The organism is Alteromonas sp. W12, from assembly GCF_001924945.1.
In the GTDB taxonomy this organism is placed as follows: domain Bacteria; phylum Pseudomonadota; class Gammaproteobacteria; order Enterobacterales; family Alteromonadaceae; genus Alteromonas; species Alteromonas macleodii.
The window spans coordinates 1-115,343 of the sequence record NZ_LQXH01000011.1 but is presented as its reverse complement, the minus strand read 5'-3'; the positions used below and the strand labels follow the sequence as shown (position 1 = coordinate 115,343).

Below are 115,343 nucleotides of genomic sequence, written 5' to 3'. Positions count from 1 at the left end.
AGAAATTGAAAAACAGGAAAATTAACGATGCTAAATACGTGTGGGTATCCGGCAATGTAATATCAATGCCGAACAAAGGAGATACTTGCGTATTGTTCAGCAGTAAATAATACGGAATGAGATTGAACAGCATGGTCGCAATGGATGCTTTCACCCCATACAAAACTCGAATAATAATAGGCAGCGTAAACAGCAAAAGTAAGCCATAACGCGCTGATTCTAAGTCTATTGTGAAGAAGAGTATGCACAGAGAGGCTCCAACTACCGCTAAGACTAAGCAAGCAGAAGCGATCTTTATATGCTTCAAGCCTATCGAAAGTGTGGCGAAGAGAAAGGCAGTGAAGCCCAGCGTTAAGTACATAACATAATAAAGTTCCTGTACATACGCAGTATATGAAGAGTGCGCCACGATGGCCGAGGTAAGGACAACGCCAATGAGCAGAATAGTGCGCAGCACACTGAGGCGCCACACGTCAGCATCGGTGGTTCTTAGGTTATCTTCATCAAGTAAAAGATAGTGTTTTAAAATTCTTATTGTTCGAGAAATCACTAGTAAACCGCTGACGTTTAAATAAGTTCAATACTAGAGTGTTGCAAATAATTCACCGGAGTGAATGGTTTAATATAACCCTTTGCTAATGTGAGTGGTAGCAATAAACATAGTCATAACGCTAATATATTCAATATGATATAAAAAGGAGAGGGAAGTTTCCTTACTAATTAACAATAAGGAAACGTCTAAATTGATTGGGCTTAGTGCGTAGGGCCTTATACCGATAAAGTGAATACTTTAGAATTACGCTGGAAGTTATACAGCTCTTTCTTCACGGCAGGTAGCGCACTTATGTCAGCAGGTTCAAACCCTTGCTCTAAAAACCAGTGTGCGGTAACTGTGGTCAGTACAAAAATGCTGTTAATACCGGCTTCTTTAGCACGGGCGCGCACTTCATCTAAAATCCGTTCGCCACGGTTTTTGCCTCGATAGTCTTGATGGGTTGCCACGCAGGCTAACTCGGCACAGCCGTCTTCAGGGTATAAATACAAAGCTGCGCAGGCGATGATCATGCCGTCGCGCACTATGACGATAAACTGATTTATTTCGTTCTCTAAACGCTCACGAGAGCGCTTCACTAACACGCCGCTTTCTTCTAGCGGTTTTATCAGCTTTAAGATACCGCCCACATCTTCGATGGTCGCTGCACGCAGCTGTTCGTAATGATGTTCCATTACTAGCGAGCCTGTACCGTCACGAGTAAACAGTTCTTGTAGCAATGCGCCATCCTTTTCAAAGCTGATGCAGTGAGCGCGAGGCACGCCGGCAGCAACGCTGGTGGTAAGGGCACTTAACACCGTATCTTCGGTGGTAATGTCGCCTGCCATGATCAACTGCTCTAGTTGAGGGCGTTCAATGGTGCGAAGTAAACGACCTTCGCGGTTGTATACACCATCAAAATTCGAAAATACGATCAGCTTGTCAGCTTTAAGGGCTATAGCCGCCTGCGTAGCTACATCTTCGTGAGACAAGTTAAACACTTCTCCCGTTGATGAATAGCCCATAGGCGATAGCAGCACAATTGAGCCATCGTTTAAATGATCGTTAATGCCGGTCGTATCAATACGGCGCACTAAACCAGTGTTTTCAAAATCAACGCCGCCTCGCACGCCCATTGGCTTGGCAACGACTAAGTTACCCGAGCACACGCGTATTTGCGAGCCATGCATTGGTGAGTTTGGAAGCCCCATAGTAAGTAGAGCTTCTACCTGAGAGCGTACCGAGCCGGCGGCATCTTTCACGCACTCAAGGGTTTGTTTGTCGGTAATGCGTACACCGCTTTCAAAGCGACCTTCGATGTTGCGAAGGGCTACGCGCTGATCAATCTGCGGGCGGGCACCGTGCACTACGACCACGCGCACGCCCAAGCTGTTAAGCAGGGCAATGTCGTGAATAATATTTGGGAAATTAGGATGTTCGATGGCTTCGCCACCGAACATCAAAACGAAGGTCTTTCCCTGGTGAGCATTAATATAGGGCAGTGAACTGCGAAACAGTTTTATGCCGTCATGATGCGCTAATACCATCTAAGCAGTTCCTTGTCGCTACCCTTGCTTATCCAAGTCTTCCAGCTCTTGATACAGTGCTTTCGTCACGGTTTCTTTGCTGGTGCCGCCCAAGATATTGCGTTGATTCACGCCGTACTCTAGCTGTAGTACCGGGTAAACGTCGTCTTCAATTTTGTCGCAAATAGCCTGCATGTCGCTAAGCGGTAAATCTTCAATAGCGCAGCCTTTATCGATGGCTTGAAGCACAACGCGTCCCGCAATATCGTGGCCTGTTCTAAACGGCACACCTTTACCTACCAGATAATCGGCAAGCTCAGTGGCGTTAGAGAACCCTTGGGTTGCTGCAACGCGACAGCGCTCTTCGTTTAGCTGTAGTGAGTCAAGCACTTCGCTGGCAATGCATAAACAAATATGCCACTGATTAACCGTATCGATAGCGCCTTCTTTGTCTTCTTGCATGTCTTTGTTGTAGGCAAGAGGAAGGCCTTTCATGGTAACCAATAGTGCCTGCAAAGAACCAAACACACGGCCACATTTGCCGCGCATTAATTCAAGCGCATCAGGGTTTTTCTTCTGCGGCATAAGCGATGAACCAGAGGTTACGCTATCGCCAAGCTGTAAGAACCCTGCTTCGCCAGAGTTATAAAAAATCATGTCTTCGGCAAGACGTGACAAGTGCATCATGCTAGTGCTGGCTACAAATAAAAGCTCTAGCACAAAGTCTCTGTCAGACACAGCGTCTAAGCTGTTAAGGCATGGAGAGTCAAAGCCCAGTTCTTCAGCAATGGCATGACGGTCTACAGGGAAAGTAGTGCCTGCCAATGCGCCAGAGCCTAAGGGGCACTGGTTCATACGGACTTTCAAGTCGTCTAAACGACTTAAGTCACGCTTTAGCATTTCAACGTAAGCCAAGCACCAATGTGCAAAGTGAATAGGCTGTGCACGCTGTAAGTGGGTGTAACCTGGGATGATCGCTTCTTGATGACGGCTAGCGGCATTCAGAAGCGATTTGATCACACCTAAAACATCAGCGCGAAGTGAGGCAATATGTTCACGTACCCACAAGCGAAAGTCGGTGGCAACCTGATCGTTTCGGCTACGCCCGGTATGAAGCTTACGACCAATGTCGCCAAGCTTCTCTATAAGCGCAGCTTCAACAAAGCTGTGAATGTCTTCTTCGCTAGATGCGTTAAAGTCTAATTCACCTGCATCAGCTTTCGCTTTTAACTCGCTCAATGCAGACTCAAGCTGGGCTTGTTCGTCGACGGTCAATACGCCTGCTTTTTGCAGCGCACGCGACCAACTGATAGAGCCTTGAATGTCTTGGCTTGCCATAACTTGGTCAAACGGCAGCGAGTCGTTAACCTGTTTAAACATACTACTTGCACCGGATTCAAACCGGCCACCCCACAACGCCATGTGATGCTCCTTAAATGCTGTTCTGACTTAAGCTTTACTATTGTAGGTAAAGCTTATTGTTCACCTTGTTTTTTCAGTGCTTCAATACGACTTGAAAGACTGAACAGGCGGATGAAGCCTTCAGCGTGCTTCTGGTCATAAACATCATCAGCACCAAAGGTGGCAAAGTCTTCAGAGTAAAGACTATTAGGTGAACGACGCTGAGTTACCGTAGCTTGGCCTTTGTATAGCTTAACCACGATATCGCCTGTTACTTTCTTCGCAAAAGACGCAGCACCAGCAAGTAGCGCATCGTTAAGGGCGGTGAACCAACGGCCGTCGTACATCACGTGAGAGAACTCAAGGCCAATTTGCTCACGGTATTTAAGCGCAGCCTTATCTAGCACCATAGTTTCTAGGGCTTTATACGCTTTAAGCAGTACGGTGCCTCCTGGCGTTTCATAACAGCCACGTGACTTCATACCAACAAGGCGGTTTTCAACAATGTCGATACGTCCAACGCCATGCGCCGCAGCTACAGTATTAAGTTTTACTAGCGCCTGATAAGGCGATAGTGCCTCACCATCAACGTGAGTCAGTTTTCCTTCGTCAAAAGACAGGGTTACGCGCTCTGGAGTATCAGGTGCATCTTCAGGATCAACGGTCATGGTCCACACTTGCTTGGTAGGCTCTTGCCATGGATCTTCAAGCTCGCCGCCTTCGTGTGAAATGTGCCATGCGTTTGCATCGCGGCTGTAAATTTTGGTTGCTGACGCCGTGGTTGGAATATTGCGCTCAGCTAGATAAGCCAATAAGTCTTCACGGCTTACCATGTCCCACTCACGCCATGGCGCGATTACCGTAAGGTCTGGTGCTAGAGCAGCAAAGGTGCTTTCAAAGCGAACCTGGTCGTTGCCTTTACCGGTACAGCCGTGGCATAGCGCGTCGGCACCTACTTTACGTGCAATCTCAACTTGCGCTTTGGCGATAACCGGGCGTGCCATTGACGTACCCAACAGGTATTCACCTTCGTAAACCGCACCGGTAGTAATAGTTGGGAAGATATATTCGCTTACGAACTCTTCTTTCAAATCAACAATGTGGCACTCGCTTGCGCCAGATGCGATAGCTTTTTCATGAAGCCCTTCTAGTTCTTCATCACCTTGACCCACATCTGCTGCAAACGCGACAACTTCACAGCCATAGTTTTCTTTAAGCCATGGAATGATGGCTGATGTATCAAGCCCGCCTGAATAGGCCAGCACGATTTTTTTAACGTTTTGCATCTAAATAATCCTTCTAAGCGTCTTTTTAGGCGTCTTTTTAAGCGTTAAGTAATTGAGTAAGAATGGCGTTTTGGCCATGCATTCTATTTTCGGCTTGCTGCATTAATAGCGATTTATCGCTATCAATCAACGAGCCCGTAATTTCTAAATCGCGATGGGCAGGTTGGCAGTGCATAACGTAGCTAGCACCGGTTGCATCCATCAACGCTTCGTTCACCTGATAAGGCATGAACTTTTCTTTGATCACTTCAAGTGGCGTCTCGTCACCCATTGAAAGCCATGTATCTGCATAGATAACGTCTGCGCCGTTAGCAGCACTAAGCTCAGTGCTTTCAACAATCGATACACCCGTTTTCTCGGCAATCGCTTTGGCTTGCGCCACAATTTCAGGTGCCGCTTCGTGCCCCTCTGGCGTGACTACAACTTGGTTGCAACCTAGAAGCGCCCCAACAATTAACAGAGAATGGGTTACATTGTTGCCGTCGCCTACATAGGCCATGGTAAGACCTTCGGTTTTGCCGAAGCGTTCAAACATTGTGAGGTAGTCGGCAAGGCCTTGGCATGGGTGGTACTTATCGCACAGCGCATTGATTACCGGCACGTTTGCCGCCTTAGAAAAGGTTTCTAGCGTCTCGTGAGAAAATACGCGAGCGACTATGGCGTCAGCCCAGCACGCAAGGTTAGCGGCGGTGTCTACTGCGTCTTCACGGCCTGCTAATTTGCCCGACTGCACATCTAAATACACCATGTGGCCGCCAAGCTTGTTAATACCAATATCGAAGCTTACGCGGGTTCGCAAAGATGGCTTTTCAAACAGGGCAACAATTGACTTCCCCGCTAGCACGTTGCTGTAACTTGCTGGGGCTTGTTTAATTTCTACAGCCAATTGCAGCAAGTTTTTCATTGCGTCAGGTGTCCAGTCTGCAAAGGTTAGTAGGTCCTGTTTCATTGTACTTCTCCGGCATTGCCTTTCGTAAAGTCGGTGTGGGGTAAATCAGCGTTTTTTGACGGTGTATTTGTCAGTGCTGAGGGCAGTATTTGCGTGCCCGTTTTCTTATTTAAAATGTCGTTGATGTCGGCGGCCCAACTCGCGATGTAAACTGCGCGGCCTAAATTCTCTGCAGACGCGAGTGCCGCATCCACTTTTACTTTCATCCCGTCGGTGATAACGCCTTCATCTGCGTACTTCAATATGCTTGCTGCGTTAATTTCGCTAATTAGCAATTTGTCACCGTCTAGCACACCGTCAACATTGGAAAGGAGTAAAAGTTCAGCGTTAAGAAGCTCGGCAATAACCGTTGCGGCTTGGTCGGCGTTTACATTTAGTAATCTGCCTTGTGGGCTTGAACCAATAGAACTGATAACCGGTAGTGTTGACTGGGCTAATACGCTTTTTAGAAATGATGCATCTGCTGTTGACGGTACGCCCACTGCGCCGTATTGGTCAGCTAGTGGCTCACACACCACCATATTGCCGTCTAACAACGACAAACCAACAGGGGTTAAGCCTGAAGCCAAAGCCGCTGCGCATAGCTGCTTATTGGCAGAGCCTGCGAGAGCTCCGCAGATATAAGGCATATGTTCATCGGGCGTAACCCGAAGGCCATCAATTTTTGTGCTTTGAAGACCAAGACTCGCCATAAGCGTTTCTACTAATGGTCCGCCTCCGTGAACCACTACAACGGGGCGTGTGGCCTGCACGTCTTTTACGCTTAGAAATAAACGCGTCATTGCGGCGGTATCGTCGAGTAATGCACCGCCAACTTTAATTACAATTGGTGAAACACTCATAGTACTAACCCTGTCTCTACTGGTTGTTTCGTCATTATGTTAAGGCACTGTATTGCCTGAGAGGCAGCACCTTTCATTACGTTGTCGATTGCAGCGGTAATCACTGCGTATCCAGATGCTTCATCTAACTTCCAATGAAGATCAACAAATGGGGTATGAGCAACGTCGTCAATTTTTGGAAAACTCTTGCGCAAACGCACAATGGGTTTATCAGCATAGGCGTCAGTGTACGCTTGTTCAAGTTGTGCGCTGGTGGTACCAGCTTTAACCTTAACGGTCACGGTCGCCAAGATCCCCCGTTTAAAATTACCCAAGTGCGGCGTAAAGATAACAGGGGTGCCCAAGTAAGCTTCAATTTCTGGGGTGTGACGATGGCCTAGCACGCCGTATGCCTGCAGGCTAACTTCAAAAAAGCTGGTGGTTAGGCTGGCTTTCCTTCCTGCACCCGATACGCCTGAAACAGCGTTAATTACAGGGCGTACGCTTTCATCCAGTAAATTATTATGTGCAAGAGGTTTAAGCGCACTAAGGCTCGCAGTGGGGTAGCACCCCGGCACAGCGATCACGTCAGCGTTGGCAATTTGCACTTCATGCCACTCGGCAAGGCCGTAAACAGCTTGAGCCAAGCTTTGCTCTTGCGTATGTGGAAAGCCGTAGAACTGTTCAAAGACATTCGTGTCTTTTAGCCTGAATGCACCCGACAAATCGAGCACTTTGGCTTTGCCTGAAGATAAGACAGGCATCCAGTCGTGGCTCGCCTCGTGCGGTGTGGCAAGAAAGATAAAATCGACACCGTCAGCCATTTCTTCTAATGCCGCATCCGAAATTGGCGTAAGTGTAGAGTTTACGTGAGCCAAGTTACCGTGAAGCTCTGCAATGTTCTTACCTGCGTCGCTACTATTCTCAGACACGTAAGTGCCCGCCAATACTAGTTTTGGGTGTTGAATAACCAACTGAACGAGTTGTGCCCCTGTGTAACCACTGGCACCAATAATTGAAACGTTGTACATAATCAAAAATTCAATAAAAGGAGAAAAAAATCACTTTTTACCTTTGTAAACTGGTTGGGCGTTATTCGTTGCCTAACCGCGACCACATCACAAAGGTAAAAAGTGTGCTACCGCAAAAGCATAGAAAGGCGCACGCATCGTCGTACGCTATGCATCGTGTAGCCAGCCAGGGGAGAGGTAAACTCTTTATCGTTGCCAGTGGTTGAACCAACAACGCGAGTTGGTTGTGTCATCATCAATTCCTATCAAGTCGCAACTCAAAATTGTGAGTTGGATGCTTTAACCGTCGACTAGTGTATCTAATTTGAATGTTTATGCAATAAAAATGTATAAATATTTTATTGGGTGGTTGCGGCGACTACGCCACAAAAAATATAACTAATAATATATTTATTGTTGTTACAGTAAGTTGACAAGTTGCCCGTTAGAACTGAATATTTATACTCACTTCGACATACGGTGCATTAACAGTCTTCGTTATCGATGAACATTGCTTTTAATAATGCGCGGGGAAAACGCTAGCAGTAGCTTTTAACAGAACTCAGATGGGACGTTAATGGCTGTCGTCAGTGGGCTTAAGCATTGGTTGTTGGGATTAACTCGGAATATAAAATGGGCAAACTTACCTTGGCGCTTGTTGCGCACGATCATAAAAAACCTGAGCTACTTGCTTGGGTTAAGCAGCACATTGATGTGCTCAAACAGTGTAATTTAGTGGGAACAGGCACAACAGGCGGTTTAATTGCCAATGAAACCGGGCTAGAAGTTACGCGCTATAAAAGTGGCCCGCTTGGGGGCGACCAGCAGATAGGAGCACTCATCGCTGAGAACAAGCTAGATGCACTTTTCTTTTTCTGGGATCCGCTAAACCCAGCGCCTCACGACCCTGACGTTAAAGCGCTGCTACGACTGTGTTCGGTATGGAATGTACCAGTTGCCTGCACACCCGCCACAGCTGACCTAGTAATAACGTCGCCGCTTTTTCTGTCACCCGACTACAAGCCAGTTAAACCGAATTTTTAAGATTGGTTAAATCAACGGCCTTGTAGTTTGGTGGGCAGAAGCTGGTCTTTAGGTTAATTGAAACCTCGTTGAACGAACTGGTAGGCAGCATCTGCTGCCTTGTTGGTTATTCCGGCGGTTATATCATCAGTCTGAATAGATGCGGTGGTATCACTCGCCTGCGTTTGTGGCGCACCTGAAATGTTAGCACTTACCTTACTGTCGATGCTTGGATTGCTAAAAACTGACGCGAGTAAAGACTGCCCCATCGACCACATATTGTTTGAGATGCTTTGTCCTGTCACATTCTCTACGGTCAAATCGATAGCGTTATACATTAATCCGCCTATTCCGCCATATAAAAAACTTCCCGCCAAGCTTGCTGCCGCGGCCGTGTGATTTGACGTGGTTGCTTCATAAATATCCGAAACTATGGGTAGGTGATTTGCAATGTTTAACGCATCAAATCCGTCTTTAAGATCAAGCCCATCGTCTCCGAAAGCGCCGGAATACAAATTATCGAAGAGTGTTGGAATAGTATCACTTTGATTATTGGCAGCCGTGTTGCTATCACCATTTCCCAGAACGCTAGTAGTAGCATTTACGGACGTATCATTGTTGGTAACTAGCGATTGAAATACATTGTTTTGCAATGCATTTAACAGCGTGCCTTGCATGGTGGCAATTGCATCATCTGATAAAACCCCATTGACGCTACTCGTACCAGAAAGCAAAGATAATGCGCCTTGAACATCGCTGGCTGTGCCGGTAAGTATATTAGATTGTGTTGAGAGATTAGCTTCGCCTGATATTTTGCTGTCGATTGCATCAGCTTCATTCGGTTGATTCTCTATTGCGAGTAACGATGCGAACAAAGACGGCAAAGACTGGCCGCTGGTTGCCGCTTCATTGGCTACTTCTGTTGAATTTGCCGATTTATTTTCAATGTCAGCAGTATGTAAACCAAATTTTGAAAGTAGTGCGCTGACGCCATTTTCAGCAGTGTTAGTTGTTGTGTTTTCTAAGGCCATAACATCCCCTTACCCGCAGGCATATATTTGATTTGTAAAGGTTTTGCAAATAAGTCAAGTGAACGAGATTTCTTTTAATTTGTTCGTTTACACTTGCTCCTGTTAGGTCATGGATGGCACTTAATTTACACACTGCATAAAAACTAATACTGAGCAATGTCATGAAAGTTCGATGCCATATACACACACTAATCGCAATCTTTACACTTGGTGGTTGTGCCCAAACACTCACTGACGAAGAACAGGTTGTTCAAAGTAGCCCTACCAACCCAAATGTGTCGCAACGAGCTGTAAAGCCTGTTGAGGAAGAGCCGTCGCCTGGCGATCCCCGTTACTCACCCCCTAGGATGGAGCCAACGTCGACCTTGCATGTACCCACGGGGTCGCTATTTAATCCTGAGCACTCTGTAGGGCTTTATGAACGCCACGCAAGCTTCAACGTGGGTGATATGATTCTAGTTAAGCTTGAAGAACAGACGCAGTCGGAGAAGTCGCTCGATTTTAATACAGATAAAAACACATCCTTTGATTTGTCTCCCGTCACACTAAAAGTGGGGGGAATTCGAATTGACGAAGATGACGTTGAGGTGGAGCACGAACAGGACAGTGAGTTCGCCAGCTCTGCTAAAACTAAGCAGTCAAATTCGATGAGTGGCAGCATTACCGTGTATGTTACGGGAATAACGCCGGCAGGGAATTTACTGGTAACGGGTGAAAAGTGGATAACGATGAACAGAGGAAAAGAATACATTCGCTTTTCAGGAGAGGTCAGAAAAAAAGATGTGGATGAAAGTAATACCGTATTGTCTTCAAAAGTCGGCAACGCGTTAATTGAGTATAGCGGTACGGGTGAGCTGCAAGATAATCAGCAGCGAACGGTGATTGGCAAGCTGTTTTCAATATTTGGATAAGCGCGATGAAAGGCCCTATTTTGCCAAGCTTACGCATCAGTCTTACTGCTTTGCTGGTACTACTTCCTTCTTTGGTTACTCAGCACGCATGGGCTCAATGGGTACAGGGTGAAGCAACAATGGCACTCGCTGGCGCAGAACTTAGCGACGTGAGAACCAGCGCCATACAAAATGCTATTGCTGATGCGGCTTTTCGCAGTGGCAGTACCATTTCCGCGCAGGATATCACGGTAGACGGGCTACTCCTTTCCAGCAAAGCCGAAATTCGTTCTCAGGGCAGAGTTCAAAGAGTAGAGATCATAAGCGAAACACTCAAAGACGACGCGCTTACAGTGGTGGTGAATGTAAACATTACGCCTCTGTTCAATTGCACTAACAACGGACTAGCCCATCGTATTTTAGTGACAGAATTTCCTTTAACATCACCCCAACAGGCCGCTACTGGCATGCTCTATTCATTTGGCAGCCACGTGTCTCAACGATTTGCTCAGCAACTCAACGGTCTTTATCAAAGTGGAGATGTAAGCCAGATTCCTGTTTCTCTTATTAACGCTAACACCTGGTTAACCTCCAGTCTGTCAGACATTGATTTAACGGCTATGTCGACCTTTCTGCGAAGTGAATATGGGCAGCAGTTCGTGGTATTCGGGTTTGTAAAGGACATTTCTCTTTTCGAACAGGTGTCGCAGGCTACCTCGGTATTTGAAACTGATAGTGTCGCGCTTCGCCGGAATTTTACCGTTCAGGTTTACGTGCTCGACACTTTCAAAGCCAAGGTGATTTTTAATGATAGCTATCACAGCGAGGCCGATTGGCCCTTTTCTCAACATTATTCGGTGGATATGAGCAACAGCTTGTTGTGGCGCAGTGATTTTGGGCGCATGGTCCTCAATACGGTACACGCTGCTATTACTGACATTCACGCGGCACTTCAGTGCGAAACGACTTATGCGCAGGTCATTGATATCTCGCCTGACTACATTGCTATAGATCTGGGTAAAAATAGTGGGTTAGCCGTGGGCGATGAGTTTTCATTGGTTAAGCAACGGGCGCTGCCTGCGTTGGGCTTATCAAGAAAGCCGGGACTGTTTTCAACGAAGACTTTGACTTTGCAGGTGTACGAAGTTTCTGATGACGTCAGCTTGCTTAAAGCGGAGTCAGGTAGTGATAGCGTACATATTGGTGACTTTGTCACGCCGTTAACTCTCTCGGCGAAACGTAGTTTAAAAGAAAGTCAGCCATAAAAAAGGCTGGCCAAGGCCAGCACTTTTTACGGTGGGTTAGGGTGTTACTGAATACTAAGAACGCAGTAAGTCACGTAGCTTTCGACCTTCTTCGCGCTGCGCTTTTAACTCAGCTTGCTGTTCAGGCGTTAGTACTGCAAACATGGCCTGGCGCTGTTTGGCCTTTTCAACACCAGCACTGACAAGGTCGTCTTTGTACTGGGCAACAAGAGCGTTCCAAGAGTCTTGTGAGAAAGACGAGCTTCTAATCAGATCGCGCTGGGCTTCCTTGAAGCTTCGCAACGTTTCTCTATTGGCTTTGGATGTATCCTTGAATGATTCACGAAGTTCAGCAAGATTTGCCAGCTGCTCATCGGTCAGGTCAATGCCTTTAAACGGCGTGCCATCCCGCTGGTGATCTCTGTCGCCTCTTTCACCTTTATCGTGACCACGGAATTTTTTGCCTTTGCTTTCATCATCCATACGTTTTGCAAATTGTGACTTTTGCTCGTCAGACGCGTTGCGTCGCTTATCGTCTCTCGCCGCTCTTTTTTGATCTCTACTTTCTTCGCGTGCCAAGACTTTCGCTTGCTGCTCTTCACTTAGCACGTTAAAAATATTGTGGCGTAGTTGCGCAAGCGCAAAGTGTTTCGACTCACGCTCTTCAAGTTGAGTTTGTATAAAGGTGCTGATTTGTGCCTCAGAAGCAGTTTCAAAATCGAAACTTGGCTTTTCACTATCGTGATTTTCAGGTCGAGGGTTAGCGTCTTTAAATGCGCTTATGAGTGTTTTTATCTCTTCGCGTTGTGCGTCACTTAAGCTTAAACCGCGAAGGTGTTTAACAATTTCTTTAACCGGTTCGTGGTGACGCATACCAGGGCCTGCTGGCTGAGCCAACGCAAGTCCACCTAAGCTAATCGCCGCTACAGTTGCACTAGCAATTAATAACTTTTTCATTGTCGTCTCCTTTTTGTTCGGACACGTTAATCCTAGCGTGATAAATACAAAAAGCAGTCAACACACTGTAAAGCTTCTGTAAAGGTGATGCCGTTTTGTAATTGTAAAGGTCTGAAAAGATATAGTATGCGTTTGTCAGTGTTTTTCGTTTAATTTAGACAAGACTCACCACAAGCGCAGGTTGAAGTTTATAAAAATTACAGGCACTTTCATGAATCAAAGGTCAGCAGTTCCAACCGTTAAAGAGTTTAATACCATGAGTTCAGATTTTCATTTGCAGTCTATCCTTGTTATTGATGATGACCTTGAGCTAACTGAAATGCTCTCCACGTACCTGTCGAGTATGGGATATCAAGTGCAAGTGCGTAACGACGGCGAAGAAGGGTTATCTGAAGCTGTATCTGGACGACATTACGATCTTATTTTATTGGATGTGATGATGCCAAAGATGGACGGCTTCGATGTGTTGAAAAAACTTCGTGTCAGCCATAGCACGCCTGTACTTATGTTGACAGCAAGAGGCGATGATTACGACCGCATTTTAGGTCTGGAAATGGGCGCCGATGATTATTTACCGAAACCGTTTAACCATCGTGAGCTGGTGGCGCGAATAAAAGCGATTGTGCGTCGTCATAATCTTTCCTCAACGGGAGGAGCGGTGGAACAAGATTTATTTGTGAATGGCATCTTTTTAAGCCCAAGTAGCCAGCTCGCTAAAGTAGACGATGTGGAATTAACGCTAACCACAACTGAGTTTTTAATTTTGCGCTTACTAATGCTAAATGCCGCTCAGCGGGTAACGAAAGAAGAAATAAGCTTAAAGATACTCGGCAAGCCACTGCAAGCTTTTGACAGAAGCATTGATATGCATGTTAGCAACCTGCGAAAGAAAATCAGTGCAGTAGCCGTAGATGAAAAAATCAAAACCATCCGCGGAGTAGGGTACATGTTAATTGTTGGAAGCCATTAATGGTAAAACTGTTACGCAGCATCAGCCCAACGCGGGCCATCATGGGCCGCTTGTTTCTGTGGTTTTGGGCAACGTTCATTGTTACATCGCTTTTGGCCATTTGGGGAAGTCGCCTCTTTTTTGAAGACCTTCAGGTTGTGCAAATAAAGCCTCGCGAAGTAGAAGATTTAAATCAAGCCATTGAGCGGATGCAGCGTGGGCGCTTTCAGGACCTACCGTTACATGAGATGCTAGATCGCAATTCACGTGGCGTGAGAGGTCGACTGGTTGCGGTAGATATTCGCGACAATCGCCTTATTTCAGGTGGAGGCCCTCCGCTTCGTGACAACGATAAAGAAGATTTACTGCGATTGGTAAATCAAACCTCCCCGATTGCAGTAAAGCGCGGCGCATTCAAAATCCTCGGCCCGGTTTTCTTCGAGCGAGACAATTCACGCTTTGCGCTTTTTGCGGTAAAGCTAGATATGCCTGAAAAGCAAACTCCTCCGGTTCTGCTGTTTTTGGCGATTGCACTTATTACTACCACGCTTTTGAGCTGGCTATTCGCCAAAACGCTGACCAACCCTATTTTGCACATTCAGGGTTCAGCAAAACGTTTAGCAAGCGGCGACTGGCAAACGCGGGTGGGCAAGGCTGCCAAGCGTCAGGATGAGTTAGGCCAGTTGGCGCGCGATTTCAATAAAATGGCTGAACAACTCGAATCAATGTGGGGCGCACAGAAGCGATTATTGGCTGATGTCTCTCACGAACTTCGTTCACCCCTAGCGCGACTGCAAATGGCGCTAGGTCTTGCTCATCAGCAAAATGTAGACCCTGCCACGTTATCTCGTGTTGAGCGGGAGGCTGATCGTATGGAAGCGCTGGTAAGCCAATTACTTACTCTTAGTCGTGCTGAAGCTGGCGAAGCCAACATGCAAAAACACGCTTTGTCTTTAGTGCTCAACGATGTGCTGACCGACGCTAACTTTGAAGTGGCAAACAAAAACAAGCAGTTAAAAATTGACGATATACCTAAAAAAACGGTAGTCATTGACAGCATGATGTTTTGCCGCGCTGTCGAGAATGTTCTTCGCAATGCCATACGTCATAGCAAACTCGTCACGCATATTGCGTTTAGCGAAGATGCGCAGTATTGGTGTATTCATATTACAGATGACGGCGACGGGTTAACCATTGAGGAATGTGAGCGTATATTTTCACCGTTTTACAGGGCAACTCTTGCCAGAGAGCGCGAGTCAGGAGGCGTAGGCTTGGGCTTATCCATTGCAAAAGCGGCAGTTGAGTTGCATCATGGACGCATAATCGCTGAACCTGCTGAGCGCGGTGGGCTACGAGTTACTATGTCATTTCCCAAGTTATGATTGGGAACGTTGATAGCACTCCGTAGCCTAACAAAGAGCGCAATTTGACTGTAATAGGGTATTTATGAACTGGACGTTCACGTCTGAAAATAACTTAGCCAGCACTTTTGCCACGTATATCAATCCCTTTTGGCAAAACAGTGTTACTCAGGGCCACTTCTCTGGGAAAGACAATATCAAGGTACGCTTTGCGCACTGTATCCCAGAATCGCCGCGAGCTACCATTGTAATATGCTCTGGTCGAATCGAATCTTATTTAAAGTACAAAGAGTTCATTTACGATCTCTATCAAAATGGTTTCGCCGTATTCATCTTAGATCACAGAGGCCAAGGTTTGTCAGACAGGATGACCCGTGACCCTCAGCATGGTTATGTTGCCGATTTTGACGACTACGTTGATGACTTCGTTATGTTCGTAGAAACTATTGTAAAGCCACTGCAGCAAGGCCCGTTACAGCTGGTATGCCATTCGATGGGGGGCGCCATTGGTGCACTCACGTTGCTGCGTCTTCCGAATTTGTTTTCAAAAGCCGTTTTAGCTTCACCCATGTTTGGCATTAAACCGGCTCTGCCCAATTGGTTGGCGAATGGCTTAATTCGCACAGGCCTTGCGGTAAATAGGATGAAAAAGAAAGATGCGGGGTACTTTTTTGGTCAAACCCCGTATATCGCGTTTCCTTTTTCACTTAATAAGCTCACCCACAGCAAAACCCGCTATGCCCTATTTCGTGAACTGTATGACGAAGAGCAGGATATTCAGCTTGGTGGCGTGACTACAGAGTGGTTGGCAGCGGCACATCAGGCTATGAACAAAATTGAAAGTAGCGCACGCGCTATTACAACGCCCTCGCTTGTATTAAGTGCAGACGATGACGCGATTATTGATAATAACCGTCAACGCCGCGTGGCGCAGCTTATGCCAAATGCAAAACTTGAAATAGTGCCCCGCGCTTACCATGAGCTATTCACCGAGTCTGACGACATTCGCGAGCGCTCTGTGGCGCGTATTCTCGACTTTTTGACAGAAGACTCGTCTACATAAGTGCAGCCGCAGCTAACATTTAGTTTGGTGATCGTACTTAAGAGCAGCGCTTTCTATTTCACTGGTAATAAAAGTGTGTGCAAGGGTGATGAAGAATGGCGTTTCGGTATAAAATAAACGAGTTGTTAACTGTGAAGGTAATTTAAAAAAGCATGCTCGATATCGTACTCTATCAGCCAGAGATCCCGCCAAATACGGGAAACATCATCCGCTTATGCGCAAACAGTGGCTTTATGTTGCACTTAATCGAGCCCTTGGGCTTTGAATGGGACGATAAACGCGTTCGACGCGCAGGTTTAGATTATCACGAGTTTGCTCACGTAAAGCGCCACGCCAATTTAGACGCTTACCTATATGATGCTAAGCCAAAACGGGTATTCGCTTGCACAACGAAAGGCAAAGCATTTCACAGCGATGTGTCTTATCAAAAAGGCGATGCGTTAATTTTCGGACCGGAAACCCGAGGTTTACCAGACGACTATATTCAATCGCTTCCCCCAGAGCAGCGTGTTCGCATCCCTATGTTGCCAGACAGTCGTAGTATGAACTTGTCTAATGCAGTATCGGTATTTGTGTATGAAAGCTGGCGTCAGTTTGGTTACGAGGGTGCTCGTTAGTACTTTCTTCAACGCTTACTGTTTTGCTAAAAACTCTTTTAATCATTCAAATCAAAAGCTTATTCAGCCTTTAAAAATGTCTGTAAAGATAGCGTAAATGTAAAGATTGTCTCTCGTGGCGAATCTTTACATTCGCTATATTGCATTCAGTTTTTTTTATGGATCGAATGCTTTGAAACTCCCTCTACCCATTAAAGTACTGCTCATTGCAACTATTGTGTTTGTGCCTGCTTATGCTGTTTATGCATGGCTATACTCACCTCAGACAAATACCGAATATCTCTTTCAAGATGCAAAGATACGAGACATCGAATTAAATTTGGTGTCTACAGGTCAGCTTGAGCCCAAGCGCTACGTAGAGGTAGGTGCGCAGGTTTCAGGTCAGGTAGACAATATTCACGTAGAAGAGGGGGATATTGTTAAAGAAGGCGATTTGCTGGTAGAGATCGATGCCCGTGTATTTGAAACACAAGTACAGAACTCTCAAGCGGCGCTGGACAGCAAAAAAGCACAGCTGGCTCAGCTGCGGGCAGAGCGAGAACTCGCCGAAGTGAGAGCGCAACGCAATCAAAATTTGTTTAAGCAAAATGCAGTCAGCCAAGATGTAGTCGTAAGCAGCGATACAAACCTTAAAGTTATCGATACCAAGATCACGGCGAGCATCGCACAGATTAAAGCCGACGAAGCCTCGCTGGAAGGGGATATTACTAAGCTCGGGTTTGCAAAGATATTTGCGCCAATATCCGGAACTGTAGCCACCTTACCGGTGCGTGAGGGGCAAACCTTGAATGCTAATCAAAACGCCCCCGTGTTGCTTCAAATTTCCGATTTATCAGTAATGACCCTACGCGCAGAAGTGTCTGAAGCCGATGTGCAGAAAATAAAACGCGGCATGCCAGTCTATTTCTCTACCTTGGGTGATAACAAAACCTTCTACCACTCTACCGTTCGTCAAGTGCTACCTACACCCACCGTACTCAACGACGTAGTGCTATACCAAGTGCTAATCGATGTTGAGAATCCTGATCGCACGTTAATGGACGCCATGACTACCCAAGTGTTCTTTGTGCAAGAGCAGGTGAAAGGCGCGCTTTCTGTGCCGTTAGCGGCAGTAAAAGGACGAGCTCGCAATCAATTCGTGATGCTTAAACAGGGCGATGAGGTGGTTCGCACGCCAGTAAAAGTAGGCATAAAAAATAGAACCCATATTCAAATTATAGAAGGCCTATCAGAAGGTGATGAAGTGGTTGTGGGTCTAGCAGACGGCACCGCAATGCCGGCCGCGGGCATGCGCAGAGTTCCGGGTGGGCAGCCGCCATCAGGCCCACCGCGCCGCCGTGACGGATTCTAATATGTCGTTAATACAGCTTAATGGCGTATCACGTCGCTACAAAACAGAAGGGTTTGAAGTCACCGCATTGGATAACGTTTCGTTATCAATCGATAAGGGTGAATTTGTCGCCATTATGGGGCAGTCGGGGTCGGGTAAGTCGACCTTGATGAATATCCTAGGGTGTTTAGACACCCCTTCAGAAGGGGTGTACCGTATCCACGGACAGTCAGTATCCTCGCTAAATCCCGATCAACTTTCTGCCCTTCGCTTGAAAACGTTCGGGTTTGTTTTCCAACGCTATCAGCTACTGTCGTCGCTAAATGCGACTGAAAATGTGGCACTGCCAGCAATATACAGCGGTACGTCTAGCGAAGATCGCACTCAAAAAGCGCAACAGCTGCTCGATAAACTTGGCCTTTCAAGCAGAAAAGAGCACAAACCCGGAGAGCTTTCAGGTGGCCAACAACAGCGTGTCTCGGTAGCGCGAGCCTTAATTAATGGTGCAGAAGTAATATTAGCCGACGAGCCCACGGGGGCGCTTGACTCGGCCAGCGGAGAGCAGTTACTGGCATTGCTTCGCGAGCTACACGCAGAAGGGGTGACTATTATTCTTATCACCCACGATAGTGCAGTTGCTGAACATGCCGACAGGCAAATACACTTACTTGATGGGAAAATTGTAACAGATACCAAAACCGCTGCGCCTAGCACAAGTGAATCAGTTGAAAAGAATGCGGCTTCAGTGCAGCACGCACATTCTCAAGAGCCCAAATCAGTACCGGCAATTAAACCTTTTCCAAGTATCTCACTTTTTTCAGCCCTATCTATGGCGTTCACTGCCCTTAGAATGAATTGGTTTAGAACCTTGCTCACACTCTTGGGGATTATTATTGGAGTAGCGGCAGTGGTGACCATGATGGCCATCGGTGAGGGAGGTAAACAGCAGGTACTAGAGCGTATTGAAACCATTGGGACGAACCTGATTTCGATTAGGCCAGGTGGACGAAACATGCGCTCATCCGGTGATATTGCATCGCTGACGTTAGCCGATGCCACTGCATTGAAAAGTGTTCCGGGTGTGGCTTATGTCGCGCCGGAAAGAAGTGCAAGGGCAACCATCCGATACAGCGAAAATGATTTTTCAGGACGTATTACAGGCACCACACCTGACTACTTTCATGCTAAAGACTGGGAAATGGCGCAGGGCGTGTTTTTCAGCGATGAAGACGTAACAAATTATGCACCTGTGGTGGTAATTGGAGATACGGTAGCAGAGACCCTGTTTGAAGATAAATATCGGGCAGTAGGCGAGTACATCTTGATGCAAAATGCCTTTTATCAGGTCGTAGGTGTACTTCATTCTAAGGGTGCCAGTGCAGGTGGTAACGATATGGATGACGAAGTGCTCATTCCGGTTACAACTGGCCGTTTGAAGGTATTTGGTCGGGACTACTTAAGCAGCATTACCATAAAGGCAGAAAGTACCGAAGTAGCCACTCAGGTAAAAGACGATGTGCTGGCACTGTTGGTAGAACGTCACGGACAAGAAGATGTGATGGTGCGTACCACAGAGTCACTGGTAGAGGCGGTCACGGAAACGCAAGACACGTTAACTTGGCTCTTGGCGTCTGTTGCTGCCATATCTTTGTTTGTTGGCGGTATCGGTGTAATGAATATCATGCTGGTCAACGTATCTGAGCGTAAGAGGGAGATTGGACTACGCATCGCCACAGGCGCAAAACCTCGCGATATATTGCGCCAGTTCAATATCGAGGCATGGGTAGTGTGTATCTTGGGTGGTATATTCGGCATTCTTTTGGGCTATTTTGTTGTCCTTATCGTAGCTTCATTCAGTGTGCCTGTCGCCTACACGCTAATGCCGCCCGTTTTGGCTTTTGTCACATCTCTCGCTGTAGGGCTCATTTTTGGTTATGCCCCTGCTCAAAAAGCATCAAAGCTTAATCCCATTGACGCGTTGGCAGAGGAGTAACGCCATGCATTCTTTTCGTTTTTCTGTGCCTCTTGCCGCTCGTTCATTACTGTGCGCGCTCTCTTGTATAGCGCTGACCGCAAGCTGCGCTTATTCACCTTCTACAACGTTGCCCGAAACTGACACGCAGGCGCTACAAAAAGCGAAGTCTGTGGACGCGACTAGTCAAATAACAACATCATGGTGGAAGGTGTTCGAGGTGGCTGAACTTGCGCCCGTTATGAAGACGCTTGAAAGCCAAAATTTAACCCTTAATCAAGCCGAGCAGAGGGTAAAACGAGCGCAATTTCTATTAGCACAAGTTAATGCAGGTGACGTTCCGACTATAACGGCGAGGACATCTGGACGCAGTGAAAGAGACCTAGATAGTGGCCGTTCAAGCCACTCTACCTCAGGTGGACTGGGGTTGAGTTATGACGCGGACATATGGGGTACACGAGAAGCTCAGCAGCGCAGTCGTCAGTTAGGTATCGATACTGCACAGTATCAGTTTACCGATGCGCTGTTAGACACCCAGGCGTTGTTTATAAATACCCTTCTTGAGCAGATTTCACTGCAGTCGCGGCTGTCTATTGCGATGCAAAACGTTGAGATTAGCGAAGCGCTGCTAAACCTAGTTCAAATTCGCTTTGAAGAGGGGGATACCTCAGGTATTGAGGTTTCCCAGCAGCGCAATACCTTGATCAGTGCTCAGTCGGAGGTGCTGCGACTGAGCAATAGTTTAACGCTTAATGAGCGGGCATTAGCGGTATTGTTAGGTAATGAATCTATGCAATTTAATACGCCTGAACAAAAAGCGCTGCTTTCCCTTTCGCTAACCGATTTTTCACTGCCCGAAGTGGCACCTGTATTAAGCGCTGAGGTATTGAAGCAGCGTCCAGATGTTCAGTTAGCTATAGCGCAATTTAAGCAGGCTGATTTAGCGTTTTACGAAGCGTCAGTGGCAGGTCTTCCAGGCATGAGCTTAAGTGCAGATATTGGTGTGAGTGATCTTTTAGATTTAGCGCAAGGGTGGACCTTAGGCGCAGCAGTAAGCTCAGCAGCAACCCTGTTCGACGGGGGACGGTTAGAAGCTGCAGAGAAGGCGGCAAAAACGGATGTTGATTTGGCGATTTTACAGTATCAGCAGACGGTGCTTAGCGCGATAGAAGCGTTGTTAAATAGCCAAACTAACTTGGTATTCAATCAACAAAACTACCGCTACGCGTTAGCCTCGCTCGAGAACAATCAGCAGCTTTATCGTCTTGCGGATATTCGCTACAAAGCCGGTGACACTGACTTTCTGAATTTGCTTAATGCTCAACGTAGCTTTTTCTCGGCTAGGCAATCTGTAATCAGTAGCTATCAAGCCGTACTCTCTTCTGTCATTGCCACCTACAGAGAAAGCGCAGGCGCCGACATCACTTCGTCATAGCTTTTTAGATTTTCTCAAGCAGCAATACGAAAGCCCTGTGAACAGGGCTTTTTTGTGCGTTTTGTAAGGATTGGTATAAAGCCTGTCTGAGTCAGGTTTCGTTCAGCTTCACTCATTAATATAGCCTGTGAACATGCAAGAATGAGTTAGGAGAAGCATTATGAAACGTATCACACTGAGTATTATCACCGGCGTTTGCTTAATGATTGCGGGGCAAGCAAGCGCCCATTCAGGTCATCATTCTCACTCGAATAGAGGGGCGAATGAAAGGGGCACTATTATTACGCAACCTGCTCGTCCGATTATTGACGTAGCCATAAGCGTTCCTGAAATTGGCCTGTACGTTAACGTCTTGCCAGGTGCGCATAGGGTAGAGGTTATCGACAATCATCGTTATTACGTTGCTAATAATCATTACTATCGCAAGCATGGGAATCGTTATGTGGTTGTCGATTCACCCTACAAAAAGGTGAAAAAAGTGAAGCACCACAAGCGCAGTCACGCTGGATATCACGACAACACTAAAGTGATCGTGGTAAGAGAAGGCCGCTAAATTCAGGTTGATAAGCTGGAAAAGATAGGAATAGTGGGGCGTTAAGAGGCTGATGGTTTTTGCTACCAAGCAAAAACCATCAAGTATTAACTAGGCTTCTTTTTTGAGGTCTCGACCAAGCAGAGCTAAGGCCGCCTCTTTAGGGGATTTCCCATGATAAAGCACAGCATAAATTTGTTCACAAATAGGCATTTCTACGCCTACTTTCTTAGATAAAATGTGCACTTCTTCAGTGTTGCGATATCCCTCAACCACTTGTCCGATTTCGTCAATAGCAACATCGACACTCTTGCCTTGACCCAAAGCCAGCCCAAAGCGACGATTGCGCGATTGATTGTCGGTGCAAGTCAAAACTAAATCACCAAGGCCTGCCATGCCCATGAAGGTCTCTGGGTTGGCTCCTAACTTCACGCCCAAACGGGTAAGCTCTGCCAAACCTCGGGTGATCAGCGCCGTTCGCGCGTTTGCACCAAAGCCAAGGCCATCGGCTAAGCCCGCGCCTATAGCGATAACGTTTTTAACCGCACCACCAAGCTGAACGCCAGTAAAGTCTGAGTTTTTGTATACTCTGAACGACTTTGCGCAATGCAGCTTTGCTGCAAATTCGTCACTCAGCGTATCGTCAGTGGAAGACAGCGAAATTGCAGTAGGTAAGCCTGCTACCATTTCTTTAGCAAAAGTAGGGCCTGATAACACGGCTAGGGGATAGTCGGTACCCAGTATTTCCTCTGCCACATCGCGAAGCAGACGGCCCGTTTTTGGCTCAAGTCCTTTAGTCGCCCAAATAATGCGTTGGTGCGGTTTAAGCAATGGCTTTAAGCTTTGAAGCATAGCCGCAAATGCATGGCTAGGTACAACCACTAAAATGTCTTGGCTGGCAGCAACTACTTCTTCTAAGTTGGCATTTACCACTAGGGCATCTGGAAATGTTGCGCCTGGAAGATAACGAGCATTCTCTCGGTTCGCTTCCATTTCGGCAATGTGCTTTTCATCACGGCCCCAAAGCAGTGTGGGGTTGCCATTTCTGGCAAGACAAAAAGCAAGGGCGGTGCCGTAAGACCCCGCCCCTAATACTGAAACAGACTCTGAAACCGAATGCGACTTCATGTCCACGCCTTTCATATTCACCTAATTAGGCGTCCATTTTTGGCGCTTCGCCCTGCGCTTGCTGTGCACGTTTTTGCACGTAAGCTGCAAAGATAGCGTCGAAGTTTACAGGCGCTAGGTTAAGTGGAGGGAATGTTCCACGGTTAACCAAGTTAGAAATGGTTTCACGCGCATATGGGAAAAGCATGTTCGGGCAGAACGAGCCCAGCGTGTGCGCTTTGTTTTGGTCTGGCATTTCGCCAATAGCGAAGATACCTGCTTGTTGCACTTCACAAAGGAATGCTGTTTCTTCACCAAGCGTTGCCGTAACGGTAACTGAAAGTACAACTTCAAATACATTTTCTTCTAGCTTGTTAGTGCTAGTGTCGATGTCTAGTTTAATTTCAGGCTTCCACTCTTTAGTGAAAATAGCTGGTGCGTTTGGAGACTCAAAAGAAATGTCTTTTGTGTAGATACGCTGAATATTGAACTGAGCACTCTGTTGCGCTTGTGCGCCCGCTGCTTCGCCGTTATTTGTCTGATTTTCGTCAGCCATGGTATTTCCTATTTAATTGTCGTTTTAATTTAATGTAGTGCGTTGCTGTATGCGCTGACGCTTTACGCCAAACCCAACATTGGATTTAGTTTGCTTTGTGCTTCCAAAGCCATCATATCGTCACAGCCACCAACGTGCTGATCGTCAATGAAAATTTGCGGAACAGTCCAGCCGCCGTTTGCGCGTTCAATCATCTCGTCGCGCAGTTCAGGCTTAACATCTATTGGGTATTCAATAAATTCTACACCTTTTTGCGTTAGCAATGCTTTTGCACGGTGGCAGTAAGGGCAGTGGCCCTTGGTGTAAAGTTCTACTTTGCTCATAAAGGTTACCTGTTATTTAGAAACGGGAAGGCTGGCACTTTGCCACGCGTTCATTCCGCCTTTTAATACACTCACATTCGCGAAGCCATCTTTAAGCATCGCATTTGCTGTACCACGAGCCTGATTACCCATAGCGCATACTACGATAATGGGTTTGTCTTTACTGTTTTCAAGTTTCTTGAAGTTTTTCTCACGCAACTCTTCAGGTTTAATTTGTCTGGCACCCAAAATATGGCCAGCTTTAAACTCTTTCGCAGGGCGTGTATCTAGCACTATCGCATCGTCTTTATTCATCAAAACCGTTGCTTCGTGCGTGCTTAATTCTTTTACTGAAGATGTCCATGCACTGATATAGCTAAATATCAACATGGCAATCAGCGCGACCCAAATACCAGCAAGAATAAAGTTGTTGCTAGCAAATTCAATTAGTTGATCCATTACCTCTAACCCTGTCTACAGACCATGAAAAGAGTGCAAAGTATATAGAAAAATGGGCGAGAAACCAGCTTACCTTTCAGTATGATTGATGTCAGTCATAGCGGGTTTGCGCCAAATACTTTAGATGATTGATATTACGAACAAATTGCACTGGGCATATGGAGGAGCGTCAGATACACTGGAAAACGTTGTTAACAGCAACGATGAAACACATTAAGTCATCAATGAAAAAGTTAAGGTTCTAGGCGCACGTATGTCAGTACGATTATTTCTTTCAATCATTGGGTGCATAGTTGCCCTTGCAATTATGCCGATTGGAAGTAGTGCTATTGCACAAGAAGGCGGTGCGAATAGTCAAAAAGAAAAATTAGCTGAGTTACAGGCCGAACTGCGCGCTCGACAGCAAGTATTAGAGAACAATAGAGCCAGTGCACAGGAATTAGAAAATGTGCTGAAGGCCTCTGAACTCGAAATCGCTAAAGTGGCGAAAGCACTATCCAGCACCCGACAGTCACTTAAAAATATTGAGCAAGAACAAGCGAAGCTCGAAGAAGAACAAGAAGGGCTTAAAACGGCTATCCGTAAACAGCAGTCACTTTTATCGAGCCAGCTTAAAAGTGCATTTATGGCGGGGCATTACGACTACGCAAAAATGCTGTTTTACCAAGATGACGCGCGAACCTTCGAGCGTGTCATTACCTATTATCAATACTTGGCTAAAGCGCGCCAAAAAGAGATTAAGAGCTTTAGGGGAAATGTTGCTAGGCTTGAAGAAGTTAACGCAGAGCTTAGCGAAAAAGCCTTGTCACTTGCCGCTTTGAAAGATGAGCAAGAAGGTCAGCGAGCAGTACTTATAACCCGTCAGGATGATAGAAAAGCAACGCTTAAGAAAATAAACAAAACCATAGCCTCTGAAAACCAGCGTATTGCGTCGCTACAAGCTGATGAAAAAGCGCTGAAAGACGCTATTGAAGCGGCCCGGATTGCCGCAGAACGGGCTGCCCGTGAAGCCGAAGTGAGTATGGATGGACTTGCCAAATTAAAAGGTAAGCTGGCAGCGCCTGTAAAAGGCAGAATACGAAACTTATTTGGTAGTCGCCGCCAAGGGCAAGTGTCTTGGAAAGGCATTGTGATAGATGGTGCCGAGGGCGACCCTGTAAACAGCATTGCGCCTGGAAAAGTGTTGTACGCCGATTGGCTGCGCGGATTTGGTCTGGTCGCTATTGTCGATCACGGCGAAGGGTATATGAGTGTTTACGGTCACAACCAAGCGTTACTCAAGCAAGCTGGCGATGATGTCAGGCAAGGTGAACGCATAGCCCTTGTGGGCCGAAGTGGTGGTCAGGAATATCCTAACCTTTACTTTGAAATTCGTCATAAAGGCAAGGCACTAAATCCAAGCTCTTGGCTAGACTAGGCAGGTTAATTTTAGATTTTCAGAAACTAAGTTGAAACTGAATCAGTTGTTGGTATTCTAGAAAAAACACAGCATTGTGTAGTGTGCGCTTAATAATAATGATGAAAAACGGATGTGACTTAGATGCTTTTGCGTCTGCTAATGCCTTGTATAATCTTTGTTTTATGCGGGCTAACTAGCCTTCAAGCAAAAGCAAAGTCAGACATAATTATAATATTAGATGACCTTGGGTACAGGCCGTCCGATGTCGCTGCTTTTTCTCTTCCTAAAGAAATTACCTTTTCTATACTTCCGCAAACGCCGCTGGCTTCTGAAATTGCGCTCCGCGCTGAGCAAGAAGGCAGGGCTGTTATGCTGCATATGCCTATGCAGGCGCAAAGTGGAAAGGACATGGGGCCCCTTGGGTTAACCACTGACATGTTCGCAGGTGCCATTACTTACAATTTGCGAAAGGCAATGAAGAGCGTGCCGAACGCGGTTGGTGTGAATAATCATATGGGAAGTGCGTTCACGGGGCAGCAAAAAGGAATGGAAGCGCTCTTAAAAGAGGTGAAGCGGCAAGGCTTATTTTTTGTGGATAGCCGAACCACGGTACTCACAAAAGGTGAAGAAATTGCGCAGCGGTTAGGTGTGCCTAGCGCAAGCAGACAGGTGTTTCTGGACCATAAGCTTGAGCCTGCATTCTTACTTAAGCAGTTCAACCACATGAAACGTATTGCTAAAAAGAATGGTCATGTTGTTGTGATTGGTCATCCCCACCCAGAAACCGTCGATTTCTTGAAAACTCATTTACCCTCACTTGAAAAAGAAGGTTTAACCCTTACCTCAGTAACCGACTATTTTTCGCATGCGCCAAAAGTGGCCAAGCAGTTTGGTAAAGAGCGCGATCAAACGGCTTCACTTAATAACGCCGATATGAAGGATAGCAAAGTAAGCATGACTGAAGAAAATGCCTTACCCAGCAGTGGGCTAATGCACAGCTCCGCAGAAAAAGGCGTTGCTGAGCGCTTAGGCACAGCGCCAAACGAATAGCTTTTTTGCCCCATTTTATACGTAGTTAGTTCATTTTCATCTCGTTAAGATCAAAATTTAATGTGGGAACGTTTCTCATTTCTGTGAGTCTGTTATAATATAACGTCTCTGGCGAATAGTTCGCGAATTCATTTTTTCACGGTGGTAATTAGGGTAATGACTCCAATTGACGAGAATCCAACAAAACTAGACAAACTTGGCATCTGGGTGTCGAGCTTGTGTGCGTTGCATTGCCTCGCGCTACCTGTTTTGGTGCCTCTGCTGCCGCTGATCGGTTCTAGCTTTTTTGCACAAGTGTGGTTTGAAAGAACGATATTAACTTTTTCGTTAATTGTAGGTGCGGTCGCCTTGGTTAGCGGTGCAATTCGCTATCATGGCAAATACTACCCGCTGGCACTGCTGTTTACGGGTGGCGCTATCTATTGGCACAAAGATATTTTTGGGCATCACTACGAACCCTTTACCATCGCGATAGGTGCAGCGCTAATTGTAGCCGGCCACTGGGTGAATATGCGATTGTGTAGACAATGTAAGTGCTGCAAGAATACGGTGTTTTCAGACCACCTTTCAACTGAATTTAAGTAGTCAACTAAGCTGCATTTCAAGAAAAGTATTCCAAAAAAACGAGCCTATGGCTCGTTTTTTTATAGTGTGAGTCTGTATCAGATACGTGTTCTACAGACTTTTCGCATTGAAAAAGTAGGGTTTAATGCGACAACACACTAAGCGCTACATCGGGCACGTTAGTGAATATGCCCGTCACTCCCCACTCTTTAAGCATAAGCATGTCTCTCGGCTCATCTACGGTATAAACGAATACGTCAAATCCGTCTTGCTGCGCCGTTTGCACAAACTGCTTATCAACGGCGTCTAATGCAATGTTTACGGAATAAGCGTTCAGAGCCCGGGCGCTCGCCGTACAGTCAAGCTCGTAGCTTGCAGATAAGGCGCCGATCTTCACTTCGGGCCACTTAAGCGCAATAGCTTGAAGCCAGTGATGGTTAAATGAAGAGATAAGTAGCTTGTCAGCATTAATACCGCTTTGCAGTACCGCCGCTTTAACGTCTTTAACCCAGCTGTCTACGTCGCGTAAGTGTTTTATCTCAATATTGCACCACTTGTCTTTTGGAACACAATTCAGTGTTTCGGTCAGGGTCGGTATGCGCTCTCCATCCCCAATGTCCATTTCTGTAAGGGATTGCCACGGTACGTCAAGTAAATAGCCGGATTCCCGTGCTCTGCGCGTAAGTGTTCTATCGTGAAAAACAATAATGCCGCTTTCGTGCTGATAGGTATCAAACTCAATGCCATCGGCACGTTGTTCGAAAGCCAGTTTAAATGCCTTTACTGTGTTTTCTGGGGCGGCTTTACTGGCACCTCGGTGAGCAAAAATGAGCATAGACATTTTTTCCTTAAAGATCACAACACGGCTTAATCATCTTTTGCATTATGCAACTTATGCGTGTTGAGTGTTTCATAAACTGATGCTGACGTAATAAGAATTCCACCTAACAACGCACTTAAACCAGGTTTTTCGTTAAGCAGAATAATAGCAAGGAAAACGCCATAAAGAGGCTGCATGCAGGCTATGAGCGAAAACGTTTTTGCCCTAAGGTGACGTAGGCTCGCAGCAATAAGTGCATGAGGAAGCGCAGTAAATACGGTACCTAAAAGCAATAGCATTAGCCAAGAACTGGTAGACGCTGAGGTTATTGCTGCACTGCCTACCGGCAACATTAGAATGCTGATAACCAAGGTCTGCCACGCCATGGCTTGCGCACCGCTGTAGTGCTTAAAGTGCTTACGATGAATAAGGTTTCTAAACGAATACAAGATGGCGGAAGCAATACCGATAAGAACGCCAAGGGTAATGTCATTTTCCAGTGATGTCTCTGGCACTATTAAATAAACGCCAACGACCACCGTAACGGTAGATACGATATCCTGCCAGACCAGCCTTACCCGCTCAAAGAAAGGCTCGATAAGTACCGTGATTACAGGAAAGGTAAAAAGGGCAATCATGCCAACAGACACCCCAGCATATTGCATGGCGGCAAAATAGGTGACCCAGTGCAGTGCCATCAACACGCCTAAACCGAGGGCAACGCCGTAGTCTTTTTTTGAATTCAGCTTTATTTTGTTCTTCGCCAATTTCAAAAAGGCAAACAACGCTATGCAGGCAAATACTGAACGAACAAGAGTGATATCACTGGCGCTAAGTGGTACAAGCCGAGAGAAAAGGGCTGTACCACCAAGTAAAATTACCGTGAAATGAAGTGAGATCAGGCTTTTTTTAACAGCATCCATAAATTAGCTGTCAGCGCCCTCTGACGAAGCCTCGTTCTTTTCGTCACTGGCTGTTTCATCGCTAACGTGCGTATCTTTAGCCGTAGCCTGTGCGGTTGATTTAAGCGCCATAGGCTCACCAAGGCGTGTAACCATACCAGGGGCGAGGTCTTCAAAATCAATCATGTCTTTTTCGAAACACACCACAATGGTCGAACCTAGCTTGAAGCGGCCTAGCTCAGCACCTTTTTCAAGGAAAACTGCTGCTTCACTGTCTTTTTCATATGACCAGTGCTGAACGTTTTTACCCGCAGGTGGCGTAACCGTGCCAGCCCAAACTGTCTCAATGCTTGCCACTATGGTAGCGCCCACAAGCACCATCGCCATTTTGCCCACAGGCGTGTCGAACAGTGCCACAACGCGTTCATTACGCGCAAACAGCCCCGGAATATTTTGTGCTGTAAGCGGATTTACTGAAAACAGTTCTCCCGGCACATACAACATGTCAGTCAGCGTGCCCTCAATAGGCATATGAATTCTGTGATAATCACGAGGGGCAAGGTAAATGGTAGCAAACTTACCATTTTTAAATGGCGCAGCTACATCAGGCTTGCCACCTAATAATGTAGTTAGGCTAAAGTCATGGCCTTTCGCCTGAAAAATACTGTCGCTATGGATATCGCCAAACTGACTTACCGTACCGTCAACAGCATGGATAAGTACGTCATCGTTTTCGTCAATGGTGCGGGCTTCAGGTTTAAGCGGGCGGGTGAAGAACTTATTAAAGCTTCTATAATGCTCTGGTTCCTCATGCAGCGCTTCTGACATATCAACATTGTATTGCTTAATAAACGCCTTGATGAAAAATGTCGTAACACTACCCATTTCTGCTTCTGCAAGTTTGCCTACAAGGCGTGAAAGCAGGTGCTTTGGTGTAACGTATTGTAAATTAACTTTAAGCCAATCTAACACAAAATATCTCCGTTTCTTTTATGCAAGCAATAACGCATTGCATAGATAGCGTTATTGTATCGTAAGTCGTGGTATTAAGAGCAACTTTAGGGTTATGAGTGCTTACACAAAAGCATAAGCACGTGGTTCACACCAAAAGAATAAATCGCCGACTAAGAGACAGCTATTACACGTAAGCAGTGCGTGTACTTCTTCGGTCGCTCCAACGGGTTTGGCGCTCCAATGAGGTTGAAACCCAGTGGCAGTTGTTATGCCCCGGGAGGCTGGCTGTGACTAGGGCGCTGCTCTTCCATGGTGGTTAAAATTCTATGGTAGCTGTCGAAGCGTTCTGCGCTAATTTTTCCTTCTTCTACAGCTTCTCTTAGTAAGCACCCCGGATCATTTAAGTGCTTGCAGTCTCTGAATTTGCAGCCGCCCAAATAATCTCTGAACTCAATAAAGCCCCATGTAATACGTTCGGTAGGAATGTGCCACAAGCCGAATTCACGTACTCCTGGGGAATCAATCAAATCACCGCCGGCTGGCAAGTGAAGCAATTTGGCCGCCGTCGTTGTATGTTGACCTAGTCCCGAGTTATCTGAAATATCGCCGGTTAATTCATCGGCGTCTGGCAGAACTTGGTTTATAAGGCTCGATTTACCTACGCCGGACTGCCCTACGAAAACGCTGATGTTATCGTTAAGGTATTCATTGAGTTTGCTAATGCCTTCACCGGTTTTGCAACTGGTGAAAAGCACTTTGTAGCCTAAGTTTTCGTACGTCTTAAGCTGCTCTGTGACGGTTGCGCGTTCCTCTTCACTGAGCAATTCTACTTTATTAAGGACAATCAGCGGCGTGATGCCTATGTCTTCACAGGCAACGAGATAACGGTCGATAATATTCAGTGAAAGGGTGGGTAAAATAGCGCTAACCACTATAATACGGTCGATATTCGCGGCGATAGGTTTAATACCGTCGTAATAATCTGGGCGAGTCAGGACAGAGTGCCTGTCTTTTACAATTTCAATAACCCCACTTACACCTGACTCAGCGTCATCCCCTTTACTGAAAAACACCTTGTCACCACACACTACAGAGTCTACCGTGCGGCGAATGTGGCAGCGAGATACTGCGCCGTTTGCGTCTTCAACATCGGCGTGTTTACCAAAGCGACCAATTACCGTACCGCTTTCTAGCGTGCTTTCATCAAGGTTCGCCGCGCCCTTTGACGCGTGCTTTTCACGCAAGCGCTTGCTTCTATTTGCTGCAACTTGTCGTTTCTGTCGTTGTGTAAGTTTTGGTTTTTTCGCCACGATTCTTTTCTAGTTTCACGTATACTATGTCAATAATACCGTTTGTAGGGCATGGTTGCCATGTCTGTAGCGCAAAGAGGAAAGTAATGAGTAAACACGACAGTAACCTTGTTTGGATAGACATGGAAATGACAGGGTTAGATCCTGAAACCTGTGTAGTAATGGAAATAGCGACCATTGTTACCGACGCACAGCTGAATATTTTGGCGGAAGGCCCTGTAATAGCGGTACATCAAAGTGATGACGTGTTAAACAATATGGACGAGTGGTGTACACGAGTTCACGGTGAAAGTGGATTAACTGCACGTTGCCGAGAAAGTAAAATAAGCGTTGAAGAAGCGTCAGCGCAAACTATTGCCTTTTTAGAGCAATGGGTAGATGCAGGCAAGTCACCGCTATGTGGAAACACCATAGGGCAAGACAGACGCTTCATGGTTAAGTACATGCCCGAGCTTGAAGCTTACTTCCACTATAGAAATATTGATGTAAGTACAATAAAAGAACTAACGCGCCGCTGGAAGCCTGAAATTTTAGACGGTTTCGAAAAGAAAGGCGTACACCTAGCGCTTGATGATATTCGCGAGTCTATTGAAGAAATGCGCTATTATCGTGAGAAAGTGTTTACGATTTAAGCATTCAAATATTGAGGTGCAAAAAAAGTAGAATTAAAGGTTGCGTTACCCCAAAATTTTTGTAAAATGCGCACCACTTCAAACGAAGTACCTCTTTTGTTGCGGGAATAGCTCAGTTGGTAGAGCACGACCTTGCCAAGGTCGGGGTCGCGAGTTCGAATCTCGTTTCCCGCTCCAAATTTAAATCTGAATCTAATCAGATATCAAAAGATGCACAGCATCGACTCTATGCGGGAATAGCTCAGTTGGTAGAGCACGACCTTGCCAAGGTCGGGGTCGCGAGTTCGAATCTCGTTTCCCGCTCCAAATTTTCAAACATCACGAAAATCTAAACATTAGCAGATGTATTGATGCGCCCGCTTAAAGGGCCCGCGACCGAGTGTCGGCCATTGCTTCACAACGAGAACAAATCTGTTTTCCGCTTCAAATTCACTTGCACCGAACGGTGTTCCTCTAAGCTCTCCTTTCCCACAATACCCTGCACTGATTCTGGGTATAAATTCGATTTCCTACGCACCAAATTCGTGCGGCTTTGATATGGCTATTTGTATATATGCATAACGTTATGATATTTAAGTTAAAAGTATTTATTTCATAAGTTCTCATAAAGTGCGACCGCCCCAATTTGTAACGTGCAGTGGGATTATTTGCACTTTAAATGAATAAATATCCTGTTTTGCTCTGGCTTTTGGCGTTTTTTATATTAGAATGCGCGCAAATTCCGGCACGTATTCTGCTGAGTCTTAGGCTCTAGGCCTTTTTAGTGGATAGCAAACAAAAATAATAAGAAGCTACCTAGAACGAGCCGGTACGCATATTTACCTAATTCACGCTAGAAACGCTTAATCAGAAGGACTCTGTTTTTCCTATGGAACGGGCTAGTGATTTTTAGTAATGCCCATTTTAAGAGAGAGAACATGCATAGTAAGAGTGCTCCTTTCCATATTTCCGCTGTAGCCGGCGCCGTGTTAGCCGCTTGCGCAAGCCCAAGCGTTTATGCCCAAACGGTTACAGTAGACGAAAAACAAATTGAAAAAGTAGAAGTAACCGCAACGCGCAGAAGCGGCACGCTACAAGAAGTGCCTATTAATATCTCAGCGCTAACATCTGACGTTTTAGACCAACAGAATATTGAAGATCTTGACGGAGTAGCGCGTTGGGTGCCTGGTCTTACTGTGACTGATCAAGGTGGACGAAACGACTCTCCGATTATCGTACGTGGTCTAAATACTAACTCATCAGGCCCCGGTTCAAATGGCGGCACGGTAGCCACCTACTTTGGTGATATTCCTCTTTTCCTGAATATGCGTCTTGTAGATGTAGATCGCGTTGAAGTTCTTATTGGCCCACAGGGTACGCTTTACGGGGCTGGAACTTTAGGCGGTGCTATTCGTTACCTTCCAAAGAAAGTCGATTTAGAGTTTATGTCTGGGGAAGTAACGGGTGACGTGTTCAGTATTAGCGAGAGCGACTCACTAGGCGGAGAAAGCAGTATTGTCTTTAACGCACCTATTATTGATGGTGAACTAGCGGTACGTGCGTCATTGAACTATTTCAACAACCCTGGCTTTCTTGACTACAACTATGTGGTAAAAGAGGGCGGTGTGTCACTGCCAGATCCAGACTGGTCTAACGAAGAAGAGGTGAATAGTAACCTACGTCGAGTTGAAGATGCCAATGGTGAAGATACGCTAACAGGCCGTATTGCAGTGCGCTGGGCGCCGAACGACTGGTTTGACAGCACATTGACTTACTTTTACCAAAAGCAAGACGTTGAAGGTCGCTCTATCACACATTACGACGCGCTTTCGGACGAAAATCCTTTAAGCGATGTTATCGGCAAGTACGAGTCAGCCTATCGCTATGAAGAGCCGCGTGAAAAAGAAGACGAGTTATTAAGCTTAGAAATAAGTGCCGACTTGGGCTTTGCAGAATTAGTATCTGCAACCGGTCTATCAAACTTCGATGCTAACGGCCAACGTGACCAAACCGATCTTCTAATTCGTTTAGACTACAGCTATGAAGAATTTCCAGCGTTCTCTGCTTACACGGAAGAAGTGGAAGAACGGGAAGTGTTCACGCAAGAACTGCGCTTAGTTTCTCAAACCAGTGGGCCTTTATCATGGATCATTGGCGGCTTTTATTACGACTTAGACAGTGAAGGCAGCAGTAAAGAATTTACTCCTAACTTCGATGTTTATGCCATTGACGTGTGGGGTGTAGACGGTAACTATCGTCCAGATGCACTTGAATACTTCTCAGTTGACGAAAGTGAGGTTACTGAAAAAGCATTATTCGGAGAACTTACTTACGAACTAACAAGCGACTGGGACGTTACCTTAGGTTTGCGCGCGTACCAATATGATGTCTATTCGCGTTCGGCTGTAGATTTACCGCTGTATAACTCTGTATTTGAAGGCAGAGCGTCTGATTCTATCGTACTAGATTACGGTGAGACAGAAGCTGACGATAGCGGCACGTTATTCAAATTCAACACTAGCTATCAGTTTACGAACAGCACAATGGGTTATTTGACCATCAGTGAAGGCTTCAGAATTGGTGGCGCGAATAGCGTTGGAGCTTGCCCAGATAATGTCGATGATCTGAATAACCAAATTGTTTGTGCTACGCCTGAAGAACAGCTCTTTGAGGCAGACACCACCACTAACTACGAGTTAGGCGTTAAAACCAGTTTCTTTAGAAACAAACTTCAGCTTAATACGGCGCTATTCTATGTTGACTGGCAAGACCCTCAGGTATCAGGTGCTACCATTAATGGCCAGCAGCCGATTATCGTTAATGCTGAAGGTGCGGAGTCGAAGGGGGCCGAATTCTCGGTTCGCGGCATTATTGGCGACAATATCACGACTTATGCAACGTATGCCTATACACAGGCAGAGTTAACTGCAGACGCACCATTCTTATTTGGTGTGTTCGATGAGCAAGGCACTGAGCTTCAAGACTTTTACGATGGTAAAGATGGTGACCGTTTACCGGGAACAGCAGAGCATCAGTTCTCATTCGGTATCACATACAGCCAAGAAGTATTTGACGATAAAATGTTGAATGTGAATTACGGTATCACTGCGCAAAGCGATGTGTATACCACTGTTGGCCTTCGTCAAGACGGTGAGGCGCTCCCTGGCTATGCGGTAAGTAATTTGAATGCGACGATTTCAGATGAAGATTGGTCGGTTACCCTATACATCGATAACTTATTCGATAAGTATGCGTTTACTTCAACTCGTCGTAACGTAGGCGATATTGGTTTAGGTCAGTTTAACGACACCCTAGAGCCAAATGGCATCGAGTTGCAGCGAAACTATGGCCATTATGTGCTAACACCGCGTACTGTGGGATTGATGTTTAAGTATCAATTCGGCATGTAGTATAGTTATCGCTATACGATACAATAAAAAGGCGCTTACGCTTAACGTGTAAGCGCCTTTTTCGTATTAAAACGGTTTTGAAAAAAGATAAAAATGAATACAAGTAACACTCGCTTAGACGACGCCGTAAGGTTTTTATCACAACGTGATTATCAGCAAGCGCACCGCTGTTGTGTAGAAGTGATTCAACAATTCGGGCCGCATGCTCACGCCTATTTTTTACTTGGCATTATTCATATTGAAATCGGACAGATAGAAAAGGCGATTGCCTTGTTAACTAAGTCTAACGAAATAGAAAACCGTTCAATTACCTTTGCCTATCTAGCCAAATGCTTTGCGTTAAAAGGCGACATGCAGCAAGCGCTAGACTGTGTGGCTCGTGCGCCGGTAGAGAGCCTTAGCCGTGCTCTCGACTTAGATACGGTTGGCGTTTCATTATCGAGAGTAGGCCTACATGAGGATGCTATCGCCTATTTTGAAAAGGCCCTTGCTTTGGCGCCATCAAATCCGCAATACCACTACAACTATGCAGTTAGCTGCAAGTTTGCGGGAAAATTTGAGCTGGCAAGAAAGCATTTTGAACAAGCCATCGATAGCGAGCCTAATTTCTTTCAGGCGCATTTTGCCTTGTCTGATCTCGGCGGCATTTCGCCTGAAAATAATCATTTAGCGCGACTTAAGCCTTTAGTGGAAAAAGTAAAGGCAAACCCCGATGCACGTCTTCATATAGGGCATGCTCTCGCGAAAGAGTACGAAGCACTAGGTGATTACACTCGTGCTTTTGAATCCCTGCAGCACGCGAAAGCGCCCCAGAAGGCACGTAGCGAAAATACGCTGAAAGATTATCAGGCAATATTTAATACTCTTCATGCTAATTTACAACCACAGGTACGCTCGAACTCTTTTTCCACTAATGTTTCTCAAAGCGACGCCCCCATTTTTGTAGTGGGTATGCCGCGCAGTGGCACAACACTGGTTGAGCGTATTTTAAGTCATCATTCGTTAGTTGCCTCTGGAGGAGAGCTACAAGACTTTGGCGTTGCTGTTAAACAGGTAACCCAAACTAGCAGCCAACTAGTGCTTGATACGCCTACCATTGAAAGTGCATATCAGAGTGACTTGGCCAAAATTGGAGAGCTTTATCTTCAGCGTACGGCTTTCTTGCGACAAGAGGCAAAGCACTTAGTCGACAAACTGCCATTCAATTTTTTCTATATCGACCTAATTCGACAGGCACTACCTAATGCAAAAATTGTTTGTTTGCTGCGTAATCCAATGGATACCTGCGTAGGTAACTTCAGACAGTTGTTTTCTATCCACAGCCCTTACTACGCTTACGCTTACGACCTTGAGGTGATTGGACAGCTTTATCAAAGCTTCGAACAGTGGGTGAGGAAATTTGCTGATACATATCCGAATGCTATTCGCCTGCAATCATACGAGCAACTTGCTCAGAATCCGCAAGCTGAAGTCAAAGATCTATTGGCATTCTGTAACTTGCCTTGGGAAGCGCAATGTCTACAAGTTGAAAACAATACGCTCCCTGTTTCGACCGCCAGTAAAGTGCAGGTTCGAGAGCCAATAAATACCCGTTCAATAGGTCGCTGGAAACGCTACGAGTTGCAAACCGAAGCCTTGCAGAAGTCGTTGGGTATTATTTAATGGAAAAATCGTAGATTCGTTTGCAACCTTTAAACGTAACGATTATGTTAACGCTATACTTACTGGTCTAACCAGATTGCATGAGAGCCGAATTATCAGCACCGCTTTTCTGCAATAGCACTTTCTAGAAAATGAGCGTGAACAACTATGTCAAAGAATTACGTACTAAATACATATAACAAATTTATGAAGCTGCCCTTTGGAAAGAAGCTATTTAGCTGGTACTCAGCGCGCAGGGCACCTTATTTTTCTACCGTTTCACCACTTATCTCAGACATTAAACCAAACTACTGTGAAGTGCTTATTAGTAAACGTAAAGCGGTAGAAAATCACATTGGAACGGTTCACGTTATTGCTATTTGCAATGGTCTGGAAATGGCCATGGGGTTCATGTGTGAAGCATCCATACCTAAAAACCTTAGGTGGATCCCAAAAGGTATGGAAGTAAAGTATCCGGCGAAAGCAGACTCAGATATTCGTTGTGTAGCAGAAGTGCCAGCTGACGCATGGAAGCCAGGTGATTTACCTATTTCTGTTAAGGCGTATAACGCTGAAGGCACCGTGGTCGTCGACGGAACTATTACGGTTTGGGTAAGTGAAAAACGCTGATATCCCACTTATATTAAAAGGCCGCGCTTGCGGCCTTTTTTATGCTCTTTAAAAACATTCAATATTAAGTTTTTACTACAGCTACTTTTCTGTTTGACAGAAAATAAAAATCCGACTAAGAATAACCTTGAAAGCGATTAAGGCGCTATATCGGTAGTCTATTTCATTCAACAGTTGGTGTTGCAATTTTGTCTGTGTTTACAACGCAGGTATTAGCGGTGGAAGAGGTTAAGATGTCTGTAATCACAAAAGAGCAAGTCGCAAGAAAACCCTTTATAGATAAGAAAAATTACCCGTACGGCTTTGCCCGTTCAGGTGATTTTTCAATTAATGAAAGTAAGCTTCTTCAGGCTCATGGTAGTTTGTTCGCTGCACTAGTGGACGGGAAAATTACGCCAGAGAATGATGAAGAACAAGCCTATTTGGAATCGGCTCTTGGTCATCGTGACCCTGCAACACCGCAAGAGAAAGCGTGGTTGAAATACCAAGCCAGAATAAACCGTCCAAAAACAGCAAGTATTTATGGCTCTAAGCGTGCTGCTGAACAAGATGTTGACGATGACGACGATATGAGCGATAACAGTGATCTTGATATCGACCTCGATGATTAAGCTTATGCCTTTATGCATCTAAAACGTGTAAAGGCGCCTCTCTTAAAGCAATCATGATTATTGTTTGCATTGTTAATGCTGTGTAAATAAATATCCTATTTTCTTTCAAAATTACACTTAAGTCGAAATATTTATCCTAATTATTGCGAATATTGGGATATATATCTCACTTTTACGCAATTTGGTGTTTTATCTTCCTATTACCTTAGATATAGTCGGGGCATCGTCAACGTACGCTGACAAACCCCCCAACCCATTACAGGAGAAAGCACTGTGAAAATGATGTCGGGCGCAGCCATGGTGGTTGAAGCGCTAAAAGATGTAGGAGTGACACACGTGTTCGGTTACCCAGGTGGTGCCGTATTAGACATTTATGATGCGTTATTTGCGCAAGATGATGTCAAACACGTCCTCGTACGTCATGAACAGGCAGCCGCCCACATGGCGGATGGTTATGCACGTTCAACTGGCAAAACCGGCACAGTGCTCGTCACATCAGGTCCAGGCGCTACGAATACTATTACAGGTATTGCTACTGCATATATGGACTCTATTCCGATGGTTATTTTATCGGGACAGGTGCCGTCGAAGCATATTGGTGAAGACGCATTCCAAGAAACTGACATGGTGGGGTGCTCACGCCCTATCGTTAAGCACAGCTTTTTGGTAAAGCGCGCGGTTGATATCCCAGAAGCGATTGCTAAAGCTTATTATATTGCCAACACAGGTCGTCCTGGCCCGGTGGTAGTAGATTTGCCAAAAGATATTGTGAACGTAGCAGAAGAACACCCGTACGTGTTCCCAACTGACGTGACCATGCGTTCTTACAACCCAACTGAAAAAGGCCATCCTAAACAGGTCAAAAAGGCAGTTGAGTCGCTACTTAAAGCAGAACGTCCCGTACTGTATGTAGGTGGTGGAGCTGTAGCTTGCGATGCGTCTGCAAAGGTTATTGAGTTAGCCGAGAAGCTTAATGCACCGGTAACTTGTACGCTAATGGGCCTTGGTGCTATGCCGGGTACACACAAGCAATTTATCGGCATGCTAGGTATGCACGGTACGCTTGAAGCGAACAAGACTATGCATAATGCCGACTGCATCATTGCACTAGGTGCACGTTTTGATGACCGTGTTACTAATAACGTTGATAAGTTCTGCCCACATGCGGATATTATTCACGTTGATATTGACCCAGCATCGATTTCTAAAACCGTAAATGCGCATATTCCTGTGGTAGGTTCGGTAGATAAAGTACTTGATCAAATCTTAAGTCAGGTAAATAAGAAAGACTTATCAGGTCAAAGCGAAAAGCTGGCTGATTGGTGGCAACAAATTGAAACCTGGCGCGCTCGTCAGTGCTTAAACTACGCACAGGGCGAAGAGGTAATTAAGCCTCAGCGCGTTATCGAAGCCTTGTACAAACACACAGACGGTAAAGCCTACGTAAGTTCTGACGTAGGTCAGCACCAAATGTTTGCTGCGCTTTATTACCCTTATGATAAACCGCGTCAGTGGATCAACTCAGGTGGTCTTGGCACCATGGGCTTTGGTTTACCGGCTGCAATGGGTGTGCAGTTTGCGCACCCAGGTTCAACCTCTGTGGTAGTAACGGGTGACGGCAGTATTCAAATGAATATTCAAGAGCTATCTACTTGTTTGCAGTACAACCTGCCTATCAAGATTATCTCATTGAATAACCGTGCCCTAGGTATGGTTCGTCAGTGGCAGGATATGATTTATAAAGGACGTCACTCACACTCTTACATGGATTCAATGCCTGACTTTGTGAAGTTGGCAGAAGCTTACGGGCATGTGGGCATTAAAGTAGACAAGCTTGACGAGCTAGACGCAGCAATGGAGAAATGTTTCAGTTACACAGATCGCTTAGTGTTTATGGACATAGCAGTAGACCAAAACGAACACGTATATCCAATGCAAATTAAGTTTGGCGCAATGGATGACATGCGCTTAAGCAAGACGGAGCGAACCTGATGAAACGTATTATCTCTGTATTAATGGAAAACGCCCCTGGCGCACTATCTCGTATCGTTGGTGTATTCTCACAACGTGGTTACAACGTCGACTCGCTGTGTGTGGCACCAACCGACGACGCGAGCCTTTCGCGTCTAACGATTATCACGCACGGCGACGACAAAGTCATAGAGCAAATTACCAAGCAAGTGAATAAGCTTATTGATGTGCTCAAAGTAGTAGACTTGACTGAAGGCGCGCACATTGAACGCGAACTTATGCTGATTAAAGTCGCGACTCGCACTGAGTCGGTACGTGCTGAAGTGAAGCGGAACTCTGATATCTTCCGTGCGCGTATTGTGGATGTGAACGTAAACAACTACACCATTGAAATTACGGGCACCACAGATAAGCTAGATGCATTTGCCACGACTATGGGGCAGTGTGCTGAAATTATCGAATCATCGCGCACCGGTGTGTGTGGGCTTGCTCGAGGTGATAGGGCGCTTCGTCCTTAAATTGAGTTGCGTAAACATCGACTCAATACTTCACAGTTAATAAACGAAAAAGGGCGCTTGCGCCCTTTTTCTTGTTAAGGAGCAACGTAGTGCGATGCAAAGTTTGTCGTGTAGGTTTAGTTATTCAAACGTGCCTTTGACCAAAGCCCTGCCATGCTGAACCAGCTGCCTGCCTTTAGCGATAACGTGAACAATATCCAGTGTTTCCCTCTCGCACAGCACAATGTCAGCGTCACATCCAACATCGATTTTCCCCTTGCGATGCAGCTTAAGTCTCTTGGCGGGGGTGCTACTGACAACCGAAATGGCGTTCTCTAGTGATACATTGTGTTTTAATACCAGAGCTTTAAATGCGTCAAATAAACTTCCTACTTTACCCACTTCTAAGCCCACAAGCTGGCCATTATCATCGAATACTGGAAGGCTAGCGTTTCCATCTGAGCTCATGCTTAAACAGCTTGCAGGTACACCCTTATCTAGGCAATAGGCAACGGCCTCTGCAGCGGGTATTTCGCCCTCTTCAATAAATTGCTCGTTGGTGCTGGTGGTCATATCAATAACACCGCCTTTCTGTGTCCAAGCGATTCCTGCATCTAACAAACTTAGGTTTCTATTGATGTGAGTTGGATAGAACTGGCTTGCCGGAATATCTGTACTATCAACAACGTCATGCAAAACAGAAAGTTGGCGCTCTCCGTCGCCAGTGTGAATGTAAACAATACCTGCTTTGCCAGAAATCATGCCGCCAGTTCGTGCTTGTGCTGCAACCTCTGCAAGCGCCTGGACAGTCGGCTCGGCAGCTCTATGATCGGCAATTGCGACTTCTCCGACCCCGATCATACAGTCGATTAGCACAACGTCATCAGTAACGTTGCCTGTAATGGTGCGAGCCGGAAGGTGGTAGGAGCCAGTGTAACAATACGCACTGATCCCCTCAATGTTTAGGCCTTTTGTCTTAGCCACTAAATCAGGAAGTGTTCGCGTAGTTGCATCGGTACCTAATGCACCAATGACGGTTGTTACGCCATGTAAACTTGCGTCAGTCAGCGACATTTGAGGCGTACGTGTGTGAAAGCCACCCTCGCCACCGCCACCAGAAATATGCACCAGACTGTCAACAAGGCCTGGCAGCGCAATCAAATTACTGCCGTCGATAATGTTTAAAGAAGGTGAATGCATCGAAATGATGGGGGCAGTATGTGCAACTGCATTATTGGCGATAAGAATGTCGACTGTGCCTTGTGGCGAAGGCGAGTAACACTCTACATTTTTGATAAGCGTTAGCATTTAAGAAAAACCTATGAGAACGGCGGTGATAACAGTGAGCGACGCAAGTGTGAAAAGGCCGGCGCAAAACTTTGCAATAAATTTTACCCATGTTGTCCAACTTACGCCAGCCACACCTAAACAGCCTATCAGCGAAGCAGAAGTTGGAATAATTAAGTTAGTTAGGCCATCGCCTAGCTGAAAGGCTAGTACCGCAACTTGGCGAGTCACGCCCACAAGATCTGATAGCGGCGCCATTAGAGGCATAGTGATTGCAGCCTGTCCTGATCCAGAGGCAATAAAAAAATTGAAGATGCTTTGAAACAACAGCATGAGCCAAGCGCTCATTACAGAACCGGTTTGCGCTAATGTATTACCAGTGTGATGCAGCAAGGTGTTTAGCACAGAAGGTGAAGTCACCTCGTCACCGCCAAGCACTAAAACAATGCCTTTGGCCATACCTACAATGAGGGCGGCAGGCAGCAGCGATTGTGCACCGCTAACAAACGCCGCACTGATATCGTTCATGCGCATTCGGCCACCAACCCATGCAATGGCACCAATCAGAATTCCCATACAAAAAAACTGTGAGGCAATTTGAGGAATATAGTAAGCATGAACAATTACTCCCCACATTACCCAGTAAATACAAGCAAAAAAGGCGACCAGAATAAGTTTGTCGGTAACGGAAAAATGCTGCTCAGTGAGCTCATTTGTTGATGCGGTAGATGACGTGAACTCTAAAGAAGACGTCTGTTTGCTTACTGAAGCTGCATCGTTAAATGCTTGGTTACTATTTTTTAGCTGCTTTGCATAACGTAAAGTGAAGATTAAGCCAAAAACGGTAAACATAGCCCATATGGCCATGCGAAAATATTGGCCCGACATTAACGGCACATCAGCAATGCCTTGTGCTATAGCAACAGAGAAAGGGTTCATCCAGCTTGTAGCAAAGCCGATTTGCGTAGCCACATAAGTGACAAGCACCGCCATGATGCCGTTATAGCCCATGGCTGTCATTAGCGGCACTAGCACAATACAAAATGCAATGGCTTCCTCACCCATTCCAAATATCGCCCCACCTAATGAGAACAGCAAAAATAAAGCAGGGAGCAAGAGATTATCGGCGTGTTGGTAGCGTTTTATCAACGCCATAATACCGTTGTTGATGGCGCCTGTTTGCATCACTATGCCGAAGGCACCGCCAACGATAAGAATAAAAGCGATAACGCCGACTGCAGCGCCCCATTTGTCGCCCGAGACCATGCCATCAAAGGCATAATTAGCTATTCCCGTTTTGTTGCCTGTGCCATCGAATAACATAAAGCCATGGCTTTCTTCTGCATATCTGAAGCTATCGGCATCGAGCACGGTTTTAATGTTGCCGTCTGATGTGGTGATATTTTTTGTGTCAAAGGTACCAGCAGGAACAAGCCAAGACACTAGCCCTGCAAGCAGTATTACAAAGAATAAAATTACGAATGCATCAGGCATTCGCGATGTTGAAGGTGAATGTTGCAACCTTACCTCCGAAAGTGAAGAGGGCTTAACGCCCTCTGTTATCACTTAGTGAAAATAGTAACTAAACGCAAGTGTGTAGCGCGTACCAAATGGGTCATGGTTAAAGGCATCAAAACCTCTACCTGAGCCATAAGCCGTAGGGGCATCTCGGTCAAATACGTTGTCAACAGTAAGGCGCAAGTCAGCATTCTCAAAGTAATAGCCAGCGCTGAGTGTTACGGTAGTCCAGCTGCTTACATCGCGGGTATCATCTTCATCTTCAATGGCGCCCAACTCGATTAACTCATCGATTTCTCTGCTGCGTAAACGAATGATATCGTCGTCATAGCTGCCAGTATAGAAAACGTAAGCACCTACGTACCAATCCTCTTGAACATAGAAAAGTTCAGCTGTAGCAACAGTTTCAGGATAAAGGAAAGTGCCCGCTAATGACTCAATTTCATCAGAGCCAGGTCTATTGCGATCGTAGGTCAGGTAGTGAGTACCAGAAAATCCTAGCTCCAACGTGCCACTATTTAACTGAAAGTCATGGTCTACGTCCCAGTCGATACCTTCGAGTTCTTGAGTGCCCGTATTATCAAGCAATAAAATATGATCTCTAAACAGCGGTAACTCATCAAAACGCGGGTCGTCAAATTCAACCCAAGCGTTAAGAATTTCAGTTAAGTTAGCGCCCTCATCTTCAATGGTATTTCCTGCGCTATCGGTAACTAAACACAGGTCTTTCAAGTAAGAAATGCCAACCTCTCCCTCATCCAATACACCGCAATGGCGAAGTGAAGCATCGGTAATGGCACGGTCTAGAACCCCCGTCATGTTGGTATCAACAATGTCTTCGTGATCGAAGGTCCAGTAATCAACCGTAATCGTGGTGTTGTCAGTTGGGCTATAGGCAAAGCCAAATGAGTACGTTTCAGACTCTTCAGCGCGCAGCGCTGGGTTACCAAGTTCAAGAACGTTATTGCCGCGAACGCTACCTTGCCCCTCGCAATACAAATCTGCAACGGCGTCGTTCGCTGAACAGTCGAAAGATGCGCGAGTCGTTCGCAGCTGCACGCCTGCTTGAGTCAAAGAAGGCGCACGGAACGCTGTAGACCACGAGCCGCGAAGTACTAAGTCATCAATAGGGCGGTAGGTGAAGCCCACTTTTGGATTAAACGTGCTGCCAAAATCATTGTAGTCGTCAAAACGACCCGCAAGACTAATATCTAACTGATCGGTAATAGGAACAAAGAGTTCAGTAAAGACGCCCATCTGATTTCTGTCTGCCGCTGAGGCACTTGAACCGAATCCAAAAACATCGACAAGAAAGCTATTTTCCGCTCTCGCTTGTGAGTCTAAAGACGGCAAGTCAGTGATTTCTTCCCGTCTGAATTCAACCCCAGCTGCTAGCAAGACAGCATTGCCATTCCACTGCGCTATTTCACCGTTAATTTTGGCATCTAGGCCGAACATTTCGCTGGTTCCATCACGAGTGGGGCGTGCTTGTGTTAGGCCCAAGATAGCGTCGTTTTGCGCATCGCCTACTAGAAAAGGGTTATAGGCAGATAACAGTGCGCCGCTGCCACAGCTTAAAATATCGTTTGTGCTGTCATACTGCGCAATCTCAACCGTATCACAGAGCTCTCCGTGAACGGCGGCTGTATATAGATAGCGGTTGTAGATACCTTGTGTTGCAACCTGTTCAGACTCACTGCGAGAATAAAGGGCACCAGCTTCCCATTCCCACTCACCAAAGTACCCCTGTAAAGACGAAACTAGGCGAATGGCGTCAGTTTCTATTTCGACGGTACGTGGGGATACAAATCGAGCATCGTATTGAAGACCTTCAAGTTCACGACCTGCAACAGTATCAAAGGAGCCTATGAACAAGTTGTCAATAATTGCGTTACGCGCGTCGTCCTCAAGTACGTTAAGAGCATCTAGTTCTATCCATGCTCCTTCTTCATCGTTTACCTGATTAATCGGTGATGGTGTAGAGAACGACGTTGATTTGGTATGCGAGGCAAGAAGATCTGTCCGCCACGTAATGTCGTTACCTTGATAGGTATAGGTGAAGCCTCCTGACAAGGTTTCTAGCGGCGTTTCGAAATAGTCATCTTCATTGGCATAATAGGCACAAACTTCCTCATCGAGCTCCGTTATTGTAAGCTCATCAGGACAGTTAGGTGCAGGCATTTCATAGCGGTCTAGTGTGCTATCAAAGTAAATGTTGGGCTGCCCTTTAGAAAGATATGAGTAACTACTTTCCAAAATAGGATCGCGTGTTTGCGAAAAGTCGGTTGCCCTTATCGCTTTTCTATCGAAGTAGTCAAAAAACGCCGTTAAATTACTGCCGTTATCAAAATTTTTACCCCACAGCATTTTAACATTGAAGGCACCATGGTCGTTGCCGTTGGTGGTGTTCTCGTAATTAGTTTGAAGCTCTAAGCCTTCATAATCGTTTTTGAGAATATAATTAATAACACCTGCAACGGCGTCCGCACCATAAATCGCCGATGCACCCGTTGCTAGCACCTCTACGCGCTCTACTGCAGAGGCAGGAATGCTATTGATATCAACAAAATTTTCAGTGCCAGAAGCGAATGAGCTTGCTGCAATTCTGCGTCCGTTCACAAGCGTTAATGTTGAAGAGGGCCCAATGCCTCGAAGTGACGCTGCCGCTTGACCGGGTGGTGTAGAGGTAGACGTCGCCCCACTTTGGGTGGTGTCAAATGTACCAACGCCTCCACGGGTTTGCGTCACCGTGCGCATTAGCTCTGAAATGGTAGATGCGCCTGTGCGTGCAATATCTTCTGAAGTTAGAATAGTTAGCGGCTGCGCACCTTCCATATCCGCACCGCGTATATTACTGCCGGTGACCTGAATGCGCTCTACAACTTCTTCTTCGCTCGTTTCTTGTGCTGATACAGATTGCGCAAACACAGCGCCAGATATACAAAGCGATAGGTAGCTTAGCGTGCCAACAGACACACCTAATTTGTGAACTAACGTCGATTTTTTCATTATTGTGATCCCCATAACGCGCACGGTCTAATGCCGCTTTTTGCGCGATTCAACACTTGTTTAGATAAAAATTTGCTGCAAGGCGCAGCGTGACCGCTTCAATGAATTGAAGGGCGCAGGAGCTACTCGTCGAACCACTCCGACAAGTAAAAGTTTTGATAGCGATAGTTGCCTAGGTTGGCAGCTTTCTTAAGCATTTATAAAAACCAGTGTTGTGACGAATTATGCACTTCGTCTGAATCAAATACTGTTATACGGCGTGAACTTTACCGTTGACATTAATAATTAGTTAACACTACGGTGAATAAAAGTCAATCAATTAAATGTTCCGTTGGTTTTAATGAAAGTTATTTTTTTGCGCGCAAATTTTTACTGTTTTAAGGCTAGATTAAAAGCACCGCTTCTATCGCTTTTTTATATTTATCTTTCTGTATTTTCTATGTTTTGTTTTGGGTCTTCAAACCTTGTTTTGGCTGGAGGAGCACTAAAAACATGTTCAAGTATGTCAAAACAAAACTGCACATCACCGTCGACGTTTTTGTCGGGGAAAGCGGAAATTTTGTACGAAATAAATCAGCAGTCACTACTTAGATATCAAAATTTGGCGAACAAATACTCACAAAACAATGATTTTTTATATTCAAAATTAGTGAATGTATATTCATCTGGGGGTGAGCGGTTATATTCAAAAAATGCGCTGCTAGACGCCCTCAATGATGCCGGGTTATCAAACAGCGATATTCAATTCCTTTCTGATACTGACTACTTCATTTTGTTGGACTCCCTAGAAGCGCAGCAAACTGATGAGCTAGGCAATCGATTGCAAGAGCAAGTATCGTTAGCAAATACGAAAGCTAGGGCGTCAGTTGATATCTATACCGCATTTATTGAAGCTGCACATGCGAAACGACAGGCTAAAATTGCGGAAAAGGTGAACGCCGACACATCCGTTCGAACGACTATCGGCATTGTAACGGCATCGTCTCGAGACCCATTTGAAGCGGTAGACTTTTACGAGGGCGTTTTTCAACAATTTGACGTAGATGTAATTTGGATCCCATTAACTCCCGCTTTTCAACAGGCCGTTTACGTTGAAAGTTTTAAAGGCCAAGGCTGTAACAAGTTAGCATTTTTTAGAGCTCAGCATTCGCTGTTTGACAAACAGAGGTTATACCCTGAGCGTACGAGCAAACAGCGCTCATGGTGTGAAGACAACCAGTTGGCCATAAATACATTATCTAGTCTCGATGGCTTATTTTTCAACGGCGGAGACCAAAGTAAAACCCTTGCTGCGCTAAGTACTCCAACAGGAAAACCCAGCGACTTTCTTATTGAACTACGTGATCTCTGGCGAGACGATCAGCTAGTAGTAGGGGGGACCAGTGCAGGAACAGCAGTACAGGCTGGTGGATACAACAATCATCGACCTGTTCCCATGTTAACAAGTGGAAATTCGATGGGCGTCTTATCCGGTGGTGTGTATGGCGTTGATCCCACATCACAACGCTGTGAGGACAGCGCTCAATGTGAAAATCAACTAACAGATGGCGCAATGACTATCAACCCTGCCGGCGGTTTAGGGCTTTTCAATTTTGGCTTACTTGATACTCACTTTTCAGAACGTGATCGCGAAGTCCGTCTGATCGCTGCCACAGCATCAAGCGGCCAATCGTTTGGCTTCGGTGTCGATGAAACTACGGCGTTGATGGTCGACGCAAAAGCCCCCTTTGAAAACGTGTCTTTCACTGTATTGGGCGAAGGCGGGGTGTTTATTGTAGATATGAGCAAAGGTAAAGAAGATATCACTCATTCTCGCATTGGCTCCAAACGCATAATTGCAGGTGAGGCGAGTTACTTACCAGCTAAGACTTCCGGACAAATAACATCGGGTGAGCTGAAACTCACAATTGAATCATCGGAAAAGCCTGCTTCTTTCAAACGCAACGAGCAGGGAAAGTGGCGACAGAAATCGGGTGACCTTTGTCGTTCTAAAGGCATGATTCGCTGGCAAAATGGTGGGAATATACACGTGTTGCAGCCTTCAGAAGCCTCGCGCTTTCACAAACTGCGTTATTGTGCTTATAGCAAGGTTCCGTTTGTAATTTACGATTAGGTTGTGTTTAAGTATCGCGCCCATAATAGGCTTCTACGCGCAGGGCTACGCCGTATGAGGTTTTAAAATCCTCTTCACGTAGCCATAAAACGAAAGGCTCTACCTCAAAGAATAGCCAATCGCGCAGCATGTTGTTACGCCACCTAAACCCGCCATAGACTTCTTCTACGCGAAAGTTGGGTTGGCTAAGCCCTTCCACCATAAAGTGAGGAATAACGGCGTTATGTTGATCTACCGAAAACAAATGGTGGACCTCGTGACGCCATAGCCAGTCGTTGGTATCGTCGCGGTAGTAGTAGCGATTATTTTGTCGAACCAGGTGCTTTTTATTGATTTCGTATTGAAAAGCGACGCCCACCTCCGCACCCAAACGGTCACGGGTGTAATAGTAAAGTTCGGCGTCGTATAGCATGGCCCATTGTTTTGAAAAGGCAAAAGCATCTCTGTATCGGGTCATCGCATATAGCTGGTCGCGGCGACCAGCACCAATTCTAAATGAGTAGTGAGAGTCTTGCTCAGGACGAAAGCGAAGCGCAATGGTCGTTCGATCGCGGTTGTTATTGCCGGTATCCCTCGCGGCTCGTATTGTGTTGTTCTGTGTCTCGTCTTCGTTATCACTTAATAGTAAATCAACGCGTTCTTTTAAAGCCGGTAGGCGAACTCTTACCCTGAAGCGCAAATCCGTATCCGAGAGCATGCCACTTCTTGGCTCCCAGGCAAGTTGAACACGACCTTCGGCTCTAGCTTCCTTCTGTCCTGAAGCCCCTATTTCATCTGAACTTTCAAACAAACCATCAAGCTGTTTTACGGTGAAGTCCATGGTGTCGGTGAAGCTACGCTGCCAAATATCAAACCATTGCTCATTAGGTATTGAAGGAGGCAAGGAGTGTGTACTTTCTTGTGTCGAAGTAGCGCTGTTAGTAAGCGTATTTTCTGGTCGAGCAATATCCCGATAGGTTATACCTACACTGGTCGCATTTACGGGGGAGTTCAACGTGTCAGCAGCTGAGTCAGGTGCAACAGGTAAAGCGAGCAATAAATGGCAATAGACCACAGTAAGGCATAGCATTGCTCACTAACTCCTTGTAAAAATTAGCATAGTTGAATGTTTCGACCATTCGCATTGGGGATATATAGAGCATGGATTGTCCCAACCAAAACGTCAATCTTTATTCATTGAAGTAAATATTCAGGTGAAAGCATCAGCAGGCAATGGCATACTGTGCTAATCGATGTAAGGGAGATTATTTTTATGGGTGGTATTAGTATTTGGCAGTTGCTGATCATACTAGTTATTGTGGTGCTTTTATTTGGTACGAAGCGCCTTAAAGGTATAGGTACTGATTTAGGCGGCGCAATCAAAGGCTTCAAAAAAGCAGTCAGCGAAGAAGAGAAAGACGCAGACTTCGAACAAAAGAAGCAAGTTGAAGAAAAGTCAGCAGCAGAGCCTGTTTCAACTAAGACGCAGAGCGACGTTAAAGAAAAATCCTAATGTTCGATATCGGCTTTTGGGAGCTATTGGTTATCGGTGTACTGGCACTGCTTATTTTAGGGCCAGAAAGACTGCCGGGTGCCATGCGCTCAACTATAAATACAATTCGTAGCGTGCGTAATGTAGCAACGGGCTTTAAGCAAGAAGTTGAGCATCAGTTGCGTGTGCACGAATTGCATGAAAATTTGAAAAAAGCAGAGCAGCAAGGGCTTAAAGATCTTTCACCTGAACTTGAACAAAGCGTCGATGAGCTAAAAAAAGCTGCAGAGTCGGTTCAAGAACCTTATAAAAAGCAATAGATGTCTGACGCTAATAACCTTATTTCTCATTTAATTGAATTGCGTAGCCGTATTCTCAAAGCCCTTTTGAGCGTACTTATCGTCTTCATTTGTCTTGCGGCGTTTGCGCAAGACCTTTATAAGCTATTGGCGATGCCATTGCTTGAAGCCTTACCTGAAAATGCGAGCATGATTGCAACCGACGTTGCATCACCTTTCTTTGCTCCGTTTAAACTTACACTGGTGTTATCGTTTTTTATTGCTATTCCCTATGTGCTCTATCAAGTATGGGGGTTTGTGGCTCCGGGTTTGTACAGAAATGAAAAGCGCCTGGTAGCGCCTTTACTACTTTCCAGTACGCTGCTGTTTTACGCAGGTATGGCGTTTGCCTACTTTGTGGTATTTCCAATAGCGTTCGCGTTTTTTACAAGCGTAGCACCTGAAGGTGTAACGGTAAGTACAGATATATCCAGTTATTTGAACTTCGTCTTGAAACTGTTCTTTGCATTTGGGGTCTCATTCGAGATACCGATAGCCATTATCTTAATGTGCTGGACTGGAGTAACCGACGCTAAATCGCTCAGAGCCAAGCGCCCTTATGTGGTTGTTGGCGCGTTCGTGGTTGGCATGTTGCTAACACCACCCGATGTTATCTCTCAGACATTATTAGCTATTCCAATGTGGTTGCTGTTTGAAGTAGGGGTTATTGTTGGAGGCTTTTACGCCGGTAAAACGCCAAAAGATGATGCATCCACTCAAACAACGGATAACACATAGAAGTTGAAAAAAGAAAGGAATAAAAATGAAAACTCGACTGATATCTCTTGCCACATTATTGTGTGCTTTTGGGGCGTTCAACGCTCACGCTGAAACTGTAGCCGATGCTATGGAAAAATGCCGTAACACAGACAATAGCTTAAAGCGCTTAATCTGTTACGACAATATTGCGAAATCACTGAATCAGTACGACGGCGCAAGCGCACAAGTTAGCCAATTACAGGCGTATCGTTCTGAAGCCGCCACTCAACCAAGACCTCAAGTCGAAGCGAACAGGCAGCCTGTTGTGAATAGACCGGCTGAAGCTTCAGAGCCGAAAAATGACTTTGGTTTAGAGCATAGACGTGATTTATCAGCCGAGGCTTCAGAAGTTTCATTGACTATTGCGTCATTTAAAGATTCCCTTCGAGGTAAAAAGATTATTACCTTTAGCGATGGCTCGGTATGGCAGCAGAGCGATAGTGCTTACTTGAAGATTGAAGAAGGTCAGCAAGTATCCATTGAAAGAGGTCTCTTAGGTTCGTTTTATCTAAGCGTAGAAGGCGTTAACAAGCGTATGAAAGTAAAACGCGTAAAATAAATGCCTTGGTTTGATGCTGGCGTCAACTTGCTTGATAAGCGATTTGACGCCGATGAAGTTATACAACGAGCACAAGATGCAGGGATAGAAAAACTCTGCATTATCACCACGCATCCCAGTGAATGGGACGCCGCAGTAGCGCTATATAATAAGTATCCAACCCAATGCTGTTACACTATCGGTGTCCATCCTCACAATGCGAAAGATGTCACGCCAAGTGATTACAAGCGGTTACGCGAACTTGCACAACAGAAAGGGTGTGTTGCAATTGGTGAATGTGGTTTAGACTTTAATCGCAATTTCTCCCCACAGCCCGTTCAGTTGGCAGTGTTCGAAGCCCAGTTAGACATTGCGGCTGCATTAGACTTACCCGTGTATTTACATGAAAGGGATGCGTTTGACGAACAAGTCGCGTTATTAACCGAGTATATGCCTCGTATAAAAGGTGGTATTGCCCACTGTTTTACTGGGAATGCAGAGCAGGTTCAGCACTACCTTGCGCTGGGGCTTTATATTGGTATTACTGGCTGGGTATGTGATGAGAAGCGAGGCGAAGCACTACGCGAAGCCGTGAAGTCTATACCTTTAAACCGTCTTATTCTTGAAACAGATGCGCCTTATCTGTTTCCCAAAACCCTTCGACCCAGAAAACGTAATAACGAACCTGCTTTTTTACCCCATATCGCTAAACAATTAGGCGAATATCTGCAAGTTGAGACTGATAAATTACGTATTAGCAGTTATGCTAATAGCTGTGAGTTGTTTTCTCTCAGCTAAACATAGGTTTATATGCAGACAAATCTGAAAGCGATGCGCAAGTATGATGCGGGTCTTATTCTTATCACCCTAGTGGCCGTTGTTGCATTTGTGTCTGTGGTGTTTAGTTTGTCTCCTAACACCAGTGCAACACCACGATTCTCGCAGCTTACTTATCTCAATGTAGATAATGGAAATGCGCTCGATTTTACTACCATTACTCAAACGCCGCTTACCGACTGGACACCAATATCTTCACCCATTAACTTGGGTATGAACACAAGCGTACATTGGTTTTCAATGGTCATTGCGCCAACACAAAGCAATGAAAGTCGATTTCTATTGCACATCGACTATCCCCTTTTGGATAGTTTAGACGTTGCGATTTACAGCCAAATAGGCAGCACGCCTATTGCTACTTATTCAGGTGGCGATGGCCTGCACTTTGACAACCGGCCCGTTTCTCATGTGAAGCCACTATTCCCCCTACCAGTAAGCGCTCAGTCGCAGCGGGTGATTATTCGAGTACAAACCTCTGGCAGCGTACGCCTTCCTATTCGTATATGGGAAGAAACAGAGTTTATTGCCTATACATCAAGCCGTAACCTGGCATTGGGGATATTTTTTGGCATCTTGGTAGCAATGGGCGTGAGTAACGCATTTTTAACGGTAACGACAAGTAACGTGTCGTTCCTTTATTACTCTGGCTATGTAATGAGTTTGGCGCTTATATTGGCGACGTTACACGGCTACGGCTTCTCCTATATGTGGCCGGGAAGCACATGGTTTCAAGGTAAAGCAATTCTTGTGTTTGCTAACGCGACTATTATGTTTGCGGCGATGTTTACGCGAAGCCTACTACCTATTAGAGCCCACAGCGTAAAGCTAGATAAAATCACACAGGCAATCAGTTGGGTGTGCGGGTTAAGTATAATCCTCGGCCTTATCTTGCCTTACTCGTTCATGATAAAGGCGTTCCTGTTACTGCTTAGCCTCATCGTTATTTTTACTCTTGGGTTAGGTATTTGGCTAACGCTCAAAGGGGTGGTCGTAGCACGTTATTTTACCATTGCTTGGGGTTTTCTATTAATTAGTGGGCTAAGTGCGAGCCTTGATAACGTTAATATTATTCAGTTGCCTATTTCGTCAAATAACCTGCTGATCATTGGTGGCGCGGTTGAAACACTCATCTTGGCACTTATCTTAGCGATTAATTATAGCCACAGTCGCGATGATCTCATTGAGGCGCAGCAGTTCGCGCTAGAGCAGGAAAAACAGGCAAATACCGCCAAAGAGAACTTACTTGAAGTACAAAAGCGTTATCAAGATGACCTGGAGTATAAAGTACAAGAACGCACCTTAGAGCTAGAAATTACGTTACGCGAATTGTCTGAAGTAAACCAAGAACTGGAAAGGTTAAATGCAATAGATCCGCTCACGGGAGCGCACAACCGTCGACATTTCGATAAGCGTCTGCGTTCTGAAGGGCGACGCAGTAGACGTGAGCAAACACCATTATCTCTCATCATTGTTGACGTGGATCACTTTAAGCAAATTAATGATCAACACGGACATGATGGTGGTGACGCGTGCTTAATTCACGTCACCAATGTCTTTCAGAAGCACATCCATCGCCCTACAGATGACTTGTGTCGCATAGGTGGTGAAGAGTTTGCCATTATATTGCCTAATACTGATCTTGAAGGCGCTTTTCACGTTGCCGAAAATATGCGAGATAGCCTTGCGTCGACCCCACTTGATTACGAAGGGGAAACCATTAAGCTAACTGCAAGCGCGGGCGTTTCTACAACCATTATTATTGATGAAGAGCACGCGCAAAATCTTTTCAAGTTCGCCGACGAATGCCTTTACGAAGCCAAGGCTGCGGGCCGCAATACAGTAATACATAAACATTTACAGGAAAAACTATGACATCTTCACCTTTCCCTCAAAGAAGAATGCGCAGACTACGCGCCAAAGATGCTTTAAGAGGGCTTGTGGCAGAGCACCGTTTAACCACTGACGATCTCATTTACCCTGTTTTTGTACTACCCGGTGAGAACGCACGAGAAGCCGTACCTTCTATGCCTGGTGTGGAAAGACTTTCTATCGATTTGCTAGTGCAAGAAACGGCGAAATGGGTAGAGCTGGGCATTAGAACGATTGCGCTTTTCCCTGTGACACCTATGTCTCTTAAAACCGAGTGTGCAAGTGAAGCGTTCAATCCTGAAGGGCTTGCTCAGCAAGCTATGAGAGCGCTTAAAAAGGCGTTTCCTGAAGTAATGCTGATGTCTGATATCGCATTAGATCCATTTACGTCTCATGGTCAAGATGGCCTCTTAGACGAAACTGGTTATGTGATGAACGACGAAACAGTCGAGGTGCTCATTAAGCAAGCGTTATCGCATGCTGAAGCTGGCGCTGATATTGTTGCGCCTTCTGACATGATGGATGGGCGCATTGGCAGTATCCGAAAAGCACTTGAAGAAGCAGGTCACATCAATACGTGTATTATGGCTTATTCTGCTAAATACGCGTCTGCGTACTACGGTCCATTTCGTGATGCCGTCGGCTCCGCTGCAAATATAAAGGGCGGCAACAAGAAAACCTATCAAATGGATCCTGCCAACACCGATGAAGCACTCCACGAAATTGCGCTTGATATAGAAGAGGGCGCTGACATGGTAATGGTGAAGCCAGGTATGCCGTATTTAGATGTTGTGCGTCGCTGCAAAGACGAATTTAAAGTACCGACATTCGCTTATCAAGTAAGTGGCGAATACGCTATGCATCAAGCTGCTTTTGCTAATGGTTGGCTAAGTGAAGACGCGGTGATCCTAGAATCGTTGTTAGCGTTTAAGCGCGCTGGCGCCGACGGGATTCTGACTTATTTCGCTCCGCAAGCTGCTGCGCTTTTAGCGAAGCAAAACGACAAGTAATACAACAACCAAAGGTTCGACAACAAAAAAGCCGTGCAATGCACGGCTTTTTTTTCATGTTTTTTCCGTTTATCGGAATACATATTTAACGCATTCTATCTGTTTGTAAGTGATTACTTACAAACCAGTTCACAGCCAGCTTTATGCTGAAGCCAGCATTCGTTTGCTAGCTCTGCGTTGATTAAAGGGTGCGATTTCAACCAGCCTTCAGGAAAAGTAAGTGTCCACTTACTTTCTTCGCACTGCAAAGTTACCTCTGGTATATGTTTATTCTGACGACGCAGACATAACACCACTGCTATACGTAAAATTCGCAATAAGCCTTTTAGCATTGGACGGTAGTCTTCGTGGTACTTTTCAAATACGTTTGGCTTTATGTTTAACCTATGCTGAGCAACTAAATCGCGGATGGCGGCGCGCTGAAGGCGCGTGAAGCCGGGCAAATCAATGTGACTTAATATGTATTCACCATGCTCATGATGGCGCTTATATTCAATGTGAAGACCTATTTCATGAAGCTGTGCGGCTGCACCTAAAATGGTTTCGGTATCTAAATGACAAATGTTCTGTTGTGCGCAAAGTTGATGGCATAAAGTAAGCGCTACGTGACTAACCGAGTTCGCGTGACTGGCATCTACATGATAACGATGTTTTGCCTGATTAAGGGTCTGCTGGCGACGATCATTCTCGGTAACGTTATCTAACATTCCGTAGATAAGTCCTTCTCGAAGCGCACCACCAGAAATATTCATGTGCTTGATATTTAGCGCTTCAAATAAGCTGATGAGGATCGCTAAACCAGACGGGAAAATAGCTTTTCTGTTATCTTCCAATCCGTCGATATCAAGGGTTTTAATGCTGCCGCATTCAATACATTGCTTTTCTAAATGATACAAATAGTCTAAGCGGATAGCATCACTAATGCCCTGTGCTACAAGAATCTCAGTAATGGCTTGCGGCGTGCCAGATGCACCTAAACAATTCTCCCAATCAAAACACAAAAACGCGCTAGACACATCGGCAATAAGCGCGTGTGCGGCTTGCTTGGCATTGTCGAAATTGTCTTCGGTGATAGTGCCGCCGGTGAAATAGCGTTCCATAAACGTTACGCAGCCCATATCCAAACTCTTAAGATGGATAGGCTGCATGTCGTTGCCGATAATGATTTCTGTGCTGGCGCCGCCAATATCTATGACTAAGCTATTGCCTTGGTTGGCGGATGTGTAGGCTACGCCAAGATAAATTTGTCGCGCTTCTTCTTCACCGCTAATCACTTCAAGTTTGTGATTGAGAATCTCTTCTGCCTTGCGAATGAATACATGCGCATTGGTTGCCAGTCGCAATGTAGCGGTCGCTACAATTTTAATATTAGAAGGGGGGATATCCTGCAGGCGTTCGGAGAATACTTGCAGGCATTGCCAGCCGCGTTCCATGCTTACGTCATCAAGTGCTAGCTCATCATCTAAACCTGCTGCTAGGCGCACTTTCTGTTTAATTTTCCCTATTATTTGCACACTGCCGTTAACAACGTGAACAATCACCATGTGAAAGCTGTTAGAGCCTAAATCTACGGCGGCGTAATACTCGCCGTAGGTTTGTGCGTCGTGCTGGAGTTCTGCCTGCATAAAACCTCGATTCTTATTGAGTACCTTTACGCCTCACTGTTGCGCTCTGTTGTTTCGGTTTTGAGGCTTTCCACGGCCTCTTCCGTTTCCACGACGTGAAGAATTGCGGTTGTTAGGCGTACGTCTTCTACGTGGTTTTGGAGGCGTTACATCATCAAGTAGAGCACTGCGGTCGTAATCGGTAACCGGTATTGCCTTTTGAATGTATTGCTCAATAGCAGGTAAGTTTAGTGCGTATTTTTCGCACGCGAAACTAATTGCAACACCACTTTGTCCTGCCCGGCCAGTACGACCAATACGGTGTACATAGTCTTCGGCGTCGTCAGGTAAGTCGTAGTTAAATACGTGCGTTACCGCGTCGATATGAAGACCGCGCGCTGCAACGTCGGTTGCGACTAAAATATCAAGATAGCCTTTGGTGAAATCTTCTAAGATCCCAAGGCGTTTTTTCTGTGGTACATCGCCGCTAAGCAAGCCCACGCGATGGCCATCTGCGGTAAGCCAGTCGGTAACTTTCTCACAGCTATTTTTAGTGTTGGCAAAAACAATTGCCTTTTCTGGCCATTCTTCTTCAAGCAGCGTAAGAAGAAGCAGCATCTTGTCGTCATCAGACGGATAAAATAGCTCTTGAGAAACGCGAGTTGCAGTTGTTTGTTCTGGCGCTACCTGTACGTGGGTAGGGTTGTTCATGTGCTCGTAAGCAAGCTCTTGCACGCGGTAGCTAAGTGTAGCTGAAAATAGCATGCTCAAACGTTCGCTTGCCGGTGGCATGCGGCGGAATAAAAAGCGGATATCTTTTATAAAGCCTAAATCGAACATGCGGTCGGCTTCATCAAGTACGGCAACCTGAATATTCTTCAGTGTGAACACATTCTGTTTGTAGTAATCCAGTATGCGTCCTGTCGTACCAATTATAATATCTACCCCTTCTTCCAAAGTTTCACGTTGACTTTGGTAACCTTCGCCCCCATAAATCAAACCAAGCGACAATCCAGTATGCTCACTAAGCAGTTTGGCGTCGTTATAAATTTGAACGGCGAGCTCTCTGGTCGGCGCCATAATAATTGCGCGAGGGCCATTTGATTTGCTGTTATCTGCATTTTCTGCTTTGCTTAGCAAATAGTGAAATGTAGCTACCAAAAAGGCAATGGTTTTACCGGTTCCGGTTTGAGCCTGACCTGCAATGTCGTGACCTTCCAATAAAGGAGGCAGTGCAAGTGCTTGAATTGGTGTACAATGTGAAAATTTAGCTGCCGCCAAGGCGTCAACAACCTTGCCGTTAATCGGCAGGTCAGAAAAGTGAGTATCAGTTAAGTGAGTAGGCATAGCTTATAGCTTATCAGTGCTTGCATTAAAAAACAGTTTCTATATAACACTTATGGTCAGGCTGAGACAAATCAGCGACAGACCAATAATGGAGAAAAGAATGAGCGACAAAATTATCCAGTTATCTGACGATAAATTCGAAGCAGATGTTATCAATGCTGAAGGTCCTGTACTGGTTGACTTCTGGGCCGAATGGTGTGGCCCGTGTAAAATGATCGCACCAATCTTGGAAGAAGTTGCGACCGAGTTTGATGGCAAGTTAACAGTTGGCAAGTTGAATGTCGATGAAAATAACGAAACTCCACCTAAATATGGTATTCGTGGTATTCCTACATTGCTACTTTTCAAAAACGGTAACGTTGCTGCAACTAAAGTAGGCGCGCTATCTAAAGCTCAATTAACAGAGTTTCTTAACGAAAACCTTTAATTGATTTCAAATTGAAAACCGGTGCTAACGAAGCACCGGTTTTTATTTACGCCACAGGGACTAACGTTTCATTCTAGAAGAGCAAGCCACAAATTATTTAACATTTCGGCGGTAAAACGCTGGACGTTGATTAAATATAGTGCTAACTTTTCTTCAGCGCTCATCCGAGCAGCGTTCTGCTTACGCCCACATCAGGGTGATATCAAATCTAAACTAGAACAGAGTGACTTTAAGTCCTGTAAGCGAAGTTCAAGCACAAAGACCCACCAGTATGAATTTAACTGAATTAAAGAACAAACCAATAAGCGAGTTGGTTAACCTGGCCGAGGAGATGGGCCTGGAAAACATGGCGCGCGCCAGAAAACAAGACATCATTTTCTCAATCCTAAAGACACACGCAAAAAGCGGTGAAGACATCTTTGGTGATGGGGTACTAGAAATTTTACAGGACGGTTTCGGCTTCTTACGCTCAGCTGACTCTTCGTATCTTGCAGGACCAGACGATATTTATGTATCGCCAAGCCAAATTCGACGCTTTAACTTGCGTACCGGTGATACGATTGCCGGGAAAATTCGTCCACCGAAAGACAGTGAACGATACTTCGCCCTGCTAAAAATCCGCGAAGTTAACTTCGACAAGCCTGAAAACTCACGTAATAAAATCCTTTTTGAAAACCTTACACCGCTTCACGCAGCAGATCGCTTGCGCATGGAACGTGGTAATGGCTCAACAGAAGACATTACGGCTCGAGTACTGGATTTGGCGTCGCCAATCGGTAAAGGGCAGCGTGGTCTTATCGTAGCGCCACCTAAGGCCGGTAAAACGCTTCTTCTTCAGAATATTGCTCAGTCAATTGCTGCTAACCACCCAGATTGTGAGTTAATGGTACTGCTTATTGATGAGCGTCCGGAAGAAGTAACCGAGATGCATCGTCTTGTTCAAGGTGAAGTCGTTGCTTCAACCTTCGATGAGCCAGCAAGTCGTCACGTACAAGTTGCTGAAATGGTTATCGAGAAAGCCAAGCGTCTTGTTGAACACAAAAAAGACGTGGTTATCCTGCTTGACTCGATTACTCGTCTTGCTCGCGCTTACAACACGGTTATCCCATCATCAGGTAAAGTACTTACCGGTGGTGTTGATGCGAATGCTCTTCACAAGCCTAAGCGCTTCTTTGGTGCTGCCCGTAATGTTGAAGAAGGCGGAAGCTTAACGATTATCGCAACAGCGCTTATCGATACCGGCTCTAAGATGGACGAAGTTATCTACGAAGAGTTTAAAGGTACAGGTAACATGGAATTACACCTTAATCGCAAAATCGCGGAAAAGCGTGTATTCCCGGCTATCGACTTCAACCGCTCTGGTACCCGTCGTGAAGAACTGCTTACAGCGCAAGATGAACTACAGAAAATGTGGATCCTTCGCAAAATCGTTCACGAAATGTCAGAAATTGACGCAATGGACTTCCTTATCAGTAAGTTGTCGATGACCAAGACAAACGATGAGTTCTTTGACGCAATGCGTAGACAAAAGAGTTAATAGAAACTTAGTAATAAGTTGATATTTAAAGAAAAGGCGCCACTCGGCGCCTTTTTTATTCCCTGCATCGATAAAGCACTTTTCTTATACTTCCGTCTAATACCCTCAGTCTAGTGAATGGGGTATTTTCATTGGCTCAATGATTTTTAACAGCAATCGTTAGTTCAGTGGTGTGTTCTCCCTTGAGATGATTTACTCTGTCTAAAAAACACCAAAGGAAATAATAGTTATGTACCAGAAATTGCTGTCACTTGCGTTTGCAGGGCTGGCCTCTGTGTCTGCTGCTTATGCTACTCAAATCAATGTTGATGAATTAGCCAATAAAGTAGAACCTGATGTAATTAAATGGCGCCATCACTTTCATGAATTTCCCGAATTATCGAATCGCGAGTTTAAAACCGCTGAATATGTTGCTGACTACCTTGAAAGCCTGGGTTTAGATGTGCAAACCGGTGTGGCAAAAACGGGTGTGGTAGCTATTCTAGACTCGGGCAAACCAGGTCCTGTGGTTGCATTACGTGCAGACATGGACGGTCTCCCTGTAAAAGAGCAAAACAATTTGTCCTACCGCTCAAAGCAGGTGGGCGAATATAACGGAAAAGAAGTACCGGTTATGCACGCCTGTGGTCACGATACTCACATGGCGATGCTCATGGGCGCGGCAAAAATTCTCACCGAAATTAAAGGCGACCTGAAAGGTAAAGTGAAGTTTATCTTTCAGCCTGCAGAAGAGGGCGCACCCGCTGGAGAAAAAGGCGGTGCGGAAGTTATGGTTGCTGAAGGTGTACTTAAGAACCCTGATGTAGACGCTATTTTTGGCCTGCATATCAATGCTAACACCGATGTGGGTAAAGTGCGTTATAACGCGGGTGGCACCATGGCCGCGGTAGACCCATTTAAAATTGTTATTCACGGTAAGCAAGCCCACGGCGCTTATCCTTGGAAGAGTGTTGATCCAGTGGTTACCGCTGCGCAAATGATCATGTCAATTCAGACTATAGTAAGTCGTGAGTTGAAATTGATTGACGATGCAGCGGTGGTGTCTATTGGCTCTATTCACGGCGGTAACCGTTCAAACATCATTCCAAATGAAGTAGAAATGGTTGGCACAATTCGTACACTCAATGAAGCCGCTCGCGATCACATTTACGAGTCGCTTCCGCGCAAAGTAAAGGCTATTGCTGAAAGTATGGGCGCAGAAGCAGAACTTACGCTACCGCTAGATTACTATTACCCCATTACGTACAACGACCCAGAGCTTACAAAAGCCATGCTGCCTACTATGCAGCGTACCGCAGGCGTTGAAAACACGCTGCTTTCTAAGCCGGTCACGGGTGCGGAAGACTTTTCATTTTTCCAAGAGCAAATTCCAGGTTTATATGTTTGGGTAGGCGGTAAGCCATTGGACGTGTCTGAAGAAGATAGCCCTGCTCATCACACACCGGAATTTTATGTTGATGATGAAGGCATGAAATTAGGCGTGAAGCTTCTAACGAACTTTACCCTAGATTACATGGCTCAACACTAAATGTGATGGCCGGAGACATGCGTTGAAAATAGGCAGTATTTCATTTTCTTTTTCATGGTCTCTGGCCCTTCAAGCACTGCTTGTATGTGTGTTAGGTGCGGGTCTTAATGCTCTCAACCCACCCTTTGATAGCACAGGGATAGCTACATTTGGTATAGGTGCGGCAGTCTACGCTTCACTTCGGTTTTCTCCTTTTATTTCCATTCCTATTGCGCTTATTGTTAGCCTTCCCTTGTGGCTTAACGACGGAAGCATTGTTGGAAAGGAAAGCCTTACTCTGCTGCCTGTCGTACTTAGCTTTTTTGGCTATAACAAGTCGCTTAAACAGGTGATAAAAGTAGGCGCAGGTTTTTGGTCTATTGTCTTTCTGCCCATTCTCGTTTTAGAGCATTCTCTTTATGATGGCGATAACGCAAACATGCTGTTTTCGGGCGTGCTGGTTACCTGGGTAAGCGGTGTATTTGGTCTTGTAACCGGACACTTTTCGTATTTGGCAGTCCACGGGCTTAAGCGACAAACATCAAGCAAGTCCGAGCGGGTTACGCTGCACTTTCTTTTTGGATACTTCTTTTCCGGTTGTTTTTTCGTTGCTTCCATGGCGGTAATTTATTTGTCGGTGAGCCTGTTTCAACAACAGCAAGAAAGACAAATTTACAGTTACATGGCGCAGCGTGTGAATGTGCTGGAGTTCCAGCTTTCAAATTTTATTCAGCAACATCAAAGTGCCATTATTAGCGCAGCGCAAGTGTTATCTAGCGAGGTATCAAATAGCGATTTCGATAATGCAGCGATGACAAATTTGCGGGTGTTGGCATCGAATAACCCTGAATTTCTGACCTTCCTTATTGCGGGTGACAATGGCGATATTATTCACGCTTACCCGCCTACCTTGTTGGATAAAGCAAGGCAAAGCGGTATACCAAACGTGGCTTACAGGCCGTATTTCTTTGAAGTCATGCAGACAGGTAAACCATTCCTTTCAAATGTATTTCAAGGCCGAGGTTTTGGTAACGATCCAATTGTAGCCTTGTCAGCCCCCATTACAGACGTAGATGGCACCCCAAAAGGTATTGTAGAGGGCTCTTTATCGTTAAAGAGCTTTTCTGCTATTGATAACCTAAGCTTGGGTGGTTTTTTGATGCTCATTGAGGATCAAAAAGGCGAAGTTATCTATGCATCTAAAGGCTTGAAGATGAAGCCACTCACTAAAGCACCTTTTTATATTTGTGAACCTGATTGTTCTGTTGAGGTTAAGAGCGGGCCTCAGGGAAAAACATGGTTGAGGTTAGCGAAAGATATGCCTTTTGCTAGCTGGAAAGTCAGCTATTACTTCGACAAACGACTGTTAATGGCATCAATGAGTAATTATTTGCTAAAAGACTTACTGCTGCTATTGGCATTATCTGCATTTGGAACATTCACCGGATACGTAGTCGCAAAAATGGTCGGCGCGCCTATTCGTCGCCTTGTTCGCTATATTGCCGAATTCGACCCTACACAAAAAGAAGTTGTTAAAGCACCACAAAGGGCACTGCACATTCAAGAGCTCTCGTCGCTAAGCGATGAGTTCGTGAGTTTAGAAGCCCGATTGCTCGATGCATTTGAAGAGCTAAAGGTTGCAAGAGAAGTAGAGCAAAGCCTGAATGTCGAGCTAGGGGAATTGAATCAGTCTTTGGAAAAGCGCATAGAAGAGAAAACCGAGCACCTTGCGTTAGCGCTTAAAGAAGCGGAAGCCGCGAATGTGGCGAAAACGCAGTTTCTCGCCAACATGAGTCACGAGATTAGAACGCCAATGAATGGCATTATTGGCTCATGTGAATTGATGCTCGAGAACGAGTTGCCGGAAATTGTTTCGGCTAGAGCCAAAACAATTTCACGCTCTGCTAGCAATTTACTTATCATCCTAGACAGTATCTTAGATTGGTCGAAGATTGAATCGGGTAAAATGCTTACCGATGTTCAAAGCTGTGCCATTCGCGAGTTACTTGAAGCTTCTTGTGATCTCTACCGACACGCTGCGCAAGTAAAAGGGTACGATATTGCTTTGCATATTAATCAGGGCGTACCTAACGCACTGAACATTGATGCAGGGAAGGTGAGCCAAATCATCAATAACTTACTTAGTAACGCGATTAAGTTCACCAGCGATGGTGTCGTGACGGTTAACGTTAGCTATGCCCACCAAGGACTTAAAATTTCGGTTACCGATACGGGAATAGGCATTGCTCCCAACAAACTACGCCTTATTTTTGATAAGTTTGAGCAAGCCGATCCGTCCACCACTCGAAATTTTGGTGGCACAGGATTAGGTTTAGCCATTTCTAAAGGTTTGGTTGAGCTTCTTGGTGGAGAGCTTTATGTTGAAAGTGAACTGGGTAAAGGAACAAGCTTCACCTTCCACATTCCTGCCACAGTAAGTGAAGAAAAAGAGCATGCAGAAAATGAGGTGATTCCGTCACTACCTGATGGATTACGGGTTTTATTGGCTGAAGACAACGACATTAATGCTGAAATCGTCATGGACATGCTCAAATCGTCCAACATCAAATGTATTAGAACGAAAAACGGGCAAGATGCTGTTAAGGCCGAGAAGAGGCACGATTTCGACGTAATTTTAATGGATTGCCAAATGCCGATCATGGATGGTCATACAGCATCGAAAATTATTCGTAATGAAGGCAGGAATAAGGACACGGTCAGGATCATCGCCTTAACCGCGAATGCGTTTATCGAAGACAAAAATGCCTGCTTAGAAGCAGGCATGAATGCGCATTTAAGTAAGCCTATTCGCAAGCAGGTTCTATTTGACTGTATTGCCCGTGAACTTACTCGCGTTTGAGGCTACATCAGTGTTATCGCTCGGCGCTTCGCTAACGAATCGCAGTACAATATACCCTAAGCACGCCGAGACGAGAGAGCCGGTTAAAATGCCCACACGCTCGTCAAAAATTTGATTGATACCTGTCTGTGCAAAGGCCAGTCCCCCAATAAATAAGCTCATTGTAAAGCCAACGCCGCAAAGTAGCGCACAGCCATAGATATGCTTGAAGTTAAGATCCTCTGGTAACTTAGCCAGCTTTAACTTCACCATTAAGTAGCAAAAACCGAATACGCCAATTTGTTTACCCACAACCAAGCCAAGAAAGATCCCAAAGGTAACAGGATGGAAAATACCCTCCGGACTGATGTTACCAAAACTTATGCCGGCGTTAGCGAAGGCGAATAAAGGTAGGATTGCGAAACTCACCGAGCCATTCAAACCGTGCTCTAGTCGCGTTACCGGAGAATAAGATTCGTCTTTCTCATCCCGCATAGGAATAAAGCCAGCAAGTACGACACCTGCCAGTGTGGCGTGAACGCCTGACTTCAACATGGCTACCCACAGAATGATTCCCACAAAAACATAAGGCGGAATATCTACCACATTGCGTTTATTCATTTGCCACAACAGCAATAAACAACCTGCAGCAATATACAGCGCACCCGCGGTAATGTGCTCGGTGTAAAACAGGGCAATAATTACGATAGCACCGATATCGTCAATAATAGCCAGGGTGACTAAGAAAACTTTCAGGCTCGTAGGTACTCGACTACCTAGTAGCGCCAAAATACCTAACGCAAACGCGATGTCAGTAGCGGCGGGAATTGCCCACCCTGCAATGGCTACGGGGTTGTCCCAGTTGATGCCTACATATATCAAGGCGGGTAGTGCCATACCACCTACAGCACCTGCTGCGGGTAAAATAATATCTTTGGGATTGGCCAATTCACCTTCGCAGATTTCCCGCTTCAGTTCCAGACCCACGTGAAAAAAGAACACCGCCATTAACCCGTCGTTAATCCACAGCAATAATGGCTTATCGATAGCCCACGTACCGGCTGATATTTGTACCGGCATACTGATTAAATGATCGTAAAGCGTATCTAGGGGAGAATTAGCAATAATGAGCGCAAGAATCGTTGCACCCATTAACAATATGCCGGGAGCGGCTTCGCGATTTAAGAAGTCAGAGACCACGTCTTGTACTTCTTCTATCACCTCATCAAGTACGTCGGGTTCGTGTTTATCTGTCATCAATAACCTCTAACGCCCGTTCATGGTCAACGTCGCAAAATGTGGAAATAAAAGCGTTCGTTAATCCGTGTAGTCAGGCAACTTTTCTACATAAATTAATTATAGTTAATACGACTGACAGCGAAGAGATAGATCACCCTTATAAGAGAGTTGCCTCAACAACCCTTAAGCGAGTGGCGCTATAATTGACGCCATTTACGGTGGGATTTTGAACGGTTTTACGCTACAATCGCGGCCTTTCCAAGGTTGTCCACTTTACCTACCCCGAGGATCTCTAGATGGCAAAAGTCGCGATTGTAATGGGTTCAACTTCAGACTGGCCTACTATGCAGCAGGCCGCAAAAATGCTGAAGTCGTTTGGTGTTGAATTTGAAGCGAAGGTGGTGTCCGCGCACCGTACACCCAACTTGCTAGTAGAGTTTGCAGAAAGCGCTGCAGATGAAGGTTTTAGCGCAATCATTGCTGGCGCAGGCGGCGCAGCTCACTTACCGGGTATGATTGCTGCACACACGCATTTACCTGTGTTTGGCTGCCCGGTTAAATCAAAGGCGCTCAACGGATTAGACTCACTGCTTTCTATCGTTCAAATGCCGAAAGGTGTTGCGGTAGGTACACTGGCAATAGGTGAGGCTGGTGCAGCAAATGCGGGTCTTCTCGCGGCACAAGTTGTTGCGCTGCAAGACGAAAGCGTACGCAATGCCGTTATCGCTTTTAGAAAATCGCAAACTGATACGGTACTTGCTTCAAGCAATACGTTGGAGCTAGATGAATGAGAGTAGTCGTTTACGGCGCAGGCCAACTTGCTCAAATGATGTACCTGGCGGGAAGCCCGTTAGGTATTGACGTTCAAGCTGTGGACGTAAACAACGATACCGTTGTACATCCAGTTAGCAAAACCCCTCTTGAAATCTCACTTGCTCAAGCACTAGAAGGTGCAGATGCTCTTACCGTAGAATTTGAGCATGTACCTGAAAGGCTTCTTGAAGACGCGGCGAAAACAAACAAGTTGATGCCGAATATCGACAGCATTCTTGTTGGCGCCGATCGCGTACGTGAGAAAAAGCTGCTTGAAAGCATGCAGGTGGCAAATTGTGAGCACCAAATAGTTACCGACCTTGCCCAGTTAGACGATTGCGTAAAGCAGTTGGGTGGCAAACTCATTCTTAAGGCTAGCCGCGATGGCTATGACGGATATGGTCAATGGCGTTTAAGTGATGAGGCTGACTTACCTGAACTAAAAAATGCACTTCAGGGATTAGATTTGCAGACCGTGCCTTTAGTGGTTGAAAAAATGGTGGCTTTCGACAGAGAGTTGTCATTAATCGGTGTACGCAATGCTAATGGCGACGTACGCACCTATCCACTTGCTGAAAATTTGCATCACCAAGGTCAACTTCATGTGTCGGTTGCACCAGCGACTAACGTTGATGACGCACTTCAGGCCCAGGCTCACGATATTTTTGTGAAACTTGCTGAGGGTATGAACTACGTCGGTGTGCTGGCTGTGGAACTATTCCAAGTAGGCGACAAGCTACTTGTAAACGAACTTGCTCCTCGTGTACATAACTCTGGGCACTGGAGCCAGTCGGGCGCTGTAACCAGCCAGTTTGAAAATCACTTACGTGCAGTCTGTGGATTGCCTCTTGGTGACACGTCAGCCATTGGCCCAAGCGCTATGGTCAACATTATTGGTTGCAGCAGCTTCTCGCGCGATTTGCTAAGCATCGATGGCAGTCATCTTCACTGGTACGGAAAATCTGTTCGTGAAAAGCGCAAGATGGGACACATCAATGTCACCACGAATAGTTATGAAAGCTTGGGTGAAAAGCTCATGGCATTGAGCAAATATTTACCACTAGAGTACTTCCCAAAATTAGTTGGTGAAGCAACGCGATTAAAAGGTTGACACCCACGCGTTTATCGCTAGAATACGCATCCGCTGTCTAGGCAGCGGTTTTTAAAGTGTGCCGACTTAGCTCAGTTGGTAGAGCAACTGACTTGTAATCAGTAGGTCGCCAGTTCGATTCCGGCAGTCGGCACCATTTTTCTTTTTTCCTATGCCAATCTTACGTACACTTGCTTACGAGTATTCATTCGGAGCAGACTGTATGTCATTTTTTTCCAAATCACTTAAACCATTAGTTATCGTAACTGGCTTATTTTCTTTAAGCATGTCTGCGACTATTTACGCGCATGGCAATGACCATGATAACCATCACATGCCAAAAGAGCAGCACAAGCACGCCAGTAAGCAATCAGAAGTAATGGTAATGAATGGTTATGCTAGAGCGACCTTTGCTTTGGCAAAAACTGGTGCAGTGTACTTTACTTTGCATAATCATAGTGACAGCGATAAAACACTGACGTCTGTTTCAGTATCAAGCGATGTAGCAAGTGAAGCGCAAATCCACACAACGGTGATGGAGGAAGACGTGATGAAAATGCGTGAGCTAACTGAAGGCGTTATAATAAAAGCGGGCGAAATGGTCTCTTTTGAATCAGGCGGCCGTCATATCATGTTGATGGGGCTGACCAAAGGATTAGAAGAGGGCAGCGAAGTAGCACTAACCCTCACATTTAGCGATGGGAGTGAACTACCGGTTTTGCTACCTGTTAAAAAAGAAGCGGGCGAAAGCCACCATCACCACCATTAATAGAGTGGCTGAGGCAGAATGTATAAAGTCATCGATTAATGCGATGAATGCAATCAACTAAACCGTTAATCTAAATCAAAATTTCTGTAGTACTATTAACTTATATTATTTAAACCAAGATTTTTCAGCGCCGATGAATGGACTGAAGGTAAATCTAAAAAGGGTTTTAACGTTAAGGAGTGTGACATGAGCAAGATTGATATTGGTATTTCTGAGAGCGATCGTAACGCAGTAGCAGAAGGTCTTAAAAAGCTATTGGCCGACTCTTACACTTTGTACCTTCAAACGCATAATTTTCACTGGAATGTAGAAGGTCCGCAGTTCCGTGAATTGCACCTAATGTTCGAAGAGCATTACACAGAGCTTGCCGAAGCGGTAGACGAAATTGCAGAGCGTATTCGTACTCTAGGTGTTGCTGCACCGGGCACATATAAGTCGTTCGCTGAGCTTAGTTCAATTGAAGAAGTGGAAGGTGTACCTGAAGCGACGGAAATGGTGAGATTGTTAACTCACGGTCATGAGCAAGTTGTGAAAACCTGCCGTGAATCGTTAAAGCTAGCGCAAGACGCAGACGATGAGTCATCTGCAGCGTTAATTGGCGATCGTATGCGCGTTCATGAAAAAACTGCGTGGATGCTTCGTGCAACATTACCGAAGTAAATCGCTATATAAGTGCGGTGACAGTGATTTAACATAGGCTTAATCGGCCAGTCACCTTTATCGCATAAGCAAGTAAAATTATCACAAAGGGTACAGCAGCGCTGTGCCCTTTTTTGTATACTGCCTTCCACTAAGAATAATAGAAGAAGCCTGTGTGAACGCGCACACGGCTTTTTAAAATGAGGCTCCTAGCGATGAAACCATCAACTATTTTAGCTGTACCAATCAAACCTGTGAGCGCGCTAGCGCAGTCACTTACTTGTGTATTGGCGCTTACGATCAGCCAATCCGCTTTAGCTCACGGAGATCATAAACATGGCGAAGCGCATGAAATCACCGACAGCGATATTACCGTAACCACGCTCGCTGAAGGGCTTGTTCATCCTTGGGGAATGGCATTTTTGCCAAATGGCGATCTGCTAGTTACGGAACGTGAAGGTGGCATTCAGCGTTTATCAAAAGACGGTAAGTTGTCAGGACGTCTAGGTAATGTGCCTAAGGTGGTTGCGCAAAACCAAGGTGGTATGTTGGACATCGCTATCGACCCGGATTTTGCCAGCAACAACACTATCTACTTCTGTTATAGCAAAGCGAGTGAGGTTGAGGGCAAGCAGGGCAGCAGTAGCAGTGTTGCAAAGGCTAAGCTTACCGACTCAGGCCTTGAAAATGTTGACGTTATCTTTAGTGCCGACTCAATTGTGGATAACGGCTTTCACTTTGGCTGTCGTTTAGCGTTCGATGCTAAAAAGCACTTGTACATCACCATGGGCGACCGCTACAAGTACATGAAAGAAGCGCAGAACACCGATAACCACTTCGGTAAAATTGTACGCATAAACCGTGACGGCAGCGCAGTAGAAGATAACCCATTCACAGACGGCAAAGCCCCTGAAATATTCAGCTATGGTCACCGCAACGTGCAAGGCGTTACTATTCATCCTGAAACTGGTGCGGTATGGGCGATGGAGCATGGCCCGAAAGGTGGTGATGAAATCAATATCCTTGAACGCGGTGCAAACTACGGTTGGCCTGTGATTACCTATGGTGTTGACTATAGTGGCGACATTATCAGCGACAAAACCCATATGGATGGCATGAAGCAGCCTTGGGTGTATTGGGACCCATCAATTGCGCCAAGCGGCCTAACGTTCTACCAAGGTGAAATGTTCAAAGAATGGAACGGGGATGTACTGGTGGGGTCGTTGAAGTTTACTCACCTTCGTCGCATAAAAGTAGAAGATGGAAAGCCCGCAGAGCAGTTTGAATATGTTCGTGACAATCACGCCCGTATTCGCGACGTTGAAGTTGGCCCAGAAGGTGCCATTTACTTACTGACCGATGCACCGAACGGCAAAGTATTAAAGCTAACCAAATAGCATAGTACCAGTCCGCATAGATAAGTGCTCACTCAGAAGGCGCTGGCAAGCTTCATAGCGAAGCGTGGGAATGCAGGAATGGCTGTTCCCTTTCAAATTCTGGTATAAGACGTAGAATGAGAAAAGGCGCCACTTCATTGTTATTGTAAAATGAAGTAAGCGCCTTTTTTATTTATAAGGACATCGGGTCTCGTATTGACTTACTCGCCGTCGTTATTCTTCTTGTAGCGTTCAAACCACGCCACAATATTTCCTACTTTCTGTATTAAGCGAGAAGGGCGGCTTGCAATGCCGTGCGAAGCCCCTGGAATTCGCACCATTGCAGCATCGACACCTTGTAACTTCAACGCTTGATAATACTGCTCTGTCTCACTAATTGGCGTACGGTGATCGGCTTCACCGGTTAGCAGCATAGTGGGTGTTACTACGTTGCCCACTAAGCTCAAAGGGCTACGCTGCCAGAGTTTATCCGCAATAGTCCACGGCATATCTGCCATCCAGTAGTTGCTAAAGTACGGGTATGCGTCGGCAGTCAATGAAAAACTCATCCAGTTAATAACCGGCTTCGCCACAACAGCTGCACTAAAGCGGTCTGTTTTACCAATGGACCATGCGGTAAGGGTTCCGCCGCCTGAGCCGCCAGTAATAAACAGATTCTCTGAATCTATATAGCCTTGCTTAACAACCGCGTCTACCACATCCATTAGGTCGTTATAATCTTCTGACGGATAGTTATGATGAATCAAGTTACCAAAGTCTTCACCGTAAGAGCTACTGCCCCTTGGGTTGGACCATACAACCACATAACCCTGCGCGGCCATTAGCTGAATTTCCATGGCAAAGTGAGGGCCGTAGGCTGCATGTGGGCCGCCATGAATTTCTAAAATTAGCGGGTATTTTTTGCTGCTATCAAATCCTGGTGGCAAAGCAATCCATGCGTCGATAGGTAGCTCGTCCACACTTGATACTACGGAAAGGTCTTGTACTTCTGCCAGCGTTTTATGACCAAGTGCATCGCTGTTCAAATCGGTGAGTTGCGTATCGTCTTTGCCTTTTCTATAAAGCGCCAGGTCGCCAGGCACAGTGCGGCTTGCCGTGGTGTAAACAATGTCGCCTTTATCGCTAACTGCGAAGTCGCCCGACGTGTAAGGGCGCCCAAACGCTTGTCCACCTATGCTAACGTCGATAGGTTTCACATCGCCTTTCAGGTTCACTGCAGCAAGTTTAGTTTCGCCGTGATCAAGGTAAGAAAAGATTAATCCTCGGCTGTCTTTGCGCCACTCAAATCTGCCTAAGCTTCTATCTAGTGACGTAGTTAAACGGCTGATGTCACCACTTTCAAGCTCAAGTACCACAAGGTCGCCATTCTGATAAGAAAGCTTTCTGTCGTTGAGCTGAGTAAATGCAAGGTATTTTCCGTCGGGACTCAAGGTTGGTCTACCTTCAGGCCCTTCGATATCGGTAACTTGTTCAACTGCCGCTGTATTCACATTCACTTTATAGATGTCGCTAAACAAAGGGTGCAGCGCGTAGTCTTCTCGTTGTGGTGTGGCGAAATAAATCCAGTCATTCTCTTTAGAGAAAGAAAGGGTGCCGCCGCTAGGGAATTTTCCAGTTGTTAACTGACGCGGCGTACCGCCTTCAACAGGCAGAACAAATATCTGGTCAAAGCCTTCACGCAAGTAGCCTCTTCCGTCACCTCTATACTGCACCGCATCAATATAGGTGCCTTGGTCAGCCCACTTTGCTCCTTTAGGCTTGCTCGGCATGCCGGTAAACAATGGCTTTTGCTTTTCTTCGGTAAACTGGGTGAAGGCTAAGGTTTTGCTGTCATGAGACCAGGTTAACTGACGAGGTGCTTCGCTGGTGTTGGTCAAGCGCACAGACTGCATGGTATCTAAGTAATAGAGATGGATTTGTGCGCGGCCGTTGACCGATTTTGCATATGCCACCATTTTACCGTTGGGCGATAAGGTAGCCTGTGACAAGTTTTCATCTACACCAATAAACGGGCGATGCTCACCGGATTTAATATTTACTTGCCAAAGTCGGCTTTGTCTTCCGTCAGTCATGACATCCATGCTCTGACGAGAATAAATTACCGTATCCTTATTAAGAAACTGTGGGTTGGCCACAAATTCTAAGTTAAAGGTGTCATCGTATGTCAGCGCATTTAAGCTAGTCGAATCAGAGGCAGATACCTGCAATGCATTGGCCTGACTTATACCTAAAACCAATAGTGATAATGCAGTCGAGGTAACACATAAGCCTTTTCGTACTGGTCGAAAGGCGAAACGAGACGCAAACATAGTTGTTCCTTTTGTTATTGTTTTTTGCGCTGAGCGCGATAGGTAGAATGTTCGCTGTCGTGTGCTTAGCGTAAATCCTAACGCAAATGTAGCAACCTGCGAACGTTGTCTCTAACCATATCGCTTTCGTTTCTTTTATGTAAAGCGCGTGCGGTGAAGAGGCTGGATTGTCCGTTAAAATTACATATCCAACATTAAGCGCAACGTTTAACAACGCAGGGCGCTAGCAATGGCAGTTGTCATTATTAATAGAGGGCTGGCCGTCCTTTAAGTCATTTGAGCTTTATTCGCCTTTAAGGCTAATTTTGCCCACAAGAATATCTTTAAACATGACCCAGTCGCCCATTAGGCTGTAAAGCGGGTGTTTAAATGTCGCTGGGCGATTTTTCTCAAAGAAGAAATGACCTACCCAAGCGAAACCGTAACCTACTAGCGGAATAAACCACAGTAGCGACCAGCTAGCCATAAATACTGCTAGTGCTATAACGCCGAGAACCAGCCACGAGCCGATAAAATGAAGCGTGCGGCATGTGCTATCTCTATGTTCATTTAAATAAAACGGGTAAAACTCTTTGAATGAAGCAAAATGCGTGTCAGCGCTTGTTTGTGTAGACATAAAACCCTCTCGGCCATAAGCATGTATTTTATAGAAGTAGAGTGACTTAGTAGCAGTAGTTTACACTACGTTAACATTCTATTCTGAAATAGATTGTCGTGAATACGACAAAAAGAGAATGAGTTTTTGCAAACATGCGTGCTCACTGGCGCAGATCAACAAAGTGGCGAATTAAGAAGCGCTTCCTAGTGCAAGGCGCGGTGACCAAAGATAGCCTACCTTAACCTTGTAATTTCAGGCCGTCTGCCCCATATTCCTCTCAATATAAGAAATTAAAGGCCTGCGTTATGGAAAATCTCGTTGCGAATAGCCAAGCAACCATCGTAGATATTACGGTAGAAAACTTTCAACAAATCATCATTGAAGCGTCGCAAGATAAGCTGGTGCTAATCGATTTTTGGGCAGATTGGTGCGAGCCCTGTAAAGACCTTATGCCTATTTTGGAAAAGCTGGCGGGCGAATATAGCCAGCACTTGATCCTGGCTAAAGTAGACTGCGAAGCCCAGCAAGAAGTCGCTGCACAGTTTGGTATTAGAAGTCTACCAACGGTGATGGTGGTGCAAAATGGTCAGCCTGTTGACGGCTTTGCGGGTGTGCAACCTGAGCAGCAAATTCGCGAAATGCTCGCTAAATATTTGCCTAATCCTGAAGACGATCTACTTGCCTCTGCTGGCAAAGCGATTCAGCAAGGTGATTATGCAGAGGCACTGCCCGCAGCTAAAGAAGCCCTAGCGCTTAACCCAGATAACGTAAACGCTAAATATATGCTTATTGATTGCTATATCGAGACCGGATCTATCGATACAGCCAAAGCGTTATTGGAAGAAATTAAGTTGGTTGATCAAGACTCTCGCTATAAGAGCTTAGCGGGAAAAATTGAATTGGCAGAACAAGCCGCCGACACTCCTGAAATTCGTCAGCTTCAAGCAGAGGTAGAAGCGAACCCAGACGACTTGCAGCTTAAAGTTGATTTAGCGGTACAGTTGCAGCAAGCGAACAAAGCACAAGATGCACTAGAGCTTCTTTATAGTGTGTTAAAGAAAGAACTTGGGTTTGGCGACGCCAGAAAGCTAATGATGGATATGGTGAATGCGCTTGCCGACGGCGACCCGTTGAAGTCGGAATACCGCCGAAAAGTTTACAGCTTATTGTATTAACAACGTCAGCATTTTAGCGGCTGTCGTAGGGGACAATGAGTCGAGTCTGACTTTGATAAATTGACTGCAGGAGGTTCGTGCTGGTACTTGCAGGTGAACGAGAACGCATACTGACGAGTGTCAACGTGTGTATTTCTAATTCGATTGCTGTATTTATTTAGGCGAGAGAATAGGGGAGAACCCCTCTTTGTGCAGCCAATTAAGTGCTTCGAAATACTTTTGAAAATAATCGCGCTCGTAGTTAGCTGATTCAGCGTCACGGTGCTTAGATGGGTGGGTTCGTTCTAATTGGGCCCGCCTAACCATTCCGGTATCCAGCACGTAAGCTGAGCGTGTAAGCCCTCGCGAAATGTTCACCTTTATTGCTTCTGCTAAACGGGTTTGGCATTCAGGCGTAGAAAGCACCCAGCGGCGTCCGTCCATTAGGGCAGCCCAAGGCTTATTGTCGAACTTAGCGATAAGTTCATGCATTTCTTCTATAAAAAACTCTGTCGTTTTCAGGTTCCACGCCCCGGTTGCAAACACCTCAAGTACGTTACCTGAGACATCCAATGAATAATTTCCGTATTTAGGAAAACGCATAAAATACCTTTAATGTTTGTCTGCGTGGAACAGACCAAGCTTGCTAACTCGGCTAACAAAAACATCTTGCCTCTATAGGGTATAGCAGAGTTCTTAAAATTTGCTGTGATTGTGTTTATATAAGAAATATCACTAAGCACATCGATTTGGGCAAAACAATTTACACTTAATTTGTAAATAAATGTTTTGTTGCAGGCGCAGATTCATGCGAAAAAGGTAGAAATTTGATAGGGTTTACGCAGTTTTTATATTGGGCAATAAAGCATGGCATATCAGCATTTTTATACGGATTTTCTTAATGCGAACAAAGGTAAACAGCATTATGCGTGTCACAGCCACTACTTTTGGCCCGACTGCACGCGTGATGCAATGCTCAACTACTGGGATGACAGCGCTAAGTATGTTGACGAAAAATGGGGATATTTCTTCCAAACTTTGGTGCCAGAGCTACAGCAGCGCATTAGCAACATACTGAACACTGGAGCACCACAGCAAATCGTTTTTGCGCCCAATACCCATGAGCTGCTTTATCGCGTAATGAGCTGCATCGATAGTACTGCGCCTTATAAAGTAGTGTCGACAGACAGCGAGTTTCACAGTTTTCAGCGCCAAGCGAGTAGGATGCAAGAGCAGGGTGCGATAGAACTTATTACCGTACCTACCAAACCCTACGATACGTTTGCGTCGCGCTTTAAGGCCGCCATTGCCGAACACGATCCCGAGCTGGTTTTCTTTAGTCAGGTGTTTTTTAATTCCGGATACGTGGTGAACGATGTCACAGATATCGTAAATAGCGTAACTAACGACAATACCCTTATTGTGGTTGATGGCTATCACGGGTTTATGGCAAAGCCTACCGATATAGCGAACATTGCCCACCGAGCCTTTTATCTTGCCGGTAGTTACAAATATGCTCAGGCAGGAGAGGGCGCATGTTTTGCGCACGTACCCGTGGGCTGTGAGCTAAGACCCGCATATACTGGCTGGTTTGCAGAGTTTGGCGAGCTAGATAAGCCTCGCAAGGTTGGCGGCAAAGATAGCGTTCAATATAGCCTAGATGGAATGCGCTTTGCCGGTGCGACGATGGATTTTACCGCGCTCTACAGATTAAGAGCCGTGCTTCGCATGTTCGACGACAATGGCATTGATGTAGCCACAGTTAACGAATATATAATGGGCATGCAGCGCACATTTCTAGAGAAACTTGCTACCTGCAACCATCCCTTGCTAAACGAAAAACATCTAGCAGTAAGTGATGAAGCAAACCGAGGGCATTTCCTTACCTTTGAATTAGATAGTGCCGATGAAACAAAAGCCCTTGCTTCAGCGCTTAAAGAGCACCATATCCTTACCGATTTTAGAGGAAACCGCTTACGATTTGGTTTTGGTCTGTACCACACCCCTGAGTACATTGATTTAACCGCACTGAATCAGAAAGCGTAAGTCGTTGCTTTAAACATACGTAAATATTAACGTCACACTTATTTAAGGATAGTTTTATGGAGTGGCTTCTACCCGCTTTAGCGTTGGTACTTATTATAGAAGGAATAGGGCCGCTTCTTTTTCCTAATAAATGGCGCAATTATTTACTTCAGATAAGCCAACAGCCCAGCAATCAACTGCGTCAAATTGGCGGAACCCTTGTGATAATAGGCGCACTACTGCTGTTTTATTTCAGTTGAGTTAGCGCCCAGATCTAGGCATTAAGAGGCGTGAAGCGGTGTGAAAACGGACCTCATCAAACACTGCCACACGCTTTACCATAATACATAGTACGAAAAGGAGCGCGACTTTACCGTTGACTGAAAAGTGTGCTCTTAAACCCGTATTCAACATTCAGAGGTATATTTTCAGCCCTTTAAATACCTCATTAGCTTTTAAGCATCCAATGCCCGCGAATAATAGCAAAACGTTATATAAATGGGGCGTAGCGCAGACTGCGATAGACCGTCTGTTCAGCTTTTTTACTAGGTAAAGTTTAGAAAGCTTTAAAAATTAGCGTCTTAGAATGTTTGTGCTGAAAAATAAGAAGCCAAGCCTTATTTCAAAAAGGCTCGAGCGGCAGTGGGTCATCTTTGTGATTTCAAAAATAAAAATAAAATAGTCGTATTTTTGTTCGAAAAAGAGATGATCCTTGCCCTAGAATTTTGTAGAATCCCCGCCTAATTTTCTTACACATATGATTCATGGCAAAGAACGTTGTGGTACTCGGCACTCAATGGGGTGACGAGGGTAAAGGCAAGGTCGTAGACCTACTCACTGATCGCGCAAAATATGTTGTTCGTTACCAAGGCGGACACAATGCAGGTCACACTCTAGTAATCGACGGTGAAAAAACCGTACTTCACTTAATCCCATCAGGCATCCTACGCGATAATGTTACCTGTATTATTGGTAACGGTGTTGTGCTAAGCCCTGACGCACTAATGAAAGAAATGACTATGCTTGAAGAGCGTGGCGTTCCAGTGCGCGAGCGATTAAAGATTAGTGAAGCTTGTCCGCTTATTCTTCCTTATCACATTGCACTAGACGTAGCGCGCGAAAAAGCCCGCGGCGCAAAAGCAATTGGTACTACCGGTCGTGGTATCGGTCCAGCGTATGAAGATAAAGTAGCCCGTCGTGGATTACGCGTTGGCGACTTGTTTAATGCAGAAGACTTCGCAGCAAAGCTGAAAGAAGTGCTAGACGTGCATAACTTCACGCTTACTCAGTACTATGGCGAAGAAGCAGTAGACTTTGACGAAACCTTAAAAGGTGCAATGGAAGTTGCTGACATTCTTAAAGCAATGGTTGTTGATGTAACTGACGAACTAGACAAAGCACACAATGCTGGCTTGCCTATTATGTTTGAAGGTGCACAAGGTACGCTTCTAGACATCGATCACGGTACTTATCCTTATGTTACGTCGTCAAACACTACCGTTGGTGGTGTAGCAACGGGTGCTGGCTTTGGCCCACTTAAGCTAGATTACGTACTGGGTATTGTTAAAGCATACACTACGCGTGTAGGCTCAGGCCCTTTCCCTACTGAACTAGAATGTGAAGTAGGCCAACACTTAGGTGTTAAAGGTCACGAGTTTGGCGCGACCACAGGTCGTAAGCGCCGTACGGGTTGGTTCGATGCAGTTGCGATGAAACGCGCAGTACAAATCAACTCTATTACAGGTTTCTGCTTAACTAAGCTTGACGTACTAGACGGTCTTGAAAGCCTTCAAATTTGTGTAGGCTACAAAGATGCAGACGGTAACGTGAAAGACGTTCCTCCTATGGCGGCTGACGGTTACGAGAAAGTAACGCCAGTATATGAAGAAATGCCAGGTTGGACAGACAACACCTTTGGTGTAACTGAGTTTGAAGCGCTTCCACAAGCTGCGAAAAACTACATTAAGCGTCTTGAAGAGCTAACAGGTGTGCCGGTTGATATCGTTTCAACAGGCCCTGACAGAAACGAAACTATCGTTTTACGCAGCCCTTACGACGCGTAATAACGCCTCAAAAATACGTTCAAAAGCCCAGTGTTTACTGGGCTTTTTTGTTTGTAATTTTTCGACCCTTTACTTTTATATAATCTTGTTATTGCTTCAACGTTAACTTTTTATACTTTTTAAGTGTAACGTCAGCCACTTGCACCTAAAATACGAGCTCATTAAACATTAATTAACAATTTAGTTGCGTTGTCTTCGAACATCCCTATTAATATAAGATAGTATCAGTTAATTATTACGCTGCTTTGCCCGACAACAATCTTAAGATGAGCCATAGAATTGTTGCAGTGGGTGTTATGCTATCGGAGCCTTCTTATGCCAAATAGACCTTCTCTTCACGCAGTGGAAACTGGCGTGTGTTTCGTTGACGTTGTTCACAAGCTTAACGACAGTTTCGATACAGGGAAAACCCAGTCCTTGGAGTGGCGTAAAAGCCAGTTAAAAGCATTAGAAACTTTACTGAAAGACAACCAGCACGACATTTTGCAGGCCCTTAAAAATGACCTGGGCAAATGTAAGACCGAAGCCATGGTAGCGGAACAAGGGTTTCTGCTTTCTGATATCAAGCATACGCTTAAGCATTTGGATAAATGGGCAAAGCCACGCAAAGTATCAACGCCCATGGTGGCATGGCCAGGTAAGAGCTTTCGCAAGCCTGAGCCGCTTGGCACTGTGCTTATTATCGGAGCGTGGAATTATCCGCTTCAGTTATTGCTTGCCCCTTATATCGCCGCTATTGCTGCGGGCAACTGTGCGGTATTGAAACCCTCTGAATTGGCTGAAGAAACCTCGTCGCTGGTGGCTAAGCTTATTCCCCAATATATGGATAATTCATGCGTTGCCGTAATAGAAGGCGGTAAAGATGAAGCGACGGCGCTACTTGCCTGCAAATGGGACCATATTTTTTACACCGGTGGTGAAGTGGTGGGCAAAATTGTCATGAGCGCCGCGGCCAAACATTTAACGCCAGTAACCCTTGAACTTGGCGGTAAGAGTCCCTGCTTTGTTGATAAAAACACAAACCTTGCTGTCACCGCGCGCCGTTTAGTGTGGGGTAAATGGATGAATGCGGGCCAAACTTGTATTGCGCCTGACTATGTCATTGTTGAAAAGGGCTTTGAGCAAAAGCTTATCGATGCGGTTAAAAAAGAGCTGAAAAAGCAATACGGCAAAGTACCTTTATCGTCACGAGATTACGGCAATATCGTTAATCATCGTCACTTAAAGCGTCTTGAAAGTTACCTTGAAAATGTCAATGTGGTGTATGGCGGCGAGCTAGATGAATCTCGTCCAGCAATGGCGCCTACCCTTGTACTGGAGCCATCGCTAGATAGCCCGCTAATGAAAGAAGAGATCTTCGGCCCTATTCTACCTATTATCACTGTTGACAACATGGAGGCGGGCATTAAGTTTGTGAACAGCAGGCCTAAGCCACTCGCACTTTATGCATTTAGTGATAAGGACGATGTGCTTGATAATATTATCAGCAAAACCAGTTCAGGCAGTGTGTGTACTAACGACACTATGCTGTTTATGACTAACCCTGAGTTGCCGTTTGGTGGCGTAGGAAATAGCGGCATGGGTAGCTATCATGGCCAAGCAGGTTTTGATACATTCAGCCATATTAAAACGGTAATGAAACGTTCATTCGCCCTCGACGTGTTCTTTCGTTATGCACCGTTTTCTAAGTTTAAGCTGTCGTTGCTTAAGAAGTTTTTATAACAGGAGTTTTTATGGTTCAACCTTTTCATCTTGCCATTCCGGTCACTAATTTAACCGACGCAGAAGCGTTCTACGGTGAGTTGTTGGGTTGTGAAAAGGGCCGCAGTGACACCCAGTGGATAGATTGGAACTTCTTTGGCCATCAATTAGTGACCCACTGTGTAGAGGCTATGCCGTCGCCACCTTCACATAACGGGGTAGACGATCATGCTGTGCCGGTGCCGCACTTTGGCGTTGTGCTCACCATGGACGATTGGCAAGCACTGGCAAGTAAATTAGAGGCTGCCGATACCGAGTTTGTTATCGCACCTTACATTCGTTTTAAAGGTAAGCCGGGTGAACAAGCCACCATGTTTTTCAAAGACCCTTTCGGCAACGCGTTAGAGTTCAAAGCGTTCGCCGATATTTCTCAGCTTTTCGCTTCATAATAATGGGGGCAGTTGCTCTTTGCCGTACATCAAAGAGCTGCCTGATACTAGGCTAGCGCTTCTTCTTTTTTGGTTTGAAGCGCTTATATAAAAGCGCAACACCTGTAAGGGTGAACAAAAAGGCGCTGCCCGAAAAAGCAATTAACCACGGCGTGTTAAAGTTACTTCTGTCCTTGTAATCCATTATGTGCAACATCCACATAAAATCAAACAGCCGCCATGTGTCGGTACGTACGCGCAGAACACTGCCAGTGTTTGGGTCGATATAAAACCGCGAATTTAGGTCGTCATCGAAGTTTACCTGCCATAATGGCGCAGACAGGTTTTGCACTTCTTGAGGCAACACGCTTAATAGCCGGGTCTCACCAATATCGCCAGTACCTGCGTATTGCCCTTTTGCTGCTTTACGAATAGCGCTTTCTTGCATGGTTTGCAAAGCTTCACCTGTTAATGCGCTGTAGCGATAGGCAATGTTGTCATCCACGACATGATAAACAGGAATAGCATCAAGCGTGTTTGGGTCAGCATGGTCTACTTCATTTATACGGTGAGTAAGTGAAAGTACGGCAGCGCTACTGTGGTGGCGCAAAATGTCTGAAGGGGTAACCGTAACGTTGTGCCACGACGTAGTGACGGCTTGTTTTAAGTGGTTGCCTCTTACTTCATCGATAGGTAACCACGCCATAACCAGACCACTTAAGAACCATAGACCAATTTGAATGAACAGTATTAAGCCCAGGTAGTTGTGCGCTTTGCGCATAAATTTCATCATCAGGTTTTTTGGTTTTATTATCAAAAGGCTATAACATCAGAAAACAATAACCGAGTAAACCGAAGAAGAGGGTGGTTTTGAATAAAGCATTAGTGCTGGTAGACGTACAAAATGTGTATTACACCTGCCGTCAGGCGTACAAACGTAACTTTAATTACAACCAGTTTTGGCGTGAACTTACCTACAATTTAGACATAGCACATGCTTTTGCATACGCCATAGACAGGGGTGACAGCAAGCAACGTGAATTTCAAAACATTCTTCGTGCTATTGGGTTTGAAGTAAAGTTAAAGCCTTTCATTCAACGTGCTGACGGCTCGGCGAAAGGTGATTGGGATGTAGGTATAACAGTAGATGCACTTGAACGCGCCGACGATGTTGATGAGATCATTTTGGTGTCGGGCGACGGCGATTTCGATATTCTTGTAAACGCCCTTAAAGCAAAAGGGAAAACCGTAACGGTGTACGGTGTTCCTGCATTAACGGCTGAAAGTATTCAAAAAGTGGCGTCTAAGTACGTGCCTATCGACGCTGCTTTGTTGCTGTAAACACACTAGCAGTTTCGCCAGAGTTGATGCGATATTTAAATAGGCCAACTGTGGAATACTCCACAGCTATCTCCTCTGAAAAAGGGCTGTATGAATACTGAAACCACTTGAAGTTCCACGTTTCCATCAGCCCTTGAGCTAGTAGCCATAATTTCTCAATCATCATTGCTTCGTCTTTAAAGGACTGAGCAAATACGGCTTACCCTAATATGGCTTACATTAATACTGCTGTGCTAATAAGGCTGGACAAGGCTCTTACCTCGTCCGCTTTTTTCAGATGCGGCTTCTACACCCTCTTTAGTACGCTTAATTAAATGTACATCACCAAAGCGACGGTTATCTATGGTATAGCCCATTGCTTTAAGCTCATTTACCGTTGCCTCTGTAAACCCGTCGTGCATACGAATGGTGTCTTTGGGCAATAGCTGGTGATGAAAACGTGGTGAGTTCACGGCTTCTTCAGCGTTCATATCGTAAAGCAGGGCATTCAATAGCGACTGAGTTACTGACGAAATAATGGTAGTGCCGCCAGGAGAGCCTGTTACCAGTACCACTTGGTCGTCTTTAGTGACCAGCGTTGGCGTCATAGAAGACAGCATGCGCTTGTAAGGTTCAATAGCATTCGCCTCACCACCCACTGCGCCAAAGAAGTTAGGCACGCCAGGCTTAGCACTAAAATCGTCCATTTCATCATTCAACAAAAAGCCAGCGCCAGTCACAACAACACCGCTACCAAAAGTGAGGTTGATGGTCGTTGTATTGGCAACAGCGTTACCCCATCTGTCCATAATGGAGAAGTGGGTTGTATCTTCGCTTTCTTTTAAACCAGGCTTAACGCTTGGGGTATCAGAAATACTGGTAGGCTGAATATCTGCTGCGCGTTGAGTAATATAGTTAGCGTCAGTGAGCGCTTCTACCGGAACACTAACAAAATCAGGATCGCCCATGTATTCAGCGCGATCGGCAAACACGCGCTTACCAATTTCTGACATAACGTGAATGTATTCAGTACTGTTTTGCGCTGGCAAATCGTGCGTTGCGTCATAGGCTTCTAGCATGCCGATCCACTGGGCAACGGCAACACCACCAGAGCTTGGAGGAGGTGCGGTCACCAGCTCATAACCTTGCCAGTTTAGGTGAAGAGGTTTGCGCCACACTGCTTTGTAAGCCAGTAAGTCTTCATAGGTAATAAGGCCGCCGTTTTGCTGCATAAAATCAACAATATGCTTTGCTACATCGCCTTTATAAAAGCCATCCTTTCCCTGTTGCTGAATAGCTTTAAGCGTTTTCGCTAGCTCTGGCTGTTTGAAGGTAGTGCCTGCTTTAGCGTGTGCAAAATACTCGCTAAAGTTGTTATTGATAGAAGCTTCTTTGGTACGCTCAATATAGTGATCAATGTTATTGGCCAGCTTCTCGTGAACCACAAAACCTTGCTCGGCTAAATCAACGGCTGGTGCGAGTAGACGCTCCCAATCCAATGTGCCGTATTTTTTGTGCGCGGCCCACATACCAGCAACGGTACCAGGAATGCCAGACGCTTTAGCCCCAAACAAAGACTCGTACGGTTTTACGTCACCTTGCTCGTCAAGATACATATCGCGATGCGCATTTTCAGGTGCCATTTCACGGTAATCTAAAAAGTCGGTGCTATCTTCAAACTTTATTGTCATAAAGCCGCCACCGCCTACGTTGCCCGCCTCAGGTAGAGTAACAGCCAAGACAAACTGTGCCGTAATAGCAGCATCAATTGCGTTACCACCTTCTTGGAGTACCTGCATTGCAGCATCGGCACTGTAGCTGTCAGGCATGGCAACGGCCTGTTGGCTAAGCCCTACTGTATTGTTGCTAGCACTATCAACAGGGGGATTTGGCGCATGGGAACATGCTGCCACTACTGAAATAAATGCCACTATTACCGAGATAAACCCGACGTTAGCTATCCGCTTTTTCATTACAAACTCCTTGTTACAGACATTGCTAAACCTTTGCGATTAGCAACTGACTTCCAGCAAGCTTTAATCAACGGCATTAACCAAGCATGATCAAGCTTGCTACAAAATAGGCAATAAGCGTAAGTGCGCCCGCAAATAGTGCGTAGGGAAACTGAGTTTTAACGTGCGTTAATACGTCAGTACCTGCTGCTAGCGAAGATACGGCAGTAGTGTCGGAAATAGGTGAACAGTGATCACCAAATATGCCGCCCCCCAAAATAGCGCCAATGACCAGTGAAGGGGGTAACCCTAAACTTTGAATCAACGGCACACCAATAGGAATTAGGATGGCGAATGTGCCCCATGACGTGCCTGTGGTAAACGACATGATCGCTCCGGCAATAAATAGCATGGGAACAATAAGCACTAAAGGAAGATACTCTCCCACTATGCCCGCGACAAACACGCCCGTTCCAAGCACCTTAAGGCTATTGCCTAAGGTTAACGACAGTAACACTATGGTTACTAGAGGAAGTAGTTCACCCATCCCTTTAAAACCAATTTCTACCGCTTCCTTGTGGGTAAAACGTTTGTGGATTAAGAGCAGGCCATAGGCAATGGCAGTAGCTAAAGCAGTAGCGTAAAGTACAGATTTGCTCCCGCTGCCTTCAGACAATACCCCATTACCTGTCCAGAACATGAAGCCAACCATGCTTAATACCATTATTATTAGCGGTACCAACATAAAACGTGCCTTGGTGGCAGGTTCCGTAGTTTGGTTAACCTCTACATGCGTGAGTGCTTTTTCTTCCTCAGCCATGGGGCCGTGCACTTTGTCAGCGGAAATAGTGTAGGCCACAATAAGTAAGGTGAAGATAGCGTAAAAGTTAAAAAATACGCTGCCCCATAAAATTGAGGCTGACGAAGCTGGTAGCTCGTATGCATCGAGCAGGCTGAGTATAAATGCCCCCCAGCCGTTCAATAAAATCAAAATGCAAACGGGCGCGCTGGTGGAGTCGATGATGTAGGCTAAGCGCGCGCGGCTCATGCCGAAACGGTCAAACAGACCTCGGGCGAATATGCCGGCAGTGAGCACACTTAAGTTTGATTCTATGAATACAGCGATGCCAGTGAACATGGTCAAGCCGCCAACTTGTTTGCGACTCTTCGCTACCCCTTTGTTTACTAGAAAGTTGACCGTTGCCGTTACTCCGCCAGAGTCACGTATAAATGCGAGCAACGCGCCCACTAGTACAGAGAAAATAAGCACCCGTGTATTGCCCGGACTCGCGGCGGTATCAACCACGCGCTCTATGGCATTAATGGGCGCCATATAGCTGCTAGCGATATCAGCATTTACCAAAATTAACGCTTCCGCGCACAAAACAGCCAGCGCTAATGCGAGTATGACTTCTTTTTTCCAAAAGACGACGGCAATAGCCACAAGAGGGGGGATGACTGACATCCAATCCATACTTCTTTCCAAACTTAAATTTATGTGTGCCTAGGACTTGTTGAGCTTTGATAAGTTACTACGCTCTACTTGCCCTATAGGTATGTCTATTTGCGTAAGAGAATGTGTGATTGCAGTTCAAAGTTGGCGAACATGCTTCTCTCATTTATGCTAGCGTACCGTATTGTGCTTCGTGTTACCAAGGATTAGATAAACATTGTTATTCCAGCAAGTTATTTGTAAAAAACGTGCTTCATTGATGGGCCTTAGCGCTATCTTGTCAGGCATACTCATTTTATTAAGTGCTTCACTGTTTACTGCTAGCGCAACCGCTCAATCTGAAAGTGCTAACGCTTCGAATAATCCTAAGCCCAGCGCTGATGCCGAAACAATTCGCGCTGTAAAAAACATGCTCGGGCAAAAAATCATTTTGGATTTTCGCTATTTCTGTGAAGACAATACGCCGTCTTCGCGCTGCCGTACGCCCATGACCGTAATTCCACCGTCACTTTTAAATGTGCTTAGTACGCACAACATCGGCGGTGTTATTTTGTTTTCAGAGAACATTCAAAATACCGAGCAGTTAATTACGCTCAATTACACCATGCAGCAGCATATGGTTAAAACAGGTCGTCAGCCGTTGTTTATTGCTGTCGATCAAGAAGGGGGCAGAGTAGCAAGGTTGCCTTCAGACATGCTCTCGCCGTTTGCGGGTAACATGGCCATTGGCGCCACTTTTCATCAGCGAGGCAGCGCATTTGCGCAAAGTGTGGCATCGCATATTGGGCAAACGCTTTTACCGCTGGGAATAAACACCAATTTTGCGCCGTCGGTTGATGTAAATAGCGAGCCGAAGAACCCCGTTATTAACGTACGCAGCTTTTCGGAAAATCCAGAGCAGGTTGCCGCACTCGGGCAGACATTTGTCAGTGCTATGCAAAGTACAGGTGTAATGAGTGCTATCAAACATTTTCCAGGCCATGGTGATACCCATGTAGATAGCCACAGTGGCTTGCCGCAAGTAACGCATAGCAAAGCGCAAGCTATGGCGGGTGACATCCTTCCTTTTGCGAATATCATTAATAGTGCAACGCCTCCTGCAATGGTTATGAGTGCACACATTCAGTACCCGTCTTTAGACGATACGACAATTATTGATAAGCATGGTAAGTCACAAATAGTTCCTGCTACTTTGTCAAAGAAGATACTAAGCAATTTGCTTCGCAACCAATTAGGATATCAAGGCCTTATCGTTACTGACGCGTTAGACATGGCAGGTATTACTCAGTTTTTCTCCCATGAAGAAGCATTAGTCAGTGCATTCAGCGCAGGTGCTGATATTGCGCTTATGCCGTTCACCATAAGAAACCAAGACGACATAAAAAAGTTCGCGTTACTTTTGGATAATGCAGCAAATCGAATGTCGGAAAGCGCTTTCTTGAAAGCGTCTCATAATCGTATTATTAAGGCAAAACAGCGCTTTGCTTTGCAAAGTTTTATTTCCAAGCCCATGTCATGGTGGCTCAATGAAGCGAAAGAAAATGCTTCAATGAATAATCCTAACAGTTTGAAAAACCGAGGAATTCAAATTGAGAAAGCGCTTTCCAGATCGTCGGTAACTGTACTCTTCGGGAAGGATGAGTTGCCAATAACTTCAAATCGCTGGTTGGCGCTTATGCCAGACGCAGCAAGATGTTTAGCATTTGAAGCCGCGCTTACACGCGCACGTTCCAACTTCAACAATAAGACTCTGGAGTTTGCGTGTTTGCCGTTAACTGCGTTACCTAAAACCCAATTAGCAATGAATCTACTAAAACAAGCTGACGTGCTAGTGGTTGGTAATATTAGTCCGCTACATGCTAACTATGAATTAGGAGGAGTTGATTTACCTGAGCATGTGAAACGACGCGCAAGCGAGACTGAGGTGATGGCATTTAGCAAAAAAATAATGGTTGCTGCGAAAGCACAGAATAAAACCGTGGTCTTTGCTCCACTGCGCATGCCATATAAAGCGCATGACGTGAAAGAGCTAGCCGATGTTGCTATTGCTACATTTAGTTATGCGGTGAACATTACACAGCAAAGTGACAAAGAAAATCAGCACGTTACGAGCTATAGTCTTAATGCATTGGTTGATGTATTACTTGGTAGCGTGCTCGCTGAGGGACGTTCACCTGTTTCGTTGAAATAGGTGGCCACGCGAAAGCAGAGACCAAAACCAAAGATATTGCCCATTTAAGTGCGAACAAAGAGCCAAGCCAAAAGTCATTTTAAAAGCCATTTCAAAAGGAAATACCGTGAATACAACAAATACATCAGGCGCTACGCAAACGTCATTAGTCGATACGGTATTAAGTGCGTTGTTCCCTTTTGTTCCGCTCCTTGTCGCTATTGTATTGGTAATAAGTGTGCTCATTGCACTGCACTACCTTCTGCTAGCCAAGCAGAGCCATCTTACTAGTGAGCAGAAGTTACCTCGCCAAGTTGGAATGTTGGTACTTACTATCATTGGCGCTGTTGTAATTGCAATGACGCTCCCTGTAAGTGAGAGTACTAGAAATCAGGTTATTGCACTTATCGGCGTACTTATATCAGGTGTGATTGCCTTTTCTTCTACCACCATGGTAGGGAATTTGATGGCGGGGATCGTACTTCGTGTAAATCGTCCGTTTAAAGTGGGTGACTTTATCAAGGTAGAAGGCTACAGCGGTCGCGTTACCGAAATGGGCTTGCTCGATGTGGAAATTCAGACTGAGAGCAGAGAGCTTATTGCCTTTGCCAATACGCTGATGGTGAATTCGCCCGTTTCTGTGACCAGAGCGTCTGGCGCAATTGTTAGTGTGGATATCAGCTTAGGTTACGATATTCATCACAGCATTATTGAAAAGCACTTACTTGTTGCAGCTGAAAATGCTCAGCTGTTAGAGCCATTTGTACAAGTAGTTGGGTTAGGCGACTTTTCAGTAAGTTATCGCATTTCAGGTCTACTAACCGAAGTAAAGAGTTTGCTGAGCGCGCGTTCAAGACTTCACAAAGCCGTACTCGACGCTTTGCATAATGCCGATATTGAAATTGTTTCTCCTAGCTTTATGAATCAACGCCCCCAACCTGACGGCTTGAAAATGATAGCTAAATCGCCTGGACACACTAAACAAGAAGAAGCATCTCCTGAAGACGTTATTTTTGACAAAGCTGAAGAGGCCGAGCAAAAAGAAAAAAGTAAAGAAACGCTGATGCAGACGATCGCCGATATTGATGCAAAAATCGCTGAGAGTGACGGTGAAAGCAGAGATGAGCTTAAACATCAAAAAGCCACCGCTGAAGCTCAGCTCGCAGCTTTGGTAAAAACAAAAAATGAAGAAGGTTAGTTTTCACTAACTTTTTTAGCTTCCAATAAAGCTGTGTTTATGTGGGTGTGAGTGTTTACTTACATGTTGTATGTTAAGTTTGGCATCGCTATCGCTTCCTCCACATTTACCTTGATAAGAAACCTCAAATCCTCAAGGCTAAAAACGTTTATCTGTACATCAATCCGTGTCTTCGTAAAGCAGGTATGCTTTTCGTTTTTCTCTAAATTTGCTTAACTCTTTCTGCCAACTCTGGCGAATTTCTGCAGGCGTTTTACCGGCTTGAATTTGATATCGTAGCGCATCGGTACCCGCTAATTTGTCGAAGAAATCTGGGCGAGTAAAGAAGATTTCTTCAGAGGCATCACTGGCGCTGACCATTTTGTTATATTCAGAAAAAAGAGAATAGGCATCTATCAATGTAGCGATATCTAAGCCACTAATTGGTGAGCGCTTGTGAGTTGTTTGCTTAGAGTCAGAGCCTTCCAAGAGCAAAGGATCAGCATAAGAAAAGACATGTGCACTTAGCAGAGTATTTTCATGTTTAGGGTGGGGCGCTGCACTATTTGCATTTACCGGTATCTTGGTTTTACCAAATTCAACAAACGGGTGGCCAATAAGTTGGAAGGGAAAGTCAGTGCCGCGACCTATACTCACATCGGTGCCCTCAAAAAAGCACAGCGTTGGGTAAAGGCGTATCGATAAATCGTTTGGCAGGTTAGGACTTGGGGCTACGGGCAATGAATAATGTGCAGTGCGTTGATAATCCTGCACTGGGACAACGGTAAGCTTAGCGTTGTCATAACTGCTCGCGTCAATATCTAACCACTGTTCCCCCACAATCATTCTAGCAAGTTCGCCCAAGGTCATACCGTGTAAGACGGGGATAGGATGCATACCAATGAAGGACGAAAATTCAGATTGTAGTACTGGACCGTCAACATAACGGCCGTTAGGGTTTGGCCTATCTAACACGATAACGTCGATATCACGCGTAAAGGCCGCCTCCAACACATAGTGCAAGGTGCTTAAATAGGTGTAAAAGCGTACGCCTACATCCTGGATATCGAAAACAATCACATCGATGCCATCCAACATGTTGGGGGTAGGCTTTTTGGTTGCGGCGTAAAGGGAGTGAATAGGTAAACCGGTTTTAGCATCAATATTGCTATCTACCTTTTCGCCGGCGCCTTTATCTCCTCTAAATCCGTGCTCCGGCGACATAATACTTACAACATTAACACTGCGTTGAAGTAGGGCATCAAGCAGATGCTGATTGCGCTGGCTTGTCTTTATCTTATTTTTTTGTGTAGCCAAGCTATTGCTTGATTCGCGCTCTTCAGGCTCAACTTTGCTAGAAGGCAATGCGCTGTGGCTCGAAACCAACGCGCTTTGGTTTACCACCAAACTAACCCGTTTACCTGCTAGCAAGGGCAGATATTTCGAGTAGCGTTCAGCGCCTACAGTAAACGGCTTAGTGCTTGATACAGGCTGCTTTTCTATTAGTGTAGGATGCTTCGCGTTGCCACCTGTATCACTTGTATATACATGTGTAGATAAGCTTTGCTGTGCACAGCCGGTAAGCGATAAGCTAATTAGTGCTAGAGAAAGCACTGCAATGAATGCGCTCGACGTTAGGCGTCTAAATACCTTGCTCAATGTGACCGAAGTTAAAACCTTCATAGCATTAGTTTACCGTGGTTATTCGCTTTTATTCACGGCGGAACGTAAATACCCACCGCTAGCATCTAATTGAGCGGCGGCCTGCTCGGCAGATTGCCCAGTTAATACCATTAAAATAGCAACTTTAGCTTTGTTATTACACGCACTAAGCGCTGCTAAAGCAGTATTTTCACTGCAGTCCGTAGCCTGCATAACTATGCGAAGCGCACGGGCTTTTAGTTTTTCGTTAGTGGCATTCACATCTACCATTAAGTTTTGATAGGTTTTCCCCAGCTTAATCATTGTGCTGGTGCTAATCATATTAAGAATTAGCTTTTGCGCCGTACCCGACTTCATGCGCGTACTGCCAGTAAGTGCCTCAGGACCAACAACTGGGCATATAGCTACATCAGCATGGGTAAAAATAGCGGCGTTAGGGCTACATGCAATAGCGCCAGTAAAGCAGCCAAGCGAACGGGCATATTCCAGTGCGCCACTTACATAGGGTGTACGACCGCTTGCCGAAATACCAATAACGGTATCGTTGTGGTTTAAGGACAGCGCTACAAGATCAGCACGCCCCGCGTCGACGTCATCTTCTGCACCTTCTACGGCGTGCTGAATGGCTTTTTCACCGCCAGCTATCACGCCAACAACCAGTTCATCAGGCACGCTAAACGTGGGGCGGCACTCTACCGCATCAAGTATGCCCAGCCTGCCGCTGGTCCCCGCGCCTATATAAATAAGCCTGCCACCATTTTTAATGCTAATGGTTGCAGCATCCACCGCTTTTCCAATTTGCGGAATTTGCGAGGTAACTGCGTTTGCCACTTTCGCGTCTTCGTTGTTAATGCGGGCAAGAATGCCTTCCGTGCTTAGCGTGTCTATATCGAGGGTGTCTGGGTTTCTGCCTTCTGAAACAATTTTATTCAGTGACTGGGCTAATTCGTTAACGGTGGGCTTATTACCTGCCGCTTGATTGTCAGTACTGACTGTATTTTTAATACTGGCGTTGGCGGATGACTCTGAAGTAGAAGAATTGTGCGAAGACATTGAAAACCTTGGGGCAACGAAATTGTGATAATGAGCTAGCGCAAAGCATAACGGTATTTTATGCCATAAGAAACCTTGCGTTAGATGGTACGTTTTTCATTATTAATCCTGCGCAGCTAATACGTTTCTCGTGGTACACTTTGGCTTTCGATATTCTTTCTCATTAAACATTTAAGGAACGTGTTTTTCTGTGAGCCGACAAACGCAAGCTATCATTCATGCTGATGCCCTTTTACATAATTTTAAAGCCCTTGCTGCTTTAGCGCCCTCAAGTCAGTCTATGGCGGTAGTAAAGGCCGACGCTTATGGTCATGGAGCAGTAAATGTAGCGCGCATTCTTCAGCATGTTTCTTCGCGTTTTGCCGTAGCAATAATTGAAGAAGCCATTGCGCTTCGCGACGCGGGAATTTCTGCGCCTATTGTGGTGTTAGAAGGGGCACATCAGGCAAAAGAGTGCCAAATGGCATTTCAGCATAACTGTATATTAGTTATGCACTGCGAAGAACAGCTTACGTGGTTAGAAAGCTGCCCCGAACAGCAGCGCCCGCATATTTGGCTTAAAGTGGATAGCGGCATGCACCGGTTGGGTTTTGCCCTTTCCGATATCGAAGGGATTGCTGCTAAGTACAATCATTTACTTAGCGAGCAAACGGTTATTGCTACGCACTTTGCGTGCGCTGACGATGTAGATAATAACTTTACCAACACGCAAATCGATGCGTTCAATCAAGTAGCGAGTAAATTGGGCTTGCCAACCAGCGTGGCTAATTCTCCCGCCACGGTAAACTGGCCTGCAAGTCGAAATGCTTGGAACCGTTTAGGTGTGGGGGTTTATGGAGGTGCCGTTTCTACCGCACAAAATCTCGACATTGAAATCTACCCTGCCATGACACTTCGCTCCAGTGTATTAGCGGTACGAACCATACCGGCAGGCGAGGGAATTGGTTATGGTCAAACCTGGGTAGCAAGTAAGCCCAGCAAAATTGCAACCGTTGGCATTGGTTATGCCGATGGCTATCCAAGACACTGCAAAAACGGTACGCCGGTAATGATTAGAGGTAAACGCGCCTATTTAGTTGGCCGCGTTTCTATGGACATGATCACAATCGATGTAACTCATATCGACAACGTCGCGGTGGGCGATGAAGTTGAACTCTGGGGGCAGAATGTGCCAATTCAGGAAGTTGCGGCTAATGCTGACACTATCGACTACGAATTAATGACCCGCGTTTCTCAACGGGTGCCGCGCATTGTAAAATACCTTTAACTTTCAAAGCAGTGCCAATTTGGCCAATCTTTATATAAGTTTTAATAAAGCACTATTCATTAAAAGAATGAGACTTTTACCCCCATTTTGAGCCTATACTGTATCGGCTTGGTTGCGGGATTGCGGTGAATGTTTCGCCTCCAACTGTGCTGAGCAACAACTCATAAGTGAGGTTTGTATGCGTACTTCGTTTTCTCGTCCAAGAGTGAACCGTGGAGTAGTAAGTCGACCGTCAAGACCTGTTCAGAAGAAGCAATAGGTTTGTTGTAGGCGTCTAGGGATACAAATAAAAGATACAAGAAAGCCCGGTTAGGTTGTGCCTAACCGGGCTTTTTATTTGTTGCCCTAATCATCGCTGCTGTCTCTTTTTGAGGGGAGTAACAGCGAAAATTTATGACCGAATGGCAAAGACTGGCTGAGTAAATTTAGCCGTTTTGTGCGCGAAGCTCGCTGTCTAAGCACTGTTCTAGGCTGTTTTCAGCACGATTTTCCATGTGATTGGTATCGGCGTTGTTTGACTCAACGTTTGCCTTTTTTGATTCAGATTCGCCTTGCACTGGGAAGTAACGCTCTGGTCTATGGTTAAGCGAAATAACCATGTTCAAACAAAATGCGGCTAAAATTGAAATCAGCACTAAAGGCCAAGCGATGAAAAACAGAGCACTAAGTAATATACAGCTATCGACGGTTAGCTGGAATGTACCGGCTCTAATATTGAAACGCTGTTGTAAATAGAACGCCATAATACCAACGCCACCAAGGCTTGAGCTATGACGAAACATCATCAGCATACCTACACCAATTAGAATACCGCCAAATACCGCCGCGAAAAATGGATTTACGTGGCTAATATCCACAAACGCTGGAATTTGCTCGGTTAGTACAGAAACCGTGGTGACGGATATAAAGGTGTTAATGGTGAAACGCTTGCTAATTTGCGTCCAAGCTAGGGTGTAAAACGGTAAGTTAATCAGAAAGAATAGCAAGCCGAAGTCCATATCTACGGCATAAGTACCTAACAGCGCTAAGCCTGCCGCGCCACCTACCATTAAGTCTTGAGACTGAAATAAATATACGCCAAAAGCAACAAACAAGCCGGCGCTTATCAGGGCGAAAACATCCTCGATGACACTGTGTTTTGTTTTTTGCATAAGAAAAAGTTTGCGTTAAGAAGACACAGCGTAATTATACGTTTACAACACAGTAGGTTACAGCGAGATGAAAAGTTAACTCGGTGCGATAAATGGCGGAAGGTAAGTTTGCCTTTACGACTTTTAGCGCACCGGTGAATAGGGTGTTGCGTCGATGTAAACGTTGCACCAACCTGGTTCACATAAAACGCAAAAAGTAGAGGAAGCTGCTAGGGAGTCTGATTACTCAACAATAGAGAATACAACGGTATCTTGCTTATTAAATTCTACGCTGCATTTCATAATGCCTAAGTGTAGCGGGCTATATGCTTCGATTTTGCTGCCATTTGCAACAAACTCTGTATCCCACAACAATAAGTTTGCAGTATCTAGCTGGCGTTCGACACTTTTTTTCGATACGCCAGGCGTAAAATTATCGCAGAGAATTATGACTTCGCGCCTTGCTTCTATCCAATAAAACGTCGTAGTGATCAACAGTGCTATTGCCGCTATTGCAACAACATCAGCAATAATGGAACGCTTCATGGCCTGCACGTGCTACTTCTCCTCTACTTCCTTACACTATTCATTTAAAACCTTGCCGCAAAAAATATCGCAACGACAAGGCGCACTTATATAAAGTGCAATTAGGTGGTTTGGATCAAATCCCACTTATTGCCAAACTTATCTCTAAAGATGGCTACCGTACCATACACTTCTTCCCGAGGGGTTTCTAAAAATGCCACCCCTTTGCATTGCATGGCATTGAAGTCGCGCCAGAAGTCGTCAGTATTCAAAATCAAAAATACTTTATCGGCGGCTTGGCTGCCAATGAGTGCCCTTTCTGTGTCATTTTTTGCTTGCGCCAACAACAAGCTCGTAGCACTGTGTGGTGGGGTTACCAGAACAAAACGCGAGTTTTCGCCGGTTACTTTGTCTTCGGTTAAGGTAAAGTTTAAAACCGTGGTGAAGTATTCAACGGCACTGTCGTAGTCGTCTACAAAAAAAGTAATGGCCGAGAGGTTTTGCGTCATAAATCAGGATCACTTTGAAAGTTAAGCTAAGTTAGCTGCGCATACTACCTAAAAGCTGACTGAGCTGAAATGCGGGTTGTCAGTTATTGCGTGAAGTTGAGCGATTTCATTAAGCGCAATATTTTGCGTGGTTTTGTCGATGGACATTTGAATACACTCTGTGGCCACGTCGTTGCGTTTATCGATAACTGTGGTCAATGCTTTACCGTTTATCGTATTCCCGTCTTTTAATACCACGCTCACTTCAAGCCCATACATACACGCAATTTCGATGTAGTCGTAAAGCTGGCACGCTATGTTCACATATTCCCCTATTCGCTGTTCAAGTGGCGACCAATTAGTAGAGTAGACCTGACGTTCACAGCAAAACTTTCCGCATCTACCGCGCATACATAGCACTTCACTTTCCACAGTAAACGACCAATGTTTAAATGCCGCCGCCTCGCGGGGGGCGATTAATTTGCTTGAGTCACGTCACAGAAGTCTGACCTTAACAAATGATCTTTTTTTAAGGTTTGCTCAGTATTGTTAGTACTGAAGGATTTATTTTGGTGCGCGATACACCTAAGCGCTTTAACGCCCCTCATGTTTCTTAGAGGCATTTTTTAGCAAAGGGTTCCCGCCAAAAATTCAATACAGGAACAGTAATGAACAAGCTACTATCCGCATTTTCTTTAGTTTCAATAGCCTCGTGCACCTCAAGCTTCGCTAATGCCGACGAACTTCCCTTTAATTTAAGCGGTCATGTTAGGGTTAACTACGGGCATCAAGACTGGCAAATTCCCGAGTTTAGAGATGGTTTCGAATTTGAATCATTCAAACTTGGCGTGTCAGGTGAGTCAGATCAATTTAGCTATAAAGCCGAATATCGATGGTACGAAAACACCGACTTCGACACAGTAAGGTTCGCCGACCTGACTTATCATTTCGATGAGCAAACCGAGATTACAGCAGGTATAACCCAAACACCGTTTGGTTTGCAGCCCTTTGCCAGTAACAACTTTTGGTTCTCGGTAAATTATTATCTTGGCTTCGAAGATGATTACGATGCTGGAGTGAAAATAAACCACGATTGGGGCAACTGGGATTTTCAAGCCGCCTATTTTATGAACGACGAGTACAACGATGCCGCTGAGTTTGGGCGCTATTCGTTCGACGTGGCGGACGACGGTGAATATCGAAATAAAGAAGACGGCCAATATAATTTACGTGCTAACTACACGGCAAACTTTATTCGCGGAGGCACTACCGATATTGGCGTGTCTTACCAATACGGCAACATCTTAAACCTGGATACCCTAGATGATGGTGATATGAATGCCTATGCCGTGCATATGCGCCATACCCAAGGCGACCTAAAAGTCGAACTGCAGTATATCGATTATGAATACGATTTGGCTGCACCAGAAGGGCAAGCAGACGATCGCATAGCGCTATCCTCTTTCACCTTCCCGTTCTTAGCCGCGGCCGACGGTAAAACCTATTCAGCAAACCTTGTGTACTCTGTGCCTTATAAGTTTACTCACATAGAATCACTTACTTGTTACTCAGAGTACAGCGTGGCAAAAGGTGAAGGAAGTGAAGGGAAAAACTCGTCGCAGTGGATAAACGGCTGTAGCTTTGGCTGGGATAAATTGTTTGTATATGTAGATAGTATCCAAGGCAAAAACATGTGGTTCTCAGGCGGTCCGGGCGTGGGACTCGACTTAGGTGGTAGACAAGAAACTACCCACCGCCTGAACATAAACCTTGGTATTTACTTCTAATCACTAACAGGACTTTGACATGCGATTACTATTAATAGCGACATTTATACTAGCGCTAGTTCCAATGCAAAGTTTTGCCCATGCGTGGATGAAACTGCGAATAGCGACCACAGAGTATGCCCCTTATACGTCAACTGATATGCAGCACGACGGTTATATCAATCACATAATCGCTGATGCGTTTTTAGAGACGGGCGTTGTGGTTGAGTTTGTATCTTTACCCTGGGAAGAAGCGCTTGAAGCAACGCTGAAAGGCGAATACGACGCCATCTCATACGGCAATTTTGTGCGCGCCCGGGAAAGCGAGTTTTTCCACAGTAACCCTATTAGTGCGGAAAGCTTGGTGTTTTATGTTAATGCTGAAAAGGGCCCTGATACTTGGGCTGAATTAAGCGACTTAAAAGAACTAAAGATGGGCGTAACAGAGGGGTATTTATACAACGATGAACTTGCCGCTTACATTAAAAGCAGCAGTAATGTTGTGGAAAGTGCCACAGACAAAGACAATTTACAGGCGCTGATTGACGGTAAAATTGACGTTTTTCCCATTGATGAGTTAACCGGATGGTACTTGCTTCAGCGTGATTTCGATAGTGGCGACCGCAGAGATGTGATGCCCATTAAGCCGTTTATCTCAACTGTAACCACGCATTTGTTAGTGCCTAAAGGCGAAAGTGACAGTCAGCTTATTCTGTCGCTATTTAATAAAGGGTTAGAAGAGTTAACGCTGGACGGAAAACTGACCCGCTTTAAACGCCTTCTAAAAGAAGGCTACTATCAGCATCCGCAGAAAAAAGTGAATTTTGACAGACGCTAGCTGGCGTTTCAGGCCTAAGGGGCTATATAAAAGCCCCGCTGGCTAAACGCCAAAGGCATAATAAATTAAACTAAAAGGGCAGTGCGATAATAAAAATAATCTATATACTTCAGTGCACATAATACTGATGTAATGGTTATTTCCTAATGCGCAGCCCTTTATTTGTGCGACTTTACGGGCGTGGTCGTTTTCGCTCGCTGTTGAGCACATGCCTTCTGCTAATACTCGTTGTTATTTGCCCGTTAGCCAATGCGTCGAGTGATGAAATAGCCTTTGATGTCTCTGGCTCGTTTAGAGTGCGCTACGAGTCGTTGAATAACCCTATATTTCCAACATCATCAGCTGCACGAGAAAAAAGTAATCAGCGTCTTTCAACACGCTTTATCGTGAATTCTACGGTAAGTTATCAAAACCTCGCGGCAACGATCGAAATACGTGACTCGCGAGTGTTTCTGGATGAAAACGATCCAACGCTAACGGCCAATCAGGTTAATACACTGGAGCCTACACAGTTTTTTATCACCTACAAACCTGAACGAGCATCTGACTTATACGAAGTGTCTGCGGTAAAGGTAGGGCGTATGGAGCTCGACTACGGCAGTCGCAGGCTATTGGCCAAAACAGCCTATCGCAATGCCACCAATAGCTATGATGGAATTGTGGTGGAAGCAAGAGTTGCAGATTGGCAAGTACACGGCGTGTACGTGCTGCCGGTATCTCGCTTTCCTACTGACAGTGAAAGTCTGGACGGGAACGAACGCGCGTTCGACAAGAGTTTTAGCGAACGAAAATTCTTTGGTGTGTACTCTGCGTCAAAAGACAACAACGTCAAGCTGCAAAGCTACTGGTTAAAAGAAGATGATAGTGAAGCGCTTGCCACCAAAAACCGTGATCTGTACACATTGAGTGTGGACTATACCCAGCCTTTCAATAATGGCCTGATAACAAATATAGAGGTGGTGGGGCAAGCGGGAACTTCTTATCAAACCGCATCTGCTAACGATACAGACGAGAAAGACGTTCGTGCATATATGCTGTTTGGTTATGTTGGGAAACAGATTACAGACAACACCTTTCTTAGAGCTGAAGTTGACTATATCAGTGGCGACAACGACACAAGCGATGACACAATCTCTGACTTTGATACCTTATACGGCGTGCGGCGTTTTGATTTCGGACCTACTGATGTATATCAGGCTATGCCACGTAGAAACCTAAAAGCAGTGGGGCTTCGAAGCGTGTCTAAGCCAGCAAAAGCGCACAATATTATGCTTGGTTACAAAGCCATGTGGTACCAAAAAGCACCTCAAGACGTGGACAGTTTCATTGGCCATCAAGTGGAAGCTCGCTGGCGGTATCAAGTGCGACCCGAGTTGCGATTAGTGCTAGGTGGAGCCTACCTCAAAAAAGGAGAGGGTTTTGCGCGTGGAGATTACAGCGACAACAGCGCCTTTTTATTCACTGGCGCTTTGTATACCTTTTAAAATCTCCGGCTAAATAGCCCGCGTAAACTGGGTACAGCTGCTTACGCTACAAGCCTTGCAGATGAGCGCGTACTCTCTTTTCTGTTTATTATATTACTGATATGGTTAACGGCTATTTTGAAATGCCCATTTAGAGGTTGCCTTGTCGTATTCAGCTGAAACATCGTTTTTTGCCCGTTGTATTGCACTATTAAAATTGCTCGGCCCGGGTGTGCTTATGGCAACAGCGGCGGTAGGCGGTAGTCACTTAGTAGCATCAACTCAAGCGGGGGCGAAGTTTGGTTGGCAGTTAGCGCTGCTTATATTGGTAGTTAACTTACTCAAATACCCATTCTTCAGAGCAGGCGTTAGCTACACCATCAGTACAAAGCAAAGCCTTCAGCAAGGGTATTTGGGAATGGGACGACGATATTTGGCCGTTGCCTTGGGTTTGAATATCATTGCGTCGGTGGTCAATGCTGCAGCGCTGTTGTTGTTTGCTGCAAGCTTATTGTCGTATTTTATTCCTTTCGATATCGCCATAACGTTGTCCGCTTCAGTGGTTTTGGCACTTATTTTAATCATTCTACTCGCTGGCCATTTTGAAGGATTGGACAATATCGCCAAAGGCATAATGGGCGTGCTTGTGGTGGCGACTGTAGCCGTATTCGTGGTGGCACTAAGCAATTATTCTGCTTCACCAGCACCTGCCGTGGCGCCGCCTTCGCCTTGGACGCTCGCTACATTAGGCTTTTTAGTCGTCACAATGGGGTGGATGCCCGCACCTATTGAAATATCGTCCATTACTTCACTTTGGTTAAAGCGCCAGTGCAAAGGGCAAGCCGTAACGCCAAAGTCGGCCCTTTTCGATTTTAATTTAGGTTATGCAGTGACGGTGCTACTCGCATTGTTGTTTTTGGGTTTAGGTGCATTAATTTTGTATGGCAGCGGGACAGAGCTAAGTACCAGCGGTATCGGCTTTTCCCATCAGCTAATTAGTATGTACTCATCAACCATTGGACAGTGGGCGCATTGGCTTATCGCACTGGTTGCATTTTTGTGCATATTTGGTTCTGCGCTAACCGTTTACGATGGTTATGCGAGGGTGGTTGCTGAAGCAATAGCGCTTCTTTTTAACAAAGACAAAAACGCACGAAATACGCTGGTAACGCCGGTGTTACTGTTCATGGCAGTGGCGAGTTTTATCATTGTGTTGTTCTTTAAATCTGCGCTATTGGCAATGTTAGGCTTTGCGATGACGCTGGCCTTTGTTACTACTCCAATGTTTGCTTGGCTTAACCATAAGCTTGTGGCACAAACCAAGCTTCATCAAGACGCGGCGCCAAACGTGGTAGTGAAGCTGCTTAGCTATTTAGGCCTAATCTATCTATTTGGGTTTCTAATGGTGTTTATATGGTGGAAGTGGTTTAGCTAGCCACTTCCTACCGTAACGAGAGCGCAGAGCACTTTAGGTGCTTCGCAAGTCTCGCCTTAGTAAATTAGTTTAATTACGCGCACTTATGCGAGCCCTAGCGCAATACTCATCTATACTGTAGATGACATCGTTTGAGGAGTTCGCAGCTTGGTGCGTGGCAAAAAACTATTTCCTTCCACCCTTTTATTATGGGGTAAGCGTATCATGCTGCTTTCGCTTGTGAGTGCGGCAATGTGGGGCTGTTCAAAAGAACCGCAGCAAACTATCCACTGGCACAATGCTTACGACATTGAGCGCGAACTTCATCTTTTGGGGCAGCAAGAAGACCCTCGCGAAATCTACAAAAGGCTTCAAGGTATTAAGCAACAGGCTTCGCTACAGCTTTCTCAAATGCGTGAAGCAGGTAATCAGGACCCGTTATTTAGGGAATGGTTGGAGTCGCTACGCATTAGCTTATCGTTAGCCCCCTTGTACGGCGATACCATTGAAACGTGTAGCGTGTGGCAAGGCGCCATGGAAGACGCTTGGGGAGTGGGAATAGTGCAGTTTAATGAACGAGCCAAACTCGTGTGGCGGGTAATGGTGGCTACCTGCAACGCACGAGTTCGCTCGGTATAGTACTAGGTTTTACTTAGTATAAACGGGGCGAGCCGCTGTTAGCGTTGCCACTTTATCTATCACTTGCTGTACTACTGCATTGTCTTCTGGCGCTGTTAACACATCACAAATCCAATGGGCTAATTGAACACAGTCTTCTTCACTAAAGTTGCGTGAAGTGACCGCAGGTGTGCCAATTCGAATACCACTTGTAACGAATGGCGACTGCGGGTCGTTGGGTACTGTGTTCTTATTTACCGTTATATTCACGCTATTTAATATCGCGTCGGCTTCTTTCCCCGTCATTCCTTTGCTTACAAGACTTAACAGGAACATGTGGTTGTCGGTTCCATTAGATACTACGTCGAAGCCACGCTTCATAAACACATCAGCCATAGCTTGTGCATTAATGACTACCTGCTTTTGATAAGCGCGGAACTCTGCTGTCATGGCTTCTTTAAGCGCTACCGCTTTTGCGGCGATAACGTGCATAAGTGGTCCACCCTGAATACCAGGGAAAATTAATGAATTGAATTTCTTTTCAAGCTCGGGGTTTGACTTACACATAATAAGCCCGCCACGAGGACCACGTAGTGTTTTATGGGTGGTAGTAGTAACCACGTGAGCCGCGTTAATTGGCGAGGGATAAACACCGGCCGCAACAAGTCCTGCAACATGTGCCATATCTACGAGTAAATACGCGCCCACGCTATCAGCGATGTCTCTAAACTTCTGCCAGTCGACCACGCGAGAGTAAGCGGAAAAGCCCGCTACAATCATTTTTGGCTTGTGCTCTTGAGCTAGGGCTTCTACTTGGTCATAGTCAATTTCACCGGTTTCTGTGTTCAAGCCATACTGAATCGCGTTGTATAGTTTTCCCGAGAAGTTAGGCTTTGCACCGTGTGTGAGGTGCCCACCGTGATCAAGGCTCAACCCAAGAATGGTATCGCCAGGGTTTAATAGCGCCATATAAACTGCAGTATTCGCTTGAGAGCCAGAGTGAGGTTGCACATTCACATAGTCAGCTTCAAACAATGCTTTAGCTCTGTCGATAGCAAGCTGTTCTACTTTGTCCACCGCCTCGCAGCCACCGTAATAGCGCTTGCCCGGATAGCCTTCTGCATACTTATTAGTTAGCTGACTGCCTTGCGCCTGCATAACAGCTTTGCTGGTGTAGTTCTCCGATGCAATCAGTTCAATGTGATGTTCTTGGCGTTCGTTTTCTTGCGCAATAAATGCTGCGATATCTGGGTCTTGTTCGTGAAGGTGCTGGTTAAGTGGGTTCATGCTGGCTCCTAAATGTCATTATTTTGTATCTGATACTAGGAGTGTAAAAAGAATAAATAAAATTAATAAAAAATATGGCATTATAATTTTATTAAATGGCCTTGTGAGCAAGTTTGGCATCAGTAAGGCAAAACAGCAGGCAAAGCTAATAGAGAGGTGTACAGCAAAGTAATGAAAAACTTATCGATAGATTTTCTGCGTTCGTTCGTGCTTATTGCACAGACGGGTAGCTACACTCAATGTGCCGAGCAGCTTCAGCGCACACAGCCTGCCATTAGCTTACAGATAAAAAAACTAGAAGAAATGATTGGGGAAAAGCTATTTTCCCGCGACAAAAATCGCTTGGCACTAACTGGCGCTGGTAGTCGCTTATTGTCGTATGGTGAAAAGATAGTGGCACTGAACGATCAGGCGATGGCCGAATTCGGCAAACCGCAGGTTACGGGAAATATTCGGTTAGGCATTCCTAGCGAATTTAGTACAACGCTTATGCCTAAAATTATTCGACGGTTCACGCAAACCTATCCGGAAATATCGCTAGAGGTGCATTGTGCGCTAAGTAAAGACTTACTTAGTGAGCCGCTTAAAAGTCAGTTCGATTTAATTCTTTCGCTACAAGAAACACCTGATCCTCAGCAAGACGGCTACATCATTTCAGATCAACTGGTATGGGTGGGGAGTCAGCGCTTTGTAAACAGTGTGCCTGCTAAACTGCCTATTATTGCTGCACCGTCGCCATGTATTTACCGCAAGCGAGCAACCAATCTTTTATCGGCCATCAAAAAACCGTGGCAGGTGGTGTACACCATTGCTGACTTAAACGGCATACAAACGGCCATTAACGAAGGGCTGGGCATAACCGTTCTTGCAAAAAGTTCGGTGCCGTCTGGGCTACACGTTTTATCTAATTCAGAAAGTTTACCCGAGCTTGGGCATGTGGGTGTTTGTTTAGTTAACCCTCAGAAAGTGTCATCGAAAGCGATTAGCTTGCTTACTGAAACCATTACCAACGAAGTCGCAAATTTTTAAGAAGGGATGAATTGGAATAGCTAGCGCGCCTAGTTGACAAAAAAAGTAAGCGCGCTAAAAGGAAATGAGGCTTTTCAATAAAACGCCGCTTATGCCTTTTTAACAAACTGCGCAGTTAGCATCATTTCACCCGCGCCATCTACTTTACAGTCTAGCTGGTGGTCTTTGGCATCTTTCACGTGACGGATAACGGCTTTCGTTCCAATTTTAAGTACCAGCGAACTGCCTTTTACCTTCAAATCTTTTGCTAGCGTAATCTTGTCACCGGCTACTAACGGTGTACCGTTGAAGTCTTTTGCTGATACTTCCTCTTCTACCTCGTTCGGGTTCCACTCGTGTCCACATTCAGGGCAAATAAGTAGAGGCTGATCTTCGTATACATATTCTGATTGGCAATGCGGGCAAGGAGGTAACGACATGTGGAATTCTCTTAAAATACTAAATTAAAGCGCTCGGGTCATAAAGTGGCTGTTGGGATCGATTGAGTAACTGCCAAATGGACCGCAATCAACAAAACCAAACTTTTTGTATAGGGTTCTGGCCGCTAAAAAGTAGTCTTGCGTTCCTGTTTCTAAACTTACCGAACTAAACCCCTTCATTTTCGCATGTTCTAGGGCAAAAAGTAATAACTGAGACGCTACACCGCAACCTCTGAACGGTTTGGCGGTGCGCATAGATTTTAGCTCGGCGCTATGTGTATCAAGGGTTTTAATAGCGACGCAGCCCGCAAGCTGTTGCTGCTTCCAGCCACTAAAAAAAGTAATGTTCGAAGCTTTTAGTGCTTCAACATCTAATGCATGTACGCTCTCAGGTGGCGATGTAGCATACATATCAGACAAATGCTCTTCTAAAAGCGCTAGCACTTCTCCTCCGGTGAGATCATCAATAATAATCTTCATGTGCTTTGGCCTTTAGGTATATTCTGAATAGACGGCGGTACAAGCCTGTTTGTTATGTGCTTAAGGGTTTAGTCATGTTAAAAAAGCGGTCGTCTTCACTTTTTATGACAAATCCCACTTTTTTATAAAGCGAAACTGCAGGGCTAACTTTGAATACTCGTAAGTCAAGCGAGTTAGTATTGGCCCCTAACGCTAGCCTTTCTGCTTCTTCAATGGCAGCACTGCCTATGCCTTTGTTCTGTGCGCTGGGTATGACCTGAAGGTCGCGCAATATACAGATGCTACCGTCGTATTGAAGGCGCATAACCCCCACCGTTTCGCTGTCTACTTGAATGTCGTAATTAATGAGCTCTGCGGTAACCCCAAGCACTTTTTCGGCGTCCCAATCAGGCGCAAACTGAGCGTAATAATCGCGCATGTTATTAAAGGTAAACTCAGCAGCCCTTGGTAGGTTCGTACTTGGAATAAAGGTAATCTTCATCGCGTTTTCTTCGTTATTTATTGCAAGCAAGACTCTTATCCGTGACTTCTTGGTGCGAACATAATTATCGCCATACCAATCAAAGCGACAAAGGTGCCCACCAAGTCCCATAACGTTGGCTTCACTCCATCAACAAGCCAAAGCCACATAATAGCCATGAAAATGTAAACACCACCGTAAGCCGCGTATACGCGCCCGGCAGCAGTCGGGTGCAGTGATAACAGCCAAGCAAAAAGCGCTAGAGATATAGCCGCTGGTACTAACAACCATATGGACTTATCTTCTTTCAACCATAAGTAGGGCAGATAGCACCCAACAATTTCAGCAAGTGCAGTAATAACAAACAAACCAATGGTTTTTAATTCCAACGGGCAGACCTCTTTTGAAATACTGATGGTGAGCAAACAATGCCCTTTGAAAAGGGCATTAAAGCGCTACTCGCACGCCATGCTGGCTTGGTGCTTACACAGTTGATTGGCTTCTTCTTCAGAGCTTGCGCCCAAACAAAAATCTAATCGAATCAGCTTTTCTTCGCTCGCAGCCGACTTTCCTTCTGCCAGCGTCCAGTCCCATTCCTCTATGACTCTAGCAGCAGGTTTTTCGATTACCCTTTTAGGTACCGAATTAACTAATGTAATGCTCTTAGTGGTACCTTCAGCATCAACGTTAACTTTAAAAATGCCGCACCCAGCAATGCCTTTTTGTGCTAGTTTCATTGGATAGCGAGGCACAACCTGATTTTCTCTTTGCCACGTACTTTCTGCTTGAGTGGGTGTTAAGTGCGTAAGCTCTACCGTGCCATAAATGGTATCGGCAAAGGAGCCGGCAGACAGTAAGCAGAGTGAAAATAGCGAAGCTTTATAAAACATATAACTTTCCTTGTGTTGTTTGACATATTTCCTAGATTCTACGCTAACACGATTTGTGCATTCGGTAGATACCACTTAACGCATTGTATGAAATAAAAGGAAAAAACATTCTGAATACATATTTTCCATTATAAAAGAGAGGTAAAACCCAAGCTGGCGAGTCACTTATCTTTAATACCCCGCCGTTGTTCTGCTTTACGGCTTAGTTCGCGAGCCATAGCTTGGGATATAGGGTAGCTTGGTAAAATCATCCACAGAATAATGTAGACGAGAACTGGAATTCCAAAGAAACAACTGGTAATCAGAAATGCTAAACGAAGGCCATTCTTTCGCAGACCGTAGTATTCAGCGATGCCTGAGCAAACGCCAGCAATAACTCCTTTACTACCGCGCGTAAGAATATTTGTTTTATTCTGCATATCAGTTCCTTTGACTTAACTGTAAATTAAAGATGGTGTGTTATATTTCACTAGCCTCAGCCAACGAGGCATTTTTATTGATTACCGCTGCCCATTGCTCAATAGTTTTCACTCTGGAGCCTCCTTCCACAAGAACCCCATGAGAATCTATACGAACGATGTGTGGTAGAGAACCGCTAAAATTCGCAAATAAGCGCTCTCGAAATGCTAGCTTTGCGTCTGCCGATTTCCATACCTCTCCAGTGAAACCTGTTCTTGCTAACATTCTCTCAAGATCAGTCCAGTCTTCATCTAAAGAAATTGCAACGACACGGATGGATGGGGGAGCAGTCTTGATTGCTTTGTTTAAATTTTCTAATGCTTCATAACAAGGCGAGCACCAGGATGCGAAAAAGTAAGCAACAACATTTTCACCTTCAAGGCTTTGAAAGGTGATGGGCAGTTTATCTATAGTATAAAACGTGTGCTCTTGAACAGGCTTTCCTATGAATGCCCTAGATGCTGCGACTTTCTCTTCATATGTCTGACTCCACGAACCGCTTGAGAAAATCAGAAATAGTAATATTGAAACCTTCTTCACAATGACCTCCTAATTGTCAAAGAATATAGCAACTCAAATAAGTAGAAGTAATACATGGGTTAATATTAACTGCACTGTAGCACCACCCAAGCAGCAGAGAAGTCACGTTTTCTAGCGTCACTTTCTCTAACCCAGAAATAAAGTATACCCATATCCCCCCACATAACTTCGATATCATCATCAGAGTCAAATTGGAAAATCATTCGCCAATCGTTTTCCTGCCTTCGAAGCTGTTTGGCTTTTTCAGAATTGTATCCTTCTGAACCGCCACAATTTACTCCACTACTCACAAGGTGACACTCTTCTTCCATATCGTCATTTTGGACTGGTGTAGGAAAGCCTCCAACTTGATGGCGAGGTTCTACTCCGTACTGCTCATCGATAAAGTCGCAGTATTCATCATCCTCGTCTTCAGATAAGCCAATTTCTTTAAAGCTAATTCTTTGCGCATCTGGATAGCTAGTAAAACTTTCTGCTTTCAAATATTTAATTGAAGGGGCTACATGTTCGTCACTGAGATCTCCGGGCAGTTCATGAGAGTACAGATCTCCAGAACCATTCTCATAAATTACAGCCCAACCACCCTTATCATGTGGGTCAAACCCCCAAGGCCACTCTTCAAAATCATAAAAGAATAATAATCGGCCACTGTCAGGTAGCCATTCGATACTTTGATTTACGTTAATTTCTTCCAAGTCTAGCTGAGCAATGAACCCAAGTGGTTTATTATTTTTACGAGGCCAGTCGAAAGGTGAACGTACTACTGGCTTTCCACCAAGAAAACTAACTACTTCTGTCTCTGCGGGAATAAGCCTAAGGCACTTTTCACCGAGGCTTAGTATTTTTTCATTCATTGTTGTTCAATTCCTTTGATGGGGAGGCTAACCCCCTCCTTAGGGGAAAATTACGTCGGGTAGAATATCAAGCAAAGGGTAGGGAGCCTACTTGCTTTTGTTCGAAGCAGCCTGGCGAGTCTGTTTATTCGGGCATTAGGTGCGTGCCTCTACGACCTCGATTTCGGTTCTTTACCGTGAAAATCTATGTATAGCTTTTTTAAGTTGTTTGGAACGAGTGGCCAACCAGCTTTAATCCCTGCAGGTGTTGCATTCCAAAACAAGTGTTCGACGTAATATTTGTCGATGTACTCAAATTCAATTGAAGTTGCCGAGTCTAATTTTTGGCTCATGTATGATAAATGTCTTTCAGCTTCCGCTAGTCTATTCTCGTTAAACGCAAAAGTTGTTGAGTTTGCAAACTCTTCCATTCGAAAGGTTAGCGCCCAACTCTCGTGTTTTTCCATTAAAGGTACAGTATCCGGAAAACGAGATTGTATATCTTTAATGAATCTTTTTATTTCGGCTTTTGCCATAAAGTTCCTTGTAGTACCTAACGCTAAGCTAACGAGCAGCAACGTAGCGGTATCATCGCCGTGCTTGTGTCCCAGCGAGCCTGCGGGCGACTTTATTTATTTGTTAAATGCCGCCTACTCTGACTTTGAAAAACTTAGTTTTTTCACTTAAATGTTGATATGACCAAGGAGGGTTTACTACATCAATGTTTGAAACGCCCAGCGTAGCAAGCCCTTCGAGTGAATAGTACCAGCCGATAAAGTCTTCTTTCTCGGCAAACTTTTTATATTCGGAAGATTGTCCTAGTGTTGTTATTCGCTGGTCCACACCAATTTTTTCGAAGAACTTTCGCTCACGAATTACAGCTGACTTCATATATTTTTCTAAGTTCTGCTTTGTTGATTCCCGCTCTTCCTCAGGCATAGCATCAATAAACGATGTTATTTCTTTCTCCATTCCGGTTGTACCACCATGGAAACCAATAACTGCGTGATTCGAAATCCTGTGATGATTTGCTGCAGAAAAAACATAGTTGGCGCATGATGAGAGACAATACTCATTGACCTCAAGCTTTAAATCATAGTCATGAACAATGTCACCAAGATCCATTCCATGATTGATTTCACCGCCTTCGGACGTTATAGACAGCCATTCAACTTTACTCTTACCATTTTTCAGAATTGAAAGAAGTTTCTGATTTGCAGATGGCGATAATTTACCGTGATAAATTACTGTGTTTTCCTTCAAATTGACTGTTGTTTCACTACCTTGTGCTGACACGCATGAAAGAGAAATTATTAAAATTAAAGACCAAAAAAGTTTAAACATGCTGCTTCCTTGTGGCATTCAAAGCCCCACTAAGGGGCGATAATACATGGACTAAAATTAGGAACAAAGTGACGCAACCCATGTGTTAGCGTCCCAGCGAGCGAAGCGAGTGCCTTAAGTGGCTTGTTATATTTCATGGTACAAAACCTCCTTGAACACATCTATACCACACTCACCGAAGCTGGCAACGATAAAATGACGGCGAATTAACCCAGCATTTATTGTGTGCCAAGCTACATTTTTACCATTCTCTTCGAAAGGTTGAAGCTGAGTGAAAAAAGTTGGATGTTCCAGGTCCTCAGCAATGAGGAAGACTCCTTGAAATGAAAGTTCATCTATTTGAGAAGGTAGCGATATCATCACAGAGTAATCAGTATCTACAAGAGTTACCTCGATGTCGACTTTATCCTGATGTTTGATGCTATTCTCAGTACTTTGCTGTTCGCTGATATAACAGCTAGTGGCAAATACACCTGAACAAAGGAAATAGAGAGCTAAAAAACAAATCCGCATAACTCACTCCTTTTGAAATATGACGCCCACATAACGGGCTAAAATAAGTGAGGTACGAGCTGAGCCAAGCTTTTTAGTCCAAATTAATTTGTTTGTTAGCTGTATACCACACCTTTAGTTCATTAATTTTAATTACTGACTTGCCATTAAAATCACCTATTACTGACGGGGTTAAATGATCGAAATGCTTAACATGCCAATCTTGGGTTAACGCTCGTTCATTATTTGGCAAACGTTCAATGCTATATAGATTGAACACCTCCCAACCATCCAATTGAGTACGATGTATTGAAACGACAGGGTCTTCTTTATCGAATAATTTTACAACATACTCTTGAAAAGGTTTAAATGGCTGTCCACACCACTCACCCAAAATTACATGAGTATCAATTACTTTCTTTTCAAAGTATCCATCTTTAATACGCTTTCAACATAAAGTTTAACAAACTGTACACCACAGGCGTTCGACTGCTCTAATCTGAACGGTTTTAACCTTGGATTTTCTGTGCCGTTAAAGTTACGTTTTACTACCTCTTCAGACAATACCTTTGTAACTAAAATTAACCGATTGGCACGAACTTCAGAAATAGAAAATAGACAAAGGAAAATAAGTAAAATGGATTTCATATGCCAAACGTCCTTATACAGCTAACTTTCCAATAACGGCAAATTGGAGCGCAGCGGAAATTTGTCTCAATCGTGCGTTTATAAGGGCTTGCTCTTGATGCCGAATTTCTTCGCAAACTCGGGATCTATCCATGCCGACTCTACTTCGCCAGGCTCTAGTTCAACTTCTTCTAGAGCCGAGCACCTAGAAACGAAATCATCTATTGAATTAGAAAGAACCTCGGCCTCATCTGTTTCGTGATCCCAGAAGCAAACGGCTTCATTTAGTAGAACGAAATAGTTACCACAGCCGTCTTCGGCCAAGACCTCCAAAGCCGATAAGACTTTAGGAAATGGCGCTGTGGCTTTTCTGATTACACCGTACTTAACGCCATTTTCGCTTTTAAATACTTTCCCAAATGCTCGATTCATCTTTGAGCTCTAATTTTTCCATAACGGACGCAGGCATGTGGGGCATAGTAGCGAAGCCGCCCCGAGTGTATTATGCGTCTCAGCGAACAAAGTGAGTGACGTAAACTTTTGTTAGGTGCCACTTTTGCGATACCACGAAAATACAAACACTATAGCGAGTAATATGGGAATTGTCGCAGTTCCACTTCCTGAATATCCATTGATATGAACTAATTTATCAAATGGCGCCACTATTTTATTGTCTTGGGAGAGTTGATAAATCATTGCTGAGTTATCTGTGGGTTTGTACCAAACGCGAAGGTAACCGCCAGCGTTTAATGCAAATAAGACACGACGATAGAATGGGTTGTTGTCTGTAATTACAAACTCAACGTCCGATATGGTAAAGGAAGTTATTTCGTAACTAGGCTTTCCGCCAGTTTGCCTAGTTTTGTACTTCACAGGTTTATAACTTGAGACTACCGAATACTCTTCTAATTTAGGAATCTCAGCATCAATTTGGACTTGAACCCATATTGAGCCCGCTAGGCCAAGTATAATTAATAGGATTGAGATACTAAGTTTTGTCATCGGCACCTAACTTTTAAATAAGGGGCGCTAGCACGTGTGCAATAATGGCGAAGCCGTGCACGTGCTTGTGTCCCAGGGAGCGGCAGCGAGTGCCATAATTTGTTTGTTATACGTTTGACTGAACAAAAAACTGCCTCATGCCAGTGCTATAGAACACATAGTACGCCCAAACAGCTATTATTGCCCCACCGATTACACCCCCATTTAAAGAATAAAAAGACATGAAGGCAATAATAGATGCCCAGTATAAAAAAGTACCAACGCGGCCAGTCCAGTGTTTATTCACAGAAGCGAAGCAAATTGCAATGATTAATATACTAAATAGCAGAAAGCCGGGCGCCATACCTGTTAACCAAAATTCTTGGTAAGTAAGGCTGCGTCCATTCAACGAATACTCTGCGTTTGGCCAAGGCCATAAAGCAAATAACACCATTAGTGAGTATGTAATTGAGTTGAGCATATGCTGAAACCGGAATAACTTTGGCATCCCTTTCGTTTCTTTGAATACTCTCATGAATTTATTAAAAATCATCCTTGATGCCTGTTCGACGTATAACACCCTGCTTTGGGGCGGAACACATGGGCTAAACTCCGAGCGAAGCGACGCAGCCCATGTGTTTGCGTCCCAGCGAGCCTGCGAGCGACTACAGCAGTTTGTTATGCGCTATTGACTTACAACGCGCGAGTACCATAATTAGGTATATATTGGTACTTGGAGAAATCAGATGGCTAAAAACACCAGCATTACCCTTGGAGACCATTTTGATAGCTTTATTGCTAGCCAAATTCAAACTGGTCGGTATGGTTCAGCAAGTGAGGTGATTCGTTCAGCTCTTCGCTTGCTAGAAACACAGGAAACCAAATTAAACACTCTGCGTCAATTACTTGTAGCAGGTGAAGAAAGCGGCGAGACTGAATACGACCTTGAGCACCTGATATCAGAACTAGACGGTGAATTAAAAGAGTGAAACCATTTAAGTTAACCGTACTAGCAAAATCAGATCTAAAAGATATTGCATTGTTTACGCAACGGAAATGGGGCCGAGAACAGCGTAATGTATATCTTAAACAATTCGACGATTCATTTTGGATGTTGTCTGAAAATCCTGATATTGGTAAAAGCTGCGATGAAATAAGGGATGGATACAGAAAATTTCCTCAAGGTAGCCATGTTATTTTCTATAAACAAACGGGCAGTCAGGAAATTCTGATCACAAGAATCCTTCATAAAAGTATGGATGTAAATCCTGTACGCTTTGGCGCATAACACCCACATAAGGGGCAGTAACACGTGGGCTAAAATCCGAGCGAAGCGCCTTAATGTGTTTGTTATACCGCGATTTTTGCATGATTAACGGTGATGATAAAAGCTTCTGGCGAGTTAACACCCAAATAAATTTTCGTTTTTCCCTTAATAGGTGAACAGAGTTTGATAACAACATTCGGAACACCAGAGTAGTTAAACCGTTTGACGTCACGCGAACGCTTCACAAACGAATTATTTGGGCTTATTTCAGATATGTCCTTTAACGGTATGGTTAACGGTGCATAAAGTCCGTAACGGATGATTAAGTTTTTCCCATGAATTGAAATGGGGCGCTTACCAACAGCTTTGTATTCTGCCAAGAAAAATATAAGCCCAAAGAGTGTAAGTCCTGTTGTGATATTTGCGGCGACGCTTGACCATAAAAAGTGAAGGAGTAAGTGGACAAGTGGCATTTCGATAATGATGAGGAGTATAAAGCCAAATAAGTTACTCTGAGCGTCATCCTTTCTATCGTAGAAAAAATGTTGTTCGCCACGATATGCGTTACTTTCTATTTGGGAAGCAAAAAGTGCAAAGCTCCAGACGCGTCCTTCAATTGCTAGAATTGAGCTGAACAGCGAAAAACCGAAAATTTTCTCGATAGGATTTGCTACTGCTAAATCTGGATCTTCTTTGTTCGCAAGCGCAGCGCGAACGGCTAAACAGACCGTAACTATTGCTACGAGCTCTAACACAAGAATGATGGCTATGACAAAATAACGACCACTTTCAAGGAAATGGAAAATGACTTTGTTTTGTTCGGGAATTACAAGGCTTCCTATGAACACGGAAGTGCTACACAAAATTGCCGCTTTTAAAAGTGCTTTTTGTTTATCTGATTCGCAAAGAAAGCACAAAATTGGAAGTGCTAATAGTGCGTCTAGCATAAATAGCCACTCATATTTGGCATTTCCATATTCGTTTAGGGCATTTGAAGTCGCGTAATAATACCACCACCAAATCGAAATGATGATCAGAAACACTAGTGGAATTTTGCTTTTAACACTCGGGTTCATAAAATCCTTTTAGCGGTATAACATCCCACTAAGGGGCAGTAACACGTAGGCTAAAATTAGGAGCGGAGCGACAGAGCCTACGTGTTACTGTCCCAGTGAGCGCCAGCGAATGGCTACAGTTGTTTGTTAGCTGCAAAGCTCAAATTGACGAATGCCTTTCAGTTATAGAATAGGCCATATCGCAGGTTTGACACTCGACTTCCCACGCGCCAAACCGCTGAGTAATGTGTAAATCACCTGAACATACTGGGCAAACTTGATCTTGAAAAGTGCTTGGTACGCTATCCCTCAAGCGCTTTGAAAATAACTTTAAGATAGGCCATAAATTATCGTCTAATGTAATTCTTAAGTCATCTCTGAGTGCTTCACAAAACTCTATGAAAACAATCTCGTCGTGAGAGCGTTTAATCTTGGGGTCTTGGGTGCGTAAAGCAATGAAGTCAAGAATTTCTCTATAGCGTTCGGGATATCTATCTTTATCAATGTTCTGTTTACAGTCCAGCAACTCTTCAATCGAATAGCTTGAAAAATCTGGCTTGCTCAAAAACTTCTCCTTGCAGCTAACACCCAAATAAGGGGCACAAACATGGCGGTTATAATCGGAGCGAAGCGACACAGCCGCCATGTTTGTGTCCTCTCGAGCGGAGCGAGTGACTTAATTTGTTTGTTATATGCCGGTTGCATAAAAATTTATACCACCTCCCAAAAGAGGCTTATATGACGAAACCCTAACCTTTGAATCTAAATGACATATAGGCTCACAAACTACCTTTAAATACTCACCACTTTCAAGTTTTACATTCGCGTAATGAATCAGTGGGCCAGCGCCACTTGCTTTGGGTATACCAGAGAAGACTTGCTCTACAACACCTATCCTCGTATCAATAAGATAACCACGGAAAAATAAAAATTCGGCTAACAAATAAATTGATACCAGAATTAGTACCCAAATAAAAATACTCTTGAACCAAAATTTATTCATGACTCTTCAGGCATATAACTTCCAAATATGGGGCGCAAACACGTGTGCAATAATGGCGAAGCCGCGCACGTGTTTGCGTCCCAGCGAGCGGCAGCGAGTGACATAATTTGTTTGTTATGTGGCACTTACTCGCACCTACTTCCTTTGTCTCTAACCACATAAGTAGCAAACTTATCAGATTCACTACCTGCGATAAGCTCATGTTCGAACCGACCATCCATTACATCAAACCAAAAGCATCTAATTTGTTTGTTTGGGTGATTAACCGAAATATCTTCGATCTTTTCATGAATTTCAGGGTCATCTAATAGTAGCTCGCCAAACAAAAAAGAAGCTTGAGCTTTATAAGTGTTGGGAGTTTCAGCATTAAGCAATTCCAAAACAACAGATTTGTAGCGGTGTTTATTACGAATAAATAACTCTGTTGCCCCATCGTCCATACCAGAACCTAAAGAGTACATCTTGTGGAGCAAGAAAACTTGAGCCTGGTTACTAAAGGCAATAATCGCAATCAAAGCTGACGTTAAAACTACAATTCCAATAAATATTTTCACTTAATCTTCCATGCCACATAACTTTTCAATAACGGGCGCAGGCACGTAGGGCATAATGGCGAAGCCGCCCTGCGTGTATGCGTCCCAGCGAACGAAGTGAGTGAGTTTATTGAGTTGTTATGTACTCTCTCCATCCGATGTTCCCTTTTCTTTTTGATAAGGCATTCTTCCTTGAGCTAAGTAGAACACAGCAGCAAAAATATACAAAAATAGAAGTCTAACAGAACCTTGAAGGTCTTCACCAACAAACAACCATTTATATAAAACCCACATTGAAAGCGCTAAAACAATTATGGCTAGTAAATAGTTGCCTACTATAAATATTCTGCTTCTTGTTGAAGCCCACTTTTTAAGTAAAAGGTAAGGAAG

The 115,343-nt window shown here is 45.1% G+C and carries 112 protein-coding genes and 3 tRNA genes (1 of these 115 running past the window's edge); 59 read left to right on the top strand and 56 right to left on the bottom strand.

All coding sequences use genetic code 11. From position 1 onward, the window contains the following. The 7 genes from AWH61_RS17275 to argC all read right to left on the bottom strand — a co-directional run. A protein-coding gene (locus tag AWH61_RS17275; RefSeq protein WP_075177761.1) for a bifunctional diguanylate cyclase/phosphodiesterase crosses the window boundary here: on the bottom strand, nt 1–550 show its 5' portion. The gene continues 1,688 nt to the left of window position 1, outside the view; the window shows 550 of its 2,238 coding nt (coding positions 1–550); it begins with the start codon at nt 548–550; its stop codon lies beyond the left edge, outside the window. A gap of 218 nt (nt 551–768) precedes the next feature. Further along, nucleotides 769–2,079 (bottom strand): amino-acid N-acetyltransferase, encoded by a 1,311-nt coding sequence (gene argA, locus AWH61_RS17270; RefSeq protein ID WP_075177760.1) that lies wholly within the window; start codon nt 2,077–2,079, stop codon nt 769–771. Between the two features lie 18 nt (nt 2,080–2,097). Then, a complete protein-coding gene (gene argH, locus AWH61_RS17265) occupies nt 2,098–3,480 on the bottom strand; it encodes an argininosuccinate lyase (RefSeq protein WP_014948049.1) in 1,383 nt (460 codons plus the stop codon). A gap of 53 nt (nt 3,481–3,533) precedes the next feature. Then, nucleotides 3,534–4,745, bottom strand: a complete 1,212-nt coding sequence (locus AWH61_RS17260; RefSeq protein ID WP_061439245.1) for an argininosuccinate synthase — start codon at nt 4,743–4,745, stop codon at nt 3,534–3,536. A 37-nt stretch (nt 4,746–4,782) separates the two neighbouring features. Beyond that, complete coding sequence (locus tag AWH61_RS17255; protein WP_075177759.1) at nt 4,783–5,694, bottom strand: ornithine carbamoyltransferase; 912 nt, start codon at nt 5,692–5,694, stop codon at nt 4,783–4,785. After that, on the bottom strand, nt 5,691–6,536 hold the full coding sequence (gene argB / locus AWH61_RS17250) for an acetylglutamate kinase (RefSeq protein WP_075177758.1): 846 nt from the start codon (nt 6,534–6,536) through the stop codon (nt 5,691–5,693). The genes AWH61_RS17255 and argB overlap by 4 nt, the downstream gene beginning before the upstream one ends. Beyond that, nucleotides 6,533–7,546: an N-acetyl-gamma-glutamyl-phosphate reductase gene (argC, locus tag AWH61_RS17245; RefSeq protein ID WP_075177757.1), complete on the bottom strand. Its 1,014-nt coding sequence runs from the start codon at nt 7,544–7,546 to the stop codon at nt 6,533–6,535. The genes argB and argC overlap by 4 nt, the downstream gene beginning before the upstream one ends. A 612-nt stretch (nt 7,547–8,158) precedes the next feature. On the opposite strand from argC, the gene AWH61_RS17240 reads away from it, so the two are divergent. Next, a complete protein-coding gene (locus AWH61_RS17240) occupies nt 8,159–8,569 on the top strand; it encodes a methylglyoxal synthase (RefSeq protein ID WP_014948054.1) in 411 nt (136 codons plus the stop codon). A gap of 53 nt (nt 8,570–8,622) precedes the next feature. Here the strand turns inward: AWH61_RS17240 and AWH61_RS17235 are convergent, their stop codons facing one another. Continuing rightward, the gene (locus AWH61_RS17235) at nt 8,623–9,579 is read right to left on the bottom strand and encodes a hypothetical protein (RefSeq protein ID WP_075177756.1); all 957 of its coding nucleotides are present in this window, start codon (nt 9,577–9,579) and stop codon (nt 8,623–8,625) included. A gap of 161 nt (nt 9,580–9,740) precedes the next feature. Between AWH61_RS17235 and AWH61_RS17230 the strand changes: the two genes are divergently transcribed. Together AWH61_RS17230 and AWH61_RS17225 are read left to right on the top strand one after the other, a co-directional pair. After that, nucleotides 9,741–10,490: a flagellar basal body L-ring protein FlgH gene (locus AWH61_RS17230; protein WP_075177755.1), complete on the top strand. Its 750-nt coding sequence runs from the start codon at nt 9,741–9,743 to the stop codon at nt 10,488–10,490. 5 nt (nt 10,491–10,495) lie between these two features. After that, a complete protein-coding gene (locus tag AWH61_RS17225; RefSeq protein WP_075177754.1) occupies nt 10,496–11,734 on the top strand; it encodes a flagellar assembly protein T N-terminal domain-containing protein in 1,239 nt (412 codons plus the stop codon). 54 nt (nt 11,735–11,788) lie between these two features. Here AWH61_RS17225 and AWH61_RS17220 read toward each other — a convergent pair whose 3' ends face one another. Continuing rightward, nucleotides 11,789–12,670: a Spy/CpxP family protein refolding chaperone gene (locus AWH61_RS17220; RefSeq protein WP_075177753.1), complete on the bottom strand. Its 882-nt coding sequence runs from the start codon at nt 12,668–12,670 to the stop codon at nt 11,789–11,791. A 256-nt stretch (nt 12,671–12,926) separates the two neighbouring features. On the opposite strand from AWH61_RS17220, the gene AWH61_RS17215 reads away from it, so the two are divergent. The 8 genes from AWH61_RS17215 (at nt 12,927) to AWH61_RS17180 (ending at nt 21,950) form a co-directional block, all read left to right on the top strand. Then, complete coding sequence (locus AWH61_RS17215) at nt 12,927–13,640, top strand: response regulator transcription factor (protein WP_039225152.1); 714 nt, start codon at nt 12,927–12,929, stop codon at nt 13,638–13,640. Further along, complete coding sequence (locus AWH61_RS17210; protein WP_075177752.1) at nt 13,640–15,001, top strand: ATP-binding protein; 1,362 nt, start codon at nt 13,640–13,642, stop codon at nt 14,999–15,001. Before AWH61_RS17215 ends, AWH61_RS17210 begins: the two co-directional genes overlap by 1 nt. Nucleotides 15,002–15,065: 64 nt before the next feature. Beyond that, on the top strand, nt 15,066–16,043 hold the full coding sequence (locus AWH61_RS17205; protein ID WP_039231048.1) for an alpha/beta fold hydrolase: 978 nt from the start codon (nt 15,066–15,068) through the stop codon (nt 16,041–16,043). 152 nt (nt 16,044–16,195) lie between these two features. Next, nucleotides 16,196–16,660, top strand: a complete 465-nt coding sequence (gene trmL, locus AWH61_RS17200; protein ID WP_075177751.1) for a tRNA (uridine(34)/cytosine(34)/5-carboxymethylaminomethyluridine(34)-2'-O)-methyltransferase TrmL — start codon at nt 16,196–16,198, stop codon at nt 16,658–16,660. A gap of 172 nt (nt 16,661–16,832) precedes the next feature. Continuing rightward, the gene (locus AWH61_RS17195) at nt 16,833–18,011 is read left to right on the top strand and encodes an efflux RND transporter periplasmic adaptor subunit (protein ID WP_249922677.1); all 1,179 of its coding nucleotides are present in this window, start codon (nt 16,833–16,835) and stop codon (nt 18,009–18,011) included. Between the two features lies 1 nt (nt 18,012). Continuing rightward, nucleotides 18,013–19,983 (top strand): MacB family efflux pump subunit, encoded by a 1,971-nt coding sequence (locus AWH61_RS17190; RefSeq protein WP_061439253.1) that lies wholly within the window; start codon nt 18,013–18,015, stop codon nt 19,981–19,983. Between the two features lie 4 nt (nt 19,984–19,987). Next, nucleotides 19,988–21,397, top strand: a complete 1,410-nt coding sequence (locus AWH61_RS17185) for a TolC family protein (RefSeq protein WP_075177749.1) — start codon at nt 19,988–19,990, stop codon at nt 21,395–21,397. Nucleotides 21,398–21,557: 160 nt separating this feature from the next. Further along, the gene (locus AWH61_RS17180; protein WP_075177748.1) at nt 21,558–21,950 is read left to right on the top strand and encodes an NAD(FAD)-dependent dehydrogenase; all 393 of its coding nucleotides are present in this window, start codon (nt 21,558–21,560) and stop codon (nt 21,948–21,950) included. Between the two features lie 90 nt (nt 21,951–22,040). Here the strand turns inward: AWH61_RS17180 and gpsA are convergent, their stop codons facing one another. The 4 genes from gpsA to AWH61_RS17160 all read right to left on the bottom strand — a co-directional run bounded on the left by gpsA (nt 22,041) and on the right by AWH61_RS17160 (nt 24,353). Beyond that, entirely contained in the window at nt 22,041–23,072 is a 1,032-nt protein-coding gene (gene gpsA / locus AWH61_RS17175; protein WP_014975504.1) for an NAD(P)H-dependent glycerol-3-phosphate dehydrogenase, read from the bottom strand. A gap of 10 nt (nt 23,073–23,082) precedes the next feature. Next, nucleotides 23,083–23,592 carry a protein-export chaperone SecB gene (gene secB, locus AWH61_RS17170; protein WP_014948068.1) on the bottom strand — a complete coding sequence of 170 codons (510 nt, stop codon included), beginning with the start codon at nt 23,590–23,592 and terminating at the stop codon, nt 23,083–23,085. A 62-nt stretch (nt 23,593–23,654) separates the two neighbouring features. After that, on the bottom strand, nt 23,655–23,915 hold the full coding sequence (gene grxC / locus AWH61_RS17165; RefSeq protein ID WP_014948069.1) for a glutaredoxin 3: 261 nt from the start codon (nt 23,913–23,915) through the stop codon (nt 23,655–23,657). Between the two features lie 12 nt (nt 23,916–23,927). Then, the gene (locus tag AWH61_RS17160) at nt 23,928–24,353 is read right to left on the bottom strand and encodes a rhodanese-like domain-containing protein (protein WP_014948070.1); all 426 of its coding nucleotides are present in this window, start codon (nt 24,351–24,353) and stop codon (nt 23,928–23,930) included. A 253-nt stretch (nt 24,354–24,606) separates the two neighbouring features. Here AWH61_RS17160 and AWH61_RS17155 point away from each other — a divergent pair, with 253 nt between their 5' ends. The 3 genes from AWH61_RS17155 to AWH61_RS17145 all read left to right on the top strand — a co-directional run bounded on the left by AWH61_RS17155 (nt 24,607) and on the right by AWH61_RS17145 (nt 27,387). Next, nucleotides 24,607–25,770: a murein hydrolase activator EnvC family protein gene (locus tag AWH61_RS17155; RefSeq protein WP_075177747.1), complete on the top strand. Its 1,164-nt coding sequence runs from the start codon at nt 24,607–24,609 to the stop codon at nt 25,768–25,770. A 123-nt stretch (nt 25,771–25,893) separates the two neighbouring features. Next, entirely contained in the window at nt 25,894–26,802 is a 909-nt protein-coding gene (locus AWH61_RS17150) for a divergent polysaccharide deacetylase family protein (protein ID WP_075177746.1), read from the top strand. A 156-nt stretch (nt 26,803–26,958) separates the two neighbouring features. Next, nucleotides 26,959–27,387, top strand: coding sequence for a MerC domain-containing protein (locus AWH61_RS17145; protein ID WP_014948073.1), 429 nt, complete (start codon nt 26,959–26,961; stop codon nt 27,385–27,387). 121 nt (nt 27,388–27,508) lie between these two features. On the opposite strand, the gene AWH61_RS17140 is transcribed toward AWH61_RS17145, so the two are convergent. The 4 genes from AWH61_RS17140 to rsgA form a co-directional block, all read right to left on the bottom strand. Further along, nucleotides 27,509–28,201 (bottom strand): glycerophosphodiester phosphodiesterase, encoded by a 693-nt coding sequence (locus AWH61_RS17140; RefSeq protein WP_075177745.1) that lies wholly within the window; start codon nt 28,199–28,201, stop codon nt 27,509–27,511. Between the two features lie 32 nt (nt 28,202–28,233). Then, a complete protein-coding gene (locus AWH61_RS17135) occupies nt 28,234–29,109 on the bottom strand; it encodes a DMT family transporter (protein ID WP_014948075.1) in 876 nt (291 codons plus the stop codon). A gap of 3 nt (nt 29,110–29,112) precedes the next feature. Next, nucleotides 29,113–30,060, bottom strand: a complete 948-nt coding sequence (asd, locus tag AWH61_RS17130; protein ID WP_075177744.1) for an archaetidylserine decarboxylase — start codon at nt 30,058–30,060, stop codon at nt 29,113–29,115. Nucleotides 30,061–30,308: 248 nt separating this feature from the next. Continuing rightward, nucleotides 30,309–31,352: a small ribosomal subunit biogenesis GTPase RsgA gene (gene rsgA, locus AWH61_RS17125; protein WP_075177743.1), complete on the bottom strand. Its 1,044-nt coding sequence runs from the start codon at nt 31,350–31,352 to the stop codon at nt 30,309–30,311. 86 nt (nt 31,353–31,438) lie between these two features. Between rsgA and orn the strand changes: the two genes are divergently transcribed. The 9 genes from orn (at nt 31,439) to ilvN (ending at nt 40,744) form a co-directional block, all read left to right on the top strand. After that, nucleotides 31,439–31,984: an oligoribonuclease gene (orn, locus tag AWH61_RS17120; RefSeq protein WP_014948078.1), complete on the top strand. Its 546-nt coding sequence runs from the start codon at nt 31,439–31,441 to the stop codon at nt 31,982–31,984. A gap of 101 nt (nt 31,985–32,085) precedes the next feature. Then, nucleotides 32,086–32,161, top strand: a tRNA-Gly gene (locus AWH61_RS17115). Between the two features lie 53 nt (nt 32,162–32,214). Beyond that, nucleotides 32,215–32,290, top strand: a tRNA-Gly gene (locus tag AWH61_RS17110). A 611-nt stretch (nt 32,291–32,901) separates the two neighbouring features. Further along, nucleotides 32,902–35,373 carry a TonB-dependent receptor gene (locus AWH61_RS17105; RefSeq protein ID WP_075177742.1) on the top strand — a complete coding sequence of 824 codons (2,472 nt, stop codon included), beginning with the start codon at nt 32,902–32,904 and terminating at the stop codon, nt 35,371–35,373. Nucleotides 35,374–35,466: 93 nt separating this feature from the next. Then, nucleotides 35,467–37,035, top strand: coding sequence for a tetratricopeptide repeat-containing sulfotransferase family protein (locus AWH61_RS17100; RefSeq protein WP_075177741.1), 1,569 nt, complete (start codon nt 35,467–35,469; stop codon nt 37,033–37,035). Nucleotides 37,036–37,182: 147 nt separating this feature from the next. Then, a complete protein-coding gene (locus AWH61_RS17095; RefSeq protein ID WP_014975511.1) occupies nt 37,183–37,644 on the top strand; it encodes a hotdog fold domain-containing protein in 462 nt (153 codons plus the stop codon). 233 nt (nt 37,645–37,877) lie between these two features. Continuing rightward, a complete protein-coding gene (locus AWH61_RS17090; RefSeq protein WP_039225146.1) occupies nt 37,878–38,255 on the top strand; it encodes a MaoP family protein in 378 nt (125 codons plus the stop codon). A 273-nt stretch (nt 38,256–38,528) separates the two neighbouring features. Continuing rightward, on the top strand, nt 38,529–40,247 hold the full coding sequence (locus AWH61_RS17085) for an acetolactate synthase 3 large subunit (RefSeq protein ID WP_014975512.1): 1,719 nt from the start codon (nt 38,529–38,531) through the stop codon (nt 40,245–40,247). Then, on the top strand, nt 40,247–40,744 hold the full coding sequence (gene ilvN, locus AWH61_RS17080; RefSeq protein ID WP_014948084.1) for an acetolactate synthase small subunit: 498 nt from the start codon (nt 40,247–40,249) through the stop codon (nt 40,742–40,744). Before AWH61_RS17085 ends, ilvN begins: the two co-directional genes overlap by 1 nt. A 120-nt stretch (nt 40,745–40,864) precedes the next feature. Here ilvN and iadA read toward each other — a convergent pair whose 3' ends face one another. The 3 genes from iadA to AWH61_RS17065 are packed head-to-tail and all read right to left on the bottom strand — an operon-like array spanning nt 40,865 to nt 46,537. Next, the gene (iadA, locus tag AWH61_RS17075; RefSeq protein ID WP_075177740.1) at nt 40,865–42,031 is read right to left on the bottom strand and encodes a beta-aspartyl-peptidase; all 1,167 of its coding nucleotides are present in this window, start codon (nt 42,029–42,031) and stop codon (nt 40,865–40,867) included. After that, nucleotides 42,032–43,531 carry a putative basic amino acid antiporter YfcC gene (yfcC, locus tag AWH61_RS17070; protein WP_075177739.1) on the bottom strand — a complete coding sequence of 500 codons (1,500 nt, stop codon included), beginning with the start codon at nt 43,529–43,531 and terminating at the stop codon, nt 42,032–42,034. Between the two features lie 45 nt (nt 43,532–43,576). Continuing rightward, the gene (locus AWH61_RS17065; protein WP_075177738.1) at nt 43,577–46,537 is read right to left on the bottom strand and encodes a TonB-dependent receptor domain-containing protein; all 2,961 of its coding nucleotides are present in this window, start codon (nt 46,535–46,537) and stop codon (nt 43,577–43,579) included. Nucleotides 46,538–47,039: 502 nt separating this feature from the next. Here AWH61_RS17065 and AWH61_RS17060 point away from each other — a divergent pair. Then, the gene (locus tag AWH61_RS17060; protein ID WP_249922676.1) at nt 47,040–48,650 is read left to right on the top strand and encodes a cyanophycinase; all 1,611 of its coding nucleotides are present in this window, start codon (nt 47,040–47,042) and stop codon (nt 48,648–48,650) included. A gap of 7 nt (nt 48,651–48,657) precedes the next feature. Here the strand turns inward: AWH61_RS17060 and AWH61_RS17055 are convergent, their stop codons facing one another. Next, nucleotides 48,658–49,719 carry a hypothetical protein gene (locus AWH61_RS17055; protein ID WP_075177736.1) on the bottom strand — a complete coding sequence of 354 codons (1,062 nt, stop codon included), beginning with the start codon at nt 49,717–49,719 and terminating at the stop codon, nt 48,658–48,660. 177 nt (nt 49,720–49,896) lie between these two features. Here AWH61_RS17055 and tatA point away from each other — a divergent pair, with 177 nt between their 5' ends. Genes tatA through hemB form a run of 7 tightly spaced genes read left to right on the top strand, consistent with a single transcriptional unit; the run spans nt 49,897 to nt 55,472 of the window. Next, complete coding sequence (gene tatA, locus AWH61_RS17050; protein ID WP_230598753.1) at nt 49,897–50,142, top strand: Sec-independent protein translocase subunit TatA; 246 nt, start codon at nt 49,897–49,899, stop codon at nt 50,140–50,142. Then, on the top strand, nt 50,142–50,441 hold the full coding sequence (gene tatB / locus AWH61_RS17045) for a Sec-independent protein translocase protein TatB (protein ID WP_014948087.1): 300 nt from the start codon (nt 50,142–50,144) through the stop codon (nt 50,439–50,441). The genes tatA and tatB overlap by 1 nt, the downstream gene beginning before the upstream one ends. Beyond that, on the top strand, nt 50,442–51,197 hold the full coding sequence (tatC, locus tag AWH61_RS17040; RefSeq protein ID WP_014978169.1) for a twin-arginine translocase subunit TatC: 756 nt from the start codon (nt 50,442–50,444) through the stop codon (nt 51,195–51,197). It abuts the gene before it with no gap. A 25-nt stretch (nt 51,198–51,222) separates the two neighbouring features. After that, nucleotides 51,223–51,777: a hypothetical protein gene (locus tag AWH61_RS17035; protein WP_014978170.1), complete on the top strand. Its 555-nt coding sequence runs from the start codon at nt 51,223–51,225 to the stop codon at nt 51,775–51,777. After that, nucleotides 51,778–52,554, top strand: coding sequence for a TatD family hydrolase (locus tag AWH61_RS17030; protein ID WP_075177735.1), 777 nt, complete (start codon nt 51,778–51,780; stop codon nt 52,552–52,554). A gap of 12 nt (nt 52,555–52,566) precedes the next feature. After that, nucleotides 52,567–54,465, top strand: coding sequence for a sensor domain-containing diguanylate cyclase (locus tag AWH61_RS17025; RefSeq protein ID WP_075177734.1), 1,899 nt, complete (start codon nt 52,567–52,569; stop codon nt 54,463–54,465). Continuing rightward, nucleotides 54,462–55,472: a porphobilinogen synthase gene (gene hemB, locus AWH61_RS17020; RefSeq protein WP_075177733.1), complete on the top strand. Its 1,011-nt coding sequence runs from the start codon at nt 54,462–54,464 to the stop codon at nt 55,470–55,472. Before AWH61_RS17025 ends, hemB begins: the two co-directional genes overlap by 4 nt. Nucleotides 55,473–55,585: 113 nt before the next feature. Here hemB and AWH61_RS17015 read toward each other — a convergent pair whose 3' ends face one another. Then, the gene (locus tag AWH61_RS17015) at nt 55,586–57,097 is read right to left on the bottom strand and encodes a Ppx/GppA phosphatase family protein (protein WP_075177732.1); all 1,512 of its coding nucleotides are present in this window, start codon (nt 57,095–57,097) and stop codon (nt 55,586–55,588) included. A gap of 33 nt (nt 57,098–57,130) precedes the next feature. Further along, nucleotides 57,131–58,423 (bottom strand): ATP-dependent RNA helicase RhlB, encoded by a 1,293-nt coding sequence (rhlB, locus tag AWH61_RS17010; RefSeq protein WP_075177731.1) that lies wholly within the window; start codon nt 58,421–58,423, stop codon nt 57,131–57,133. Between the two features lie 100 nt (nt 58,424–58,523). On the opposite strand from rhlB, the gene trxA (AWH61_RS17005) reads away from it, so the two are divergent. From trxA (AWH61_RS17005) to AWH61_RS16990, 4 genes are all read left to right on the top strand, one after another. After that, entirely contained in the window at nt 58,524–58,850 is a 327-nt protein-coding gene (trxA, locus tag AWH61_RS17005) for a thioredoxin TrxA (protein WP_012517074.1), read from the top strand. Between the two features lie 271 nt (nt 58,851–59,121). Continuing rightward, on the top strand, nt 59,122–60,387 hold the full coding sequence (gene rho, locus AWH61_RS17000) for a transcription termination factor Rho (RefSeq protein WP_014948094.1): 1,266 nt from the start codon (nt 59,122–59,124) through the stop codon (nt 60,385–60,387). A 229-nt stretch (nt 60,388–60,616) separates the two neighbouring features. Beyond that, nucleotides 60,617–61,915, top strand: a complete 1,299-nt coding sequence (locus AWH61_RS16995; RefSeq protein ID WP_075177730.1) for an amidohydrolase — start codon at nt 60,617–60,619, stop codon at nt 61,913–61,915. A 22-nt stretch (nt 61,916–61,937) separates the two neighbouring features. Beyond that, the gene (locus AWH61_RS16990) at nt 61,938–64,754 is read left to right on the top strand and encodes an ATP-binding protein (protein WP_075177729.1); all 2,817 of its coding nucleotides are present in this window, start codon (nt 61,938–61,940) and stop codon (nt 64,752–64,754) included. Here the strand turns inward: AWH61_RS16990 and nhaA are convergent. Next, nucleotides 64,716–65,990, bottom strand: coding sequence for a Na+/H+ antiporter NhaA (nhaA, locus tag AWH61_RS16985; protein WP_014948097.1), 1,275 nt, complete (start codon nt 65,988–65,990; stop codon nt 64,716–64,718). The two genes, AWH61_RS16990 and nhaA, sit on opposite strands and share 39 nt — an antisense overlap. A 278-nt stretch (nt 65,991–66,268) precedes the next feature. Here nhaA and purE point away from each other — a divergent pair, with 278 nt between their 5' ends. From purE to AWH61_RS16955, 6 genes are all read left to right on the top strand, one after another. Beyond that, on the top strand, nt 66,269–66,763 hold the full coding sequence (gene purE / locus AWH61_RS16980; protein ID WP_014948098.1) for a 5-(carboxyamino)imidazole ribonucleotide mutase: 495 nt from the start codon (nt 66,269–66,271) through the stop codon (nt 66,761–66,763). Continuing rightward, the gene (locus tag AWH61_RS16975) at nt 66,760–67,896 is read left to right on the top strand and encodes a 5-(carboxyamino)imidazole ribonucleotide synthase (protein WP_075177728.1); all 1,137 of its coding nucleotides are present in this window, start codon (nt 66,760–66,762) and stop codon (nt 67,894–67,896) included. Before purE ends, AWH61_RS16975 begins: the two co-directional genes overlap by 4 nt. 60 nt (nt 67,897–67,956) lie before the next feature. Then, nucleotides 67,957–68,032, top strand: a tRNA-Thr gene (locus AWH61_RS16970). Between the two features lie 66 nt (nt 68,033–68,098). Next, a complete protein-coding gene (locus AWH61_RS16965) occupies nt 68,099–68,644 on the top strand; it encodes a copper chaperone PCu(A)C (protein WP_075177727.1) in 546 nt (181 codons plus the stop codon). A 186-nt stretch (nt 68,645–68,830) separates the two neighbouring features. Further along, nucleotides 68,831–69,304: a Dps family protein gene (locus tag AWH61_RS16960; RefSeq protein ID WP_014948101.1), complete on the top strand. Its 474-nt coding sequence runs from the start codon at nt 68,831–68,833 to the stop codon at nt 69,302–69,304. 194 nt (nt 69,305–69,498) lie between these two features. Further along, the gene (locus tag AWH61_RS16955; RefSeq protein ID WP_075177726.1) at nt 69,499–70,680 is read left to right on the top strand and encodes a PQQ-dependent sugar dehydrogenase; all 1,182 of its coding nucleotides are present in this window, start codon (nt 69,499–69,501) and stop codon (nt 70,678–70,680) included. 200 nt (nt 70,681–70,880) lie between these two features. Here the strand turns inward: AWH61_RS16955 and AWH61_RS16950 are convergent, their stop codons facing one another. Both AWH61_RS16950 and AWH61_RS16945 read right to left on the bottom strand, forming a co-directional pair. Next, on the bottom strand, nt 70,881–72,989 hold the full coding sequence (locus AWH61_RS16950; RefSeq protein WP_075177725.1) for a S9 family peptidase: 2,109 nt from the start codon (nt 72,987–72,989) through the stop codon (nt 70,881–70,883). Between the two features lie 283 nt (nt 72,990–73,272). Further along, on the bottom strand, nt 73,273–73,605 hold the full coding sequence (locus AWH61_RS16945) for an Mpo1-like protein (protein ID WP_014948104.1): 333 nt from the start codon (nt 73,603–73,605) through the stop codon (nt 73,273–73,275). A 287-nt stretch (nt 73,606–73,892) separates the two neighbouring features. Here AWH61_RS16945 and trxA (AWH61_RS16940) point away from each other — a divergent pair, with 287 nt between their 5' ends. Next, complete coding sequence (trxA, locus tag AWH61_RS16940; RefSeq protein WP_075177724.1) at nt 73,893–74,762, top strand: thioredoxin; 870 nt, start codon at nt 73,893–73,895, stop codon at nt 74,760–74,762. Between the two features lie 153 nt (nt 74,763–74,915). On the opposite strand, the gene AWH61_RS16935 is transcribed toward trxA (AWH61_RS16940), so the two are convergent. Further along, the gene (locus AWH61_RS16935) at nt 74,916–75,344 is read right to left on the bottom strand and encodes a hypothetical protein (RefSeq protein ID WP_014948106.1); all 429 of its coding nucleotides are present in this window, start codon (nt 75,342–75,344) and stop codon (nt 74,916–74,918) included. 264 nt (nt 75,345–75,608) lie between these two features. Here AWH61_RS16935 and AWH61_RS16930 point away from each other — a divergent pair, with 264 nt between their 5' ends. The 5 genes from AWH61_RS16930 (at nt 75,609) to AWH61_RS16910 (ending at nt 80,979) form a co-directional block, all read left to right on the top strand. After that, nucleotides 75,609–76,787, top strand: a complete 1,179-nt coding sequence (locus AWH61_RS16930; RefSeq protein WP_075177723.1) for an aminotransferase class V-fold PLP-dependent enzyme — start codon at nt 75,609–75,611, stop codon at nt 76,785–76,787. 56 nt (nt 76,788–76,843) lie between these two features. Beyond that, nucleotides 76,844–77,026, top strand: coding sequence for a DUF2065 domain-containing protein (locus AWH61_RS16925; protein WP_014948108.1), 183 nt, complete (start codon nt 76,844–76,846; stop codon nt 77,024–77,026). Between the two features lie 504 nt (nt 77,027–77,530). Then, nucleotides 77,531–78,829, top strand: a complete 1,299-nt coding sequence (locus AWH61_RS16920) for an adenylosuccinate synthase (protein ID WP_014948109.1) — start codon at nt 77,531–77,533, stop codon at nt 78,827–78,829. Between the two features lie 315 nt (nt 78,830–79,144). Further along, nucleotides 79,145–80,551 carry an aldehyde dehydrogenase family protein gene (locus tag AWH61_RS16915; protein WP_075177722.1) on the top strand — a complete coding sequence of 469 codons (1,407 nt, stop codon included), beginning with the start codon at nt 79,145–79,147 and terminating at the stop codon, nt 80,549–80,551. Between the two features lie 11 nt (nt 80,552–80,562). Then, nucleotides 80,563–80,979 carry a VOC family protein gene (locus tag AWH61_RS16910; protein WP_014948111.1) on the top strand — a complete coding sequence of 139 codons (417 nt, stop codon included), beginning with the start codon at nt 80,563–80,565 and terminating at the stop codon, nt 80,977–80,979. A 52-nt stretch (nt 80,980–81,031) separates the two neighbouring features. On the opposite strand, the gene AWH61_RS16905 is transcribed toward AWH61_RS16910, so the two are convergent. Further along, the gene (locus AWH61_RS16905; RefSeq protein ID WP_075177721.1) at nt 81,032–81,751 is read right to left on the bottom strand and encodes a PepSY domain-containing protein; all 720 of its coding nucleotides are present in this window, start codon (nt 81,749–81,751) and stop codon (nt 81,032–81,034) included. Nucleotides 81,752–81,828: 77 nt separating this feature from the next. On the opposite strand from AWH61_RS16905, the gene AWH61_RS16900 reads away from it, so the two are divergent. After that, nucleotides 81,829–82,299, top strand: a complete 471-nt coding sequence (locus tag AWH61_RS16900; RefSeq protein ID WP_075177720.1) for a LabA-like NYN domain-containing protein — start codon at nt 81,829–81,831, stop codon at nt 82,297–82,299. 233 nt (nt 82,300–82,532) lie between these two features. On the opposite strand, the gene ggt is transcribed toward AWH61_RS16900, so the two are convergent. Further along, nucleotides 82,533–84,251: a gamma-glutamyltransferase gene (ggt, locus tag AWH61_RS16890; protein ID WP_075177718.1), complete on the bottom strand. Its 1,719-nt coding sequence runs from the start codon at nt 84,249–84,251 to the stop codon at nt 82,533–82,535. Nucleotides 84,252–84,327: 76 nt separating this feature from the next. Further along, complete coding sequence (locus AWH61_RS16885; RefSeq protein ID WP_039225029.1) at nt 84,328–85,704, bottom strand: Na+/H+ antiporter NhaC family protein; 1,377 nt, start codon at nt 85,702–85,704, stop codon at nt 84,328–84,330. Between the two features lie 196 nt (nt 85,705–85,900). On the opposite strand from AWH61_RS16885, the gene AWH61_RS16880 reads away from it, so the two are divergent. Further along, nucleotides 85,901–87,874, top strand: coding sequence for a glycoside hydrolase family 3 N-terminal domain-containing protein (locus AWH61_RS16880; RefSeq protein ID WP_075177717.1), 1,974 nt, complete (start codon nt 85,901–85,903; stop codon nt 87,872–87,874). 106 nt (nt 87,875–87,980) lie between these two features. Then, a complete protein-coding gene (locus AWH61_RS16875) occupies nt 87,981–89,051 on the top strand; it encodes a mechanosensitive ion channel family protein (protein WP_075177716.1) in 1,071 nt (356 codons plus the stop codon). 159 nt (nt 89,052–89,210) lie between these two features. Here the strand turns inward: AWH61_RS16875 and AWH61_RS16870 are convergent, their stop codons facing one another. Then, on the bottom strand, nt 89,211–90,713 hold the full coding sequence (locus AWH61_RS16870) for an exo-beta-N-acetylmuramidase NamZ family protein (RefSeq protein ID WP_075177715.1): 1,503 nt from the start codon (nt 90,711–90,713) through the stop codon (nt 89,211–89,213). An 18-nt stretch (nt 90,714–90,731) separates the two neighbouring features. After that, nucleotides 90,732–91,745, bottom strand: coding sequence for an N-acetylmuramic acid 6-phosphate etherase (gene murQ, locus AWH61_RS16865; RefSeq protein WP_083605983.1), 1,014 nt, complete (start codon nt 91,743–91,745; stop codon nt 90,732–90,734). A gap of 190 nt (nt 91,746–91,935) precedes the next feature. On the opposite strand from murQ, the gene alr reads away from it, so the two are divergent. Further along, a complete protein-coding gene (gene alr, locus AWH61_RS16860) occupies nt 91,936–93,012 on the top strand; it encodes an alanine racemase (RefSeq protein WP_075177714.1) in 1,077 nt (358 codons plus the stop codon). Between the two features lie 425 nt (nt 93,013–93,437). Here the strand turns inward: alr and AWH61_RS16855 are convergent, their stop codons facing one another. The 4 genes from AWH61_RS16855 to AWH61_RS16840 form a co-directional block, all read right to left on the bottom strand. Further along, nucleotides 93,438–94,163 (bottom strand): YitT family protein, encoded by a 726-nt coding sequence (locus tag AWH61_RS16855; protein ID WP_049588369.1) that lies wholly within the window; start codon nt 94,161–94,163, stop codon nt 93,438–93,440. 222 nt (nt 94,164–94,385) lie between these two features. After that, entirely contained in the window at nt 94,386–94,697 is a 312-nt protein-coding gene (locus tag AWH61_RS16850; RefSeq protein ID WP_014948122.1) for a hypothetical protein, read from the bottom strand. A 92-nt stretch (nt 94,698–94,789) separates the two neighbouring features. Further along, nucleotides 94,790–95,176: a VOC family protein gene (locus AWH61_RS16845; RefSeq protein WP_075177713.1), complete on the bottom strand. Its 387-nt coding sequence runs from the start codon at nt 95,174–95,176 to the stop codon at nt 94,790–94,792. Between the two features lie 48 nt (nt 95,177–95,224). Further along, entirely contained in the window at nt 95,225–95,566 is a 342-nt protein-coding gene (locus tag AWH61_RS16840) for a Rho-binding antiterminator (RefSeq protein ID WP_249922675.1), read from the bottom strand. 257 nt (nt 95,567–95,823) lie between these two features. On the opposite strand from AWH61_RS16840, the gene AWH61_RS16835 reads away from it, so the two are divergent. From AWH61_RS16835 to AWH61_RS16815, 5 genes are all read left to right on the top strand, one after another. Further along, nucleotides 95,824–96,942 (top strand): TonB-dependent receptor, encoded by a 1,119-nt coding sequence (locus AWH61_RS16835; protein WP_014975544.1) that lies wholly within the window; start codon nt 95,824–95,826, stop codon nt 96,940–96,942. A gap of 19 nt (nt 96,943–96,961) precedes the next feature. Next, nucleotides 96,962–97,759, top strand: coding sequence for a substrate-binding periplasmic protein (locus tag AWH61_RS16830; protein ID WP_075177711.1), 798 nt, complete (start codon nt 96,962–96,964; stop codon nt 97,757–97,759). A gap of 146 nt (nt 97,760–97,905) precedes the next feature. Further along, nucleotides 97,906–99,243 (top strand): alginate export family protein, encoded by a 1,338-nt coding sequence (locus AWH61_RS16825; protein ID WP_075177710.1) that lies wholly within the window; start codon nt 97,906–97,908, stop codon nt 99,241–99,243. 142 nt (nt 99,244–99,385) lie between these two features. Further along, on the top strand, nt 99,386–100,657 hold the full coding sequence (locus AWH61_RS16820; RefSeq protein WP_075177709.1) for an NRAMP family divalent metal transporter: 1,272 nt from the start codon (nt 99,386–99,388) through the stop codon (nt 100,655–100,657). A 204-nt stretch (nt 100,658–100,861) separates the two neighbouring features. Then, nucleotides 100,862–101,275, top strand: coding sequence for a hypothetical protein (locus AWH61_RS16815; protein WP_230598748.1), 414 nt, complete (start codon nt 100,862–100,864; stop codon nt 101,273–101,275). Between the two features lie 9 nt (nt 101,276–101,284). Here the strand turns inward: AWH61_RS16815 and glyA are convergent, their stop codons facing one another. Continuing rightward, nucleotides 101,285–102,541, bottom strand: coding sequence for a serine hydroxymethyltransferase (glyA, locus tag AWH61_RS16810; protein WP_075177708.1), 1,257 nt, complete (start codon nt 102,539–102,541; stop codon nt 101,285–101,287). Nucleotides 102,542–102,712: 171 nt separating this feature from the next. Here glyA and AWH61_RS16805 point away from each other — a divergent pair, with 171 nt between their 5' ends. Then, on the top strand, nt 102,713–103,570 hold the full coding sequence (locus tag AWH61_RS16805; protein WP_014975550.1) for a LysR family transcriptional regulator: 858 nt from the start codon (nt 102,713–102,715) through the stop codon (nt 103,568–103,570). A gap of 89 nt (nt 103,571–103,659) precedes the next feature. On the opposite strand, the gene AWH61_RS16800 is transcribed toward AWH61_RS16805, so the two are convergent. The 14 genes from AWH61_RS16800 to AWH61_RS16730 form a co-directional block, all read right to left on the bottom strand. After that, the gene (locus AWH61_RS16800) at nt 103,660–103,989 is read right to left on the bottom strand and encodes a zinc ribbon domain-containing protein YjdM (protein WP_014948132.1); all 330 of its coding nucleotides are present in this window, start codon (nt 103,987–103,989) and stop codon (nt 103,660–103,662) included. Nucleotides 103,990–104,013: 24 nt separating this feature from the next. Beyond that, on the bottom strand, nt 104,014–104,469 hold the full coding sequence (locus AWH61_RS16795; protein WP_014948133.1) for a GNAT family N-acetyltransferase: 456 nt from the start codon (nt 104,467–104,469) through the stop codon (nt 104,014–104,016). Nucleotides 104,470–104,521: 52 nt separating this feature from the next. After that, nucleotides 104,522–104,950, bottom strand: a complete 429-nt coding sequence (locus AWH61_RS16790; RefSeq protein WP_075177791.1) for a GNAT family N-acetyltransferase — start codon at nt 104,948–104,950, stop codon at nt 104,522–104,524. Between the two features lie 35 nt (nt 104,951–104,985). Beyond that, the gene (locus AWH61_RS16785) at nt 104,986–105,318 is read right to left on the bottom strand and encodes a YnfA family protein (protein WP_230598747.1); all 333 of its coding nucleotides are present in this window, start codon (nt 105,316–105,318) and stop codon (nt 104,986–104,988) included. Between the two features lie 66 nt (nt 105,319–105,384). Then, a complete protein-coding gene (locus tag AWH61_RS16780) occupies nt 105,385–105,819 on the bottom strand; it encodes an energy transducer TonB (RefSeq protein ID WP_075177707.1) in 435 nt (144 codons plus the stop codon). Between the two features lie 161 nt (nt 105,820–105,980). Next, nucleotides 105,981–106,238, bottom strand: a complete 258-nt coding sequence (locus AWH61_RS16775) for a PspC domain-containing protein (RefSeq protein WP_075177706.1) — start codon at nt 106,236–106,238, stop codon at nt 105,981–105,983. Nucleotides 106,239–106,278: 40 nt separating this feature from the next. After that, the gene (locus AWH61_RS16770; protein WP_075177705.1) at nt 106,279–106,818 is read right to left on the bottom strand and encodes a TlpA family protein disulfide reductase; all 540 of its coding nucleotides are present in this window, start codon (nt 106,816–106,818) and stop codon (nt 106,279–106,281) included. A gap of 65 nt (nt 106,819–106,883) precedes the next feature. After that, a complete protein-coding gene (locus tag AWH61_RS16765; protein ID WP_075177704.1) occupies nt 106,884–107,672 on the bottom strand; it encodes a YwqG family protein in 789 nt (262 codons plus the stop codon). A 149-nt stretch (nt 107,673–107,821) separates the two neighbouring features. After that, on the bottom strand, nt 107,822–108,187 hold the full coding sequence (locus tag AWH61_RS16760; RefSeq protein WP_049588387.1) for a DUF7674 family protein: 366 nt from the start codon (nt 108,185–108,187) through the stop codon (nt 107,822–107,824). 103 nt (nt 108,188–108,290) lie between these two features. Continuing rightward, on the bottom strand, nt 108,291–108,995 hold the full coding sequence (locus tag AWH61_RS16755; protein WP_075177703.1) for a hypothetical protein: 705 nt from the start codon (nt 108,993–108,995) through the stop codon (nt 108,291–108,293). Between the two features lie 126 nt (nt 108,996–109,121). Continuing rightward, a complete protein-coding gene (locus AWH61_RS16750; protein WP_075177702.1) occupies nt 109,122–109,508 on the bottom strand; it encodes a hypothetical protein in 387 nt (128 codons plus the stop codon). A 390-nt stretch (nt 109,509–109,898) separates the two neighbouring features. Continuing rightward, complete coding sequence (locus AWH61_RS16740; protein WP_075177700.1) at nt 109,899–110,135, bottom strand: hypothetical protein; 237 nt, start codon at nt 110,133–110,135, stop codon at nt 109,899–109,901. 78 nt (nt 110,136–110,213) lie between these two features. Next, nucleotides 110,214–110,546: an SMI1/KNR4 family protein gene (locus AWH61_RS16735; protein WP_075177699.1), complete on the bottom strand. Its 333-nt coding sequence runs from the start codon at nt 110,544–110,546 to the stop codon at nt 110,214–110,216. Nucleotides 110,547–110,657: 111 nt separating this feature from the next. After that, a complete protein-coding gene (locus tag AWH61_RS16730) occupies nt 110,658–111,116 on the bottom strand; it encodes a hypothetical protein (protein ID WP_075177698.1) in 459 nt (152 codons plus the stop codon). A gap of 725 nt (nt 111,117–111,841) precedes the next feature. On the opposite strand from AWH61_RS16730, the gene AWH61_RS16720 reads away from it, so the two are divergent. Together AWH61_RS16720 and AWH61_RS16715 are read left to right on the top strand one after the other, a co-directional pair. After that, nucleotides 111,842–112,084, top strand: coding sequence for a type II toxin-antitoxin system ParD family antitoxin (locus AWH61_RS16720; protein WP_075177696.1), 243 nt, complete (start codon nt 111,842–111,844; stop codon nt 112,082–112,084). After that, the gene (locus tag AWH61_RS16715; RefSeq protein ID WP_075177695.1) at nt 112,081–112,383 is read left to right on the top strand and encodes a type II toxin-antitoxin system RelE/ParE family toxin; all 303 of its coding nucleotides are present in this window, start codon (nt 112,081–112,083) and stop codon (nt 112,381–112,383) included. The genes AWH61_RS16720 and AWH61_RS16715 overlap by 4 nt, the downstream gene beginning before the upstream one ends. Before the next feature lie 62 nt (nt 112,384–112,445). On the opposite strand, the gene AWH61_RS16710 is transcribed toward AWH61_RS16715, so the two are convergent. The 5 genes from AWH61_RS16710 to AWH61_RS20175 all read right to left on the bottom strand — a co-directional run. Then, nucleotides 112,446–113,405: a hypothetical protein gene (locus tag AWH61_RS16710; RefSeq protein ID WP_249922674.1), complete on the bottom strand. Its 960-nt coding sequence runs from the start codon at nt 113,403–113,405 to the stop codon at nt 112,446–112,448. Between the two features lie 172 nt (nt 113,406–113,577). Next, nucleotides 113,578–113,982 carry an LBP/BPI/CETP family protein gene (locus AWH61_RS16705; protein ID WP_075177693.1) on the bottom strand — a complete coding sequence of 135 codons (405 nt, stop codon included), beginning with the start codon at nt 113,980–113,982 and terminating at the stop codon, nt 113,578–113,580. Nucleotides 113,983–114,105: 123 nt separating this feature from the next. Then, nucleotides 114,106–114,420 (bottom strand): hypothetical protein, encoded by a 315-nt coding sequence (locus tag AWH61_RS16700; protein ID WP_075177692.1) that lies wholly within the window; start codon nt 114,418–114,420, stop codon nt 114,106–114,108. A gap of 125 nt (nt 114,421–114,545) precedes the next feature. Further along, the gene (locus tag AWH61_RS16695; RefSeq protein WP_014976703.1) at nt 114,546–114,974 is read right to left on the bottom strand and encodes a hypothetical protein; all 429 of its coding nucleotides are present in this window, start codon (nt 114,972–114,974) and stop codon (nt 114,546–114,548) included. Between the two features lie 117 nt (nt 114,975–115,091). Continuing rightward, the coding region (locus AWH61_RS20175; protein ID WP_170870519.1) for a hypothetical protein at nt 115,092–115,343 on the bottom strand (252 nt) is incomplete at its 5' end.

Bases quoted from the DNA above. Each gene is read 5' to 3' on its own strand.
- argA (WP_075177760.1), bottom strand. From the start codon at position 2,079: ATGGTATTAGCGCATCATGACGGCATAAAACTGTTTCGCAGTTCACTG.
- argH (WP_014948049.1), bottom strand. From the start codon at position 3,480: ATGGCGTTGTGGGGTGGCCGGTTTGAATCCGGTGCAAGTAGTATGTTT.
- AWH61_RS17260 (WP_061439245.1), bottom strand. From the start codon at position 4,745: ATGCAAAACGTTAAAAAAATCGTGCTGGCCTATTCAGGCGGGCTTGAT.
- AWH61_RS17255 (WP_075177759.1), bottom strand. From the start codon at position 5,694: ATGAAACAGGACCTACTAACCTTTGCAGACTGGACACCTGACGCAATG.
- argB (WP_075177758.1), bottom strand. From the start codon at position 6,536: ATGAGTGTTTCACCAATTGTAATTAAAGTTGGCGGTGCATTACTCGAC.
- argC (WP_075177757.1), bottom strand. From the start codon at position 7,546: ATGTACAACGTTTCAATTATTGGTGCCAGTGGTTACACAGGGGCACAA.
- AWH61_RS17240 (WP_014948054.1), top strand. From the start codon at position 8,159: ATGGGCAAACTTACCTTGGCGCTTGTTGCGCACGATCATAAAAAACCT.
- AWH61_RS17235 (WP_075177756.1), bottom strand. From the start codon at position 9,579: ATGGCCTTAGAAAACACAACAACTAACACTGCTGAAAATGGCGTCAGC.
- AWH61_RS17230 (WP_075177755.1), top strand. From the start codon at position 9,741: ATGAAAGTTCGATGCCATATACACACACTAATCGCAATCTTTACACTT.
- AWH61_RS17225 (WP_075177754.1), top strand. From the start codon at position 10,496: ATGAAAGGCCCTATTTTGCCAAGCTTACGCATCAGTCTTACTGCTTTG.
- AWH61_RS17220 (WP_075177753.1), bottom strand. From the start codon at position 12,670: ATGAAAAAGTTATTAATTGCTAGTGCAACTGTAGCGGCGATTAGCTTA.
- AWH61_RS17215 (WP_039225152.1), top strand. From the start codon at position 12,927: ATGAGTTCAGATTTTCATTTGCAGTCTATCCTTGTTATTGATGATGAC.
- AWH61_RS17210 (WP_075177752.1), top strand. From the start codon at position 13,640: ATGGTAAAACTGTTACGCAGCATCAGCCCAACGCGGGCCATCATGGGC.
- AWH61_RS17205 (WP_039231048.1), top strand. From the start codon at position 15,066: ATGAACTGGACGTTCACGTCTGAAAATAACTTAGCCAGCACTTTTGCC.
- trmL (WP_075177751.1), top strand. From the start codon at position 16,196: ATGCTCGATATCGTACTCTATCAGCCAGAGATCCCGCCAAATACGGGA.
- AWH61_RS17190 (WP_061439253.1), top strand. From the start codon at position 18,013: ATGTCGTTAATACAGCTTAATGGCGTATCACGTCGCTACAAAACAGAA.
- AWH61_RS17185 (WP_075177749.1), top strand. From the start codon at position 19,988: ATGCATTCTTTTCGTTTTTCTGTGCCTCTTGCCGCTCGTTCATTACTG.
- AWH61_RS17180 (WP_075177748.1), top strand. From the start codon at position 21,558: ATGAAACGTATCACACTGAGTATTATCACCGGCGTTTGCTTAATGATT.
- gpsA (WP_014975504.1), bottom strand. From the start codon at position 23,072: ATGAAAGGCGTGGACATGAAGTCGCATTCGGTTTCAGAGTCTGTTTCA.
- secB (WP_014948068.1), bottom strand. From the start codon at position 23,592: ATGGCTGACGAAAATCAGACAAATAACGGCGAAGCAGCGGGCGCACAA.
- grxC (WP_014948069.1), bottom strand. From the start codon at position 23,915: ATGAGCAAAGTAGAACTTTACACCAAGGGCCACTGCCCTTACTGCCAC.
- AWH61_RS17160 (WP_014948070.1), bottom strand. From the start codon at position 24,353: ATGGATCAACTAATTGAATTTGCTAGCAACAACTTTATTCTTGCTGGT.
- AWH61_RS17155 (WP_075177747.1), top strand. From the start codon at position 24,607: ATGTCAGTACGATTATTTCTTTCAATCATTGGGTGCATAGTTGCCCTT.
- AWH61_RS17150 (WP_075177746.1), top strand. From the start codon at position 25,894: ATGCTTTTGCGTCTGCTAATGCCTTGTATAATCTTTGTTTTATGCGGG.
- AWH61_RS17145 (WP_014948073.1), top strand. From the start codon at position 26,959: ATGACTCCAATTGACGAGAATCCAACAAAACTAGACAAACTTGGCATC.
- AWH61_RS17140 (WP_075177745.1), bottom strand. From the start codon at position 28,201: ATGCTCATTTTTGCTCACCGAGGTGCCAGTAAAGCCGCCCCAGAAAAC.
- AWH61_RS17135 (WP_014948075.1), bottom strand. From the start codon at position 29,109: ATGGATGCTGTTAAAAAAAGCCTGATCTCACTTCATTTCACGGTAATT.
- orn (WP_014948078.1), top strand. From the start codon at position 31,439: ATGAGTAAACACGACAGTAACCTTGTTTGGATAGACATGGAAATGACA.
- AWH61_RS17105 (WP_075177742.1), top strand. From the start codon at position 32,902: ATGCATAGTAAGAGTGCTCCTTTCCATATTTCCGCTGTAGCCGGCGCC.
- AWH61_RS17100 (WP_075177741.1), top strand. From the start codon at position 35,467: ATGAATACAAGTAACACTCGCTTAGACGACGCCGTAAGGTTTTTATCA.
- AWH61_RS17095 (WP_014975511.1), top strand. From the start codon at position 37,183: ATGTCAAAGAATTACGTACTAAATACATATAACAAATTTATGAAGCTG.
- AWH61_RS17090 (WP_039225146.1), top strand. From the start codon at position 37,878: ATGTCTGTAATCACAAAAGAGCAAGTCGCAAGAAAACCCTTTATAGAT.
- ilvN (WP_014948084.1), top strand. From the start codon at position 40,247: ATGAAACGTATTATCTCTGTATTAATGGAAAACGCCCCTGGCGCACTA.
- iadA (WP_075177740.1), bottom strand. From the start codon at position 42,031: ATGCTAACGCTTATCAAAAATGTAGAGTGTTACTCGCCTTCGCCACAA.
- AWH61_RS17065 (WP_075177738.1), bottom strand. From the start codon at position 46,537: ATGAAAAAATCGACGTTAGTTCACAAATTAGGTGTGTCTGTTGGCACG.
- AWH61_RS17060 (WP_249922676.1), top strand. From the start codon at position 47,040: ATGTCAAAACAAAACTGCACATCACCGTCGACGTTTTTGTCGGGGAAA.
- AWH61_RS17055 (WP_075177736.1), bottom strand. From the start codon at position 49,719: ATGCTATGCCTTACTGTGGTCTATTGCCATTTATTGCTCGCTTTACCT.
- tatB (WP_014948087.1), top strand. From the start codon at position 50,142: ATGTTCGATATCGGCTTTTGGGAGCTATTGGTTATCGGTGTACTGGCA.
- tatC (WP_014978169.1), top strand. From the start codon at position 50,442: ATGTCTGACGCTAATAACCTTATTTCTCATTTAATTGAATTGCGTAGC.
- AWH61_RS17035 (WP_014978170.1), top strand. From the start codon at position 51,223: ATGAAAACTCGACTGATATCTCTTGCCACATTATTGTGTGCTTTTGGG.
- AWH61_RS17030 (WP_075177735.1), top strand. From the start codon at position 51,778: ATGCCTTGGTTTGATGCTGGCGTCAACTTGCTTGATAAGCGATTTGAC.
- AWH61_RS17025 (WP_075177734.1), top strand. From the start codon at position 52,567: ATGCAGACAAATCTGAAAGCGATGCGCAAGTATGATGCGGGTCTTATT.
- hemB (WP_075177733.1), top strand. From the start codon at position 54,462: ATGACATCTTCACCTTTCCCTCAAAGAAGAATGCGCAGACTACGCGCC.
- AWH61_RS17015 (WP_075177732.1), bottom strand. From the start codon at position 57,097: ATGCAGGCAGAACTCCAGCACGACGCACAAACCTACGGCGAGTATTAC.
- rhlB (WP_075177731.1), bottom strand. From the start codon at position 58,423: ATGCCTACTCACTTAACTGATACTCACTTTTCTGACCTGCCGATTAAC.
- trxA (WP_012517074.1), top strand. From the start codon at position 58,524: ATGAGCGACAAAATTATCCAGTTATCTGACGATAAATTCGAAGCAGAT.
- rho (WP_014948094.1), top strand. From the start codon at position 59,122: ATGAATTTAACTGAATTAAAGAACAAACCAATAAGCGAGTTGGTTAAC.
- AWH61_RS16995 (WP_075177730.1), top strand. From the start codon at position 60,617: ATGTACCAGAAATTGCTGTCACTTGCGTTTGCAGGGCTGGCCTCTGTG.
- nhaA (WP_014948097.1), bottom strand. From the start codon at position 65,990: ATGACAGATAAACACGAACCCGACGTACTTGATGAGGTGATAGAAGAA.
- purE (WP_014948098.1), top strand. From the start codon at position 66,269: ATGGCAAAAGTCGCGATTGTAATGGGTTCAACTTCAGACTGGCCTACT.
- AWH61_RS16975 (WP_075177728.1), top strand. From the start codon at position 66,760: ATGAGAGTAGTCGTTTACGGCGCAGGCCAACTTGCTCAAATGATGTAC.
- AWH61_RS16965 (WP_075177727.1), top strand. From the start codon at position 68,099: ATGTCATTTTTTTCCAAATCACTTAAACCATTAGTTATCGTAACTGGC.
- AWH61_RS16960 (WP_014948101.1), top strand. From the start codon at position 68,831: ATGAGCAAGATTGATATTGGTATTTCTGAGAGCGATCGTAACGCAGTA.
- AWH61_RS16955 (WP_075177726.1), top strand. From the start codon at position 69,499: ATGAAACCATCAACTATTTTAGCTGTACCAATCAAACCTGTGAGCGCG.
- AWH61_RS16950 (WP_075177725.1), bottom strand. From the start codon at position 72,989: ATGTTTGCGTCTCGTTTCGCCTTTCGACCAGTACGAAAAGGCTTATGT.
- AWH61_RS16945 (WP_014948104.1), bottom strand. From the start codon at position 73,605: ATGTCTACACAAACAAGCGCTGACACGCATTTTGCTTCATTCAAAGAG.
- trxA (WP_075177724.1), top strand. From the start codon at position 73,893: ATGGAAAATCTCGTTGCGAATAGCCAAGCAACCATCGTAGATATTACG.
- AWH61_RS16935 (WP_014948106.1), bottom strand. From the start codon at position 75,344: ATGCGTTTTCCTAAATACGGAAATTATTCATTGGATGTCTCAGGTAAC.
- AWH61_RS16930 (WP_075177723.1), top strand. From the start codon at position 75,609: ATGGCATATCAGCATTTTTATACGGATTTTCTTAATGCGAACAAAGGT.
- AWH61_RS16925 (WP_014948108.1), top strand. From the start codon at position 76,844: ATGGAGTGGCTTCTACCCGCTTTAGCGTTGGTACTTATTATAGAAGGA.
- AWH61_RS16920 (WP_014948109.1), top strand. From the start codon at position 77,531: ATGGCAAAGAACGTTGTGGTACTCGGCACTCAATGGGGTGACGAGGGT.
- AWH61_RS16915 (WP_075177722.1), top strand. From the start codon at position 79,145: ATGCCAAATAGACCTTCTCTTCACGCAGTGGAAACTGGCGTGTGTTTC.
- AWH61_RS16910 (WP_014948111.1), top strand. From the start codon at position 80,563: ATGGTTCAACCTTTTCATCTTGCCATTCCGGTCACTAATTTAACCGAC.
- AWH61_RS16905 (WP_075177721.1), bottom strand. From the start codon at position 81,751: ATGATGAAATTTATGCGCAAAGCGCACAACTACCTGGGCTTAATACTG.
- ggt (WP_075177718.1), bottom strand. From the start codon at position 84,251: ATGAAAAAGCGGATAGCTAACGTCGGGTTTATCTCGGTAATAGTGGCA.
- AWH61_RS16885 (WP_039225029.1), bottom strand. From the start codon at position 85,704: ATGGATTGGATGTCAGTCATCCCCCCTCTTGTGGCTATTGCCGTCGTC.
- AWH61_RS16870 (WP_075177715.1), bottom strand. From the start codon at position 90,713: ATGAAGGTTTTAACTTCGGTCACATTGAGCAAGGTATTTAGACGCCTA.
- murQ (WP_083605983.1), bottom strand. From the start codon at position 91,745: ATGTCTTCGCACAATTCTTCTACTTCAGAGTCATCCGCCAACGCCAGT.
- AWH61_RS16855 (WP_049588369.1), bottom strand. From the start codon at position 94,163: ATGCAAAAAACAAAACACAGTGTCATCGAGGATGTTTTCGCCCTGATA.
- AWH61_RS16845 (WP_075177713.1), bottom strand. From the start codon at position 95,176: ATGACGCAAAACCTCTCGGCCATTACTTTTTTTGTAGACGACTACGAC.
- AWH61_RS16840 (WP_249922675.1), bottom strand. From the start codon at position 95,566: ATGCGCGGTAGATGCGGAAAGTTTTGCTGTGAACGTCAGGTCTACTCT.
- AWH61_RS16835 (WP_014975544.1), top strand. From the start codon at position 95,824: ATGAACAAGCTACTATCCGCATTTTCTTTAGTTTCAATAGCCTCGTGC.
- AWH61_RS16830 (WP_075177711.1), top strand. From the start codon at position 96,962: ATGCGATTACTATTAATAGCGACATTTATACTAGCGCTAGTTCCAATG.
- AWH61_RS16825 (WP_075177710.1), top strand. From the start codon at position 97,906: ATGCGCAGCCCTTTATTTGTGCGACTTTACGGGCGTGGTCGTTTTCGC.
- AWH61_RS16815 (WP_230598748.1), top strand. From the start codon at position 100,862: ATGCTGCTTTCGCTTGTGAGTGCGGCAATGTGGGGCTGTTCAAAAGAA.
- glyA (WP_075177708.1), bottom strand. From the start codon at position 102,541: ATGAACCCACTTAACCAGCACCTTCACGAACAAGACCCAGATATCGCA.
- AWH61_RS16805 (WP_014975550.1), top strand. From the start codon at position 102,713: ATGAAAAACTTATCGATAGATTTTCTGCGTTCGTTCGTGCTTATTGCA.
- AWH61_RS16800 (WP_014948132.1), bottom strand. From the start codon at position 103,989: ATGTCGTTACCTCCTTGCCCGCATTGCCAATCAGAATATGTATACGAA.
- AWH61_RS16795 (WP_014948133.1), bottom strand. From the start codon at position 104,469: ATGAAGATTATTATTGATGATCTCACCGGAGGAGAAGTGCTAGCGCTT.
- AWH61_RS16790 (WP_075177791.1), bottom strand. From the start codon at position 104,950: ATGAAGATTACCTTTATTCCAAGTACGAACCTACCAAGGGCTGCTGAG.
- AWH61_RS16780 (WP_075177707.1), bottom strand. From the start codon at position 105,819: ATGTTTTATAAAGCTTCGCTATTTTCACTCTGCTTACTGTCTGCCGGC.
- AWH61_RS16775 (WP_075177706.1), bottom strand. From the start codon at position 106,238: ATGCAGAATAAAACAAATATTCTTACGCGCGGTAGTAAAGGAGTTATT.
- AWH61_RS16765 (WP_075177704.1), bottom strand. From the start codon at position 107,672: ATGAATGAAAAAATACTAAGCCTCGGTGAAAAGTGCCTTAGGCTTATT.
- AWH61_RS16760 (WP_049588387.1), bottom strand. From the start codon at position 108,187: ATGGCAAAAGCCGAAATAAAAAGATTCATTAAAGATATACAATCTCGT.
- AWH61_RS16755 (WP_075177703.1), bottom strand. From the start codon at position 108,995: ATGTTTAAACTTTTTTGGTCTTTAATTTTAATAATTTCTCTTTCATGC.
- AWH61_RS16750 (WP_075177702.1), bottom strand. From the start codon at position 109,508: ATGCGGATTTGTTTTTTAGCTCTCTATTTCCTTTGTTCAGGTGTATTT.
- AWH61_RS16740 (WP_075177700.1), bottom strand. From the start codon at position 110,135: ATGAAATCCATTTTACTTATTTTCCTTTGTCTATTTTCTATTTCTGAA.
- AWH61_RS16735 (WP_075177699.1), bottom strand. From the start codon at position 110,546: ATGAATCGAGCATTTGGGAAAGTATTTAAAAGCGAAAATGGCGTTAAG.
- AWH61_RS16730 (WP_075177698.1), bottom strand. From the start codon at position 111,116: ATGACAAAACTTAGTATCTCAATCCTATTAATTATACTTGGCCTAGCG.
- AWH61_RS16720 (WP_075177696.1), top strand. From the start codon at position 111,842: ATGGCTAAAAACACCAGCATTACCCTTGGAGACCATTTTGATAGCTTT.
- AWH61_RS16700 (WP_075177692.1), bottom strand. From the start codon at position 114,420: ATGAATAAATTTTGGTTCAAGAGTATTTTTATTTGGGTACTAATTCTG.